At 64.9% G+C, this 115,343-nt stretch carries 102 protein-coding genes, 3 pseudogenes and 1 riboswitch (1 of these 106 running past the window's edge); of the genes and pseudogenes, 55 read left to right on the forward strand and 50 right to left on the reverse strand.

The window, feature by feature from the left end; translation table 11 throughout:
• From RM2_RS02190 to RM2_RS02210, 5 genes and pseudogenes are all read left to right on the forward strand, one after another.
• Positions 1 to 424: pseudogene (locus RM2_RS02190) on the forward strand (condensation domain-containing protein); the annotation flags it as partial.
• A gap of 124 nt (positions 425 to 548) precedes the next feature.
• Complete coding sequence (locus RM2_RS02195; protein ID WP_072687221.1) at positions 549 to 2,336, forward strand: acetyl/propionyl/methylcrotonyl-CoA carboxylase subunit alpha; 1,788 nt, start codon at positions 549 to 551, stop codon at positions 2,334 to 2,336.
• A 69-nt stretch (positions 2,337 to 2,405) separates the two neighbouring features.
• Positions 2,406 to 2,795, forward strand: coding sequence for a DUF1707 SHOCT-like domain-containing protein (locus RM2_RS02200; protein WP_072687222.1), 390 nt, complete (start codon positions 2,406 to 2,408; stop codon positions 2,793 to 2,795).
• Between the two features lies 1 nt (position 2,796).
• Positions 2,797 to 3,135: a hypothetical protein gene (locus RM2_RS02205; RefSeq protein ID WP_072687223.1), complete on the forward strand. Its 339-nt coding sequence runs from the start codon at positions 2,797 to 2,799 to the stop codon at positions 3,133 to 3,135.
• A 47-nt stretch (positions 3,136 to 3,182) separates the two neighbouring features.
• Positions 3,183 to 3,470 (forward strand): VanZ family protein, encoded by a 288-nt coding sequence (locus RM2_RS02210; protein ID WP_072687457.1) that lies wholly within the window; start codon positions 3,183 to 3,185, stop codon positions 3,468 to 3,470.
• Here the strand turns inward: RM2_RS02210 and RM2_RS02215 are convergent.
• The 3 genes from RM2_RS02215 to RM2_RS02225 form a co-directional block, all read right to left on the reverse strand.
• Positions 3,434 to 4,222 (reverse strand): tyrosine-protein phosphatase, encoded by a 789-nt coding sequence (locus RM2_RS02215; protein WP_072687224.1) that lies wholly within the window; start codon positions 4,220 to 4,222, stop codon positions 3,434 to 3,436. The two genes, RM2_RS02210 and RM2_RS02215, sit on opposite strands and share 37 nt — an antisense overlap.
• A complete protein-coding gene (gene lat / locus RM2_RS02220; protein WP_072687225.1) occupies positions 4,219 to 5,562 on the reverse strand; it encodes an L-lysine 6-transaminase in 1,344 nt (447 codons plus the stop codon). The genes RM2_RS02215 and lat overlap by 4 nt, the downstream gene beginning before the upstream one ends.
• 65 nt (positions 5,563 to 5,627) lie before the next feature.
• Positions 5,628 to 6,092, reverse strand: coding sequence for an Lrp/AsnC family transcriptional regulator (locus RM2_RS02225; RefSeq protein ID WP_072687226.1), 465 nt, complete (start codon positions 6,090 to 6,092; stop codon positions 5,628 to 5,630).
• 178 nt (positions 6,093 to 6,270) lie between these two features.
• Here RM2_RS02225 and amaB point away from each other — a divergent pair, with 178 nt between their 5' ends.
• Together amaB and RM2_RS02235 are read left to right on the forward strand one after the other, a co-directional pair.
• On the forward strand, positions 6,271 to 7,812 hold the full coding sequence (amaB, locus tag RM2_RS02230; protein WP_072687227.1) for an L-piperidine-6-carboxylate dehydrogenase: 1,542 nt from the start codon (positions 6,271 to 6,273) through the stop codon (positions 7,810 to 7,812).
• 30 nt (positions 7,813 to 7,842) lie between these two features.
• Positions 7,843 to 8,847: an acyl-CoA dehydrogenase family protein gene (locus RM2_RS02235; protein WP_072687228.1), complete on the forward strand. Its 1,005-nt coding sequence runs from the start codon at positions 7,843 to 7,845 to the stop codon at positions 8,845 to 8,847.
• Positions 8,848 to 8,977: 130 nt separating this feature from the next.
• On the opposite strand, the gene RM2_RS02240 is transcribed toward RM2_RS02235, so the two are convergent.
• The gene (locus RM2_RS02240; protein ID WP_072687229.1) at positions 8,978 to 9,589 is read right to left on the reverse strand and encodes a TetR/AcrR family transcriptional regulator; all 612 of its coding nucleotides are present in this window, start codon (positions 9,587 to 9,589) and stop codon (positions 8,978 to 8,980) included.
• A gap of 66 nt (positions 9,590 to 9,655) precedes the next feature.
• On the opposite strand from RM2_RS02240, the gene RM2_RS02245 reads away from it, so the two are divergent.
• Positions 9,656 to 10,612 carry an NAD-dependent epimerase/dehydratase family protein gene (locus tag RM2_RS02245; RefSeq protein WP_072687230.1) on the forward strand — a complete coding sequence of 319 codons (957 nt, stop codon included), beginning with the start codon at positions 9,656 to 9,658 and terminating at the stop codon, positions 10,610 to 10,612.
• A 1-nt stretch (position 10,613) separates the two neighbouring features.
• Here RM2_RS02245 and RM2_RS02250 read toward each other — a convergent pair.
• A pseudogene (locus RM2_RS02250) lies at positions 10,614 to 11,261 on the reverse strand (integrase catalytic domain-containing protein); the annotation flags it as partial.
• Positions 11,262 to 11,459: 198 nt separating this feature from the next.
• Here RM2_RS02250 and RM2_RS02255 point away from each other — a divergent pair.
• The gene (locus tag RM2_RS02255) at positions 11,460 to 12,395 is read left to right on the forward strand and encodes an NAD-dependent epimerase/dehydratase family protein (protein WP_072687231.1); all 936 of its coding nucleotides are present in this window, start codon (positions 11,460 to 11,462) and stop codon (positions 12,393 to 12,395) included.
• A gap of 154 nt (positions 12,396 to 12,549) precedes the next feature.
• On the opposite strand, the gene RM2_RS02260 is transcribed toward RM2_RS02255, so the two are convergent.
• Positions 12,550 to 13,008 (reverse strand): Rv1352/Rv1906c domain-containing protein, encoded by a 459-nt coding sequence (locus RM2_RS02260; RefSeq protein ID WP_072687232.1) that lies wholly within the window; start codon positions 13,006 to 13,008, stop codon positions 12,550 to 12,552.
• A 339-nt stretch (positions 13,009 to 13,347) separates the two neighbouring features.
• Between RM2_RS02260 and RM2_RS02265 the strand changes: the two genes are divergently transcribed.
• Together RM2_RS02265 and RM2_RS02270 are read left to right on the forward strand one after the other, a co-directional pair.
• Positions 13,348 to 17,856 carry an ATP-dependent helicase gene (locus RM2_RS02265; protein ID WP_072687233.1) on the forward strand — a complete coding sequence of 1,503 codons (4,509 nt, stop codon included), beginning with the start codon at positions 13,348 to 13,350 and terminating at the stop codon, positions 17,854 to 17,856.
• Between the two features lie 233 nt (positions 17,857 to 18,089).
• A complete protein-coding gene (locus RM2_RS02270) occupies positions 18,090 to 18,626 on the forward strand; it encodes a hypothetical protein (protein ID WP_072687234.1) in 537 nt (178 codons plus the stop codon).
• Here the strand turns inward: RM2_RS02270 and RM2_RS02275 are convergent.
• Positions 18,604 to 20,349 carry a glycerol-3-phosphate dehydrogenase/oxidase gene (locus RM2_RS02275; RefSeq protein ID WP_072687235.1) on the reverse strand — a complete coding sequence of 582 codons (1,746 nt, stop codon included), beginning with the start codon at positions 20,347 to 20,349 and terminating at the stop codon, positions 18,604 to 18,606. The genes RM2_RS02270 and RM2_RS02275 overlap by 23 nt on opposite strands.
• A 50-nt stretch (positions 20,350 to 20,399) precedes the next feature.
• Here RM2_RS02275 and glpK point away from each other — a divergent pair, with 50 nt between their 5' ends.
• Positions 20,400 to 21,893: a glycerol kinase GlpK gene (gene glpK / locus RM2_RS02280; protein WP_072687236.1), complete on the forward strand. Its 1,494-nt coding sequence runs from the start codon at positions 20,400 to 20,402 to the stop codon at positions 21,891 to 21,893.
• Here the strand turns inward: glpK and RM2_RS02285 are convergent.
• Positions 21,878 to 23,038 carry an aminotransferase-like domain-containing protein gene (locus RM2_RS02285; protein WP_072687237.1) on the reverse strand — a complete coding sequence of 387 codons (1,161 nt, stop codon included), beginning with the start codon at positions 23,036 to 23,038 and terminating at the stop codon, positions 21,878 to 21,880. The genes glpK and RM2_RS02285 overlap by 16 nt on opposite strands.
• A gap of 215 nt (positions 23,039 to 23,253) precedes the next feature.
• Positions 23,254 to 24,657, reverse strand: a complete 1,404-nt coding sequence (locus RM2_RS02290) for an NAD(P)H-quinone dehydrogenase (protein ID WP_072687458.1) — start codon at positions 24,655 to 24,657, stop codon at positions 23,254 to 23,256.
• Positions 24,658 to 24,795: 138 nt separating this feature from the next.
• Here RM2_RS02290 and RM2_RS02295 point away from each other — a divergent pair, with 138 nt between their 5' ends.
• Positions 24,796 to 25,257: a gamma-glutamylcyclotransferase family protein gene (locus RM2_RS02295; RefSeq protein WP_072687238.1), complete on the forward strand. Its 462-nt coding sequence runs from the start codon at positions 24,796 to 24,798 to the stop codon at positions 25,255 to 25,257.
• A 14-nt stretch (positions 25,258 to 25,271) separates the two neighbouring features.
• Here RM2_RS02295 and RM2_RS02300 read toward each other — a convergent pair whose 3' ends face one another.
• Genes RM2_RS02300 through RM2_RS02310 form a run of 3 tightly spaced genes read right to left on the reverse strand, consistent with a single transcriptional unit; the run spans position 25,272 to position 28,291 of the window.
• Positions 25,272 to 26,423 (reverse strand): M20 family metallopeptidase, encoded by a 1,152-nt coding sequence (locus RM2_RS02300; protein ID WP_072687239.1) that lies wholly within the window; start codon positions 26,421 to 26,423, stop codon positions 25,272 to 25,274.
• The gene (locus tag RM2_RS02305) at positions 26,420 to 27,580 is read right to left on the reverse strand and encodes a M20 family metallopeptidase (protein ID WP_072687240.1); all 1,161 of its coding nucleotides are present in this window, start codon (positions 27,578 to 27,580) and stop codon (positions 26,420 to 26,422) included. Before RM2_RS02305 ends, RM2_RS02300 begins: the two co-directional genes overlap by 4 nt.
• A 12-nt stretch (positions 27,581 to 27,592) precedes the next feature.
• Positions 27,593 to 28,291 carry an enoyl-CoA hydratase/isomerase family protein gene (locus RM2_RS02310; protein ID WP_072687241.1) on the reverse strand — a complete coding sequence of 233 codons (699 nt, stop codon included), beginning with the start codon at positions 28,289 to 28,291 and terminating at the stop codon, positions 27,593 to 27,595.
• A gap of 20 nt (positions 28,292 to 28,311) precedes the next feature.
• On the opposite strand from RM2_RS02310, the gene RM2_RS02315 reads away from it, so the two are divergent.
• The 4 genes from RM2_RS02315 (at position 28,312) to RM2_RS02330 (ending at position 32,890) form a co-directional block, all read left to right on the forward strand.
• Entirely contained in the window at positions 28,312 to 29,094 is a 783-nt protein-coding gene (locus tag RM2_RS02315) for a purine-nucleoside phosphorylase (RefSeq protein WP_072687459.1), read from the forward strand.
• Positions 29,091 to 30,680, forward strand: coding sequence for a phospho-sugar mutase (locus RM2_RS02320; protein WP_072687242.1), 1,590 nt, complete (start codon positions 29,091 to 29,093; stop codon positions 30,678 to 30,680). Before RM2_RS02315 ends, RM2_RS02320 begins: the two co-directional genes overlap by 4 nt.
• 367 nt (positions 30,681 to 31,047) lie before the next feature.
• The gene (locus RM2_RS02325) at positions 31,048 to 31,515 is read left to right on the forward strand and encodes a hypothetical protein (RefSeq protein WP_072687243.1); all 468 of its coding nucleotides are present in this window, start codon (positions 31,048 to 31,050) and stop codon (positions 31,513 to 31,515) included.
• Between the two features lie 922 nt (positions 31,516 to 32,437).
• Positions 32,438 to 32,890 carry a hypothetical protein gene (locus RM2_RS02330; RefSeq protein WP_139277649.1) on the forward strand — a complete coding sequence of 151 codons (453 nt, stop codon included), beginning with the start codon at positions 32,438 to 32,440 and terminating at the stop codon, positions 32,888 to 32,890.
• Positions 32,891 to 33,002: 112 nt separating this feature from the next.
• On the opposite strand, the gene upp is transcribed toward RM2_RS02330, so the two are convergent.
• Positions 33,003 to 33,626 carry a uracil phosphoribosyltransferase gene (gene upp / locus RM2_RS02335; RefSeq protein ID WP_072687245.1) on the reverse strand — a complete coding sequence of 208 codons (624 nt, stop codon included), beginning with the start codon at positions 33,624 to 33,626 and terminating at the stop codon, positions 33,003 to 33,005.
• Between the two features lie 133 nt (positions 33,627 to 33,759).
• Here upp and RM2_RS02340 point away from each other — a divergent pair, with 133 nt between their 5' ends.
• The 5 genes from RM2_RS02340 to RM2_RS02360 are packed head-to-tail and all read left to right on the forward strand — an operon-like array spanning position 33,760 to position 37,205.
• Positions 33,760 to 34,083: a type VII secretion target gene (locus RM2_RS02340; protein ID WP_084721620.1), complete on the forward strand. Its 324-nt coding sequence runs from the start codon at positions 33,760 to 33,762 to the stop codon at positions 34,081 to 34,083.
• A 1-nt stretch (position 34,084) separates the two neighbouring features.
• The gene (locus tag RM2_RS02345) at positions 34,085 to 35,248 is read left to right on the forward strand and encodes a C40 family peptidase (protein ID WP_084721621.1); all 1,164 of its coding nucleotides are present in this window, start codon (positions 34,085 to 34,087) and stop codon (positions 35,246 to 35,248) included.
• 8 nt (positions 35,249 to 35,256) lie between these two features.
• The gene (locus tag RM2_RS02350; protein WP_072687461.1) at positions 35,257 to 35,601 is read left to right on the forward strand and encodes a hypothetical protein; all 345 of its coding nucleotides are present in this window, start codon (positions 35,257 to 35,259) and stop codon (positions 35,599 to 35,601) included.
• Positions 35,598 to 35,903 (forward strand): YbaB/EbfC family nucleoid-associated protein, encoded by a 306-nt coding sequence (locus RM2_RS02355; RefSeq protein WP_072687247.1) that lies wholly within the window; start codon positions 35,598 to 35,600, stop codon positions 35,901 to 35,903. The genes RM2_RS02350 and RM2_RS02355 overlap by 4 nt, the downstream gene beginning before the upstream one ends.
• A 48-nt stretch (positions 35,904 to 35,951) precedes the next feature.
• Positions 35,952 to 37,205 carry a SatS C-terminal domain-containing protein gene (locus RM2_RS02360; protein WP_072687248.1) on the forward strand — a complete coding sequence of 418 codons (1,254 nt, stop codon included), beginning with the start codon at positions 35,952 to 35,954 and terminating at the stop codon, positions 37,203 to 37,205.
• Positions 37,206 to 37,208: 3 nt separating this feature from the next.
• On the opposite strand, the gene RM2_RS02365 is transcribed toward RM2_RS02360, so the two are convergent.
• From RM2_RS02365 to RM2_RS02375, 3 genes are read right to left on the reverse strand one after another with little or no spacing between them, the layout of a single operon-like run.
• Positions 37,209 to 38,294, reverse strand: a complete 1,086-nt coding sequence (locus tag RM2_RS02365; protein WP_072687249.1) for an adenosine deaminase — start codon at positions 38,292 to 38,294, stop codon at positions 37,209 to 37,211.
• Positions 38,295 to 38,303: 9 nt separating this feature from the next.
• Positions 38,304 to 39,599 carry a thymidine phosphorylase gene (locus RM2_RS02370; protein ID WP_072687250.1) on the reverse strand — a complete coding sequence of 432 codons (1,296 nt, stop codon included), beginning with the start codon at positions 39,597 to 39,599 and terminating at the stop codon, positions 38,304 to 38,306.
• On the reverse strand, positions 39,592 to 39,996 hold the full coding sequence (locus tag RM2_RS02375) for a cytidine deaminase (protein ID WP_072687251.1): 405 nt from the start codon (positions 39,994 to 39,996) through the stop codon (positions 39,592 to 39,594). The genes RM2_RS02370 and RM2_RS02375 overlap by 8 nt, the downstream gene beginning before the upstream one ends.
• Positions 39,997 to 40,253: 257 nt before the next feature.
• Here RM2_RS02375 and sdhC point away from each other — a divergent pair, with 257 nt between their 5' ends.
• Genes sdhC through RM2_RS02395 form a run of 4 tightly spaced genes read left to right on the forward strand, consistent with a single transcriptional unit; the run spans position 40,254 to position 43,664 of the window.
• A complete protein-coding gene (gene sdhC / locus RM2_RS02380) occupies positions 40,254 to 40,658 on the forward strand; it encodes a succinate dehydrogenase, cytochrome b556 subunit (RefSeq protein WP_072687462.1) in 405 nt (134 codons plus the stop codon).
• A 1-nt stretch (position 40,659) separates the two neighbouring features.
• Complete coding sequence (locus tag RM2_RS02385) at positions 40,660 to 41,118, forward strand: succinate dehydrogenase hydrophobic membrane anchor subunit (RefSeq protein ID WP_072687252.1); 459 nt, start codon at positions 40,660 to 40,662, stop codon at positions 41,116 to 41,118.
• 15 nt (positions 41,119 to 41,133) lie between these two features.
• Positions 41,134 to 42,885 carry a succinate dehydrogenase flavoprotein subunit gene (gene sdhA / locus RM2_RS02390; RefSeq protein WP_072687253.1) on the forward strand — a complete coding sequence of 584 codons (1,752 nt, stop codon included), beginning with the start codon at positions 41,134 to 41,136 and terminating at the stop codon, positions 42,883 to 42,885.
• Positions 42,885 to 43,664 carry a succinate dehydrogenase iron-sulfur subunit gene (locus RM2_RS02395; protein ID WP_072687254.1) on the forward strand — a complete coding sequence of 260 codons (780 nt, stop codon included), beginning with the start codon at positions 42,885 to 42,887 and terminating at the stop codon, positions 43,662 to 43,664. Before sdhA ends, RM2_RS02395 begins: the two co-directional genes overlap by 1 nt.
• Positions 43,665 to 43,709: 45 nt before the next feature.
• On the opposite strand, the gene RM2_RS02400 is transcribed toward RM2_RS02395, so the two are convergent.
• Entirely contained in the window at positions 43,710 to 44,732 is a 1,023-nt protein-coding gene (locus tag RM2_RS02400) for a LacI family DNA-binding transcriptional regulator (RefSeq protein WP_072687255.1), read from the reverse strand.
• 75 nt (positions 44,733 to 44,807) lie between these two features.
• Here RM2_RS02400 and RM2_RS25580 point away from each other — a divergent pair, with 75 nt between their 5' ends.
• Both RM2_RS25580 and RM2_RS02405 read left to right on the forward strand, forming a co-directional pair.
• A complete protein-coding gene (locus RM2_RS25580; RefSeq protein WP_281250391.1) occupies positions 44,808 to 44,930 on the forward strand; it encodes a hypothetical protein in 123 nt (40 codons plus the stop codon).
• A complete protein-coding gene (locus tag RM2_RS02405; protein ID WP_072687256.1) occupies positions 44,930 to 45,970 on the forward strand; it encodes a Gfo/Idh/MocA family protein in 1,041 nt (346 codons plus the stop codon). The genes RM2_RS25580 and RM2_RS02405 overlap by 1 nt, the downstream gene beginning before the upstream one ends.
• Before the next feature lie 35 nt (positions 45,971 to 46,005).
• Here the strand turns inward: RM2_RS02405 and RM2_RS02410 are convergent, their stop codons facing one another.
• Positions 46,006 to 47,112 carry an RNA-guided endonuclease InsQ/TnpB family protein gene (locus RM2_RS02410; protein ID WP_072687257.1) on the reverse strand — a complete coding sequence of 369 codons (1,107 nt, stop codon included), beginning with the start codon at positions 47,110 to 47,112 and terminating at the stop codon, positions 46,006 to 46,008.
• 189 nt (positions 47,113 to 47,301) lie between these two features.
• Here RM2_RS02410 and RM2_RS02415 point away from each other — a divergent pair, with 189 nt between their 5' ends.
• Positions 47,302 to 48,168: a TIM barrel protein gene (locus RM2_RS02415; RefSeq protein ID WP_072687258.1), complete on the forward strand. Its 867-nt coding sequence runs from the start codon at positions 47,302 to 47,304 to the stop codon at positions 48,166 to 48,168.
• Positions 48,168 to 49,166, forward strand: a complete 999-nt coding sequence (locus tag RM2_RS02420; RefSeq protein WP_072687259.1) for a Gfo/Idh/MocA family protein — start codon at positions 48,168 to 48,170, stop codon at positions 49,164 to 49,166. Before RM2_RS02415 ends, RM2_RS02420 begins: the two co-directional genes overlap by 1 nt.
• 73 nt (positions 49,167 to 49,239) lie before the next feature.
• On the opposite strand, the gene RM2_RS02425 is transcribed toward RM2_RS02420, so the two are convergent.
• The 5 genes and pseudogenes from RM2_RS02425 to RM2_RS02450 form a co-directional block, all read right to left on the reverse strand.
• Positions 49,240 to 50,052, reverse strand: coding sequence for an ATP-binding cassette domain-containing protein (locus tag RM2_RS02425; protein ID WP_072687260.1), 813 nt, complete (start codon positions 50,050 to 50,052; stop codon positions 49,240 to 49,242).
• Positions 50,053 to 50,055: 3 nt separating this feature from the next.
• Positions 50,056 to 51,114, reverse strand: a complete 1,059-nt coding sequence (locus RM2_RS02430; protein ID WP_072687261.1) for an ABC transporter permease — start codon at positions 51,112 to 51,114, stop codon at positions 50,056 to 50,058.
• Positions 51,115 to 51,178: 64 nt separating this feature from the next.
• Complete coding sequence (locus tag RM2_RS02435) at positions 51,179 to 52,180, reverse strand: substrate-binding domain-containing protein (protein WP_072687262.1); 1,002 nt, start codon at positions 52,178 to 52,180, stop codon at positions 51,179 to 51,181.
• Between the two features lie 845 nt (positions 52,181 to 53,025).
• A pseudogene (locus RM2_RS02445) lies at positions 53,026 to 54,172 on the reverse strand (Gfo/Idh/MocA family protein).
• Between the two features lie 34 nt (positions 54,173 to 54,206).
• Positions 54,207 to 54,944: a GntR family transcriptional regulator gene (locus tag RM2_RS02450; RefSeq protein ID WP_072687264.1), complete on the reverse strand. Its 738-nt coding sequence runs from the start codon at positions 54,942 to 54,944 to the stop codon at positions 54,207 to 54,209.
• A gap of 232 nt (positions 54,945 to 55,176) precedes the next feature.
• Between RM2_RS02450 and iolC the strand changes: the two genes are divergently transcribed.
• The 7 genes from iolC (at position 55,177) to RM2_RS02485 (ending at position 64,173) form a co-directional block, all read left to right on the forward strand.
• Positions 55,177 to 56,166 (forward strand): 5-dehydro-2-deoxygluconokinase, encoded by a 990-nt coding sequence (gene iolC, locus RM2_RS02455; protein ID WP_174553813.1) that lies wholly within the window; start codon positions 55,177 to 55,179, stop codon positions 56,164 to 56,166.
• On the forward strand, positions 56,159 to 57,058 hold the full coding sequence (locus RM2_RS02460; protein ID WP_072687266.1) for a Cgl0159 family (beta/alpha)8-fold protein: 900 nt from the start codon (positions 56,159 to 56,161) through the stop codon (positions 57,056 to 57,058). Before iolC ends, RM2_RS02460 begins: the two co-directional genes overlap by 8 nt.
• An 18-nt stretch (positions 57,059 to 57,076) precedes the next feature.
• Positions 57,077 to 57,949 carry a 5-deoxy-glucuronate isomerase gene (iolB, locus tag RM2_RS02465; protein ID WP_072687267.1) on the forward strand — a complete coding sequence of 291 codons (873 nt, stop codon included), beginning with the start codon at positions 57,077 to 57,079 and terminating at the stop codon, positions 57,947 to 57,949.
• Positions 57,950 to 58,012: 63 nt separating this feature from the next.
• Complete coding sequence (gene iolD, locus RM2_RS02470; RefSeq protein ID WP_072687268.1) at positions 58,013 to 59,968, forward strand: 3D-(3,5/4)-trihydroxycyclohexane-1,2-dione acylhydrolase (decyclizing); 1,956 nt, start codon at positions 58,013 to 58,015, stop codon at positions 59,966 to 59,968.
• A gap of 263 nt (positions 59,969 to 60,231) precedes the next feature.
• Positions 60,232 to 61,695 carry a DHA2 family efflux MFS transporter permease subunit gene (locus RM2_RS02475; protein WP_072687269.1) on the forward strand — a complete coding sequence of 488 codons (1,464 nt, stop codon included), beginning with the start codon at positions 60,232 to 60,234 and terminating at the stop codon, positions 61,693 to 61,695.
• A 202-nt stretch (positions 61,696 to 61,897) separates the two neighbouring features.
• Positions 61,898 to 62,758 (forward strand): LLM class F420-dependent oxidoreductase, encoded by an 861-nt coding sequence (locus RM2_RS02480; protein ID WP_072687270.1) that lies wholly within the window; start codon positions 61,898 to 61,900, stop codon positions 62,756 to 62,758.
• A gap of 101 nt (positions 62,759 to 62,859) precedes the next feature.
• A complete protein-coding gene (locus RM2_RS02485) occupies positions 62,860 to 64,173 on the forward strand; it encodes a D-alanyl-D-alanine carboxypeptidase family protein (RefSeq protein WP_072687271.1) in 1,314 nt (437 codons plus the stop codon).
• Positions 64,174 to 64,190: 17 nt separating this feature from the next.
• On the opposite strand, the gene yhjD is transcribed toward RM2_RS02485, so the two are convergent.
• The 5 genes from yhjD to RM2_RS02510 form a co-directional block, all read right to left on the reverse strand.
• Positions 64,191 to 65,240 carry an inner membrane protein YhjD gene (gene yhjD, locus RM2_RS02490; protein ID WP_072687272.1) on the reverse strand — a complete coding sequence of 350 codons (1,050 nt, stop codon included), beginning with the start codon at positions 65,238 to 65,240 and terminating at the stop codon, positions 64,191 to 64,193.
• Positions 65,241 to 65,344: 104 nt separating this feature from the next.
• Positions 65,345 to 66,379, reverse strand: a complete 1,035-nt coding sequence (gene trpS, locus RM2_RS02495; RefSeq protein ID WP_072687463.1) for a tryptophan--tRNA ligase — start codon at positions 66,377 to 66,379, stop codon at positions 65,345 to 65,347.
• A gap of 55 nt (positions 66,380 to 66,434) precedes the next feature.
• A complete protein-coding gene (locus tag RM2_RS02500; protein ID WP_072687464.1) occupies positions 66,435 to 67,241 on the reverse strand; it encodes an exodeoxyribonuclease III in 807 nt (268 codons plus the stop codon).
• 34 nt (positions 67,242 to 67,275) lie between these two features.
• On the reverse strand, positions 67,276 to 68,496 hold the full coding sequence (locus RM2_RS02505; protein WP_084721610.1) for an MFS transporter: 1,221 nt from the start codon (positions 68,494 to 68,496) through the stop codon (positions 67,276 to 67,278).
• 247 nt (positions 68,497 to 68,743) lie between these two features.
• Complete coding sequence (locus RM2_RS02510; protein ID WP_072687273.1) at positions 68,744 to 69,967, reverse strand: NADP-dependent isocitrate dehydrogenase; 1,224 nt, start codon at positions 69,965 to 69,967, stop codon at positions 68,744 to 68,746.
• A gap of 273 nt (positions 69,968 to 70,240) precedes the next feature.
• Positions 70,241 to 70,362: riboswitch (SAM riboswitch) on the forward strand.
• 57 nt (positions 70,363 to 70,419) lie between these two features.
• Here RM2_RS02510 and RM2_RS02515 point away from each other — a divergent pair.
• A complete protein-coding gene (locus tag RM2_RS02515) occupies positions 70,420 to 71,763 on the forward strand; it encodes a bifunctional o-acetylhomoserine/o-acetylserine sulfhydrylase (protein ID WP_281250395.1) in 1,344 nt (447 codons plus the stop codon).
• Positions 71,760 to 72,884 carry a homoserine O-acetyltransferase MetX gene (metX, locus tag RM2_RS02520; RefSeq protein WP_072687275.1) on the forward strand — a complete coding sequence of 375 codons (1,125 nt, stop codon included), beginning with the start codon at positions 71,760 to 71,762 and terminating at the stop codon, positions 72,882 to 72,884. Before RM2_RS02515 ends, metX begins: the two co-directional genes overlap by 4 nt.
• Before the next feature lie 31 nt (positions 72,885 to 72,915).
• On the opposite strand, the gene RM2_RS02525 is transcribed toward metX, so the two are convergent.
• Genes RM2_RS02525 through RM2_RS02535 form a run of 3 tightly spaced genes read right to left on the reverse strand, consistent with a single transcriptional unit; the run spans position 72,916 to position 74,701 of the window.
• Positions 72,916 to 73,200 (reverse strand): DUF3017 domain-containing protein, encoded by a 285-nt coding sequence (locus tag RM2_RS02525; RefSeq protein WP_072687276.1) that lies wholly within the window; start codon positions 73,198 to 73,200, stop codon positions 72,916 to 72,918.
• Between the two features lies 1 nt (position 73,201).
• A complete protein-coding gene (locus RM2_RS02530; RefSeq protein ID WP_174553814.1) occupies positions 73,202 to 74,062 on the reverse strand; it encodes a bifunctional methylenetetrahydrofolate dehydrogenase/methenyltetrahydrofolate cyclohydrolase in 861 nt (286 codons plus the stop codon).
• A 33-nt stretch (positions 74,063 to 74,095) separates the two neighbouring features.
• Positions 74,096 to 74,701, reverse strand: coding sequence for a pentapeptide repeat-containing protein (locus RM2_RS02535; protein ID WP_072687278.1), 606 nt, complete (start codon positions 74,699 to 74,701; stop codon positions 74,096 to 74,098).
• Positions 74,702 to 75,089: 388 nt separating this feature from the next.
• Between RM2_RS02535 and RM2_RS02545 the strand changes: the two genes are divergently transcribed.
• Positions 75,090 to 75,368 (forward strand): hypothetical protein, encoded by a 279-nt coding sequence (locus RM2_RS02545; RefSeq protein ID WP_072687280.1) that lies wholly within the window; start codon positions 75,090 to 75,092, stop codon positions 75,366 to 75,368.
• A 96-nt stretch (positions 75,369 to 75,464) separates the two neighbouring features.
• On the opposite strand, the gene RM2_RS02550 is transcribed toward RM2_RS02545, so the two are convergent.
• Positions 75,465 to 76,070, reverse strand: a complete 606-nt coding sequence (locus RM2_RS02550; RefSeq protein WP_072687281.1) for a hypothetical protein — start codon at positions 76,068 to 76,070, stop codon at positions 75,465 to 75,467.
• Positions 76,071 to 76,296: 226 nt separating this feature from the next.
• Between RM2_RS02550 and RM2_RS02555 the strand changes: the two genes are divergently transcribed.
• Complete coding sequence (locus RM2_RS02555) at positions 76,297 to 76,764, forward strand: tRNA (cytidine(34)-2'-O)-methyltransferase (RefSeq protein WP_072687282.1); 468 nt, start codon at positions 76,297 to 76,299, stop codon at positions 76,762 to 76,764.
• Here RM2_RS02555 and RM2_RS02560 read toward each other — a convergent pair.
• Positions 76,745 to 77,665 carry a LysR family transcriptional regulator gene (locus RM2_RS02560; protein WP_072687283.1) on the reverse strand — a complete coding sequence of 307 codons (921 nt, stop codon included), beginning with the start codon at positions 77,663 to 77,665 and terminating at the stop codon, positions 76,745 to 76,747. The two genes, RM2_RS02555 and RM2_RS02560, sit on opposite strands and share 20 nt — an antisense overlap.
• A gap of 89 nt (positions 77,666 to 77,754) precedes the next feature.
• Here RM2_RS02560 and RM2_RS02565 point away from each other — a divergent pair, with 89 nt between their 5' ends.
• Positions 77,755 to 78,813 (forward strand): TDT family transporter, encoded by a 1,059-nt coding sequence (locus tag RM2_RS02565; protein WP_245813707.1) that lies wholly within the window; start codon positions 77,755 to 77,757, stop codon positions 78,811 to 78,813.
• A gap of 12 nt (positions 78,814 to 78,825) precedes the next feature.
• Here the strand turns inward: RM2_RS02565 and RM2_RS02570 are convergent, their stop codons facing one another.
• From RM2_RS02570 to RM2_RS02580, 3 genes are read right to left on the reverse strand one after another with little or no spacing between them, the layout of a single operon-like run.
• Positions 78,826 to 79,134 carry a rhodanese-like domain-containing protein gene (locus RM2_RS02570; protein WP_072687284.1) on the reverse strand — a complete coding sequence of 103 codons (309 nt, stop codon included), beginning with the start codon at positions 79,132 to 79,134 and terminating at the stop codon, positions 78,826 to 78,828.
• Positions 79,131 to 80,024 carry a DUF4349 domain-containing protein gene (locus RM2_RS02575; protein ID WP_072687285.1) on the reverse strand — a complete coding sequence of 298 codons (894 nt, stop codon included), beginning with the start codon at positions 80,022 to 80,024 and terminating at the stop codon, positions 79,131 to 79,133. The genes RM2_RS02570 and RM2_RS02575 overlap by 4 nt, the downstream gene beginning before the upstream one ends.
• A gap of 23 nt (positions 80,025 to 80,047) precedes the next feature.
• Positions 80,048 to 83,362 carry an error-prone DNA polymerase gene (locus RM2_RS02580; protein WP_072687286.1) on the reverse strand — a complete coding sequence of 1,105 codons (3,315 nt, stop codon included), beginning with the start codon at positions 83,360 to 83,362 and terminating at the stop codon, positions 80,048 to 80,050.
• A 267-nt stretch (positions 83,363 to 83,629) separates the two neighbouring features.
• On the opposite strand from RM2_RS02580, the gene RM2_RS02585 reads away from it, so the two are divergent.
• Together RM2_RS02585 and RM2_RS02590 are read left to right on the forward strand one after the other, a co-directional pair.
• Positions 83,630 to 85,750 (forward strand): MMPL family transporter, encoded by a 2,121-nt coding sequence (locus RM2_RS02585; RefSeq protein WP_072687287.1) that lies wholly within the window; start codon positions 83,630 to 83,632, stop codon positions 85,748 to 85,750.
• Between the two features lie 77 nt (positions 85,751 to 85,827).
• On the forward strand, positions 85,828 to 87,873 hold the full coding sequence (locus RM2_RS02590; protein ID WP_072687288.1) for an SDR family oxidoreductase: 2,046 nt from the start codon (positions 85,828 to 85,830) through the stop codon (positions 87,871 to 87,873).
• 8 nt (positions 87,874 to 87,881) lie between these two features.
• Here RM2_RS02590 and RM2_RS02595 read toward each other — a convergent pair whose 3' ends face one another.
• On the reverse strand, positions 87,882 to 88,754 hold the full coding sequence (locus RM2_RS02595) for a ferredoxin family protein (protein ID WP_072687289.1): 873 nt from the start codon (positions 88,752 to 88,754) through the stop codon (positions 87,882 to 87,884).
• Positions 88,755 to 88,783: 29 nt separating this feature from the next.
• Positions 88,784 to 89,293 (reverse strand): hypothetical protein, encoded by a 510-nt coding sequence (locus RM2_RS02600; RefSeq protein WP_072687466.1) that lies wholly within the window; start codon positions 89,291 to 89,293, stop codon positions 88,784 to 88,786.
• 118 nt (positions 89,294 to 89,411) lie between these two features.
• On the opposite strand from RM2_RS02600, the gene RM2_RS02605 reads away from it, so the two are divergent.
• Positions 89,412 to 90,218, forward strand: a complete 807-nt coding sequence (locus RM2_RS02605; RefSeq protein ID WP_072687290.1) for an alpha/beta hydrolase — start codon at positions 89,412 to 89,414, stop codon at positions 90,216 to 90,218.
• 15 nt (positions 90,219 to 90,233) lie between these two features.
• On the opposite strand, the gene RM2_RS02610 is transcribed toward RM2_RS02605, so the two are convergent.
• The 6 genes from RM2_RS02610 to RM2_RS02635 all read right to left on the reverse strand — a co-directional run bounded on the left by RM2_RS02610 (position 90,234) and on the right by RM2_RS02635 (position 96,428).
• A complete protein-coding gene (locus tag RM2_RS02610; RefSeq protein WP_072687291.1) occupies positions 90,234 to 91,232 on the reverse strand; it encodes a R2-like ligand-binding oxidase in 999 nt (332 codons plus the stop codon).
• A gap of 154 nt (positions 91,233 to 91,386) precedes the next feature.
• On the reverse strand, positions 91,387 to 92,148 hold the full coding sequence (locus RM2_RS02615) for an alpha/beta fold hydrolase (protein WP_373863276.1): 762 nt from the start codon (positions 92,146 to 92,148) through the stop codon (positions 91,387 to 91,389).
• A 55-nt stretch (positions 92,149 to 92,203) separates the two neighbouring features.
• Positions 92,204 to 92,593 carry a VOC family protein gene (locus tag RM2_RS02620; RefSeq protein WP_072687292.1) on the reverse strand — a complete coding sequence of 130 codons (390 nt, stop codon included), beginning with the start codon at positions 92,591 to 92,593 and terminating at the stop codon, positions 92,204 to 92,206.
• Positions 92,594 to 92,654: 61 nt separating this feature from the next.
• Positions 92,655 to 94,208, reverse strand: coding sequence for a DNA polymerase Y family protein (locus RM2_RS02625; RefSeq protein WP_072687293.1), 1,554 nt, complete (start codon positions 94,206 to 94,208; stop codon positions 92,655 to 92,657).
• Positions 94,205 to 95,023, reverse strand: coding sequence for a DnaE2-dependent mutagenesis accessory factor ImuA' (imuA', locus tag RM2_RS02630; RefSeq protein ID WP_174553817.1), 819 nt, complete (start codon positions 95,021 to 95,023; stop codon positions 94,205 to 94,207). Before imuA' ends, RM2_RS02625 begins: the two co-directional genes overlap by 4 nt.
• A 247-nt stretch (positions 95,024 to 95,270) precedes the next feature.
• Entirely contained in the window at positions 95,271 to 96,428 is a 1,158-nt protein-coding gene (locus RM2_RS02635; RefSeq protein ID WP_072687469.1) for an RNA-guided endonuclease InsQ/TnpB family protein, read from the reverse strand.
• Positions 96,429 to 96,584: 156 nt separating this feature from the next.
• Here RM2_RS02635 and RM2_RS02640 point away from each other — a divergent pair, with 156 nt between their 5' ends.
• A complete protein-coding gene (locus RM2_RS02640) occupies positions 96,585 to 97,793 on the forward strand; it encodes a serine/threonine-protein kinase (RefSeq protein ID WP_072687294.1) in 1,209 nt (402 codons plus the stop codon).
• A gap of 16 nt (positions 97,794 to 97,809) precedes the next feature.
• Here the strand turns inward: RM2_RS02640 and RM2_RS02645 are convergent, their stop codons facing one another.
• Both RM2_RS02645 and RM2_RS02650 read right to left on the reverse strand, forming a co-directional pair.
• Positions 97,810 to 98,469 (reverse strand): response regulator, encoded by a 660-nt coding sequence (locus RM2_RS02645; RefSeq protein ID WP_072687295.1) that lies wholly within the window; start codon positions 98,467 to 98,469, stop codon positions 97,810 to 97,812.
• A gap of 155 nt (positions 98,470 to 98,624) precedes the next feature.
• The gene (locus RM2_RS02650; RefSeq protein WP_072687296.1) at positions 98,625 to 100,016 is read right to left on the reverse strand and encodes an MFS transporter; all 1,392 of its coding nucleotides are present in this window, start codon (positions 100,014 to 100,016) and stop codon (positions 98,625 to 98,627) included.
• 327 nt (positions 100,017 to 100,343) lie between these two features.
• Here RM2_RS02650 and kdgD point away from each other — a divergent pair, with 327 nt between their 5' ends.
• The 3 genes from kdgD to RM2_RS02665 are packed head-to-tail and all read left to right on the forward strand — an operon-like array spanning position 100,344 to position 104,151.
• Complete coding sequence (kdgD, locus tag RM2_RS02655; protein WP_072687297.1) at positions 100,344 to 101,258, forward strand: 5-dehydro-4-deoxyglucarate dehydratase; 915 nt, start codon at positions 100,344 to 100,346, stop codon at positions 101,256 to 101,258.
• A 2-nt stretch (positions 101,259 to 101,260) separates the two neighbouring features.
• Positions 101,261 to 102,892 (forward strand): aldehyde dehydrogenase (NADP(+)), encoded by a 1,632-nt coding sequence (locus RM2_RS02660; protein ID WP_072687298.1) that lies wholly within the window; start codon positions 101,261 to 101,263, stop codon positions 102,890 to 102,892.
• 50 nt (positions 102,893 to 102,942) lie between these two features.
• Positions 102,943 to 104,151 (forward strand): L-talarate/galactarate dehydratase, encoded by a 1,209-nt coding sequence (locus RM2_RS02665; protein ID WP_072687299.1) that lies wholly within the window; start codon positions 102,943 to 102,945, stop codon positions 104,149 to 104,151.
• An 84-nt stretch (positions 104,152 to 104,235) separates the two neighbouring features.
• On the opposite strand, the gene RM2_RS02670 is transcribed toward RM2_RS02665, so the two are convergent.
• Entirely contained in the window at positions 104,236 to 105,540 is a 1,305-nt protein-coding gene (locus RM2_RS02670; RefSeq protein WP_373863280.1) for an ATP-binding protein, read from the reverse strand.
• A gap of 150 nt (positions 105,541 to 105,690) precedes the next feature.
• Between RM2_RS02670 and RM2_RS02675 the strand changes: the two genes are divergently transcribed.
• From RM2_RS02675 to RM2_RS25585, 4 genes are all read left to right on the forward strand, one after another.
• Complete coding sequence (locus RM2_RS02675) at positions 105,691 to 107,097, forward strand: PspC domain-containing protein (RefSeq protein WP_072687301.1); 1,407 nt, start codon at positions 105,691 to 105,693, stop codon at positions 107,095 to 107,097.
• A complete protein-coding gene (locus RM2_RS02680) occupies positions 107,090 to 107,320 on the forward strand; it encodes a hypothetical protein (protein WP_072687302.1) in 231 nt (76 codons plus the stop codon). Before RM2_RS02675 ends, RM2_RS02680 begins: the two co-directional genes overlap by 8 nt.
• Positions 107,321 to 107,884: 564 nt before the next feature.
• A complete protein-coding gene (locus RM2_RS02685) occupies positions 107,885 to 108,619 on the forward strand; it encodes an SDR family oxidoreductase (protein ID WP_072687303.1) in 735 nt (244 codons plus the stop codon).
• A 66-nt stretch (positions 108,620 to 108,685) separates the two neighbouring features.
• Positions 108,686 to 108,820, forward strand: a complete 135-nt coding sequence (locus RM2_RS25585) for a hypothetical protein (protein ID WP_281250392.1) — start codon at positions 108,686 to 108,688, stop codon at positions 108,818 to 108,820.
• Positions 108,821 to 108,853: 33 nt separating this feature from the next.
• Here RM2_RS25585 and RM2_RS02690 read toward each other — a convergent pair whose 3' ends face one another.
• The 3 genes from RM2_RS02690 to RM2_RS02700 all read right to left on the reverse strand — a co-directional run bounded on the left by RM2_RS02690 (position 108,854) and on the right by RM2_RS02700 (position 113,350).
• Entirely contained in the window at positions 108,854 to 109,909 is a 1,056-nt protein-coding gene (locus RM2_RS02690) for a class I SAM-dependent methyltransferase (RefSeq protein ID WP_072687304.1), read from the reverse strand.
• 58 nt (positions 109,910 to 109,967) lie between these two features.
• Positions 109,968 to 111,539 carry a glutamine-hydrolyzing GMP synthase gene (guaA, locus tag RM2_RS02695; protein ID WP_072687305.1) on the reverse strand — a complete coding sequence of 524 codons (1,572 nt, stop codon included), beginning with the start codon at positions 111,537 to 111,539 and terminating at the stop codon, positions 109,968 to 109,970.
• A 65-nt stretch (positions 111,540 to 111,604) separates the two neighbouring features.
• Positions 111,605 to 113,350, reverse strand: coding sequence for an FAD-dependent oxidoreductase (locus RM2_RS02700; RefSeq protein WP_072687306.1), 1,746 nt, complete (start codon positions 113,348 to 113,350; stop codon positions 111,605 to 111,607).
• Positions 113,351 to 113,495: 145 nt separating this feature from the next.
• Between RM2_RS02700 and RM2_RS24380 the strand changes: the two genes are divergently transcribed.
• Entirely contained in the window at positions 113,496 to 113,651 is a 156-nt protein-coding gene (locus RM2_RS24380; RefSeq protein WP_169846670.1) for a hypothetical protein, read from the forward strand.
• A gap of 191 nt (positions 113,652 to 113,842) precedes the next feature.
• On the forward strand, positions 113,843 to 115,343 hold the 5' portion of the coding sequence (locus RM2_RS02705; protein WP_072687307.1) for an alkaline phosphatase D family protein. 191 nt of this gene lie beyond the right edge of the window; only the first 1,501 of its 1,692 coding nucleotides appear in the window; it begins with the start codon at positions 113,843 to 113,845; its stop codon lies off the right edge, out of view.

The raw sequence follows: 115,343 nt of genomic DNA on the forward strand, positions 1-115,343 counted from the left end.
CAGTCCGATCGACTTCGAAGTCGGAACCGACGACTTTGCCGTAGTCGCACGTGAGGCCGCGGCGAGCATTACCCGAACGAAGCCGATCTCGGTGATCCCGTTCGACCGCGTCGAGAAGGAACTCGCCGTCCCGATCAGGCCCCGCTTCGTCGTGTCGTACATGGACGTCAGGTTCGTGCCGGAAGCCGGGCGATGGCTCGAACGCAATGCGCGGGCGCTGCGGAGCAGGCAATACACCCACGACGTCTATGTCTGGATCAACCGGACCCCACGGGGCGTGAATCTGGCGCTCCGTTATCCCGGTAACGACATCGCTTCCGCAAATGTGCACACCTGGGTCGCGAGTCTCCGTCGACAAGTGGAACAGGTTTCAACCAACTACCTGTCAGTAGGGTTGCGGGAGCGCCAGTCAGTCCTGAAGTGAAAACTCGATCCGGTGACCGCGCGGATCGGTTGGGTGCTTAGAATCCGTTGTGATCCCCAAACCGACCGCTGGTACCACCCGGGAGACACCGCGGGGAACGACCACGCGAACCACAGGAGGCTCAGTGCCCAGTCATACCAGCACGCACATCACGAAGGTGCTCGTCGCGAACCGCGGTGAGATTGCAGTGCGGGTGATCCGGGCCGCCGCCGACGCCGGACTGGCCAGCGTCGCCGTGTACGCCGAACCCGACGCGAACGCCCCATTCGTGCGCCTGGCCGACGAAGCCTTCGCCCTGGGCGGTCAGACCTCCGCCGAATCGTATCTAGTGTTCGACAAGATCCTAGCTGCCGCGCACAAGTCCGGTGCCGATGCCATCCATCCCGGCTACGGCTTCCTCTCCGAAAATGCAGACTTCGCGCAGGCCGTGATCGACGCCGGCCTTATCTGGATCGGCCCCTCCCCCCAGTCCATTCGCGATCTCGGTGACAAGGTCACGGCACGCCACATCGCCGAAAAGGCGAAGGCCCCCATGGCCGCAGGGACAAAGGATCCGGTCGGCAGCGCCGACGAGATCGTCGCGTTCGCCAAGGAGTACGGGGTTCCCGTCGCCATCAAGGCTGCGTTCGGCGGCGGCGGTCGCGGGATGAAGGTCGCTCACACCATCGAGGAAATCCCCGAACTGTTCGACTCCGCCACCCGCGAGGCCCTCGCCGCGTTCGGCCGCGGCGAGTGCTTCGTCGAACAGTATCTGGACAAAGCTCGCCACGTCGAAGCTCAGGTCATCGCCGACAAGCACGGCAACGTGATCGTCGCCGGCACCCGCGACTGCTCCCTGCAACGCCGCTTCCAGAAGTTGGTCGAGGAAGCCCCCGCACCCTTCCTCACCGACGACCAACGCATTCGCATCCACTCGAGCGCGAAGGCCATCTGCCGCGAGGCCGGATATTACGGCGCCGGCACCGTCGAGTACTTGGTGCAAGGCGACACCATCTCCTTCCTCGAGGTCAACACCCGCCTGCAGGTCGAGCACCCGGTCACCGAGGAGACCTCCGGTCTCGACCTAGTGCTGCAACAGTTCAAGATCGCCAACGGCGAACCCCTCGACATCACCGAAGACCCCACCCCGCGTGGGCACTCGTTCGAGTTCCGCATCAACGGTGAGGACGCCGGTCGCGGGTTCCTGCCCGCGCCCGGACCGGTCACCACCTTCACCGCGCCCACCGGGCCGGGGGTGCGGATGGACTCCGGCGTCGAAACCGGCAGTGTGATAGGCGGTCAGTTCGACTCCATGCTCGCCAAACTCATCGTCACCGGCGCGACCCGCGACCAGGCCCTCGCTCGGGCCCGCCGCGCTCTGGCCGAATTCCACGTCGAGGGCCTGGCAACGGTAATCCCGTTCCACCGGGCCGTCGTGGAAGATCCTGCGTTCATCGGCGATGGGCAAAAGTTCGACGTCTATACCAAGTGGATCGAAACCGATTGGGACAACCAGATCGAGCCCTTCGCCGGTGGTCGATCCGCCGACGAGGACGAGTCGCTCCCGCGGCAGAACGTGGTCGTCGAGGTCGGCGGCCGACGGGTCGAGGTGTCCCTGCCCGGGCAGTTCACCCTCGGCACGGGCGGCGGCACACACGGTGCGGTGCGCCGGAAACCCACGCCACGGACCCGCGGTGGTGCGTCCGGAGTCGCCGCATCCGGTGACGCCGTCACCGCACCCATGCAGGGCACCGTGGTCAAGGTTGCCGTCGAAGAAGGACAGGAAGTCGCCGAAGGCGACCTCATCGCGGTCCTCGAAGCGATGAAGATGGAAAACCCCGTCAATGCCCACAAAGCCGGCACCGTCACCGGTCTCGCGGTCGAACCCGGCGCCGCCATCACCCAGGGCACCGTCCTCGCCGAACTGAAATAGCACACTTCTGAGCGTCTGTGGCGCTTGTCATTCTCGGCAAATGGCAAGCGCCACAGTAGTCTGTCCCGTATGTCTGATGTTCCCGAGATCCGTATCGGCACCGCCGAGCGAGAGAAGTCCCTGAACCTGTTGAGCGAACATTTCGCGGCAGGTCGTTTGACGGTCCCCGAGTTCGACGAACGCAGTCTCGCGGTCACGAGTGCGACGACGCGCGGCGGACTCGACCGCGTATTCGCCGACCTCCCCGCGACCACGGTCGACACCCCGGCCAAGGCGGCAACACTCGACCCCGCCACCGACCAGAATTGGCGTCGCATCGTGATGTCGGTGATCCCGCTTCTCGCCCTCGTACTGTTTTTCGTCGTCCCGGTGGACAACAGTTGGTTGTTTTTCCTGATGGTTCCCGCTGCGGGAACCATCCTCTTCGGTACCCGCGACCGTCGCCGCCCGGGCCGCTGACGTGGAGCCTGTCGAAGTCAATGCCGGCGGCTGGTATCTGCGCGCGCTGCGCGCCGACGAACGGGTGGACGACCGGCCCGCGCTCGCGGACAGTGGAATCGACGACGCCGAGTACGTCGCGCGCCGCACCGCGCAGTGGCTGAGCGACGAGCACTATTCGTGGGCGATCTGTCAGCCCAACACCGGTGAACTGCTGGCCGAAGTCGGGCTCACTCCGTCCGGTCAGTCGGCAACGCTGACGGGCTGGGCACGTACCGGCCACCACGACGCACTCGCGAGCGGATCGGATGCGGTGCAACGCTTCGCCGAGGGCGCACTGAGGTTGACGGTCCACCGTTGAGTACGCGATCCATTCCGGTAACGGCGCTGACCGTGCTGGCTCTGATCATGCTCCTCTCCCCTGCCTCGGCGGCACCGTCGGGTCCCGAACATGCCGACAAGGTGGTGCACGCGCTGCTGTTTGCGAGCCTCGCGGTCGCCTCCCGGTACGCGCTCATGACGCCGCGGATGACCGTGCTCTGGCTCGCCGCTTTTGGTGTAGTCACCGAGATACTGCAGGGTGCGCTGCCCATTGGGCGACAGGGTTCCGAGTGGGACCTGAGTGCCGACATGGTGGGCGTGGCGATCGGGCTGATCGCTCAGTCCGCGATCATGCGCTCGCGCAACAGAGCCTGAACCTTGGTGTCGAGACCAAGACCGTCACTGAAGTAGTTTTCGATGCTTCCGTACCGTTCACGCATCGTGGCCAGGGACACTTCCAAGTACTGTCTGCGGACTCCTAGCACCGGTTCGAGCAGCGCCCGATCTCCACCGGCCTCGACGAAGTTCTCGAACACACCGGCCAAGGCCGAGAGCAGCAGTTCGTTGGTCAGCATGTAGTCGTGAAAGACATCTTCTTCGCTGACGCCGAGGAGCAACAGCAGCGACGCCGTGGCCCATCCTGTCCGGTCCTTGCCCGTGGTGCAGTGCACGAGTACCGGTGTGCCGCTGTTCGATGCGAGACCGCCGAACAGTTCCCGGTACGACGACACCGCGCTCGGCATAAGGACGAAGTCGCGGTAGCTGCCCTCGAAATACTCGATGGCACGTCCGCCCCCGAGCTCGCGTTCGGCGATCGTCGGGTCAGAGATCACCTGGAGCATCTGCGCGGGGACAGACCGCATTCCCTTGTCGGCAAGCACGTCCAGCGCGACGGCGCGGGCGCCGTCCGGGAGTATGTCGGGCGCCGCCTCGCGTTCACCGGCGGTGCGCAGGTCGTACACAGTCCGAATTCCGAGGTTGGCAAGCACCGCCATGTCCGAGTCCGCAACCCGACTCAGATCGGTCGAGCGGTAGTACACCCCTGAGCGCACCTTCGCACCGTCGCTCGCTCGGACGCCACCGACGTCTCGCAAGTTGGGCACGGACGTGAGCGGAATCGGTATCATGCGTCGACGGTACCGCCAAGCACGCGGGCCAGTGCATCCACGGCGGCGTCGAGTTCGGCCGCCGTCACGGTAAGGGGAGGCCGGAATCTGATTCCCCGCTTGCCGGTCGCCAGGATCAATACTCGCTCCCGATCTCTCAGGTCCGCCACCACGCAGTCACGTAGCTGCGGCGTCGGAAGCGTGATCGCACACATCAGGCCCCGCCCTCTCGGTTCGGTGACGTCGGGATGCGAGAGTGCGAGTTCGCGCAGTCGTTGCAGGAGGTGGGCTCCGGTCAGCCTCGCCCGGTCGACGAGTCGATCCTGCTCGATCACCTCGAGGATCCGCCGTGACCGCACCATGTCCGCGAGGTTGCCACCCCAGGTGGAATTGATTCGCGAACCGACGGCAAAAACGTTTTCGGGGACGTCGTCCACGCGACCGCCGGCCATGATTCCGCAGACCTGCGTCTTCTTACCGAAGGCCACTACGTCGGGGTGCACAGCGAGCTGCTGATAAGCCCACGCCGTACCGGTGAGACCGCACCCGGTCTGCACCTCGTCGAACACGAACAAGGCGTCGTTCTCGTGGCACAGGGCTTCCATCGCCTGGAAGAACTCCGGGCGGAAGTGGTGATCTCCGCCCTCCCCTTGGATCGGCTCCGCAATGAAACATGCCACGTCCGAAGGGTTCTCGGCGAACGCATGCCGCGCCTGCTCGAGCGCGCGTCGCTCGGCCTCTTCGACGTCACGACCGTCGGCAAGGTAGGGGGCGTCGATGCGGGGCCAGTCGAACTTGGGGAATCGGGCCACCTTGCCTGGTTCGGTGTTGGTAAGTGACATGGTGTATCCACTGCGACCGTGGAACGCCTCGGTCAGGTGGAGCACTTTCGTCCCGAGCGCCGGATCGAGGCCGCGTTGTTCGTTGAGCCTGCTCTTCCAGTCGAACGCGACCTTGAGGGCGTTCTCGACGGCGAGGGCGCCGCCGTCGATGAAGAAGAGGTGGGGTAGTGCGGGGTCTCCGAGGACGCGGGCGAACGTCTCGACGAAACGCGCCATCGGGATGGTGTAAATGTCCGAGTTGCTCGGCTTGTTGATCGCCGCCGCAGCCAATTCTCGACGGAAGGCGTCGTCGTCCGCGAGTTCCGGATGGTTCATCCCCAGGGCCGACGAGGCGAAGAATCCGAACATGTCCAGGTATGTTGTGCCGTCCCGTTGATCGACGAGGTGCGCCCCGCGCGAACGTTCCAGGTCGAGCACCAGATCGAAGCCGTCGACGAGAATGCGCTCGCGCAGTACGTCATGTACTCGGCTCGCAGGGAGATCGCCTTCACTTCCCGAGGATCGAATCGCTGTGCTCATGCCAAGAGATTACGCCAAATCTCCTGCCCCGTTGCCGCAAGACAGAAATATATTCGGTGTGTAATCTACTTCTCGTAAAATGTTTGCAAGATGATCGTGCTGCGGGTATGTACGTTCGCGGTGGCACGAATCTCCTGCAAAAGGTGTTCCAACTCCAGCGGCGAGGAGACGCGAACGAGTAGCACATAGCTCTCGTCCCCGGCCACCGAGTGACACGCCTCGATCGCAGGAATGTTCCGCAACCGGGCCGGCGCATCGTCGGGTTGCGACGGATCGAGAGGAGTGATGGCGACGAAGGCGGAAAGGCTCTGCCCAAGCGCACCCGGATCGATCTTCGCGGTGTACCCGCCAATCACTTTCCGGGCCTCGAGTCTGCGCACCCTGGACTGCACCGCCGAGATCGACAGCCCCGACCTCTCGGCGAGGGTCGCCAGAGTCGCCCGACCGTCGGCCACCAACTCCTGTATCAATACCCGATCGATGTCGTCGAGAGGAGGATGGGTTGTGTCGCCGCGAGAAGATTCCACCACCAGCGCAGGTTAACCCAGCGGAGGTGCATCATGGTTAAACGTCGGAGCACCGGGCCCGCCTCGCCGGGGTACCCACCTCAAGCGATCTGGTCGATGCCGGACAACTATGCCCGCCCATGCGCGACCCGTTCAAGTTTCACCGACAGCAGCAGGACGAACCCCTAGAGAGGACATTATCGTGAACCTTCCCGCCCCCGAGGATCTCTGTCGACGCGCCGAGGAAGCGCTGGTCAAGTGCGGCGCAGACCTCGGCGATGCCGGAGGTGCGCTCGTCGCACGCACCCCGATCACCGGCACCGAACTGCGCACCGTCGCGGCTAACAGCGCGGACGACGTGGATCGAGCGGTCACGGCGGCGCACGAGGCGTTCGCGCGGTGGCGTTCGGTGCCCGCCCCCCAGCGCGGCGCCGTGGTTCGCCGGCTGGGGCAGCTACTGACCGAGCACAAGGAAGATCTCGCCGAGCTCGTGACACTCGAGGCGGGCAAGATCCCGTCCGAGGCGCAGGGCGAAGTGCAGGAGATGATCGACATCTGCGAATTCGCGGTCGGCCTGTCGCGTCAGCTGTACGGCAAGACGATGGCATCGGAACGGCCCGGGCACCGTCTGATGGAGACGTGGCACCCGCTGGGGGTTGTCGGGGTGATCTCCGCATTCAATTTCCCTGTGGCGGTGTGGTCGTGGAATACCGCCCTCGCACTGGTGTGCGGCGACACCGTGGTCTGGAAGCCGTCCGAGCAGACCCCGCTGACCGCCATAGCCTGCGACGCCCTACTCGCCCGGGCCGCTCGCGACGTCGGCGCGCCCGCCGGAATCCACGCGCTGATCCAGGGTTCGGCGGATGTAGGTGAGCGACTCGTAGACGACCCACGTGTGGCGCTGGTCAGTGCGACCGGATCGGTGCGGATGGGACGCACCGTGGGGCCGCGAGTTGCCGCCCGATTCGGCAAGTGCCTTCTCGAACTCGGAGGCAACAACGCTGCGATCGTGGCGCCGTCGGCCGACCTCGATCTCGCCGTGCGGGGCATCGTCTTCTCTGCGGCAGGTACCGCAGGCCAGCGCTGCACGTCGCTGCGGCGGTTGATCGTGCACACCTCCGTCGCCGACGAGGTGGTGGAGCGGGTCGCTTCGGCGTACGGCCAACTGAAGGTTGGGAATCCGTTCGACGACGGTGTCCTCGTCGGTCCACTGGTGAACCGGGCATCGTTCGAGGCCATGCAGACCGCGCTCGACAAGGCGCGAGCCGACGGAGGAACCGTGGTGTCCGGCGGTGATCGGCACGGCGGCAGAGACGCCAATCACGGGAACGGCGAGGACGACGCATACTACGTCTCGCCCGCGCTGGTGCGCATGCCCGCACAGACGTCCGTGGTCCAGGAGGAGACGTTCGCACCCATCCTCTACGTCCTCACCTACGACGAGTTCGACGAAGCCGTCGCACTGCACAACGCTGTGCCGCAAGGCCTTTCGTCTGCGATATTCACGACGGATCAGCGCGAGGCCGAACAGTTCCTCTCCTCCGACGGCTCGGACTGCGGCATCGCGAACGTCAACATCGGCACCTCCGGCGCGGAGATCGGTGGGGCGTTCGGCGGCGAGAAAGAGACCGGTGGTGGCCGCGAATCAGGCTCCGACGCCTGGAAGGCATACATGCGCCGGGCCACGAACACCGTCAACTACTCCGACGAACTACCGCTCGCTCAGGGCGTCGAGTTCAGCTGACCGCTCCGATCACCAGCTACTCTCGAGAAGGTGACGAACTGGGCCGAGATGGCACACAAGATCGCCGAGAACATCCTGTTCCCGGCTGCCGACCGCGTCGACGCCGACGGACAGATCCCGGACAGCCATTTCGAGGCCCTCGCCGCCGACGGCTTCTACGGCCTCGCCGTGGCCGACGAAGCGGACGTGACGCCGTCCGTACTCGTCGAGGTATACGAAACGCTCGGCGGCGGGTGCCTCGCCACTGCTTTCACATGGTTGCAGCATCACGGCGCGGTCGCAGGGCTTTCCCGCTCGCCCAACTCCGGTCTGCGCGACCGGTACCTCGAGGGTCTCGTGGACGGCACCTTCCGCGCAGGTGTCTCGATGGCCGGGACGATTCCGGTACCGCCGCTGCTGTGGGCCCGCCGTGTCGACGACGGATACGTACTCGACGGAGTCGCGCCGTTCGTCACCGGGTGGGGCATCGTCGACCTGCTCCAGGTGTCGGCGCGCGATGAGTTCGACAACTCCATCGTGAACGTGCTCATTCCCGCCCAATCGCTGCGCGGGCTCACCGCCGAGCAACTGCCGCTAATCGCCGCGCGCGGTTCCAACACCGTGCGCCTACAGTTCGACGGATTGGCCGTGCCCCGAGGCCTGGTGAGCACCTTCGTTACCCCGGAAGAGTTCGCGAACAGCCAACTGTTCGCATCGTGGAAGAACGCGTGCATGGCCATGGGAATCACGCGCCGGGCCATCACCGAGCTGGAGACTCTCGGCGTCGATGCCGATCCGTTGAAGGAGCAGGCGGCCCTGGCGCGCCTCGACCTCGATGCGGCGCTCGACGGGCGGGCGAAGATCGCCGAAGCACGAGCGCGCACGTCGGAACTGGCGGTCCGGGCGGCTGCGGCCCTCGTCACCGCAAAGGGCAGTTCTTCGCTCATCGCCGGGAACACCGCGGAACGTCTGATGCGGGAGGCCACATTCACTCTGGTCGCGTTCGGCCGGCCCGCTATCAAAACCGCGCTGCTGGAGCGTCTGATCCGCGGCTAACGGGTGCGGACCCGCACGTCACCGAACAGCGAATACTGCGCGCCCGACACCGGCGCCAATGCCGCATAGACAGGAACCAGCTGCCGGTCATGGCAAGACTGTCACCAGCCGTTCTCCGCGCTGCTGCCGCTCACACCCCTAGACCCGCCGCGCGGGCGAGTACGTCGACCACCCAGCGCTCGTATTCCTCGGAGCTCCAACCCCGCTCATCGATGAGCAGGATGTGGGTCTCTGGGGTGAGCAGCGCCAGACCGACATCGACGGTGCGGTCGATGTCGAGGTGGTCGACCTTGTCGGCGAGAGTGGTCATCAGGTGCCGCAGCACCATCTCATGGTGCTCGCAGGTGCTCGCCCATAGTTGCGCGACTTCGGGATCCGCTCCGGCCGCGGCCCGCACCGCGAGCAACACAGGTGCGGCACGATCGAGTATCAGCCGCGCACCACGGGTCTGAATACGCAACTGAGACAGGGGGTCCGGCTCCGCAATCGCCTCGGCCACCCACAGTCTCGACAGCGTCGGAATCGGCTCGTCGTCGCCGGAAATGGCTACGTCGAGCAGAGCTTCGAGCACGCTGCGCTTGTTCCCGAACACGAAATACACGGTCTGTACGGCGACGCCCGCCTCGACGGCGATGGCCTTCATAGTGGTCGACGCGTAGCCGGTGGTGGTGAACAGGGCGTGGGCGGCGGTCAGGATCTTCTGCCGCGCCGGGGTCTTGTCGTCCTCGCTTGGTGTTGCCACACCCTAGAGTATAGCTCTAGAGTAACGCACTAGAGCAATACTTCAGTGCGCTGGGAGGCGGTCGGAATGACGGAATCGGTGTTGGTCCTCGGTGGGTACGGGGCGGTAGGAAAGCACCTGGTCGAGAAGCTGCGGGCGGAAGGTGTCGAGGCGCTGGCGGCGGGCCGCGACCAAGCGCGCGCAGATCGGGTGATCGACCTATCCGATCCCGCCTCCTTGTCCACCGGGTTGGACGGGGTGTCGGTGGTGGTGAACTGCTCCGGCACAGAAGATCCTGCTGTGGCTGCAACCGCGGCCGGGCGGGGGATCCCGTTCATGGACATCACGTCCACCTACGAATACCTACAACAGCTCGAGCAGGTGAACGGTCCGGCGCTGCTCGGCGTCGGGATCGCGCCCGGGCTGACCACCCTGCTCGCGGTCGAGGCCGCCCAGGGCGGTGGGCCGGTGGACGTGGTGATCGGGTTCGGGGCGGGCGAAGGTGGCGGGCCGGCATCCACGGAGTTCACGTATGGGCTGTTCGGCAAGCGCTTCACGGACCCGGACGGGTCGCAGGTGCGGAACTACACCCGGCCCAAGCGTTTCGAGCTTCCTGCGGAAGCGGGGTACCCGCGATTCCCGGCGCTGCGCGCAGACTTCGCCGACCAGCACCGGCTCACCGACGACCTGGGCGTGCCGGTACGCAGCTACCTACGGCTCGATTCCCGGCTCGCCACGGTCGGGCTGGCCGCACTCACGTGGATGCCAAGGCTCGCGGCGATGCTCCCGGACGGCGACATGCCCGGTGGCGACGGCTGGGTGGTCGCGGCGCATGGTGCGGCCGGACGGTGCCATTGGGCGGCGGGTCACGGCCAGTGCCGGGCAACGGCAGCCATCACCGCGGAGATTGTGCTGCGGCTGCTGGGCGATCCGGTCGAGTCACCGACCTGGCTGCACGACTGGATCAAGCTCGACGATCTGCAGGAGGCACTCGAAGGCGCCGGCGTCACGTTCGGCACCGGAATTTCAGCCGCCGCCAGGTAGTCGACCGGGTAAAGGTGATCTTCCGCCTCTCACACCACTCGAGCAGGTGATGATTGATGGACTCACTCCCGTTGTCGCTGTCGACACCCAAGATCGGGAACGGCATGATCTGCGCGATCTCGCCCAGGGCGGCGATCACCCATCTGCGTGCCTTGTTGCGCACGGTGCGGTTCTCTGTCCAGCCGGTGGCGATGTCGGTCACGGTCAGCGTGTAGGCGTGCTCACCGACAGCGTTGCCGCCCTCGTGGCCGACCAGGTCGATCTCGACGAACCCCGGTTGCGCATCGTCCCAGTCCGCCCAGGTACGGATCGGGATCGGCGACTCGAGCAGCGAGCCCAGCTTGGTGTGGCTGCGGCCCCTCACCGCGTGTATGCGGCGTTCCGGGGCCAGCCGCTTGCCGGCAGGCATCCCCAACACTGCCCAGCAGAAAACGAGCGCAGCAACGACATTCGGACCGGATATCGGCGGTCGAGGTGTCCGCCGACGCACCACCCGCGGCCGCAACGCCTTACGCGCATGATCGCGATGCCAGCCCGTGATGGCGCACAACTCGTCCAGGATCTGCGTCTTCCCGGCCTTGTCCGCCCGCCGGTAGCGGGTCGCGATCGTCTTCGTCACGGCCTTGCGCTCGGCCATCGTCAATCCCATCCTCCGGCGGTAGCGCAACTCCGCACCCATATTCGAGCGGCACGCCGCACGCGGGCATTGTCGAATGAGTCAACGAAGGGGGCTACGCGGACATTTTCAATGAGTCAACGCGGGGTGTTGCCGCATCCTGAAGTTTAACTCTAGAGTGAGGCACCGAAGTCTGACTTCAGAGTTAAGCACCAAAGCAAGGCGGTCGGAATGGCGGAATCGGTGTTGGTCCTCGGTGGGTCCGGGGCGGCAGGAAAGCACTTGGTCGAGATACTGCGGGCAGCGGGCGTCGAGGCGCTGGCGGCGGGTCGCAACCGGGCGCATGCGGACCGGGTGATCGACCTATCCGATCCCACCTCCTTGTCCACTGGGTTGGACGGGGTGTCCGTAGTGGTGAACTGCTCCGGCATCGAGAATCCCACCGTGGCCGCGGCGGCCGCCGCGCGCGGGATCGCGTTCACGGACATCACCTCCACCTACGAATATCTGCAGCAACTCGAGCAAGTAGATGGCCCGGTCCTGCTCGGCGTCGGGATCGCGCCCGGGCTGACCACCCTGCTCGCGGTCGAGGCGGCCCAGGGCGGTGGGCCGGTGGACGTGGTGATCGGGTTCGGGGCGGGCGAGGGAGGCGGGCCGGCATCCACGGAGTTCTTCGATGCGCTGAGCGGCAAGCGCTTCACGGACCCGGACGGGTCGCAGGTGCGGAACTACACCCGGCCCAAGCGTTTCAAGCTTCCTGCGGAAGCGGGATACCCGCGATTCCCGGCGCTGCGAACAGACTTCGGCGACCAGAACCAGCTCACCGTAGACCTCGGCGTCCCGGTACGCAGCTACCTACGGCTCGATTCCCGGCTCGCCACCGTCAAACTGGCCGCACTCGCGTTGATGCCGCGACTCGCGGCGATTCTCCCCGACATGCCCGGCGGCGACGGTTGGGTGGTCGCTGCACATGGCGGCGCCGGGCGATGCTACTGGGCGACGGGTCGCGGCCTGTACCGGGCAACGGCGGCCATCACCGCGGAGGTGGTGCTGCGGCTTCTGCGCAATCCGATCGAGTCACCGACCTGGCTGCACGACTGGATCAAGCTCGACGATCTGCAGGAGGCACTCGAAGGCGCCGGCGTCACGTTCGGCACCGGAATTTGAGCCGCCGCCAGGTAGTCAACGCCAGCGAGGATCCGTATATCGGCAACACGCGGGACATCGTCCAAATGGTCTCCTTGGGCGACCATTTGGCGGCTCGGCCGAGATGGGAACGCGCAAACCAGGCGTGCCCCCATCTCGAACGAGCAGACCTCTCCTAGGACGAACCCAGCGACCCTGTGGAGCCCGGGACGGGGGCAACCCACTCCCACGTCGCGCAGTCGGTCGTGGTGAAGTCGGTGTCGGTGGGTTCAATGATCACCGCCGTTGCGTACTGGAACGGGTCAACGGTGCTGGTGAAGGAGACAATTCCATCGATCAGTGGCCCTGAACGATCCCCAGAGCAATCGGTGTCTGCGAGGCCGGGGTTCTGGTAGATGCCCGGTTTGACGGTGCCGTCCAACCCGTTGCCTACGGGGAAGATGCCATCTCCGGGAATGGTGGGCTTCCCGAGACTGCCCAACGACCCGAAGTCACCCAGGCTTCCGAAAATTCCAGAAGTTCCGAACTCACCGGCACTTCCGAACAATCCTTGGGCGGACGCGACCCCACCCGCGGCGGTAGCCAGTGTGAGGGCCGAGAGTGTTGCGATAATGCTCCTGGTTCTGTTACGCACGTCGTCTTCCCCTACATTGTGGATGAGACTTCTTGGACGTCAACGATAAAGACCGTTGACGGTCCAGAACCCGTGATGGCGCCCAAGACACGGCACGTGTCGGACTGAAAAGCGAGTGCCGACCCCCCAGCGGTAGGAAACCGTGCGCGGAACGTCAAAAACGTCGAATACTGCTCGTGCACACCGCTATCCGTGAACTTTGCGAACGCGGACAGCGATGTGCGTGAGTGCCGAATCCGTCTTCTTCGTGCCGGCACCCTCCACATCGAAGTTCTGAGAGATGGTGGGCCGTGGAAAATTGCATAGGGATCTGTCGTACCCCCGGTGCACTATGGAAGGGTGACCGACAGCCTGGGCGGATTCTCCGCCGCCACTCGCGAGTGGTTCGACGGTGCGTTTCCCGCGCCGACGGACGCTCAGCTGGGGGCATGGGAGTCGATAGCGAGCCGAGCCCACACACTGGTCGTCGCGCCCACCGGGTCCGGCAAGACGCTGTCGGCGTTTCTGTGGTCTCTCGATCAACTCGCCGGCTCCGACGAGAAGAAGCGGTCGACGAAGGTCCTCTACATCTCGCCCCTGAAGGCTCTCGGCGTCGACGTCGAGCGCAACCTGCGGGCACCGCTCGTCGGTATCACGCAGACCGCAAAGCGGCTCGGACTCACGCCGCCCGAGATCTCGGTGGGCGTGCGGTCCGGTGACACGCCACCCGGCGACCGGCGCGCTCTGATCAAGAACCCGCCCGACATTCTCATCACTACCCCTGAATCACTGTTCCTCATGCTCACGTCCGCGGCGCGCGAGACGCTGACACAGGTGGACACCGTCATCGTCGACGAGGTGCATGCGGTGGCAGGCACCAAGCGTGGTGCGCATCTGGCGCTGTCGCTGGAACGACTTGACCAGCTTCTCGAGAGGCCCGCGCAGCGCATCGGCCTGTCCGCGACGGTCCGGCCCCACGAGGAGGTGGCCCGGTTCCTGTCCGGCTCGGCGCCCGTCCGCATCGTGGCCCCGCCGTCGCCGAAGACATTCGACCTCACGGTCCGAGTGCCAGTCGAGGACATGACCGAACTCGGCCTCGCCGAACCCGCCGAGGGTTCGGCTTCGGCCACCCCTCAGGCGGGGTCCATTTGGCCGCACGTCGAGGAGCAGATCGTCGACCTGGTTCTGGCCCATCGCTCGTCTATCGTGTTCGCCAACTCGCGGCGCCTCGCCGAGCGGCTTACCGCACGGCTCAACGAGATCTACGCCGAACGCGGCGGGGCCGTCGTCGACAAGAATCCGAAACCGGCCTCGCAGATCGGCACCCCGTCCGAAGTCAATTTCGGCGCCGACCCCCTACTGGCCCGCGCCCACCACGGCTCGGTCAGCAAGGACCAGCGGGCCCTGATCGAGGACGACCTCAAGTCGGGCCGGCTGCGCTGTGTGGTCGCGACGAGTAGCCTCGAACTCGGAATCGACATGGGTGCAGTGGATCTCGTGATTCAGGTGGAGGCACCGCCGTCGGTAGCGAACGGTTTGCAGCGCGTCGGTCGCGCCGGACACCAGGTCGGGGAGATCTCCCGCGGAGTCGTATTTCCCAAACACCGTACCGATCTGGTGCATTGCGCGGTCACCGTCGAGCGCATGGTCACCGGCAAGATCGAGGCCCTCGCCGTCCCCGCAAATCCGCTCGACATCCTCGCCCAGCACACCGTGGCAGCCACCGCCCTCGAACCACTCGACGTCGACGACTGGTTCGAGACGGTCCGCCGCAGCGGGTCCTTCGCGACCCTTCCCCGGTCGGCGTTCGAATCCACCCTCGACCTGCTGGCCGGCCTCTACCCGTCCGACGAGTTCGCCGAACTCCGGCCGCGTCTCGTCTGGGACCGGGAGGCGAACACGCTCACAGGCCGCCCCGGCGCGCAGCGCCTTGCCGTCACGTCTGGCGGCGCAATCCCCGACCGCGGCCTGTTCGCCGTGTATATGGTCGGCGAGAAGGCCTCCCGTGTAGGTGAACTGGACGAGGAGATGGTGTACGAATCGCGGGTGGGCGACGTCTTCGCACTCGGTGCCACCAGTTGGCGAATCGAGGAAATCACCTTCGACCGGGTGCTGGTCAGCCCCGCTTACGGACTGCCGGGGCGTCTGCCGTTCTGGCACGGCGACACCCTCGGCCGCCCGGCGGAACTCGGCGAGGCGCTGGGACAGTTCCTACGGGAGATCTCGCTCGGGCACGATGCGGATGTCCAAGAACGCTGCCGTATCGGTGGACTCGACGAAAATGCCACCAGCAATCTCGTTCAGTTCGTCGCCGAACAGAAGACCGCAACGGGCCAAGTCCCCACGGATCGCACCCTGGTGGTCGAACGGTTCCGCGACGAACTCGGCGACTGGCGCCTGATCCTGCATTCGCCGTACGGGCAACGCGTGCATGCGCCGTGGGCGCTCGCGGTGAGTGCCCGGTTGAGCGAGCGTCACGGACTCGACTCGAATGCGACGGCGTCCGATGACGGCATCATCGTCCGTCTTCCCGACACGGAGGACGCCCCGCCCGGCGCCGACCTCTTCGCCTTCGACCGGGACGAGATCGAGAACCTCGTCACCGAGCAGGTGGGCGGTTCGGCACTGTTTGCGTCGCGGTTCCGGGAGTGCGCGGCGCGGGCACTGCTCCTGCCCCGCAGGACTCCCGGAAAACGCGCACCTCTGTGGCAACAGCGGCAGCGTTCCGCCCAACTGCTGGACGTGGCCCGCAAGTATCCGACCTTCCCGATCCTGCTCGAGACGGTCCGGGAGTGCCTGCAGGACGTATACGACCTCCCGGCGCTGAAGGATCTGTTCGGCCGCCTCGAACGGCGCCAGATCCGAATCGTCGAGGTGGAGACGCAGTCACCGTCACCTTTCGCCGGTGCCTTGCTGTTCAACTACGTCGGCGAGTTCATGTACGAAGGCGACAGTCCCCTCGCCGAACGACGCGCGGCAGCGCTGTCGCTGGACTCGACGCTCCTCGCCGAACTCCTCGGCCGGGTCGAACTGCGGGAGTTGCTCGACGCCGACGTCATCGCGCAGGCCGAGAAGGAACTGCAGCGAGTACTCCCCGACCGCAAGGCCCGCGACCTCGAGGGGATCGCAGATCTGCTCCGGATGCTCGGTCCACTGACAACCGGCGAGATCGCCGAGCGCTCTGTCGCGGACCCCATCCCGTGGCTCGAGGAACTGGTCCGCGCCAAACGAGCGCTGTCCGTGTCGTTCGCCGGAAGCGATTGGTGGACAGCGATCGAGGACGCGGGGCGACTGCGTGACGGCCTGGGTGTGCCCCTGCCGATCGGCACCCCGGCGGCATTCATCGAACCAGTCGACGACCCACTCGGCGACCTGATCAGCCGCTACGCCCGTACCCACGGACCATTCACTCTCGCGGACATCGCCGCCCGGTTCGGTCTCGGCACCGCAGTCGCCCGGGATGTCCTCCACCGCTTCGCCCTCGACAAACGCGTGGTAGAAGGCGAATTCCGGCCCTCGGCAACAGGGAGTGAATGGTGCGACGCCGAGGTGTTGCGGCGCCTCCGCCGGCGTTCGCTGGCCGCCGCCCGGCAGGAGGTCGAGCCCGTCAGCACAGCGGCGTTCGGGCGGTTCCTGCCGAGCTGGCAACACGTGGGCGGCACACTCCGCGGCATCGACGGAGTCGCCACGGTGGTAGACCAACTCGTGGGCTTCCCGGTGCCGGCGTCCGCGCTCGAAACGCTGGTCCTGCCGTCCCGGGTGGCCGACTACTCCCCTGCAATGCTCGACGAACTCACGTCCACCGGCGAGGTGTTGTGGTCCGGCGCGGGCAACATCTCGGGCAAGGACGGGTGGGTGTGCCTACATACCGCTGACTCCGCACCGCGCACGCTCGCGGCACCCGGCGACGCGGAACTCTCGGACGTCCAGCAACGCATTCTCGACACCCTGGCCGGCGGTGGTGCCTACTTCTTCCGGCAGCTGTCCGAGGTGCTCGACGGTACCGACGACAGCGCACTGGCGACGGCTCTGTGGGAACTGGTGTGGCTCGGGCGGATAGGGAACGACACTCTCGCCCCGGTGCGCGCACTCCTGTCTGCCACCTCCCGTACCACCACCAGCCACCGCTCGCCACGCCGGCCTCCCCGCGCACGGGCGTATCGGAGCCTCGCGGTTCCGGTACGGTCGGCACCGCCCACCGTCGGCGGTCGCTGGTCGATTCTGCCCGAGCCCGAACGGGATCCGACGTTGCGCGCGAGCGCCACCGCGGAACAGCTACTGGAACGGTACGGGGTGGTGACGCGCGGGTCCGTGATGTCGGAGAGCGTGCCGGGCGGATTCGCGCTGATGTACAAAGTGCTCGGCACCTTCGAGGACAACGGGCGCAGCCGTCGTGGGCATTTCGTCGACACCCTGGGCGGCGCGCAGTTCTCCACACCACCGGTGGTGGACCGTCTGCGCAGCTACACCGAGTCCCTCGAAGGCAGGCACACCAGCCTTCCCGCCGTGACGCTGGCGGCGAGCGATCCCGGCAACCCCTATGGCGCGGCGTTGCCGTGGCCGAAGCGGGGCGACGATTCCGCTGGCCACCGCCCCGGACGCAAGGCGGGCGGACTGGTGGTTCTCGTGGAGGGCGAGCTGATTCTGTTCGTGGAACGCGGTGGGCGGACGGTGCTGACGTTCAGCGACGACCCGGGCGTGTTGCGCACGGCAGCAGCGGCTCTCGCCGGCATCGTCAAACGAGGCGGGATCGACAAGATCGTGGTCGAAAAGGTCAATGGCCACACCATTCACGGCAGCGACTTCGCGCCCGTGCTGACCGAGGCCGGCTTCTCCCCCACCCCGCGGGGATTCCGGTTACGAGCCTGACCTGCCCGAGGGCGCCACCGTCTGGCGCACCACTAATGCTGGATAGTCAATTCCCAGTAAAATCTCAGAAAACCCCCACGTTATTCACGGGTTCCGGGAGAATGCTGGATCACATGGAACTCATCGCTGTTTCAGCCCTCATCGTAATGGCCCTCTCAGGGGTCGTCGCCGCCCATGCCCCGAAATTTCTGGTCCACACCCACTGATACCCCCGCCGTGTAATGCTCTGAGGCATGGCGTGGGATCTTCCGAGTCTCTTCAACCGCCCGACGCTGGACAGCAAGGATGGGCTCACGTCCGAGCACGCGGCGAGTCGCATCAGCGCGTACATCTATGGCAACATCCTGGTGCTGGCGGCGCTCATTCCCGTCACGCAGTCACAGGAGACACTGGGCATCGCGGTCGTCTTCGGCGCGGCCCTGTCTACGTTTCTCGCCCACGTGTTCGCCGAGTCCGTGGGCCAGACACTCCGACTGGGCAGGTCCCTGACCTCTACCGAGCGCAGACGCGAACTCCGAGACAGTGTCCCAGTCCTGACGTCTGCGGTGATGCCCAGCGTGATCCTCTGCACCGCGGTCCTCGGCTGGTTCGAGCCTGCAACCGCACAGTTGATCGCCGAGATCGTGATGATCGTCCGCATCGGTTCGATCAGCTACGTCATCAGCCACCTACGCCAAGAGAAGGTGACTCTAGGTACCCATTGGGCGGCGATTGGACTGGCAGTCATCGCGACCGCCATCGTGGTGGTCAAGGTATTTCTGACACACTGACCGGCGGCTCAAGCAATTCTACCCGAGATTCGGGGGCTGCGGCACGCAACGCATCGGCAGACGCGTCGTCCGGCTGCGTCTGCGACTGCACTTCCGCCTCCACTCGCGCCCGGTAGGTTTTTACCTCGCGGTCTACGGCGTCGGCGTCCCAGCCGAGGATCGGGGCCACCAACTGCGCGACTTGTTCGGCGCAGTTCACACCTCGATGCGGGTACTCGATCGAGATCCGCGTCCGTCTGGCTAGAATGTCGTCGAGGTGCAGGGCTCCCTCTGCAGCCGCCGCATACACGGCTTCGACCTGCAGATATGCGGGAGCATCGGTGATGGGCTGCAAAAGTTCGGGTCTGCCGGCCGCCTGGTCGACGACTTGGCTGATCAGCGAGCCGTAACGGTCGAGTAGATGTTTGACTCGGTATGGATGCAGCCCGTACTTCTGACCGAGATGGACGGTCTGATTCATCAGGGCGAAGTATCCGTCTGCACCCACCAATCGCACCTTCTGCGTGATGGATGGCGCCACCCGAGCCGGGATGTCCTCCGCCGCCGCAATGTCCACCGCATCCTCCGCCATGACGCGGTAGGTGGTGTATTTGCCGCCGGCGATCGCGACGAGTCCTGGGGCGACGCGGGCGACAGCGTGCTCACGCGAGAGCTTCGATGTCTCATCGCTCTCCCCCTCGAGCAGCGGACGAAGGCCCGCATAGACCCCGTCGATGTCCTCGTGGGTCAGCGAGGTCACCAGCACCTCGTTGACGTGACCGAGTATGTAGTCGATGTCGGCCTTCGTCGCCGCCGGATGCGCGAGGTCGAGGTTCCAGTCGGTGTCAGTGGTCCCGATGATCCAGTGACTACCCCAGGGGATCATGAACAACACCGACTTCTCCGTGCGGAGGACGATCGCGGCATCGCTGACGATCCGATCCCTCGGGACCACGATGTGTACGCCCTTGGACGCGCGCACCCGGAATCGGCCGCGTTGGCGCGAAAGCGACTGGATCTCGTCCGTCCACACGCCCGTCGCGTTGATGACGACGTGCGCCTTCACATCTGCGGTGCGACCGTCCTCGCAGTCCCGCACACGCACACCGGAGACCCGGTCCGACTCCCGAAGGAATCCGACCACCTGCGTAGAAGTCCGCACGACCGCCCCGTAGTGGGCCGCGGTGCGCGCGACCGTCATGGTGTGCCTGGCGTCATCGACCACCGTGTCGAAGTACTGGATGCCACCGGTCAGCGAACTGCGCTTGAGCCCCGGTGCCATGCGCAGCGCACCCGCACGAGTCAGATGCTTCTGCGCTGGAACCGATTTAGCTCCGCCCATCCGGTCGTACAGGAAGATTCCGGCCGCCATGTATGGCCGCTCCCACACCCGGTGGGTGATCGGGAACAGGAATTTCAACGGCTTCACCAGATGCGGCGCGAGGGTGGTCAGCGACAATTCACGCTCGCGCAGCGCTTCCCGCACCAAACCGAACTCGAGCTGCTCGAGGTAGCGCAGGCCGCCGTGGAACATTTTCGACGAGCGACTCGACGTTCCGGAGGCATAGTCCCGCGCCTCCACCAACGCCACCTTGAGCCCACGGGTGGCTGCATCGAGTGCCGCACCGGCGCCGACCACGCCACCACCGATCACGACGACATCGAATTGCTCGTCCTCCAACTGGGCCCACGCAGTATCGCGCTGCTGGGGACCGAGGAATTGCACACCTGGCTGACTACTCAACGCGGGCTCCTGTGAGATCGCAACGGATTCATCTCCAGGCTAGTAGCTTCATGCATGTGATTCAGTACATCGCCGCAATAGACCAGGGCACAACCTCGAGTCGATGCATGATCTTCGATCACGACGGCGCTGTCGTAAGCGTCGCACAGAAGGAACACCGGCAGATCTTTCCCAGGGCGGGCTGGGTCGAGCACGACCCGAAAGAACTGTGGATCAATACCCGTGAGGTGGTGGCATCCGCCCTCGCGAAGGCGCATCTGACCGAGAGCGACATCGCGGCCGTCGGTATCACCAATCAGCGCGAGACGACGGTCGTGTGGGACCGCAACACCGGGGAACCGGTGTACAACGCCATCGTCTGGCAGGACACGCGGACCGACGAACTGTGCAGAAGGCTTGGTGGCGACGAGGGCCCCAGCCGCTATCGCAAGCGCACCGGGCTTCCGCTGTCGACATACTTCTCCGGCCCGAAGGTTCGGTGGATTCTCGACAACGTCGACGGTGCCCGCGAGAAGGCCGACGCCGGTGACCTGTGCTTCGGCACGATCGACAGCTGGATTCTGTGGCACCTCACCCAAGGCACCCACTTGACGGACGCCACCAATGCCTCCCGCACCATGTTGATGAATCTCGAGACTCTCGAGTGGGATCCGGAGATCTGCGCCGAGTTCGGTATCCCGATGTCTATGCTGCCCGAGATCCGCAGTTCCTCGGAGATCTACGGCGTCGGACGCCCGCAAGGGCCGCTGCCCGGGATCCCGGTGGCGGGAATCCTCGGCGATCAGCAGGCCGCCACATTCGGGCAGGCGTGCCTGTCGGAGGGCGAGGCGAAGAATACGTACGGAACGGGCAACTTCCTGCTACTCAACACCGGGACCACGCCCGTACCCAGCAAGCACGGACTCCTCACCACCGTCTGCTACAAGATCGGTGACGCGCCCGCCGTCTACGCACTCGAAGGGTCCGTCGCCGTCACCGGTTCGCTGGTGCAGTGGTTGCGCGATAGTCTCGGAATCATCCAGTCCGCCAAGGAGATCGAGGCGCTGGCCAAGTCGGTGGACGACAACGGCGATGTCTACTTCGTGCCAGCATTCTCCGGTCTGTTCGCGCCGAGATGGCGACCCGACGCGCGCGGTGCCATCGTCGGGATGACCCGGTTCACGAACAAGGGTCACCTCGCTCGGGCCGCCCTGGAGGCCACCGCGTACCAGACCCGCGAGGTGATCGAGGCGATGCGCGCCGATTCCGGAGTCGAACTCGCCTCGCTCAAGGTGGACGGCGGCATGGTGGTCAACGAGACCCTCATGCAGTTCCAATCCGACATCCTCGGAGTTCCCGTCATCCGCCCCGTCGTCAATGAGACGACCGCTCTCGGGGCTGCGTACGCGGCCGGCCTCGCGGTCGGTTTCTGGGAAAGCGAAGGCGACATCCGCGAGAACTGGGCCGTCGACAAGACCTGGGAACCTGCGATGGACGAGGCCGAGTCCACCCGGCTCTACGCCGGGTGGAACAAGGCGGTGGAACGCACCTACGACTGGGTGTGATCGGCGTATGCAGCTCCGAGTCTCGCCGCCGCGTCCGCCAGCACGTCCTCCGAACAGGTCGCGAAGCACAGCCGCAGAGCGCTCCGGTGCGCGGCGTTGATGCCGAATGCCGATCCGGGGACGAAGGCCACACCGTGCTTTACGGCCACCTGCAACAGCGCTTCCGTGTCGAAGCCCGGTTCGGTGAACTCGGTCCAGCAGAACATCCCGCCTGCTACAGAAGGCACCGCGGCACGGTCGCCGAACGTCGAAGTGACACAATCCTCGAGTGCCCGGGCCCTAGACCTGTACCGGGTACGCAGCATCTCCAGGTGCAGATCCAGCCACGGCTCGTCCGACAGCAGTCCGGCGGCAATCTGGTGGGTCAGTGACGAACCGCAGAGGTCCGCACCCTGCTTGAGCAGTTCGACCGCCTCGCACACTCGCCGATCGCCGTGCAGCCATCCAACTCGGAGGGCAGGTGCCAGGATCTTCGAGGCGCTGGACAACCGGATGACCCGGTCCGACAGCGCCGCGACGGGCACGGGCGGCGGCCCGTCAAAGAAGAGTTCACCGTACGGATCGTCCTCGATCACCCAGAACCCGTACCGGTCGGCCAGTGAGGCGAGGTGTTCCCGGCGGGCGGGCGCCAGGACGACGCCGCGAGGGTTGTGGAAGTTGCTCACCGTGTGCACCACGGTGGGTCGCAGTCCGCCCTCGAGCAGGCCCTGGAGAGCCGCGGTGTCCATGCCGTCGGCGTCGAGCGGGACGGACCGGACATCGGCCTCCGCTGCCCAGAACACCTGCAATGCGCCGGTGTAGGCGGGTTCCTCCACGATCACGAGGTCGCCGGGATCGAGCAGCACCTGCGCCAGCAGACTCAACGCCTGCTGCGAGCCATGCGTGACAACGACGTCCTCGGCCTCCAGCGGGCGCCCGATTCTCGCCCCTTCGCGCGCGGCGAGCACGTCGCGAAGCCTCCGCAGGCCGGTGGTCTCCCCGTATTGCACGGAGGCCGGGTCGGCGAGCGCGAGTTCGGCTTCCTTCCGGATACGTTCCCGCGGAATGATTTCGGGGTCGGGCAGCCCACCAGCGAGGCTGACGACATCGGGCCGCGCGGTGAGTGTCAGCAGATCACGGATGGCGGAGCTTTGGAGAGAGCCCATACGGCGGGCGAAAGTAGGCGAATACACGATGACCCCCGGAGACAGTGAGGCGACGGTAGTTGGATTTCAGGTGGGGAACACCCTGCCCGTCCGGGGTCTGGGGCAGGGAGAGCGCCGAGGCACGGCCCGGGGATTTCGGTCCGTGCCTCGACTATCCCACAGGGGATCAGTATGTGAACCGCGATTCCCGCAGTCTGGGAATACGGGAATCGCGATCAGCCCAGGTCGTCGTGACGCATCAGCTGACGAGCCGCCTCGGTGATCGATCCCGTCAACGACGGGTATACCGAGAACGTCGCGGCCAGGTCGTTCACGGTGAGGTTGTTCTGAACTGCGATCGCAATGGGGAGAATCAGCTCCGACCCGTTGGGCGCGACCACCACCCCGCCGATCACCACGCCGGTAGCAGGACGGCAAAAGATCTTGACGAAACCTCGGCGCAACCCCGACATTTTCGCGCGCGGGTTGGTGTTGAGCGGGAGCATGACGGTACGGGCCAATACCTCGCCCTCGTCGATCGACGCCTGGCTGACGCCGACCGTGGCGATCTCGGGCCTCGTGAACACAGCCGACGCCACCGTCTTCAGCTTGATCGGGCTGACACCTTCACCGAGAGCGTGGTACATGGCGATCCGGCCCTGCATCGCGGCGACGGAGGCCAGCGGAAGGAGACCGGTGCAGTCGCCCGCGGCATAAATCCCCGACACCGTCGTCCGCGACACGCGATCGACGCGCAGATACCCACTCTTGTCCAGTTCGATGCCCACCTTCTCGAGCCCGAGGCCCTGGGTATTCGGGACGGAACCGACCGTCATCAGGGCGTGGCTGCCCTCGACGGTCCGGCCGTCGGCGAGCACGACGTCGACGCCGTTGTCGGTGCGCTTCACGAATTCGGCCCGGGCGTGCTTGACCAGGGTGACACCCCGTTCGGCGAGAACGTCCTCGAGCACGAGGGCGGCATCTGCGTCCTCGCCCGGCAAGACGCGGTCACGGCTGGACACGAGTGTCACCTTCACGCCCATCTCGGTGTAGGCGGACACGAACTCGGCACCCGTCACACCGGAACCAATGACGACGAGGTGCGAAGGCAACTCGTCGAGGTCGTAGAGGTCGCGCCAGGTGAGGATGCGCTCACCGTCCGGCTCCGCGCCGGGGATGATGCGCGGGCTCGCACCGGTCGCGATGAGGACGACATCGGCGTCGAGTGTCTTCTTCTCACCGCCGGCGAGGGTGGCACACACTTGGTGAGACGCCATGCCGGGCAGCGGGTCGGTGATCTCGGCGGTGCCGGAGAGTAGTTCGACGCCTACAGTCTGGAGGCGCGCACGGATGTCGGACGACTGCGCTTGGGCGAGACTCTTCACACGTGCGTTGATCTTCGGCAGCGCGACCGTGGCCTGCTCCGGATCGAGAGCGATGCCCAGGTCGGTCGCGCGGCGCATGTCCGTGCGCACGCCGGTAGACGCGATAAACGTCTTCGACGGCACGCAATCGAACAAGACACAGGCGCCACCCACGCCGTCCGAATCGATCAGGGAGACGGAGGCGCCGTGCTGCGCGGCCACCAACGCTGCCTCGTATCCGGCAGGTCCGCCACCAATGATCACGATCCGGCTCATTCGTCCTCCAATTCGACGGTCGACCAGGGTCTCCGGCCGACTATTCATGCGATCGCAGCGCTTCGTGTCGTGCACTGCGGGCAGCTTCGTCGTGCACTGCATGCAATAGGTTACTAGCCACCGTTTAGGCTTGTCGTCGTGCCGATTTATGCCGCCTACGGGTCAAACATGCATCCGGACCAGATGTTGCAACGCTGCCCGCACTCGCCGATGGCGGGAACGGGTTGGCTATACGGTTGGCGCCTGACGTTCAGTGGCGGGGACATCGGTTGGGAGGGCGCACTCGCCACCGTGGTCGAAGACCCCGAATCCAAGGTGTTCGTCGTTCTGTATGACGTGCCCGAAGAGGACGAGGTGAGTCTCGACCGGTGGGAAGGCTCGGAACTCGGCATCCACCGCAAGATCCGCGTACGCGTGGACGTCGCGGGCAGCTCCGACCTCGCTTGGTTGTATGTTCTGGACGCCTATGAGGGCGGGCTGCCGTCGGCGCGCTACCTCGGGGTGATGGCGGAGGCCGCGGAGATCGCCGGTGCGCCTGCCGACTATGTACGCGACCTGCGCACCCGCAACAGCCGCAACGTCGGACCCGGCAAACAATAGGCCAGAGCGGGCGCTCAGCCCAGCACAAGGCTCGACAGCACCCGCACACCCACACTCAGAGCCCGCTCGTCCAGATCGAACGTCGGCTGGTGAATGTCGAGTTGCCCGCCGTCCCCCGACCAGACACCCAGCCGAGCCATGGCACCGGGAACCTCTTCGAGATACCAGGAGAAGTCCTCGCCGCCGCCGGACTGCGATGTGTCCGCCAGAGCGTCGGGCCCGACCGTGCGGATTGCGTCCTCGAACATGCGGGTCGACACCTCGTCGTTGACGACGGGCGGGACGCCGCGACTGTAGTTGAGCTGATAACTCACACCGGTGGGTGCCAGCAATCCGTGGACAATCTCACGGACCAGCGGCTCGAGCAGCTCCCACGTCTCGTGATCGCCCGTCCGCACGGTGCCGGTCATCATGCCGGTCTGCGGGATGGCGTTGGGGGCCCGCCCGGCGCTGACGGCACCCCACACCATCACAGTGCCGGTACGCGGGTCTATCCGTCTGCTGAGCATGCCGGGCAACCCCGTCACGACGGTTCCGAGCGCGAACACCAGATCGGTGGTCAGGTGTGGACGCGATGTGTGGCCGCCCGGTGAGTCCAGCACGACCTCGATCGTGTCCGCGGCAGATGTGATCGCGCCGAGTCGGACGCCGACCCGCCCTGCCTGCAGCCGCGGATCGCAGTGGAGTGCGAAGATCCGCGACACCCCCTCGAGCCGCCCGGCAGCGACAACGTCAAGCGCGCCGCCGGGCATGACCTCCTCGGCGGGTTGGAAGATCAGCCGGACACCCACCGGAAGGTCGGGGATTTCGCTGAGTGCCAGCCCGGTTCCCAGAAGAATGACGGTGTGGGCATCGTGACCGCATGCGTGGGACACGCCGGGCACCGTCGACGAGTACGTGGCGCCAGTGAGTTCCTGGAGCGGGAGGGCGTCCATATCGGCGCGCAGCGCGATGCGGGGACCGCGCGAAGGTCCGAGGTCACACGTGAGTCCTGTGCCACCGGGAAGCAGTTCGGGCGAGAGACCGGCCGCGGCCAACCGGGTCGCCACGAACTCCGTCGTCGCGTATTCGTAACGCGCCAACTCGGGGTTGGCGTGGATGTGTCGACGCCACTGTAAGAGGTCGTCGGCGTGAGCGAGAATCCATTTGTCGACAGCCGCGTTCACCGGCGATCAACTCCTTCCAACAGCCGCATCCGCTGCGCGCCGTCCGTTACAGCCCGAACCGCCGTGCGCGCCAGCGCAATCGCTCCGTCGACCACGGCGCGGTCGGCAGATTCCGTGATGCATGCCGCGGCGAACCCCGGTTGGTGCGTAACCGCACCACCCGAGTCAATTCCGATGACCGGGTGAATTCCGGGCAGGACGTTGGTGACGTTGCCCATGTCGGTGCTGCCCAGTGGGCGGGCACCCTCCCCTTCGAGCGGCAGTGGCGTCCGCCCCATGTCGACGATCTGCTCTCGGTACGAGGCGACCAACCACGGGTCCGGTGTCAGTTCCGCATACGCGGGCGATACCGTGCGGGTCTCGTGCGTGCAACCGGTGGCGAGTGCCCCGGCAGCGAAGCACGCCTGAGCACGCGCGGTCAGCTCCGACAGCGCCGCCGACGTCTCGGCACGCAGGTAATAGTGCATTTCGGTGCGCGCGGGAACGATGTTGGGGGCGGTACCGCCGTCGGAGACGATCCCGTGCACCTGTTGCCCCGGTGACAGGTGTTGACGAAGAAGGCCGATGCCGACCTGCGTCAATGTCGCCGCGTCTGCCGCGTTGCGCCCCAACTCCGGGGAGGCCGAGGCGTGGGCTTCACGGCCGGTGAACGCGACCGTGATGTCGGCCAACGCGAGCGAAGTCGCCCCGGCGATGTCGATCGGACCCGGATGCACCATCAGTGCAGCCGCGACACCGTCGAAGACACCCCGCTCGAGCATGGCGATCTTGCCTCCGCCGCTCTCCTCGGCCGGCGTCCCGATCACCCGCACGGTGATCCCGAGCCGGTCTGCCACCGTGGCGAGCGCGACTCCGGTGCCGACCGCGGATGCCGCGATGATGTTGTGCCCGCATGCGTGGCCGATCTCCGGCAGTGCGTCGTACTCGGCACAGATGCCGATGACGAGATCGCCGCTACCGAATGTCGCTTCGAACGCCGTCGGCAGGTCGGCGACCCCCGATTCCACGTCGAACCCGTTACTCTTCAGCAATTCGGTGATCTTTGCGGCACTCCGGAACTCCTCGAACGCGAGTTCCGGTTCGCCGTGGATCGAATGCGAAAGCGCGGTCAGGTCTGTCTCAATGGACTTGACCGCCGCCTCTATGTCCGCATTCACCTGCTCATTCTCTCATCCGAAGCTGAAGTTGCTCTTGTCCGTCACCGTGGCGAGCGCGGCGAGGGCCTGGTGGTGGATTCCGCGCTTGATCCCGGCGAGGTTGTCGCCACGGGTTGCCGTGAGTGCTGACGCCCGCGCCACAGCCGCCGGGAGAACCCCGTCACCGTCCGCGATCTCGTCGACGATCCCGGCGGCGAGCGCGTCGGATCCGCCGAAACGGCGTCCGGTCGTCATCGCCTCGATCGCGGTCTGCTTGGGCAGGCGGCCGTTCACGAGTGCCGACATCCCCACGGTGAAAGGCATGTTCAGCGTTACCTCGGGCAGGCAGTAGAACCCGCGGTCGGCACGCATCACCCGGAAGTCGTGTGCCGTCGCCAACATGGCGCCCGCACCGAAACTGTGCCCCTGCACCGCCGCGACGGTGGCCATCGGGAAAGTCAGGAGGCGGCCGTAGAGTGCGTTTACCCGGTCGAGGTATCCCGGAAGCTTGTCCGCGTTGGAGAAGATCCAATTGGTGTCCAGGCCGTTGGTGAAAAACTTTCCCGTAGCAGTTGTGACCAGCGCGGCAGGTCCCTCGTGCGCTTCAACTTCGTCCAGCGTGGCATTGGCGGCGTCGATCCAGTCCGGATTGAAGCGATTTTCATTGTCCGTCTCGCCCTCGATGCCGAGGTAGAGGATGAATACGTCGCCGTCGCGATCGAGATATGGCATAAGTGGAAGACTATCGCCTCATGGGAACGTCAGACGCCGCGGCCGCCGCGCTCGCCGCGCACACGAATTGCGCCGAACATTCGATCGCCGTCATCCTCGGATCGGGATGGAACGCCGCCGCGGACCGGTTCGGGGAACCCCTCGCTACCGTGCCGATGGCCGATCTACCGGGATTCACGCCGCCGTCCGCCCTCGGACACGCCGGGACGATCCGGTCGGTGGACGTGAGTGGGCGGCGGGTTCTCGTCTTACTCGGCCGCACTCATGCCTACGAGGGCCATCCGCTCTCGTCCGTCGTCCACCCGATTCGCACCGCCATCGCCGCTGGTGCACGAACCGTCATCCTGACGAACGCGGCAGGAGGCATCCGCGAAGACTTCGCCGTCGGGCAGCCGGTCCTCATCAGTGATCACCTCAACCTCACCGCCCGGTCCCCGCTTGCCGGAGCCGACTTCGTGGATCTCGTCGGCGCATACGACCCCGAATTGAGAGCCCTGGCCCGCGACATCGACGGCTCGCTGAGTGAAGGCGTCTACGCGGGCCTGCCGGGCCCGCACTACGAGACCCCGGCCGAGGTCCGCATGTTGCGCACGCTGGGCGCGGATCTCGTCGGCATGTCCACCGTCCACGAGACGATCGCCGCGCGCGCACTCGGTGCCCGCGTCCTGGGAATCTCGATGGTGACCAACCTCGCCGCAGGCATCACCGGCGAGCACCTGAACCACCAGGAGGTTCTCGCCGCGGGCAAAGCCTCGGCAAACCGCATGGGCGGGCTCCTGCGGGAACTCGTGGAGCGCCTGTGAACGATCCGATCGCCGACTGGATCGCCGCCGACCCCGACCCCGCGTCGCGGGCCGAACTGGCGGCCCTGTCCCCCAACGAACTCGCCGACCGCTTCGCCGCACCACTGAGTTTCGGCACCGCGGGCCTCCGTGGCCCGGTGCGGGCGGGGCCGAACGGCATGAACCTCGCCGTGGTGATCCGGACGACCGCCGGGCTGAGCGCGTGGCTGAAGGATCGCTGCCTGGGCGGATCGACCGTCGTCGTCGGCCGCGACGCCCGGCACGGCTCGGCGAAGTTCGCGCGCGCCGCGGCGGAAGTGCTTGCCGGCGCAGGGTTCTCCGTGATACTTCTCCCCCGTCCGCTCCCCACCCCGATCGTCGCGTTCGCGGTACGCAGGCTCGGAGCCGCTGCAGGGGTACAGATCACCGCGTCGCACAACCCCGCCGCCGACAACGGGTACAAGGTCTACCTGGAGGGCGGCGCCCAGTTGATCTCGCCGTCCGACCGGGAGATCGAAGCATCCATCGCCCGGATCGGACCGGCAGACCTGGTGCCCCGCACCCCGGTGACGCCGGCGTCCACTGAACTCCTCGACCAGTACGTCGAACGTGTCGCCGCCCTGCCCACAGGGAACTCGCGGACGCTGCGGATCGCGCTCACCGCGCTGCACGGCGTCGGCGGCGAGACCGCGCTGGCCGCGCTGAAGGCCGCCGGGTTCACCGACGTCCACACCGTGGCATCGCAATTCGCACCTGACCCCGACTTCCCGACCGTCGAATTCCCGAACCCCGAGGAGCCGGGAGCCGCAGACGCTCTCCTCTCACTCGCCGAGGAAGTCGACGCAGATCTGGCGCTGGCCCTCGACCCCGACGCCGATCGGTGCGCGGTCGGTGTCCGAGGGCCGGACGGCTGGCGCACGCTCCGCGGTGACGAGACGGGGGTACTGCTCGGCGAGCACGTCCTCGCGTCTGCGCCCCCCGACTCTCTGGTCGCCACGACGATCGTGTCCTCTGCCCTGCTGGGGAAACTCGCCGCCGCCCGCGGCGCCCGATTCGCCCGCACACTCACCGGATTCAAGTGGCTCGTACGGGCCGGCGAGGGACTCGTGTACGCGTACGAGGAGGCGATCGGTCATTGCGTCGACCCGGAATCGGTGCGCGACAAGGACGGTATCTCCGCCGCCGTGATGGCCGCCGACCTCGCCGCTAGCTTGAAAGCCGAAGGGTCGACGCTCCTCGACCGGCTGGACGACTACGCGCTCGAGTTCGGCTTGCATGCCGGCGACCAGGTGTCGCGGCGCGTCACCGACATTGCGGACATCACCGCGATGATGCAGCGCCTGCGGTCGGATCTGCCGACCGAGTTGGCCGGAGAACCCGTGGTGGCAACCGATCTCGCGAAATCGCGCGGCCGCTCCCGCACCGACGCCGTCGTGCTCACCGGCGCCACCGTCCGGGCCGTCGTCCGTCCCTCGGGAACCGAACCCAAGCTCAAGTGCTACCTGGAGGTCGTCGTCCCGGTCTCGGATCGTTCAGCAATGCCCGCCGCCTGTGAGACGGCCTCGATTCGGTTGAACCGCTTGCGCGAGTTCGCCGAAACCCTGTAGCCGGAAGCCGTCAGCGCCGGCCGAGCCGGCGGTCTCCGGCGTCGCCGGGGCCGGGCACGATCAAGTCGTGCCCGGCTATTCCCCCACCGGGATCCACTGTGATGAGCCTCACAGCAGATTCTATGCTCCCAGCGCAGCAACACTTTCCGCGACGCGGAAAAGTACTCCGCAGTCCTTTTCGGGGAGTTGGCCGGAGCATCGCTTGGCGCCCCGAAGGCGAAACCGTGTCAACTTTCCCTGGCACTGCAGAAACCAGCAGTACCTGACGCGGGGGGGATTCGTTCGTGCCCACGCCCGGTACCAGCCAGGTAGGTGTAGCAAGACCCGCACAGGTTCGTGTGCGGCGAGTTGAACGAAAGAGGAAATCTTGAAGAAGTCAGTTCGCACCGCAGCAACCGCAGTACTCGCCGCTCCGCTCCTCGCCGCCGTCTTCGCGGCGCCGGCCAGCGTAGATGAGCACGACGACCTCGTCACACTCACTGCCGTCGCCGACGGCAGTGATGTCACCATCACCATCACCAACGGCCACGACATGAATGTGGATTGCACCTGGACTGCGGTGAACGCCGCGGACGACACTGCCGATCTCGAGGGCGAAGGAACTGTCAGGGACGAGGACGTCACGCTGGCCTTCACCGAGACGGGCGTCGCCGACGGTAGCTACACCGTCACTTGGGCTTGCGACCGGGAGGGCACGGAATGGGGAACCGAGGGCGAAAACGCGACCGCCCTGGCGCCCGAGTTCACTATCGGCACCGTAGCCGGAACCGGCAGCTCCGCTAGCGTGACCGGCGTGATCGGCAACCTGATCAGCCTCTTGCCCGCTGGCAGCTAGGAGGCTGTCGGCAGCCTGACCACCGGCAGCTGATCTAGAGACGACGAAGGCCCCGCCGGTTGGCGGGGCCTTCGCGCGTTCAGGCGGAGTTCCATTCTTAGCGCGGTCAATCGGCCTCGATGCCGGGTGCCTGGAGAGGACGGACTCGGCGCCGACCCTTCGCCGTCCCGTTCGATAACATCGCGAACCGCTCGACGTAACGCTCGGGAACCAGTCCGAGGTCCGACTCGACGTGCAGGTCCCCACATCAGTGCGACCAAATCCTCTCGCTGCGACGACACCGATGCGCAGCAAGGACGGTGTCCTCGCCATGGTCATCCGATAACCTCTGGCGGCAACGGATCTCGCAGAATCGGACGGCCGGTCCCACACCGACCCCGTCGTGCTCACCGGCGCCACCGACCGGATCGTCCTACTTCCCTTGGAAGCCGCGCCCACGCACAGGGGCTACCTGGAGGTCGTCGTCCCGGTCTCGGCGCGTTCGGCAGTGCCCACCGCCTACGAGACGGCCTCGATTCGGTTAAACCGCTTGCGCGAGTTCGCCGAAACCCTCTGACCGGAAACCGTCACCGTGGGCCGAACCGGCGGTCTCCGGCGTTGCCGAGTCCGGGGACGATAGAAGCTGGCCCACTCAGCCCCGTCGGCCGCCACAACGACGAGCCTCACCAGCAAGCCTCGTTCTGCTTGTACAGCAACGCTTTCCGGTATCGCAATTGCGCGCAATGCAGTCATCTCCGTGGAGTTTGCTGGCGTTTCGCTCGGCGACCCGACGGCGAAGCCGTACAAACCCTTTTTCTGGTACTGCAGGAACCAGCAGCACGTGAAGGGCGAATTCGTTCGCGCCCACGCCCGGTGCCGGCCAGGCAGGTGTAGCAAGACCCGCACGGGTTCGTGTGCGGTCACTTGAACGAAAGAGGAATCCTTGAAGAAGTCAGTTCGTACCGCAGCAACCGCAGTGCTCGCCGCTCCGCTCCTCGCCGCCGTCTTCGCTGCGCCGGCCAGCGCAGCACCCCATGACGTCACACTCTCGGCTGCGGTCGAGGGCAGCGACTTTACCGTCACGATCGTCAACGACAGCCCGAACCAGGTGGAGTGCGATTGGTTCGCAATGAGCAGCACGTCATCCACGGATGAACTCACGAGCGGTGGATTCGTCAGGTCCGACGCCGACGCCGACTGCACCAAGAGGAACGTCGCCGACGGCAATTGCGAGGTCACCTGGTCCTGCGCGGATAGAGATGGCGGCCAGTGGGGAACGGACGGGCTGTCCGACCCCGCGACAGCCCAGCCGTTCAAGTTCACTGTCGGGGAGCAGCAGGGCGGTTCAGGCAGCTTGGGCAGTCTCGACTTCGGCAGCTTTGGCTCCGGCAGCTGATCCAAAGACTACGAAGGTCCCGCCGGTTGGCGGGGCCTTCGTTCGTTCAGACGCACTCCGATTCGGTTGAACCGCCTGCGCGAGTTCACCGAAGCCCGCTGTCCGGACGCCGTCAGCGCGGGCCGAACTGGCGGTCCCCAGCATCGCCGAGGCCGGGCACGATGAAAGCCTGCTCGTTGAGTCCCTCGTCGACCGCCGCCACGACGAGCCTCACCGGAAGTCCTGACCCCGACAGCGCGGCAACCCCTTCCGGCGCGGCGACCACGCACACCGCGGTCACATCCGTGGCGCCGCGGGCAACGAGCAACTCGATCGTGTGGACCATCGAACCGCCGGTCGCCAGCATCGGGTCGAGGACGTAGACCGGAATTCCGGACAGGTCCGCTGGCAGCGACTCAAGGTACGGCACCGGGAGATGAGTTTCCTCGTCTCGGGCCATTCCGACGAAGCCGACACGCGCCTGCGGGATCAGCATGCTGGCCTGATCGACCATGCCCAACCCCGCACGCAGGACGGGGACGAGCAGCGGCGGATGCGCAAGCCGGACGCCCGCCGTGGTCGCGACCGGCGTGACCACGTCGAACGCCTCGACCGGAGCCTCGCGCATCGCCTCGTACACCAGCATGTGTGTCAGCCTTCGCAGTGCGCCGCGAAACGTGGCATTGTCGCTGCGCGCATCGCGCATCGTGGTCAGGAGAACGGCTGCGAGCGGGTGGTCGACGACGTGCGTGTTCATGCTTGAAAGGATAGGTGGCCGCCGGATGCCGGCTTCGCCGGAGAGCGACTCTCGGCGAAAACGGGGATGGAACCGAATCGGGCTCGGCGACGTCCAATATGGTGACCGGTATCAAATCCGACGGGGGATGACGATGAACGAGTTGATCGCGGATACCGCAAGTATCACCGAATTCGCTGCCACGACCTCGGCCATGTCAGCGGAGGTCCGGGCGGCCGAGCTGGGCGCCTCCGCTGTGGGGCCGTTGCTGCTAGGGCCGGTTTTCGGAGTGATCGGCGGTGAATTCGTCGCCGCCTTCTCCGCCGCACACGCTGCGCACCTGTCATCAATCGAGAAGCTGTCCGGGGTGCTCGGCGGAATCAGTACCACGGCCCTGGTGAACGCCGCCAATTATGAGGGCATCGACCTGGCCACCACAGCGGCACTCGCCGCGAATGCCGCCGGACTGGACGGCTGACGTGATTCCCATCGACCTGCTCACCCGCCCGATGATCGACCTGGTCGGGGCATTCGGCAGCGGCATCCTCCCGTCCGGCGGCCCTGCCGACGCCCTCCGGGCATCGTCGGTCGCGCTCGACGCCGTCCACGACACCGGACGTACCGCCATCAGTTCCATCTACGGTGACTGGCAGGGCAAGGGCGCCACCGGCGCGATCGTGAAGACCGAAGAAGCGCAGCGGTCGGCCGTCGCGATCTCCGATTGTGGCAACGACATGGCTGCCGTCGTGGCCGAGGCCTCCGAGATCGTCCGGGCCGGAATGCTGCAACTCGAGGAGATCCTGCAGTCGTTCATCTCCCTCGCGGTCGCGTCAGGCTCGACCCTGGCCACCCCTCCGGGCCAGGCCATGATCATCGCGGCCGCTCACGATCATCTCGGCAGAGCCACCGTGGTGGTCGCGACGGTACGGGCCGAACTCAGCGGGCAGACCGGCAAGATTCTCGCCCTCACACCGGCGGACGACGTTCCCACCGCACCCGCGGCGACCGCACCGGCGAGCACCACTGCGGCCTCTGCCGCAGCCGGCTCACCAGCGAGCTCCGACGCGGTGAGCCGTGCGGCGTCAGGATTCGCGAGTCCGCCCGGTCCGTCACCGATATCCGGCCTGATGAGCCAGGTGTCGAACATCGCGTCCCGGCGCGGAGGCGGGACGCGGGCAGATTCCCTCCTCGCCGCGTCCGAGGGTACCGCTCGCGGACCGTCCACGACGGATTCCGGGCACAGCGGTGAAGGCGTCGAAGTGGTCCTGCCCGACGGCAGCACCGCGCTCGCCCCCAACCGGGAAGCCGCCGAGGCCGTCCGCAACGCACTGTCGCAGCAGGGCGTCGCCTACGTCTGGGGCGGAACGTCCCCCGGGCAGGGCCTCGACTGCAGCGGGCTGACGCAGTGGGCGTATGGCGAAGCGGGCGTGGGTATTCCGCGTTTGGCGCAGGAACAGAACGTCGGGATGACGGTCAATCAGGGCGACCTCATGCCCGGAGACCTCGCCGTGTGGGACGGACACGTGGCGATGGTGATCGGAAACGGTCAACTCGTGGAGGCCGGCGATCCCGTGCAGGTCGGCCCGATCCGTACCGGCAACAGCAACATGGACTTCTACGGCTTCTATCGACCAACGAAATGACAGGAATCATGTTTCCCCCAACCCCACCCCACGCCGGAACGACGGCCACAATGAGCAACCGCTCCGGCACCATCTCGGTAAAGACCACCGAGCACGGCCTTCCGCTCGAACTCCGCATCGATCCGCGCGAACTCCGCTACGGCGGCCGGCGACTCGCAGACGAAATCCTGACGCTGTGCCGTCGCTCGGCCGCGGAGGCTGGGGCGCGGCGCCGCGACGAACTCGCCGGCGACGGCATGCCCGCCCGCGTGCTGGACGGACTCGGCCTGCCCACGCGGGCCGACATAGCCGCCGCGCAGGTGATCGAGGACGAGGAAGAGCCCACCCCGACTAGTTGGATGACACGACTGTGAGCGAACACGACATGGATGCGATCGTCGGGCGGGCGGCCGACCAGGTGAACCTGCTCGAGGAAGCCCTCGCCGGTCTTCAATCGATCAAGGCGCGCGCGTCGAGTGAGTCCGACCAGGTCACCGCAGAGGTGGACGGAAACGGCAACCTGACGGGCCTGTGGATGGACGATTCCATCTCCACTCTCGACGCCCGCACACTCGCGGCACTGATCACGAGCACGACCCACGAGGCCGCCCGCCTCGCCACCGAACAGCGCACGCAGGTGATGAAGACACTGCAGGACGCCTTCGGGACGGTGTAGGTCCAGCCGGGCTACACCTTTGCGCGCTGGGTATATAGGCTTTCCGCCATGGCTGGAGACATCGTCCCTATCGAACTCCGTCTCACCGACGGCGACTTCGCAACACTGTGGGCACCACTGTGGCGGGAAGGCGACGACGAGTGGGAAGCATTCCTGGGTCACGAAGATGACCTCTATGCGTTCGGATCGGTGGCGGAATTGGCTGCCTTCATTCGCACGAATACCGACAACGATTTGGTCGAACATCCCGCGTGGAGCGTTGTGTCGGGACTGTCCGCTGCCGAACTCGAACCCGAAGAGAACTTCTCCTTCGACCTGATCGGGGTGCCGGCACTGGCGGCGAGCGACCCCGAGGACCTCGTCGTCAGCGAACTCGAAGACGCGCTCAATATGGTGCGCAACATCGGTGAGGTCTGCGATCTGGACACGGTCACCAAGTTCTTCAACGCGAACCCCATTCTCGGCGCGCTCCAAGCAGGCGTCAGCGCGTTCGAGGGGCGCGAGGGTGAGCAACTGTGGGGCCAGATCGGCCTCACTATCTCGAAAGGCTGGGACGGCGTCCTCGACGCCGTCGACGCCGTCGTGGCGACCCCCGCCGTGGACGCCGAGGCGGTAGCAGTCGCCGAGGCCGAACTGGTGGCAGCCGACGAGAACACCGTCGACGTGGACGACGTCGTCGAAGAAGCTGAAGAGGACGCGGAATTCGTCTCCCTCGATGCCGACGACGACAACGAGGACGAGGACGAGGACGACTATTCGTTCTGGAGCGAGGCGGGTGTAGACCCCATCAAGATCATCACCTCCGGAGAAACGTACTTCACGCTCCGCTGCTATATGGACGATGAGGCGATCTTCCTCGGTCGTGAGGGGATGATTTTCGTCTTCACCTCGGAGCGTGCGCTCGCCCGGTTCCTCGCCGACAACCACGAGCACGCGCTCGCCAAGATCAGCACGTACGATCAGATCCAGGTGGCGGCGGTAGACGGGTCACTCGGGGTCGAGGTCACCGAGGGGAACGTGTACGTCCTACCGGGACTCGCCGACGACTTGGTCGCCGGGCCGAATTCTGTCGACGCGGATCAGCTCGATCTCGCCGTCGAATTGTTTACCGACGCAGCAGATTTTGCAGACGACAAGTCGGTGGAAGCCGCACTCGCCGCGTCCGAACCGCTCGGCTGGTACGTATCGTTCGTCCTCAACCCGGATCCGGGGCGGTTGGCGCCGAGCGCACCGTTCGATACCGAGGCCGAGGCCTGGCGAATGCTCGAACGTGAATTCGAGGCCCGCCTCCGAAAGGCATGAGCATCAGCCCACGAGGACGGCGAATCCCGGCTTGATGACCTCGTCGATCAACTGGAGTCGCTGATCGAAGGGGATGAACGCTGACTTCATCGCGTTGATGGTGTAGCGCTCGAGATCCGTCCAGCCGTATCCGAACGTCTCGACCAGGCGCAGCATCTCCCGGCTCATGCTGGTATCGCTCATGAGACGGTTGTCAGTGTTCACGGTAACCCGGAACCGCAACCGGGCCAGCAGGTCGAACGGATGGTTCTCGAGCGCGTCGACCGCACCGGTCTGTACGTTCGAACTGGGACACAGCTCCAGCGGAATTCTCTTGTCCCGCACGTAGTTCGCCAGCTTCCCCAGCACCGGTACGCCGTCGTCGCCGATAGTGATGTCGTCGGTGATGCGGACCCCGTGCCCGAGTCGGTCCGTCCCGCAGAACGCGATGGCCTCGTGGATGGACGGCAGACCGAACGCCTCCCCCGCGTGGATGGTGAAGTGCGCATTGCTGCCTCGCATGTACTCGAAGGCATCGAGATGACGGCTGGGCGGATTTCCGGCTTCGGCCCCGGCGATGTCGAACCCGACGACGCCGCGGTCGCGGAACCGGATCGCCAGTTCGGCGATCTCCCGGGAGCGCGCCGCGTGCCGCATCGCGGTGAGGAGAACCCCGATCCGAATACGCCGACCGTGTACCTCCGACGCGGATTCGCCTGCCTCAAACCCCAGCAAGACCCGTTCCACCACCTCGTCAAGGGTGAGCCCCTGATCGAGGTGTTGCTCCGGCGCGAACCGGACCTCCGCGTAGACGACGCCGTCCGCGGCGAGGTCCTCTGCGCATTCACGGGCTACTCGTTCAAGCCCGGCGGGTGTCTGCATGACGGCGACGGTGTGGCCGAACGTCTCGAGGTATCGCTCGAGCGAGCCACTGTCCGCGGCCTCCCGAAACCACGCTGCGAGCGCCGGGGCGGTGCTCGCGGGCAGCGCCTCGTAGTCGCAGTCGCGGGCAAGTTCGAGAACCGTCTCGGGCCGGAGACCCCCGTCGAGATGGTCGTGCAGCAACACCTTCGGCGCTCGGCGCAGGGCGGACAGATCCAGTGCGGTCATGCGTCGACGTTATCCCGACGGACCCTCGATCCGCTCGATGACGAGCGGTTCAGGTACCGACGGCGCCTCGGCGACCACGGTCCACGCATCGGAAAGTACGGCTTTCGCCGCGGCGAACCGCTCGGGTGTGTCGGTGTGCAGAGTGACGAGCGGGGTTCCAACCGACACAGTCTGCCCCGGCTTCGCGTGCCACTCGACGCCTGCCCCCGCCTGCACCGAATCGCCCTGAAGGGCGCGACCGGCCCCGAGCCGCCACGCGGCAACTCCCACAGCCATCGCGTCGAGCCCGCTCACCACGCCATCCGACTCGGACAGCAGCACCTCCGTATGCTGGGCCTGCGGCAACGGGGCGTCGGGATCGCCGCCCTGCGCACCGATCATCTTCCGCCAGCGGTCCATCGCGGACCCGTCCCGGAGCTTGTCGGCCGGGTCGACTCCGCCGATCCCGGCTGCGTTCAACATTTCTCGCGCCAACGCGAGGGTCAGTTCCACAACATCGGACGGACCACCTCCGGCGAGCACCTCGAGTGATTCTCGCACCTCCAGCGCATTGCCTGCGGTGCAACCGAGAGGTGCATCCATCGCGGTAAGCAACGCCCTCGTCGTCACGCCGGCGTCGCCTCCGAGATCGACCATCATCTGGGCGAGCTCACGCGCGTCATCCAACTTCTTCATGAACGCGCCCGATCCGACCTTGACGTCCAGCACGAGCGCATCGGTGCCCTCGGCGATCTTCTTGCTCATGATCGAACTGGCTATCAGGGGGATCGATTCGACCGTCCCGGTTACATCGCGGAGCGCATACAACCGCCGATCCGCCGGCGCGAGGTCTGCTCCCGCCGCGCAGACGACGGCACCGATAGCGGGGTCGGACAGTATCTCCGCCATCTCCGAGGTGTCGAGGTCGGCGCGCCAGCCCGGGACCGACTCGAGCTTGTCGAGGGTCCCGCCGGTATGACCCAGCCCCCGTCCCGACAGCTGGGGCACGGCCGCGCCGCACGCCGCGACGAGCGGTGCCAGCGCGAGCGTGATCTTATCGCCCACACCGCCCGTCGAGTGTTTGTCCACGGTGGGACGGCCGAGGTGGGTGAAGTCGAGGCGACGGCCGGATGAGATCATCGCCGTGGTCCAGCGGCTCACCTCTTCGCGCGTCATCCCGCGGAAATAGATCGCCATTGCGAGTGCCGACATTTGCTCGTCGGCCACGACGCCGCAGGTGAATGACTCGACGACCCAGTCGATCTCTGCACCGGAAAGTTCCCTGCCGTCCCGTTTGGCGGCGATGATCGACACGGCGTCATGCATGGCCGATTCGGGCCTTCTCCTCGGGACCGAACGCGTCCGGCAGCAGTTGCTCCAGTCGGCGCACTCCCGTTCGGTGGTCGACGAGCAATCCGGGCCCGCCGTGCTCGAACAGAATCTGCCGACAGCGGCCACACGACATGAGTATCTCGCCACTCGCGTCACAGCAGGTGACGGCGACCAATCGTCCTCCCCCGCCCGCAAACAAGTTACCGACCAGTACGCACTCCGCGCACAACCCCAGCCCGTATGAGACATTTTCCACATTGCACCCGACGACGATTCGCCCGTCGTCCACCAACGCCGCCGAACCCACCGCAAATCCGGAGTAATGGGCATACGCCCGACTCATCGCTTCACGCGCGTTGTCGCGCAACATTTTCCAATCAACCTCGACCATAGTTCCCCATCCAATCACGTGCACTGAATGGATGCAGAGATTCGCTCGGGGCCGCCAAACTTGCAATGGGGAGGCAAACCTAACTTCATTTGCGCGCGCGGTACGAACCAGGAGTCGAGTTCGTTCCCCGCTTTCGGTTGGGTTTAGAGTTCAGAGAAGTCGGTTCAGGATCAGGTCGGGTCCCAAGTTGTAATTTCAGTCAGCAACGCTGCGCAGACTCGGCACGTCCACCAATGACGTTGGAGGCACAGCACTCGATGAGTACTACGACTGAAGCCGCTCCGGCCAAGGAGCGCACGCGGTCGCTTTACCGGGGTGACCCCGGAATGTGGTCCTGGGTACTGCACCGGATCACGGGCGTAATGACGTTCTTCTTCCTATTCGTCCACGTGCTCGATACCGCGCTGGTGCGCGTGAATCCCGACACGTACGACAGCGTCATCGAAACCTATAAGAACCCGATCGTCGGACTCATGGAAATCGCTCTCGTCGCCGCGGTGCTGTACCACGCACTGAACGGCGTCCGGGTGATGTTGGTGGATTTCTGGGCCAAGGGGCCGCAGTACCAGCGCCTGATGCTCTGGATAGTCCTCGCGATCTGGTTCCTGGTGATGATCCCGGGCGCAGGCCGCATCTTCTACAACATGTTTGCGGGGCACTGACATGACTGCATCTACCCACGGCCCCGAAGCCAAGAGTCTCGGCAAGACCTACGACCGGCCCGCCAGCTTGGACAATCCGCGCTCTCCGCGCCGGGCCTCGAAGAGCAACTTCGAACTGTATGCCTGGCTGTTCATGCGGTTCTCCGGGCTCGCGCTGATTTTCCTGGTGCTCGGCCACCTCTTCATCATGCTCATGCTCGACAACGGTGTGCAGCGCATCAACTTCGCATTCGTTGCGGGCCGCTGGTCCAGCCCGTTCTGGCAGTTCTGGGATCTGACGATGCTCTGGCTCGCCCAGTTGCACGGCGGGAACGGGCTCCGCACGGTTATTGCGGACTACTCCCGCAAAGACTCCACGCGCTTCTGGCTGAACACGATCCTCGCTCTGTCGATGATCCTGATCATGGGCCTCGGCACGTACGTCATCTTCACCTTCGACCCCAATATCTCGGCGAGCTAGGGGAGCACAGATTTCATGCAGGAACACCGTTACGACGTGGTCATCGTCGGCGCCGGCGGCGCCGGCATGCGCGCAGCGATCGAGGCCGGTCCTCGCGCGCGCACCGCGGTACTGACCAAGCTCTACCCCACCCGCAGCCACACCGGTGCGGCCCAGGGCGGCATGTGCGCCGCGCTGGCGAACGTAGAGGAAGACAACTGGGAGTGGCACACCTTCGATACGGTCAAGGGCGGCGACTACCTCGCCGACCAGGACGCGGTCGAGATCATGGCCAAGGAGGCCATCGACGCGGTGCTCGACCTCGAGAAGATGGGCCTGCCGTTCAACCGCACGCCTGAGGGCAAGATCGACCAGCGTCGCTTCGGCGGTCACACCCGCGATCATGGTAAAGCCCCGGTGCGCCGCGCATGCTATGCCGCAGACCGCACCGGTCACATGATCCTGCAGACGCTGTACCAGAACTGCGTCAAGCACGACGTCGAGTTCTTCAACGAGTTCTACGCTCTCGACATCGCGATCACCGAGACGGAGAACGGCCCTGTCGCCACCGGCGTCATCGCGTACGAGCTGGCCACCGGCGAGATTCACGTCTTCCACGCGAAGTCCATCGTGTTCGCCACGGGCGGCTCGGGACGCATGTACAAGACGACGTCCAACGCCCACACCCTCACCGGTGACGGCATGGGCATCATCTTCCGCAAGGGCCTTCCGCTCGAAGACATGGAGTTCCACCAGTTCCACCCCACCGGCCTGGCCGGGCTCGGCATTCTCATCTCCGAGGCAGTGCGCGGTGAGGGCGGCATCCTCCGAAACGCCGATGGCGAACGTTTCATGGAGCGCTACGCCCCCACCATCAAGGACCTAGCACCCCGTGACATCGTCGCGCGGTCGATGGTGCTCGAGGTACTCGAGGGACGCGGGGCGGGACCGAACAAGGACTACGTCTACATCGACGTCACCCACATTTCCGAAGAGGTCCTCGACGAGAAACTCCCCGACATCATGGAGTTCTCCCGCACCTACCTCGGTGTGGACCCGGTCAAGGAACCCGTTCCGGTGTACCCCACCTGCCACTACGTGATGGGCGGTATCCCCACCCGGATCAACGGTGAGGTCCTGCGCAACAACGACGAGGTTGTGTCCGGCTTGTACGCCGCCGGTGAGTGCGCCTGCGTCTCGGTGCACGGCGCAAACCGTCTCGGCACCAACTCGCTGCTCGACATCAACGTCTTCGGGCGTCGCGCCGGCATCGCCGCCGCCGAGCATGCGAGCAACACCGAGTTCGTCGAGTTGCCCGAGGCCCCCGAGAAGATGGTCGACGACTGGATGGCCACGATTCTGTCGGACCACGGCCACGAGCGCGTCGCGGACATCCGCACCGAACTGCAGCAGTCCATGGATAACAATGCATCCGTGTTCCGCACCGAGGAGCGTCTCACCCAGGCGCTGAAGGACGTGCGCGCCCTCAAGGAGCGCTACAACCACATCACGGTGCAGGACAAGGGCAAGCGCTACAACAGCGACCTGCTCGAGGCCGTCGAACTCGGATTCCTCCTGGAAATGGCCGAGGTCACCGTAGTCGGCGCACTGAACCGCAAGGAATCGCGCGGCGGCCACGCCCGCGAGGACTTCCCGGACCGCAACGATGCCGAGTACATGAAGCACACCATGGCGTACAAGGAGGGCGACGGTCTGCTCTCCGACATCCGTCTCGACTACAAGCCGGTGGTCCAGACCCGCTACGAGCCGATGGAGCGTAAGTACTGATGAGCGCACCTGTAGTCGACAAGACCGAGACCACGGCGAGCCTTCCCCCGATTCCCGATGGCGCCATAATGGTCACCCTCAAGATCGCGCGATTCAATCCGGAGTCCGGCGACGGACAGCGCTGGGACAGCTTCCAAGTTCCGGCCCTGCCGACCGACCGTATGCTGAACCTGCTCCTGTACGTGAAGGGCTATCTCGACGGCACCCTCACCTTCCGCCGTAGCTGTGCCCACGGCGTGTGTGGTTCGGACGCGATGCGGATCAACGGCGTCAATCGCCTGGCTTGCAAGCTCCTCATGAAGGACATGCTGCCCAAGGACGGCAAGCCGGTCACGATTACCATCGAGCCAATCAAGGGCCTGCCGGTGGAGAAGGACCTCGTCGTCGACATGGAGCCCTTCTTCGACGCGTTCCGCGCCGTGAAGCCATTCCTCATCACCAACGGCAACGAGCCCACCCATGAGCGCATCCAGAGCCAGCACGACCGTGCACGTTTCGACGACACCACCAAGTGCATCCTGTGTGCGTGCTGCACGACGTCGTGCCCCGTCTACTGGAGCGACGGTAGCTACTTCGGTCCCGCTGCAATCGTGAACGCGCACCGGTTCATCTTCGACAGCCGCGACGAGGCCGCTTCCGAGCGGCTCGACATCCTCAACGACAAGGACGGTGTGTGGCGCTGCCGCACCACGTTCAACTGCACCGACGCATGCCCCCGCGGCATCCAGGTGACGAAGGCGATCCAAGAGGTCAAGCGCGCACTCTTGTTCGCACGGTAGACTTTTCGAAACAAGTGGCCCTCCCGTTTGCGGGAGGGCCACTTGTCATCTGGGCGGCATGTTGAGCGGTGTCACGACCTGAACCGGCGATGTCGTGGAGGTGAAGTGTGCACCCATGGCCCCGTGCTCGTTCATGACGATCCGGCAGGCCTGACGAAGATCAGCCCGGAGATCATGGTGGAGAACCGCTGAGATCTTCCTTTTTCCCAACAGTTTCCGATTGTCCTCGTCCAGATCATGCGCGATGAACACCGCGCAGTCACGACCCACCGAATCGAACGCGTCCACCGTCGCCAGATTGCCGCCGCCGATCGAATAGACGGCACATATGTCGTGATCGGACTCGAGTGCGAGTCGAACCAGTTCCCCGCTCGTCTCGTCCAAACCGTCGCTGTTCGGGATATCGATCAAACGCCTGGGCGGGGCCGACGCGCGGATAGCGGATCGGAATCCCATCTCGCGCTCCTCCTCGTTGCGGAAGAACCCACTGCTCATACTGACGAGTACGGCGCCACGGCGATCGCCCAACCATTGATCGATCAGATAGGCCGCGGTGGCGCCGGCTGCACGGTTGTCGATACCTACGTACGCGGCGCGGCGACTGCCCGGAACGTCGGTGACAAGCGTGACCACCGGAATCTTGGCGGCAACCAATCCGTCGATCGCCGCTACCACTTCGGGTGTGTCGGGAGCTTTCACGATCACGCCGTGCGATCCCCGGCTGCGAATCTTGTCGAGCGTCGACGTCATGGCATCCACCGACCCGGTTTCGCGGAAATGGAACCTCGACCGCACTACCGCCGGTGCCAATGTGGGTAGTTCCCGCTCGAGTGCGTCCCGGACGGCATCCGAGAACCTGGCTGGCGCCTGCAATACGACGTCGACGATGAATTTCCGCCCGACCAACTTAAGTTGGGTGCGTTGACGCTCCAGATCGGCGATCGCTTGCTGGACCTCCCCCCTGGTTCCTTCCCGCACGCCTGGACGGCCGTTGAGCACCCGATCCACAGTCGCTTCGCTGAGGCCCGACTGCTGCGCAATCTCTCGTACCTTGAATCGGCGCGACACAGCTACCTCACATTGATGGATATTTGATGGTGTCCAACTATTGCTCGAGGTCTTCGTGAGCGCCAGACTGAAGCCATGAATTCCCCATCGGGCGTGGCCAGGCCCGCACTCCTTCCGAGCACCACCGTCCTGGTCAGCGGCGTGGTGACGGGTTCCGCAATCGACTCGGACCACAACGTACTTGAGGGACGGGACTGATGGGCGCTCGCATTGGAGTGATCGGACTCGGCCGTATCGGGAGCTACCATGCCCGAAACCTGCTCGGCATGGACGGAGTCGACACACTGATCGTCACCGACGCCGACCCGAGCCGAACCAGCGACGTGTCAACCGAACTCGACGTCCCGGCCGCCCCGAACCCGGACGCACTGTTCGAGTCCGGAGTGGACGCGGTACTCATCGCGGCGTCCTCCGGTTCGCATGCCGAGTTGATCGAGGCTGCTGTGGATCGAGGTATCCCTACGTTCTGCGAGAAGCCGGTCGCCGATTCCATCGAATCGTCGCTGCGCGCTCTACGGGCGGTGGAGCAGACGGCGGTACCCGTCCAAATCGGATTTCAACGACGCTTCGATCCGGGCCTCATCAGCGCTTACAATGCGGTTCGTGCCGGTGACCTGGGATGGCTGCACACATTGCGGTCGACCACGCTCGATCCCGCTCCTCCTCCCGTGTCGTATATCGCCCGGTCCGGCGGCATCTTCCGCGACTGCGCGATACACGACTTCGACATCATCCGCTGGGTCAGCGGCCAGGAGGTCACCTCCGTCTTCGCCACCGGTGCCAATCAGGGCGATCCGGCGATCGCAGAGGCCGGCGATGTCGATACCGGCGCCGCGGTATTGACTCTCGACGGCGGCACCCTCGCAGTCGTATCGACCACCCGCTACAACGCGCGCGGTTACGACAGCAGACTCGAGGTCCTCGGGTCCGCTGATTCCGTAGTCGCTGGGCTCGACGAGCAGCTACCACTGCGCTCGGTCGACCCCGGTGCGCAGTTTCCGAGCGGCGTTCCACACTCGTTCTTCATGGACCGCTTCGCCGCCGCATATCGCGCCGAACTCGAAGCATTCGTCGACGTGGTAGCCGGACGCCGGACGTCGCCGTGTACCCCCGCGGACGCTGTGGAGTCCGCCTGGATTGCCGAGGCGGCCGCATTGTCTCTCCACGGGGGGCGCTCGGTCACCATCGCCGAAGTCAAAGAACTGGTTCTCCAGACCGAAAAGGAGGCAAGCTCTTAGCGGTTCCTCACGGCTGAAGCCGGGGGATTCCAAGCTCAGACCGCACACACAACCAACCCGGAGGAAGGCCGCACATGTCTGACGTCGTCAACACTTGTGTGGCCCCGTTCTGCCACAGCCAGGATCACCCTGGCAGCGTTCCAATCCCTACCCGCAGTAAACCCGCAGGCCGTGCATCGGAAAGTTCGTTCCGACAGTTCGAGTCGCTGCTTGGCTCTCGCGAAGCAACTCGAACACGTCATCGTCGTATACCAGGGCCGCACCAACACCACCCTCCGGCCGGCCCGCCTGCCACGCTCGATCAATTCCTGTTTCGCCGCACCCACCGCAGCATCCGCCGCCTTGCGTGCCATCGTGGACTTCGCCAGAAAGGTGGGTTTGAAGTCCTCCACGGCGATCAAGTCGTGATGATCGACCACCCGCTTCGCCCACACCCGAGAATCGTGCCGAGTCTGTCGGGTGGCTTTCTTGTGCAGTGTCGCCGCCGCACGCCTGGCCCGCACGTATCCGCCGGTTTGGGGGCCGCGTTTCCCGTTGTGCCGTCTCGCCATCTTCCGTTGCGCCTTGGCCAACTCGGCGGCGCAACGCTTCCGATGCCCGAGAGACGGCAGGTCGTAGGCGCTGTCGGTGGCGGTCGCCGTGGTCGACACACCCCAATCGATACCGAGACCGCTGTCCGGGTCCGCGTCGGGGGCCGGTTCGGTGTCGCGCCGCACCACGAAGGAGGCATACCAGTGCCCGAGGCTGTCCTGATACACCCGGACACTGGTCGGGTCGGATGGCAGGTCGCGGGACCACACCACCGGGATGGTGACACCCTTCGGCAACACCAGACGCCGCTCACGGATGCAGAATCCGCGGGTGGTGTACCCGAGCGACGGCAGCACCTTCTTCCGGGACTTGAACGCCGGCCTTCCGCGGCCCTTCACCGTGAAGGAGTGGCCGAGGGCCAGCCCGTAAGTGCGGAGCATTTGTTGCTGTGCGACTTGGGAACCGTCGCGGAGCCATGTGTTCCTGCCGCGGGCGGCGGTGAGCAGTTTCGACAGTTTTCCGAATGTCGGCTTCGGCCCGGACTTGTGTTGGTGGACTGCTTCGTTCCACAGGAACCGGCAACGATGCCATTCGGTAGGTGTAGCGCACAGTCTCGATCACACCCACCCACCAAGCTCGACAACTACTCTGCCGGAACAACTCTGGAAAAGATCCTACCACGCCGGCACTGTCGGTAACCAACTATTGGAGGCCCCAACCACTATGTTGAGAACCAACGAAACACCTGACCTCCCTTACCTCCCCACGGCTAAAGCCGGGGGTTTCTCGGGCGGCACCCGATGAGCAGTCCCCGTATCGCCGGCGCGCCCATCTCCTGGGGTGTCTGCGAGGTTCCCGGATGGGGATATCAACTCGACCCGGCACAGGTATTGCGTGAGATGCGCGAAGTCGGTCTGGTCGCCACCGAGATCGGCCCGGAAGGCTTTCTGCCTGCCTCTCCCGCCGAGTTGGCCAGGGTTCTCGCCGACCATGACCTGAGTGCGGTGGGCGGTTTCGCTCCGGTCCTGCTGCACGACGGCGCCCACGATCCGGTGCCCGGCATTTCGCCCATCCTCGACGGCTTCGTGGCCGCGGGTGCGGAGGTGCTGGTACTCGCCGCAGTTACGGGTTCGGTCGGGTACGACTCCCGCCCGGAACTCGGTGAGCAGGAATGGAAAACGCTGCTGCACAATCTTGATCGCCTGGCGGATGCAGCCGCAGAGCGAGGAATCCGGGCGGTGATCCACCCGCACGTCGGCACCATGATCGAACAGCGAGACGAAGTTCTCCGAGTCCTCGACGGCTCCGGCATCCCGCTGTGCCTCGACACCGGCCACCTCCTGATCGGCGGCACCGACCCAGCGGAACTGACGCGCCAGGCGCCGAACCGGATCGCCCACGTACACCTCAAGGATGTCGACCACGCCCTGGCGGCCCGCGTCCGTGCGGGCGAACTCAGCTACACGGACGGCGTCAAGGCAGGCATGTACCGGCCGCTCGGCGGGGGTGACGTCGACATCGCAGGTGTCACGCAAATCCTACGAACACAGGGATTCGACGGTTGGTACGTGCTCGAGCAAGACACCATTCTCACCGAGGCACCGTCCGACGAGGGGCCCGTGCGCGACGTGCGCGCGAGTGTCGCGTACCTACGATCGGTGCTGTGATGAGCACTCCACTGCGGATCGGGATCTTGGGGGCATCAAGCATCGGCGAGGATGCGATAGTCAAGCCCGCGAAGGCCACCGGACATCGCCTGGTAGCCATCGCCGCACGCAACCCCGACAGGGCGCGAGCCTATGCGGCACGGCACGGAATCGAGCGGACGGTCGCGACGTACGCTGATCTGATTTCGGATCCCGAGGTCGACGTCGTCTACAACGCGCTCCCCAACGGCCTGCACGGGCCTTGGAATATCGAGGCGGTGCGAACGGGAAAGAATGTCCTGACCGAGAAGCCGTTCTCGAGTAACGCGGAAGAAGCGGAAGCGGTTGTGGCAGAAGCGGCCGCCGCCGGTGTCACGGTGCTCGAGGGTATCCACTATGTGTTCCACCCGGTCAACCAACGCCTGTTCGGCTTGGTTCGCAGTGGTGACATCGGGACCGTGACCGCGGTCGAGACCGAATTCCGTACCCCTCTGCCTGCCGCGAGCGATCCGCGATGGGAGTTGCCATTGGCAGGCGGATCGATGATGGACGTCGGCTGCTACGGCATCCATGCCGCGCGAATGCTCGCCGATGTGTGCGGAGGAACCCCCCGCGTGGTCGGGACACGAGTCCAGGAATACGCGCCGGGCGTCGATTCGCGGTTCGACGCGGACCTGGAGTACCCCTCCGGTATTCGGGCAACCGTCGCCAGTACCATGCTCGCAGACCATCTGCACTTCACGTTCCGAGTGATCGGGACCGAGGGTGAGGTGCTCGTCCACAACTTCCTCCGACCCCACGACGATGATCGGGTTTCCGTCACGATCGGCGGCACCACGACGGTCGAGCATCTCGGGACGAAGTCGTCCTACACCTTCCAGTTGGAGGCTTTGGCTGATCATCTGTCCGGTGGCACAACGCTTCCGATCGGTCCGGCGGATGCTGTCGCCAACATGAGGATGATCGACGAGGCCTACCTGCATGCGGGTCTCGGTATCCGTCCCACCAGTTTTCTCTGACCAGTACGCGAAACCTGCACCGCCCAACCCCGGCTCGATTGAGCCGGGACGGTGCAGGTTCGGCGCGAGGTCTCTAGCGGCGAAGCTCGTGACTCAGGGTCTCGAGTTCGTCACCACCAGCCATCTCCTTGGTCAGTTCTTCGAGGGAAATATCCTCGTACTTGGCATCGAGCTTCTGGCGACCGCGATTGAGGAGCACGAAGTGATCGCCGACCATATATGCATGGTGCGGATTGTGGGTGATGAAGATGACTCCGAACCCCTGCTCCTTGGCAGCGGTGATGTAACGCAGAACCAATCCTGATTGCTTGACTCCCAGGGCCGCTGTCGGCTCGTCGAGGGTAAGCACGCGCGCTCCGAAGAAGACGGCTCGGGCGATCGCGACACACTGGCGCTGTCCTCCTGAGAGGCTGCCGATCGGCGCGTCGACATCAGGCAGTTCGATGCCCATCTTCGACAGTTCCGAGAGCGTGGTTGCGCGCATCGCATTGGCGTCGAGCGACCTGATGATGCCGCTTCTGCGCAATTCCTGCCCGAGGAAGAAGTTGCGCCACACCGGCATCAACGACACGACGGCGAGATCCTGATACACCGTGGCGATGCCCTTCCCAAGGGCATCCTTCGGCGAATTGAAGGTCACTGGCTCACCGTCCACCAGCAGTTGGCCCGTGCTCTGCTGATGAAGCCCTGCAATGATCTTGATGAGCGTCGACTTGCCTGCACCGTTGTCACCGAGCACTCCGGTGACCTCGCCCGCGCCGACTCTGAGGTTGATGCCCTCGAGCGCAATGATGTTTCCGTAGCGCTTGCCGACGTCCACGAGTTCGACGAGCGGCACCTTGCCGCCCAACTCCGACTCAACAGTTACTTCAGCTGGGGTACTCATTCGTCACCTTTTCGCAGCGTAGTTGCGGAATGCGTTGTTGGCGACAACCGCCAGCAGCAGCATGGCGCCGAGGAAGAACTTGAACCAGTCGGGATTCCAGCCCGCATAGACGATGCCTTGATTGGTCATACCGAAGATGAACGCGCCGATCGCCGCACCGATCGCGGTTCCGTAACCACCGGTGAGCAAGCATCCGCCGATGACCGCGGCGATGATGTAGAGGAACTCATTGCCCACACCCTGACCGGACTGCACGGTGTTGAACGAGAACAGCAGGTGCATACCGACGAACCAGGCGGCAAACCCGACCGTCATGAACAGCCCGATCTTGACGGCCGTGACCGGAACGCCGATTGCCCGGGCGCTGTCCTGGTTGCCACCGACGGCAAAGATCCAGTTTCCGATCTTGGTTTTGAAGAGAACGTACGTGGCGATGGCGGTGAACAGCAGCCACCACACGACCGTGATCTTGACGGAGACGTCTCCGATCGTGATGGAGGATGCGAATACCGTCTGGGCAGAATCGAATCCGGCCATGTCGGAGACGCTGGGTGTGGCCACCTGCCCGCTGACGAGTTTCGTCACGGCAAGATTGATGCCGGTCAGCATCAGGAACGAGCTGAGCGTGATCAGGAAGCTGGGAATCTTCGTTTTCATCACGAGGTAGCCGTTGAAGAATCCGACCGCGAGCGATACTCCCAGCGCGAACAGAACGCCTACCCAGAGATTGAGATGGAGGTTGTAAGCGATCATCGAGGCGGCGAGCGACGACGTGGTGACCGCGACACCGGCCGACAGGTCGAACTCTCCGCCGATCATCAGCAGCGCCACTCCGCATGCCATGATGCCGATCGTCGAACTCGCATACAACACGGTTGCAAGCGCGTCCGGACTACGGAACGGTCCGGCGACGATTGCGAAGAAGACAAAGATTACGATGGCCCCGGCCAGCGAACCCATCTCAGGGCGGATCAGCAAGCGCTGGAGGCGCTTCTGCTCCCTTACCCGCTCATCGGTGACAACTTTGTGAGCGGATAGGTCGAGATCTTCCTGCGTGGACATGACTTCCCTTCCGTGCTGAACGGGTTCGCGGAATGAGGTCGACAACGCCCTCCTAGCGGCCGGATCAGCGAGTTCCGTTCCTGACGTACTCGGCGACCGAGTCGATATTCGTGCTGTCGACGAACGCGGGGCCGGTCAGGGTCGGCATGCCGCCACCGATGACGTTGCCGTTGTTGAGGTAGAGCCACAGTGAATCGATTGCGAGGTAACCCTCGAGGAACGGCTGCTGGTCGACAGCCCATTGGACGTCACCGGATCTGATGGTGTCGACAAGCTCCGCATTGGTGTCGAAGGTGACCACCTTCGCGTTGCTGTCGGCGGCGGCAACCGAGGTCACCGCAGTCATCGCATACGGGGCACCGAGAGTCAGCACGTGGTCGATGCTCGGATCCTCCTGAAGCTTCGCCGTGATGGTCGATTCGACGGTGGGCATGTCCCTTCCGTTGACGTTCAGGATCTCAGTGGATCCGTTGAACGTCTTGACCACACCGGCGCAACGCGATTCGAGGCCGACATTCCCCTGCTCGTGAATGACGCACAGGGCCTTCGTAGCGCCGTCCGCATTCAACCGGTCGCCTGCCGCCTCACCGGCAATTTCGTCGTCCTGACCGAAGAAACCGCTGGCGCCCATGTCCTTCCAGTCGTCCAGACCTGCATTGAAGGCCACCACCGGAATCCCGTCGCTGACGGCGGTAGCCATGGTAGGCGCCAAGGCTTCCGGCTTGGCCAGCGTGAGCGCGATGCCGTCGACCTTGCTATCGATCGCACTCTGGACCAGGTTGGCCTGGTTTGGGGCCTCCGGGTCCGAGGAGTAACGCAGGTCGATATTGTCCTTCGCTGCCGCGGTTTCGGCACCCTTGCGTACGAGATCCCAAAAGGAGTCGCCGGGAGCTTCGTGGGTGATCATCGCGACTGTGGCACGAGGAGTGTCGGCCGTGCCTGCGCCAATCCCCGAGGCTGAGGAATCCGGTCTTCCGCCCGTGCTTGAACAGGCGGCCAGGCCCAGGACCACCGCAGTGGCACCGGCCAGTACGGCGACATGCCTGTGCCCCGTGACAAACGACATGCATTTCTCCCTCTCGACATCAACCTGCGACCAGCGAAAACAGACAGTTCCGGCGGCATGAGGAAGATGTAATACCGGTCACAGCCAAATGTCAATAGTTTGTTCTGACATTAGGACTGCTTGTCAAAGATCCGACAGCCTATGCATGCGCATCATCGCAGGTGCGAGCAGGAAATATTGCGTCTTCGCACCGCGCGCACCGCGCGTCAGTCGGGCACCGGCAGGACGCAAGAACTGTCGCCGTATGAGCCGCGTGAGGAATTTTCCTGAGGGTATTTTGACGGATTTTGGGGGTAGTGCCAGGTGCTTGTTGTTGGCAGGCTGTGAACTACGAGCTCACGAATCCCGGCAGGAAGAGTTTCACATGGCTCCCGCACTGAGCAGTCAGCTATCACAGTCAGCCGGCCGGCTTCGCCGCGATGACTGCGACATCAACGAACTTGCAGCGCTGGCCGAACCCGCGGATTATCCGTTCGCGGATTCGGTGACCGGCGGCGTTCTGCTGTATCAGGCCGACGACTTGATCGAACAGTCAACGAAGCCGGAGGTTCGCGCCGAAATTCAGGACGAAATCGCGCGCGCTTCTCACCTGGCCTGGTATCACGGTGTTCCGGGGAGCGTTCGACGCCGACGTGATAGACCGAGCGACATCCGTCTTCCGCGGCATCCTCGCGGACCAGCATGCGGCCGGTGTGACATCAGGTGACCACTTCGCAAACCCTGGTGCCAATGATCGAATCTGGGGGGCAAGTCAAACGCGCGCTCACGGATCCCGCTACCTACGTCGACTACTACGCCAACGCCATCGTCCCGCGTTGCGCGGCAGTCGATAGCTGGCGAACTTCTCAGCCGACCGTTACCCAGCCACCGGACCGTACCGAGGCTACCATCGCGTCCAACGCTTCGGCTGATGCGACGGCGTCGCCGATGGTCGCCCCGTGCGAAAGACCGTCGACGATCGAACTGATGAAGTTCCGGGCCTGGATCACTTTGAGGTCGTCATAACCCATCGCGTTGGCCGCACCCGGCTGGAAGCGTCCGAACTCGCCTGATTCCGGGCCCACCAGAACATTTGTGACGGACTGATCCTGGTACTTCGAGCCCAGACTGGTTCCGAGTTCGCCCATTCGGCGGTAATCCCAGAACACCGCGCCCATGGTTCCGTGGACCTCGAATCCGTAGTTGTTCTGCTCTCCCACCGCAACCCGGCTGGCTTCGAGAGTGCATCGACCTCCGGACGTCAAGCGCAGGAGCGCACTGACGAAGTCCTCGTTCTCCACCGGTCCCATCTCGCCGCCGGTCGCGCGGGCATGCCCGCTGGCCGCCGCGGTCGGCCGCGCGCGTTCCGGGATGAAGATCGAGGTGTCCGCAACCAGCGCATCCACCTCGCCGAGAAGGTGGCGGACCCGGTCGATTCCGTGCGAAGCCAGGTCGCCCAGGACGCCGGCGCCGCCGCGCTCACGCTCGTATCGCCAACTCAGAGCGCCGTCCGGGTGGGCCGCGTAGTCACTGAGAAATCGGAACCGTGAATGTGATCGTGCCCAGTTCTCCGGAAGTGATCAGGTTCTTCGCCAGTGCCACAGCGGGGGCGTTGCGGTAGTTGAACCCGACCGCCGCCTGGACACCTGCCGCGTCTACTCCTACAGCAACGGCTTTCGCATCCTCGGTCGACAGACCGACTGGCTTTTCGATCCAGATATGTTTGCCCGCCTCGGCCAGCGCGACACCCATTTCGCGGTGCAGAAAGTTGGGTGCAGTGATGCTGACGGCGTCGATCGCAGGATCTGCTGCGATGTTGCGCCAATCCTGAGTGCAGGAGTCGAAGCCGAACTGTTCGGCTGCTTCGACTCCCCTCCCTGGAACGTCGTCGGCCACACACACCAGCCGAATTGCGGGAAGTTCCGGATAGCTCTGCCGCAGACGCAGATATGCCTGCGCATGAACGCGGCCCATCCATCCGAATCCGGCGACCGCTACGGACATTTCGGTCATGAGGCTCCATTCGGGTCACCACATTGTGGTGTCACTAGCGGTCGACCACGGTGGTTTCGAAGTAATAACGTGAGGCCCGGTAGCAGTGGTTGCCGAACTCGACAGAGCAACCTGAATCATCAAATGCCGTGCGGCTCATCGTCAAAAGGGCAGTTCCGACTTTTTCGTCGAGTAATCTGGCTTCTTCGCGCGTTGCGGCGCGAGCACCGATTCGCTGCCGCGCGACTCGGATGTGGACGCCGCGGGTTCGCAGGGTCTGATAGAGACCCTGAGTCTCCAACTCTTCCGGCTCGGGAGCGATGCCCACAGGAACGTAGTTGGTCATGACGGCCAGCGGTTCGCCGTTGGTGCAGCGCAGACGCCTGATGGTCGCCACTTCGGCGTCACCCTCGAGATTCAGTTCCGACGCGACCTCCGCACCGGGAACGCCCACCGTGTACTTGAGCAGTTTGGTGGTCGGGGTCTGGCCGGCTCGAACGAGGTCCTCGAACAAGCTCGTGAGTTCGACCGGACGATGCACCGGACTCTGAACGACCTGCGTGCCGACACCACGCTTGCGGACAAGCAGCCCCTTGTCGACCAGTTCCTGGATGGCGCGGCGAGTGGTCGGACGCGACAGGTTGACGCGTTTAGCAAGCGCAAGTTCGTTCTCGAAGCGGTCACCTGGAGCGAGTTCGCCGCCGAGAATCGCGCCCTCGATCGCCTGGGCCAACTGAAAATACAGTGGCACCGGGCTCGACCGGTCCAACTCGACGGCGAGTGCTGCTACCACAGTCAACTCCGATCTCCGACCCGGGAAAGGTCCGACTGACTCTACTTTTCGCAGCAGTGTATGCGAAGACTAACATTCACTTGACCATAGGTCGTAATGTCAGGACAAATTATTGACATTTGCTGTGTCGCGGCGCACAGTTTCTTGGAGTGACCCGCGGATACCTCAAAGGCCCCGCGCGTACCTCAGGGCCACACGGGGGCCACCCACAATGAACTCTCGGGAGCCTGACTTGACAAGCACCAACACTCACCGGAACGGGCGGGGACTCGACGTGCTCGCGATCGGCCGGTCCGGAGTGGATCTTTACCCACTTCAGACCGGCGTCGGGCTAGCGGACGTCGAAACGTTCGGCAGGTTCCTCGGCGGCAGCGCCGCCAACGTCGCCGTGGCCGCCGCACGTCTCGGACTGTCGAGCGCGCTCATCTCCGGCGTCGGCAACGATCCCTTCGGTAAGTTCGTCAAGCGCGCGCTCACCGATCTGGGCGTCGACAACCGATTTGTAGTTACCAATTCCGAGTACCCCACGCCGGTGACGTTCTGCGAAATCTTTCCCCCGGACGACTTTCCGCTGTACTTTTATCGCAAACCCCACGCGCCAGACATGCAGGTCACTCCCCAGAACATTGACCTCGACGCGGTTCGCGCCGCCTCCCTGTACTGGTCGACGGTGACAGGTCTGTCCGAAGAGCCCAGTCGCAGTGCACACTTCGCTGCCTGGGAGGCCAGGGACCGCCGACCGCTGACCGTACTCGATCTGGACTACCGACCGATATTCTGGTCCACGCCGGAGGACGCGACCACACAGGTCCGTCGCGCCCTCGCGCACGCGACGGTAGCTGTGGGCAACCGCGAGGAGTGTGAGATCGCAGTCGGTGAGACCAATCCCCACAAGGCAGCCGACGCCCTGCTGGACCTCGGTATCGAACTCGCCATCGTCAAGCTGGGCCCCCGAGGTGTGCTCGGCAAGACGAGGAAGCAGTCGATCACCGTTCCTCCCAATGCCGTCGACGTGGTCAACGGCTTGGGTGCAGGCGACAGTTTCGGTGGGTCTCTGTGCCACGGACTGCTGGCCGGCTGGCCACTCGAGAAGGTCCTGCGGTACGCCAATGCCGCAGGCGCGATCGTCGCCTCGCGTCTCGAGTGCTCCAGCGCGATGCCGACCGCCGAAGAAGTTCACGATCTGGCCGAGGCCACCGCCACCGAGGCCGCCAATGTCTGACTGGCTCCGAATCCGCCCCCTCGCCACAACATACGCCGAGGTCACCGAGATCCGCGCACACAAACCGCAGGTCATCCGACATGCCTGGGCGGCGAGGACCCCTCGCGCCACCCTGCGGGGAAACGGTCGCCTGATGATTGTCGCAGCCGACCACCCCGCGCGGGGCGCTCTGTCCGTCGGTGGCAAGCCCACAGCCATGAACAGTCGCACCGATCTGTTGGATCGCCTGCGGACAGCCCTCGACAATCCCGGCGTGGACGGAGTCCTCGGCACCGCAGACATCCTCGACGACCTTCTCCTCCTCGGCGCACTCGATGACAAGGTAGTGATCTCGTCGATGAATCGCGGAGGATTGGTCGGCGCCAGTTTCGAATTCGACGACGCGATGACGGGCTACACGGCCGAGGGGACCAGCAAGTTCGGCATGAACGGCGGCAAAATGCTGCTACGTATCGCGCTCCACGATCCCGGCACCCTCCCCACCATGACTGCGTGCGCACGGGCAGTGGACGAACTGGCCGCTGCCGGTCTGATCGCCATGCTCGAGCCTTTCCTCTCGAGCCGCGTGAACGGCAAGGTGGTCAACGACCTCAGCCCTGACGCCGTCATCAAGTCTATCCACATCTCGCAGGGCCTCGGCTCGACCTCCGCATACACATGGATGAAGCTTCCCGTGGTCGACGAGATGGAGCGCGTCATGGACGCCACCACCCTGCCCACCCTCCTCCTCGGCGGCGATCCACAAACAGCGCCTGAGGAGACGTACGCGAAGTGGGATCACGCCCTTCGACTGCCCTCCGTACGTGGCTTGATCGTGGGCCGCGCATTGCTCTACCCGCCGAACGACGATGTGGCTACCGCAGTCGATACCGCGGTCAAGCTCGTCCACTAGACCCGAGTCAGGAGCGAGATGCTCAGCAAGTACTACGTCCCCGCCAAATCATCCGCAGACGGGCATTTCACCACCGTGGTGACGCCCGAATCTGCCGGATGGAGCGAGTCGAGCCTGTGGACACTCGAACTCGCGCCGGGCGCGATCGCGGAGCTGGAGTCCGGCGGGAACGAGATCATCGTGCTTCCGCTGTCCGGTTCGGCGCTCGTCTCTTCGGGCGGCACCGAGTTTTCCCTGACGGGCCGCCTCTCCGTGTTCGACGGACCGAGCGACTTCGCCTACATAGGACGAGATTCCAGCTACGACGTCACGAGTGTCGGAGGCGGAAGGTTCGCACTCTGCGGAGCCCGTGCCGGCGCGAAGCTGCCCAACAGATACGGTCCGGCAGCCGATGTTCCGGTCGAACTCCGGGGCGCCGGTAGCTGCAGCCGTCAGGTCCACAACTTCGCGACCGCCGAAACCTTCACCGCCGATTCCATCATCGCCTGCGAGGTCATCACCCCCGGCGGAAACTGGTCGTCGTACCCGAGCCACAAACATGACGAGAACAGCGATATCGAGTCCGCACTCGAAGAAATCTACTATTTCGAGATCGGCCGAAGTCCCACCGGAACTGACGGATTCGGCTACCACCGGGTGTACGGAACCCAGGAGCGCCCCATCGAGGTACTCGAGGAGGTCCGATCCGGCGACGTAGTCCTCGTTCCACACGGCTACCACGGCCCGTCCATCGCGGCGCCTGGTCATCACATGTACTACCTGAACGTCATGGCCGGTCCGGGTGAGATCCGGGCATGGAACATCTGCGACGACCCGGCACACACCTGGCTCCGAGGTAGCTGGGATCACCAGGACATCGACCCCCGACTGCCACTGCGTTCCCACAACTGACTGCGGTCCCACAACTGACTGCGTTCCCACAACTGACCGGTCCCACAACTAACGGAGGTAGACGTGGCCCCCACCGACAACGCAATCGGCAATCGCACTCCGTGCGACGAACCGACCGTGCACCTCACCGTGTCTCAGGCCGTTATCCGATTCCTTGCGAATCAGTACACCGAACGAGACGGTCGGCGCACCAAACTGTTTGCCGGCTGTTTCGGAATCTTCGGCCACGGCAACGTCGCCGGCCTGGGGCAAGCCCTCCTGCAGGCCGAAATCCAGGACCTCGACGCCGGTCGTGAACCCACACTCCCCTACGTACTGGGCCGCAACGAGCAAGCCATGGTTCATTCCGCCGTCGCGCACGCCCGCATGAAGGACCGCCTGCAGACGTGGGCCGTCACCTCCAGTGTCGGCCCCGGCGCCACCAACATGATCACCGCCGCAGCACTGGCCACCATCAACCGGTTACCCGTACTCCTGCTTCCCGCAGACACCTTCGCCACACGTGCCAGCGCTCCGGTACTTCAGGAGTTGGAGTTGCCGTCGAGCGGCGACGTCACCGTCAACGATGCATTCAAGCCGGTATCACGGTACTTCGATCGCGTCTGGCGACCGGAGCAGTTACCAAGCGCTCTGCTGGGCGGTATGCGGGTGCTGACCGATCCCGTCGAGACCGGTGCGGTCACCATCGCCATTCCGCAGGACGTGCAGGCCGAGGCTTTCGACTGGCCTGAGTCAGTCTTCGCCGAGCGGATCTGGCACGTCGCACGCCCACTTCCCGAGCGATCGGTGATCGAGCGCGCTGCTGCGATCATTCGCTCCGCACGCAAGCCACTGATCGTCGCCGGTGGCGGTGTGATCTACAGTCAGGCCACCGAATCTCTGGCAGCATTCTGCACGCAGACCGGCATCCCCGCCGGGCAGAGTCAGGCCGGCAAGGGATCGCTGGTCCATGACCACCCACAGTCCGTGGGCGCCATCGGGTCCACCGGGACCACGGCGGCCAATGCCCTCGCCACCGATGCCGACGTCGTCATCGGTATAGGCACGCGGTACAGCGACTTCACCACCGCATCCCGGACGGCGTTCACCAATCCTGATGTCCGTTTCGTCAACATCAACGTCGCGTCCCTCGACTCCGTGAAACAGGGTGGCATGAGCGTGGTCGCCGATGCACGTGAGGCTCTCGACGCGCTGACACACGCTCTGAGGGGCTACAAGGTCGACGAAGACTACGCAGCCAGGATCGGCGAACTCGCGCGGGACTGGGATTCGACCGTCGAATCCGCCTACAGGCCGACCACCTCCGCGTCCGACGGATCACTCGATCAGAGTCAAGTGATCGGCTTGGTCAACACGCTCTCCGATCCCCGCGACGTTGTGGTGTGCGCTGCCGGGTCTATGCCCGGTGACCTCCACAAGCTGTGGCGCACAAGAGACCCCAAGGGCTACCACGTCGAGTACGGGTACTCCTGCATGGGCTACGAAGTCGCCGGTGGACTCGGTGTCCGGATCGCCTGCCCCGACCGCGACGTGTTCGTCATGGTCGGCGACGGTTCGTATCTGATGATGGCCACCGAACTCGCGACCGCCGTTCAGGAGCGCCTCAAGATCATCGTGATCCTCGTTGACAACCGCGGTTTCGCCTCCATCGGTTCGCTGTCCGAGTCGCTCGGTTCCCAGCGCTTCGGCACCCGGTACCGATACCGTTCGGACGACGGCCGCCTCGACGGCGGGGCTCTCCCCGTCGACCTCGCCGCCAACGCCGCGAGTCTCGGCGTCGCCGTCATCCGAGCGAATACCGCATCGGAGTTCGCCGACGCCGTCAAGGTGGCCAAGGCGAGCGAGACCAGCACCGTGATCCACGTCGAAACCGATCCGTTGATTGGCGGACCCGACAGTAAATCTTGGTGGGATGTACCGGTATCGGCCACCTCAGAACTCGATTCAACCAAGAAGGCGCGCGCCACCTACGAATCCTGGAAGAAGATCCAGCGGCCCTACCTGCGACCCGCCGAATAGCCGCCCTCAACACACTCTTCGGACGAATCCGACACGAGCACGATTCGCGACGGATCCAGCAGGCGGCGACTCCTGCAACTATCGACGGCCCCGGATCCTGGGACGGCCACGCTGCCCGCATGAGACAGCCCTGGACCACACCACCGGTCTCGGAGCACAATATCCAACAGCACAGAGCAGTGCGTACACCGAATTTCCCCACCCTACGGGTTCCATCCAGGTCCGTCCGGCTGGTCGGCGACGCATCTTCCACGGAAGGGCGGATGGGCATTGTGAAGAATCAGCGACTGGCCCTGTTGGCGGTATGCCTGGGCTTCTTCGTCATCTTGTTGGACTCGACCATTGTTGCAGTGGCGAACCCCTCGATCATGGCGAGCCTCGACACCGATGTCGGAAGCGTGGTGTGGGTGACCAGCGCCTATCTGCTGGCGTTCGCTGTGCCGTTGCTCGTCACGGGACGCTTGGGTGACCGATTCGGACCGAAGAACATCTACCTCATCGGTCTCGTGGTGTTCACCCTCGCATCATTGTGGGCCGGGCTCTCTGGCAGCATCGACATGCTCATTCTGGCGCGGGTGGTTCAGGGTTTCGGTGCCGCGATGATGGCTCCGCAGACGATGGCCGTCATCACCCGGATTTTTCCGCCTGACAAACGGGGCGTTGCGATGGGCTGGTGGGGGGCTGTTGCGGGCGTTGCGATGGCAACCGGCCCGGTTGCCGGTGGTGTATTGGAAGACGGCCTCGGATGGCAATGGATCTTTTTCGTCAACGTCCCTATCGGGATCACCACGATCGTTCTTGCCATCTTGTTCATCCCTACATTCGAGACGCATCTGCGCCGGTTTGACCTCTTGGGAGTGCTACTCAGCGCCGTAGGCATGTTCCTCTTCATCTTCGGACTGCAAGAGGGTCACACCTACGACTGGTCCGTCGGAGTGTGGCTGACAATTGCTGCAGGTCTGATCACGATGGGACTTTTCGTGCGGCACCAAGCCTCAACCAGCAACGATCCTGTTGTACCGCTTGGTCTGTTCCGGGACAGATACTTCACTGTGTCCAACATCGCCATCGCAGCGCTCGGATGGGCGATCACCTCGATGATGGTGCCGTTGATGTTCTACGCCCAGTTCGTCGGAGGACTGTCGCCTACGAGATCCGCTCTGCCGCTGCTGCCGTTGGGGATTCTGACCGCTGTTCTTGCGCTGATCGTCGGCAGGTATCTTGACCGTCTGCAACCACGCACCCTTGCCGGACCTGGCTTGTTATTGGTGGCGCTCGGGTTGGGTTGGCTCGCCCTGGCCATGAAGCCGGACGCGTCCGTTTGGGCGCTGACCATACCGATGGTGGTAGTGGGCATGGGTAACGGCTTGGCATGGCCGGCGATCGCGAGCAGCGCGACCAGAAACTTGCCGCAGCATCAGGCGGGTGCCGGGTCAGGGGTGTACAACACCACTCGGCAGGTCGGAGGGGTGATTGGTGTCGCGGGTATCGGCGCTTTGATGACGCTGCGGCTTACGGCGAATGGCGTCCCTGAGCGGGCCGTCTCCGAAGTGGGCGCAGTACCGCCGGACCTCAGGGAAGGGTTCGCCGTGGCGATGGCGCAGAGCATGCTGCTACCAGCGGCGGTTGCCCTCGTTGGGTTCGTCGCCGTGTTGCGCTATTCACGCCCGGTTGGCGTGAGTCATCAAGCGCCGGCAGTCGCCGAGCCGAACGAGGTCGAGGCATAATTCGCCAGGTCGCGGTGACCAGCAGCAATAACCCGCCGTACACCGCCTCGGCGTAGTCCGGCCCGAGACCATTGACCAGGCTCGATCCGTAGCGTCATCGCCACGGGCAGGGTATCGGTGACATCCTGTTGTTGAGGCGTCGAGTGCTTCGCTTCAACGGCGCCCGCGACAATCTGACACAAACACTGAAGTTTGGACGGTCATGACGATCAGCGATCAGACTCCCGACCTGGGAAAGCTCGGAGCGTTCGAGCTCGACGATGCCTTTTCACCAGAGATGGCCCGCGAATGTGAACAACTCGGCTACGGCACGCTCTGGCTCAGTGGCTCGCCGCCCTCGGACTTGAAATCCTCCGAAGCACTCCTCGACGCCACCGAACGAATAACAGTCGCTACCGGCATTACCAACATCTGCAACGCACCGGCGGCTGAAGTCGCCGAGTCGTTTCACAGACTCGAGGCTCGTTTTCCGGGAAGATTTTTGCTCGGTCTCGGCGTCGGTCATCCGGAGGACTTCGGTCAGAAATACTCTAGCCCCTTCGAAGCGATGACCCGGTATCTGAACGAACTCGACGCCGCCGGGGTTCCTGCTTCACGTCGCATGCTGGCAGCGCTCGGGCCGCGAATGCTCAAGCTTGCCGCACAACGATCCTGCGGTGCACATCCGGCCTTCAGCACTGCCCAGCACACCAGAGAAGCCCGCACCATCATCGGCCCAGATTCGATTCTGGCCCCCGAACACAAAGTTCTGTTGGACACCGACCCCGAGACCGCCCGACAACTCGGGCGCCAAGCGAGCGAAATGTATCTCCAGCTTCGCAACTACCGGACCAATCTGATACGCCTCGGCTTTTCCTCTGAGGAACTCGACCGCGGCGGCAGTGACCGGTTGATCGACGCTCTCGTCGTATACGGCAGTACCGACTCCATCGTCGCGCGTCTCGAAGAACACTTCACAGCCGGAGCAGATCACCTCACGATTCAGCCGGTATCAGCAGACCGAAACCCTATGCCGACGTTCCGGCTGGTCGCCAACGCCCTCGGCGTCAACGCACGTTCGTAGCCTCGGCGCGCTCGGCTCATTCACGCGGGTACTGATAAATTCTGCGTAACAGCAGCGCGCCGGTTCGGGACCCTCGACGACGGTCGCCTAACCTCCTATCGATGATGTGGCGTCGAAGGTATGCAGTGATCGTTGCCGGAGTAGTGCTCTTCGCTGTAGGGGGGGTCTCTGGAATTTCCGGCGCCCAGCCGGTGCCACCACCTCAGCCGCCGCCGCCCGCGCCCTTCGCCACTCCGAATACCGACAGCTGCCCCTTCGCCGTCGCTCCCGCGCCGGCAATCGACCTGTCGGAAGTCCCCGCACCGGGTGCTACCGTCCCCCCACCTGTTCCCGTTCCGGCGAGCCCGGTGGGCGGAGACCGGCTCGGCGGGTGTGGGCTCATCCTTCTGGAGGCCGCCCCGCCTCCGCCCGCGGACATCGTCGCATCAGGTTGGGTTCTTGCGGATGCGGAGTCGGGTGATGTGCTGGCGGCGAAAGATCCTCACGGCCGCTATCGCCCCGCCAGCACGGTCAAGATACTCCTGGCCCTCGTCGCTCTCGACGAACTCGATCTCGACGCTGTCGTCACCGCCACCGCAGAAGACGCCAACATCGAGGGCAGCGCAGCCGGAATCGGCAAGGGTGGCACGTACACCAACCATCAACTGATGCAGGGCCTGATCATGGCGTCGGGCAACGATGCGGCACATGCCTTGGCCCGCCAACTCGGTGGTGTACCGGTTGCCGTATCGAAGATGAACGCACTCGCCGCGGATCTCGGGGCACTTGATACGCGTGCCGCCACACCATCCGGTCTGGACGGACCCGGCATGAGCAGTTCGCCCTACGATCTTGCCGTGATTTTCCAGGCAGCACTGCAGAATTCGACATTCGCAAGCCTGATCCGCACGGAATCTGTTGACTTCCCAGGATTCCCGAAAGATCCGACAATTCCCGGCGACGAGGATCGTCCAGGATTCATGCTGGCCAACGACAATCGGTTGCTCTACAACTACGACGGCGCTCTCGGCGGGAAGACCGGCTTCACCGACGACGCGCGCCACACATACGTCGGTGCCGCCGCGCGTGACGGTCGAACTCTGCTGGTCACGCTGATGGGCGGTGAGGCAATGCCGCTTCGCCCATGGAACCAAGCCGCACGCCTCCTCGACTACGGGTTTGCCCTGCCCACAACGGCGTCGATCGGATCGTTGACCGAGCACACGATGGACGCCGTGACACCCAGCGTGACGCGAACTCCGTCACCGGCAGCACCGGGATCGGTGTCAGCGGTCGGCGCGAATCCCGACAACGACTCCACCGTCATGAAGCGCATCGCCGTGGGGGCGGTTGGCGGCGCGGTGGTTATCGGACTTGTGCTCGGTGCGATCGCGCTGACCCGGCGACGACCCCAGCGCGGGCAGCAACAACGCTAGCGCAGGCAGCAACAACGCTAGCGCGGGCGACGGCGCAACAACCCCGAGAAACCCAAACCCGCGAGTACACCCGTCACAACCAACGCTGCCGCACGTGAAGGCGACCGGTCGCTGACCACCACCCTCGGCGAGATGATCGCGGGATCGGGCGGCGGCACATGTGCCAGCTCGAGACTCCCTTTGGACGTGGCGGCCCAGGCCGTGCAAAACAACAGCATGCGCGATGTGGTGAACACGAACACCAGCAAACCGATGATTGGTCCGAATGCCACACCCGCGGGACCGCCGCTGACTATCGAAAGGTATGCCGCGCCAACTTGTTTGAAGATCTCAAACACCACCGCGGCTATCGCCGCCGCCTTCGCGGCGCTGCGCAACGTGACCGGCTCGCGTGGCAACCGGGCGATCACCCAGAGGAATACCGCCCAGGTCAACACCAACGACAAGAGAGTGGAGAGAATCCGCAGCACGACGCCGACCACTGCGCCGTCCTCGATGCCGAGCCACTTGACGACCTGAGGCGCAACCGATCCACTGCTCACCGCCGACATCCCGAGGGAGATGGTCAGCGCCACGCCCAGGCTCAGCAGCGCCCGGATATCACCGAGCTTGGTCCGAACGAATCCCTTGGACTCTCGCTGGTTCTCCCACATCGCCGTAAGTGCGTTACGGACGTTCGATATCCACCGCAGCCCAGCATATGAAGCAATGAGTAGGCCGATCAGGCCGACGCTTGCTCGCGAGTCGATGGCTGATTCGATCACGTTGTTGATCGTCTCGCCCAAGCTGCCGGGAATGCTGTTCGTGATCTGTTCCTGGATCGAGTCGAGCAACTCGGGCCGCCCCACCAAGACGAACCCGGCGACCGCAAAAGCGACCATGAGGATGGGGATCAACGAAAGGATACTGAAATATGTGATGCCCCCAGCGTGGGAGTCGCCCTGCTGCGCCTGAAATCGTTCACCCGCACGCACCAGATGATCGAACCACGGACGTGCGGCGCGTTGCTTCTCGAGAAAGCTCGGCTCGTCCGCGACTTCCCTTCTCGGCACCTCGGTGTCGGCCACTGGCGTCCCCTCTTCGCAATCCGAGCTCTTCGAAATCCGGGCTCTTCGAAATCCAGGCTCGCATGTCCGTCCCTACGGCTCGAACCCTCGGCAAACCGTCGAGGTCACCCTTTCGGGGTCAGGAATCCGACCTTCTCATACACGGTGGCTAGAGTGCGGGACGAGACTTCACGGGCACGGTGCGCGCCCGCAGCGATGATGCGGTCCAGTTCCGCCTCATCGGCGAGGTAGCCGTCGACCTCGGCCTTGAGCGGAGTGACGAACTCGGTCAGAACTTCGGCGGTATCGGACTTGAGGTCGCCGTACCCCTTACCCCCGTATCCCGCGACCAAGGTGTCGATCGAGACACCCGACAGTGCCGATTGGATGGTGAGCAGGTTGCTGACGCCCGGCTTGGCCTGCGGGTCGTAGCGGATCTCGCGCTCGTTGTCGGTGACGGCGGACTTGATCTTCTTGGCCGACACCTTCGGGTCGTCGAGCAGATTGATCAGGCCGGCCTGGCTGGCCGCCGACTTGCTCATCTTCGACGTGGGATCCTGCAGGTCGTAGATCTTGGCGGTTCCCTTGATGATCTGTGGCTCGGGAACGACGAACGCCTTTCCGTAGCGGGTGTTGAACCGGCTGGCCAGATCGCGGGCGAGCTCGAGGTGCTGACGCTGGTCCTCTCCGACAGGCACCCGCTGCGGGCGGTACAGGAGGATATCCGCCGCCATCAGAACCGGATACGTGAACAGTCCGACGCTTGCGTTCTCGCTACCCTGCTTGGCCGACTTGTCCTTGAACTGCGTCATTCGACTCGCTTCACCGAAACCGGTGATGCAGTTCAGAACCCACGCCAACTGCGCATGTTCGGGAACCTGACTCTGCACGAACAGAGTTGCACGGTCGGGATCGACACCGACCGCCAGTAGCTGCGCCACTGCCATCTTGGTGTGGCGACGAAGTTCCTTCGGATCCTGCGTCACCGTGATGGCGTGCAAGTCGGGAATGAAGTAGAAGGCGTCGAAGTCGTCCTGCAAGAGAACCCACTGCTGGAGTGCACCCAGGTAGTTACCCAGGTGGAAGGAGTCCGACGTCGGTTGGATTCCGGAAAGCACGCGAGGCAGTGTTGTGGGCTTCTGTTCTGCAGGGGTCGACATGGTTCCGATCTTGTCACGAGTCCAATTCAAGAGGATTGGTGCGGTGTCTTGGTCGCTACCGGTACGAGACAGTGACGGGCGCGTGATCGGACCAGCGCGCATCGTAGGACTCGGCACGTTCGACGACGGCCGCCTCGGCACGCTCAGCGAACCCACGGGTCGCAACCTGGTAGTCGATACGCCAGCCCGAATCGTTGTCGAACGCCTTACCCCGGTACGACCACCACGAGTACGGTCCCGCGACATCGGGATGCTGCGCCCGGAACACATCGACCCATGCCGAATCCTCCGCGAACAACACGTCCATCCATTCGCGTTCGTTGGGCAGGAATCCCGAAGATTTCTTGTTGGTCTTCCAGTTCTTCAAGTCCAACTGGGTGTGCGCGATGTTCCAGTCGCCGCCGACCACAACGTGCCGGTCCGCAGCGTCTGCCGCCGCCGCGGTGGTGGAGAGGTGGATGGCAAACGATTTAATGAACCGTTCCTTCTCCTCCTGCTTCGGAGTCATCGCCTCACCCGACGGCAGGTACAGGCTGGCGACGGTCAGATCGCTGAAATCGGCCTCGATGTAGCGACCCGCGGCCAGAAACTCCTCGTCACCGTGGCCCACGCGAACGGCGTCGGCCGGCGTGCGGGACAGAACCGCCACGCCGTTACGTCCCTTCGCCGCAGGCTCCGCGGACACCAGGTGCCATCCACCTTCCAGCGCTGGCGTGAGGGTCTCTGCCAACTGCTCGTCGGAAGCCCTCGTCTCCTGAAGGCAGACGATGTCCGCCTCGGTGCGTTCGATCCACCCGATGAGCCCCTTACGGGCGGCAGCGCGGATTCCGTTGACATTGACGGTGGTGATGATGCGGGGCACGGCAAGCACGGTAGCGGTGCGTGTGGTGGCGCGTCTACAGAGACGAACGGGCACTACGTCGTTCCATCGCGACCGCGGTCGCGATGACCAAGACGCCGGCAACCGCAAGCAGCGCGCCCACCGCCGCTGGGGCCGTGTAGCCGTAACCTGCGGCGATCACCACACCGCCGATCCAGGCGCCGAACGCGTTCGCGATGTTGAGCGCGGCGTGATTGAGGGACGCAGCGAGGGTCTGGGCGTCCTCGGCGACGTCCATCAGCCGCGTCTGCAGACCCGGGACCATCGACATTCCCGCCGCGCCCACGCAGAACACCAGCACGAGAGCGGTGTAGGGATTGTGGGACGCGAACACGAACACCCCGAGCGCCACCCCCAGCGCCGTCATCGCCGCGAACAGACCGGGCATCAGCGCCCTGTCGGCGAGCATGCCGCCGATCAGATTTCCCGCAATCATTCCGATCCCGAAGATCATCAGCGCCAGCGGCACAAACGACCGCGGCAATCCGGAGACATCGGTCAGAGTCGTGGAGATATACGTGTAGACGGCGAACATGCCGCCGAAGCCGACCATGCCGACGATCAGTGTCATCCACACCTGTGTGCGGCGCAGCGCTCCGAGTTCGGTGAGCGGATTTGTCACGCGCATGCCTGCGAGTGCCGGCACCCACGACCAGATCGCACCCATTGTGACCAGACCGATCGCTGCTGCGAGGGCGAAGGCACTGCGCCACCCGAGGTTCTGCCCCATCCACGAGGCCACGGGCACACCGACGACGTTGGCCACCGACAGTCCCATCATGACGAGCGCCACCGCCCTGGCCCGCTGACCGGGGTCGGCGAGGTGCGCGGCCACGAGCGCAGCGACACCGAAGTAGGCGCCGTGCGGAAGACCCGCGACGAACCGTGAGACCATCATCACCTCGTAGCTCGGTGCCAGGACGGTGGCTGCGTTGCCGATCGTGAAGGCCGCCATCAGTGCGATGAGCAGTGTCTTGCGAGGAACGCGCGCGGCCAGAGCCGCGATAAGCGGCGCACCGACGACCACCCCCAACGCGTACGCCGAAATGACGTGTCCGGCGGTCGGCTCGGTGACGCCGAGGCCCGACGCCATCTCGGGCAGCAGTCCCATCGCGACGAACTCGGTGGTACCGATCCCGAAACCACCGAGCGCGAGCGCAATCATCGCGAGCGTACGGGCGGGCGGGCGTCGCGCCACAAGGACGGGCCCGGAAAGGACAGCGTTGGAGGTGCTCATTGAAAACTTTCGACTCGAAGCAAATCGCGACTACGCGCCGAGTAGAGCGCCTCGTCATGCAACACCCCGGACTCGAATTCTCTTCCCGACCGTCCTCTTGGTCGCGGCATCGAACGTGGAGAGACCATCTGCCTGCAAGACCGACCGATCTTCCTGATTCGAGACGGCGGGTGACACGCGAAACGGGACGCCGCGCCAGGGGCGAACGTCCCGTTTCGCTTGACTACCGGAGCAAGCGCAGTGCGGCCTACTGCTCGGCGATGGCCTTCTGCAGGTTGATGTCCAGGGCGCCGAGGAACTCCTCGGTGGTCAGATAACCCTGGTCACCCCCGACCAGCATCGCGAGATCCTTGGTCATCTGACCACCCTCGACGGTCTTGATGACCACGTCTTCGAGCTTCTGAGCGAAGCCGATGACCTCGGGGGTGTTGTCCAGCTTGCCGCGGTGTTCGAGTCCACGGGTCCACGCGAAGATCGACGCGATGGGGTTGGTGGACGTCGGCTTGCCCTGCTGGTGCTGACGGAAGTGACGGGTCACGGTGCCGTGTGCGGCCTCGGCCTCACAGGTGTGTCCGTCCGGGGTCAGCAGCACGGAGGTCATCAGACCGAGCGATCCGAACCCTTGAGCCACGGTGTCGGACTGCACGTCACCGTCGTAGTTCTTGCATGCCCAGACGTAGCCGCCCTCCCACTTGAGCGCCGATGCGACCATGTCGTCGATGAGTCGGTGCTCGTAGGTGAGCCCTGCCGCGTCGAACTCCGGCTTGAACTCGGTCTCGTAGACATGCTGGAAGATGTCCTTGAACGCGCCGTCGTACGCCTTGAGGATGGTGTTCTTCGTCGACAGGTACACCGGGTAGTTCTGCTGCAGGCCGTAGTTGAGCGAGGCGCGCGCGAACTCCTCGATGGACTGGGTGAAGTTGTACTGGCCCTGGACGACGCCGCCGCGCTCGGGGAAGTTCACCAACTCGTGCTCGATCGGCTCGCTGCCGTCCTCGGGCGTGTAGGTGATCATCACCTTGCCAGGGCCGGGAACCTTGAAGTCGGTGGCGCGGTACTGATCGCCGAAGGCGTGGCGGCCGATGATGATCGGCTTCGTCCAGCCCGGAACCAGTCGCGGGACGTTGGAGATGATGATCGGGGCACGGAAAATCGTGCCACCGAGGATGTTGCGGATGGTGCCGTTGGGAGACCGCCACATCTTCTTGAGGCCGAACTCCTCGACGCGGGCCTCGTCCGGGGTGATAGTCGCGCACTTGACGCCGACGCCGTGCTTCTTGATGGCGTTGGCCGCGTCGATGGTCACCTGGTCGTCGGTCTCGTCCCGGTACTCGATTCCGAGGTCGTAGTATTCGAGATTCACATCCAGATAGGGATGGATCAGTTTGTCTTTGATGAACTGCCAAATTATGCGTGTCATCTCATCGCCGTCGAGTTCGACGACGGTGCCCTCAACCTTGATTTTGGACATGGGTGCTTCGCGTCCTCCTAGGAAGTTTCCCTGGTCACACGGTTGCGGGCACACTTTGTGAGTGGGTCCGCGAACGGTTCGCTTATCAAACGTAGACGGTCGGAGCGATCACTGAGGGACCGCGCCCAAACATGACAAGCGTACTGCTATGTGCGGGGACCACAACAAGTGGGCTGTGACTCAGCTCTACTCACGAGTAACTTTTCCCTGATCAAAGACCCCGACCGGTGCCGCTTCTCACTATTACGCCCCGACACGCTAAGATTGCCGCAAGGTCATGAGTGCCAGCGAAAAGCCCCGGCTAGCTGGCCGGCAACCCTCCTCCGCGGTGGGGTGCCCCGGGTGATGACCGGGTTTCCTGATTCAGACAGACAGTCGGGAAACAAGCGCAGGTCCGACATCGGGGGTTCATGATGTGTTGTTGTTGTCGTCGTTGATGAACCAGCCAAGCCCTGTGCGAGAAGGAACCAGCCCTTCGTCTCGCCTCGTCAAAACACTGGAGTGAACAGCACATGACCGAGAACTGGTCGTTCGAGACCAAGCAGATCCACGCCGGACAAACATCCGACGCCACCACCAAGGCGCGGGCGCTCCCGATCTACCAGACCACCTCGTACACCTTCGACAGCACCGACCACGCCGCCGCACTATTCGGCCTGGCCGAACCCGGCAACATCTACACCCGCATCATGAACCCCACACAGGATGCCGTCGAGCAACGCATCGTGGCCCTTGAAGGTGGCGTCGCCGCCCTGCTAACCGCATCGGGACAGGCCGCGGAAACCATTGCCATCCTCAATCTCGCCGAGGCCGGCGACCACATCGTGTCGAGCCCGTATCTCTACGGCGGCACGTACAACCTCTTCAACTACACGCTGCCCAAACTCGGCATCGAGGTCTCGTTCGTCGAGAACCCCGACGACCTCGAACAGTGGCGCGGGGCCATCCGCCCGAACACCAAGGCGTTCTACGGTGAAACGATCGCCAACCCGAAGAACCACATCCTCGACATTTCCGCAATCTCGAAGGTGGGCCACGACAACGGGATCCCGCTGATCGTCGACAACACGGTGGCCACCCCCTACCTGATCCGCCCCCTCGAGCACGGCGCGGACATCATCGTGCACTCGGCCACCAAGTACCTCGGCGGGCACGGCACGGCGGTCGCCGGTGTCATCGTCGACGGCGGCACTTTCGACTGGACCCAGGGTCGCCACACCGGCTTCACCACCCCGGACCCGAGCTACCACGGCGTCGTCTTTGCCGACCTCGGTGCACCGGCCTACGCGCTCAAGGCCCGCGTGCAGTTGCTGCGCGATCTCGGCTCCGCCATCTCCCCTTTCAACGCGTTTCTCATCGCTCAGGGCATCGAGACGCTGAGCCTGCGAATGGAACGTCACGTTGCGAACGCGACCGCAGTCGCGGAATACCTCGAGGCGCGCACCGAGGTGTCGTCCGTGGCCTACGCGGGCCTGCCGTCGTCGCAGTGGCACGAACGCGCACAGCAGCTCGCCCCACGGGGCGCCGGCGCCGTCGTCACCTTCGAACTCACCGGGGGCATCGAAGCGGGCAAGCGGTTCGTCAACGCCCTCACCCTGCACAGTCACGTCGCGAACATCGGCGACGTTCGCTCGCTGGTGATCCACCCGGCGTCCACCACACACGCCCAACTGACCCCGGAGGAGCAGATCGCCAGCGGTGTCACCCCCGGACTGGTCCGATTGGCTGTCGGCATCGAAGGGATCGACGACATCATCGCCGACCTGGAGACCGGACTTACGGCGGCGGCACCTTGACCGCGAGTGCACTGCAGAGCCTGCCCCTGGCAGACGGACGTCTGGGCAAGATCGACATCGGCCCCTTGGAACTCGAGAGCGGTGCCGTGCTTCCGTGGGTGTCCCTCGCCGTACAGCGGTGGGGTGAGCTCTCTCCCACCCGGGACAACGTAGTGCTGATCGAGCACGCCCTCACCGGGGACTCCCATGTGACCGGTCCCGCCTCGGACGAACACCCCTCCCCCGGCTGGTGGAACGGCATGGTGGGGCCGGGAGCGCCGATCGACACGAACGAATGGTGCGTAGTCGCCACCAACGTTCTAGGTGGCTGCCGCGGCACCACCGGGCCGGGCTCGCTCGCCGAAGACGGTCGGCCGTGGGGCAGCCGTTTCCCCGAGATCTCCATCCGGGACCAGGTCGCCGCGGAGAAGGCACTGGCCGACTTTCTCGGCATCGACAAGCTTGCCTCCGTCGTTGGCGGTTCCATGGGCGGAATGCGCGCCCTCGAATGGGCGGTCACCCATCCGGACCAGATCGCGTCGGCGCTCGTCCTCGCCGTCGGCTCGCGCGCGACAGCCGATCAGATCGGGACGCAGACCACGCAGGTCGCGGCCATCACCAGCGATCTCGACTGGCAGGGCGGTGACTACCACGGCACCGGCCGGGTGCCCCGCGCCGGACTGGGGATCGCCCGCCGGATTGCGCACCTCACGTACCGCACCGAGAGCGAACTCGATTCCAGGTTCGCGAATTCACCTCAGGAGGGTGAAGATCCGCGGCACGGCGGGCGGTACTCCGTCGAGAGCTATCTCCAGCACCAGGCGGACAAGTTGGTCGGCAGGTTCGACCCGGGCACGTATGTGCTTCTCACCGAGGCGATGAACCGGCACGATGTGGGCCGTGGACGCGGTGGAGTCGCGGCGGCGCTCGCTACCGTCACGGCACCAGTGATCGTGGGCGGCGTCGACTCCGACCGCCTGTACCCGATCCGCCTACAGGAGGATCTCGCCGACGACCTCGCGACCTGCGACGGGCTCCGCCTGCTCGAGTCCCGGGACGGTCACGACGGATTCCTCACCGAGGCCGAGGCTGTGGCGAAACTACTCGCCGAGACGATGGATCTCGCCCAATCCGGGCGCTGACACCCGAACGTTGCGAGACCCACTCGGACCGCTAGCCGGTTCCGAGTGGGTCGATCGACACGGCCAGCCAGACGATTGCGCCACCGACCGCCACAAGCGCGCTCACGTCGAAAGGCTTGCTGCGCACCGCAAGCAGTCCGACGCGCTCGGACGGCATCAGTAATCGGAAAACCGCTGCCAACAGCGTGGCCGTGCCGAACACGAACGCTCCTCGTCGCCACCGGTCGGCCAGTACGAACACCACCGCCACGGCGATCACGACGAGGACTACGAGCATCGGCAGGTTCCTTTTCGCGAACTTCCCCCAGTCGGCCATCTCAGCCGAGAGACGCTGCGACACGCTCGGCCCGTTCCACGACGTTGGTCAGCAGGAAGGCGCGGGTAAGGGGCCCGACACCCCCTGGGTTCGGCGACAGGAAACCGGCGACCTCGGCGACGTCCGCCGCAACGTCGCCGCGCAATCCGTCCTCGGTGCGGCTCACGCCCACATCGAGCACCGCCGCACCGGGCTTGACCATGCCGGCCGTCACAAGTCCGGGGACTCCGGCGGCCGCGATCACGATATCCGCACGCCGAACTTCCTCGGCGAGATCCCGAGTTCCGGTGTGGCAGAGCGTAACCGTGGCGTTCTCACTGCGCCGCGTGAACAGAAGGCCTATCGGCCGACCGACCGTGACGCCACGGCCGATGACGACCACGTGCGCGCCCGCGATCGGCACCTCGTAGCGACGCAGCAGGTGCAGGATCCCGCGGGGCGTGCACGGCAGCGGAGCCTCCTTGCCGAGTACCAACCTACCGAGATTGACCGGGTGCAGACCGTCCGCGTCCTTGTCGGGGTCGATACGCTCGAGGGCGGCGTTCTCGTCGAGCTGCTTCGGCACGGGCAACTGTACGATGTAGCCGGTGCACTTGGGGTTGGCATTGAGTTCGTCGATGGTGGAATCGAGTTTCTCCTGCGTGATGTCGCCGGGCAGATCGCGGCGGATCGAGGTGATCCCGACTTTGGTGCAGTCGTTGTGCTTGCCGCGCACGTAGGCGGCCGAACCTGGGTCGTCGCCCACTAGAACTGTGCCGAGACCCGGGATGATGCCCTTGTCCCTCAGTGCGCTCACCCGCACCTTCAGGTCGTCGAAAATCTCGTCGCGGGTCGCCTTGCCATCGAGGATCGTTGCAGTCACGTGCCCCATTCTCTCAGGTACGCCATGCACGCGTCAGTTCGGTTCCACCACGAGTCCGTTGGCCGCCGCGTAGGCGATGGCCTGGGTCAATTCAATCCGGGCCTTGTCCAGCGACGCGGTCGTCCAGAGGTTCGCGTCGACGTGTGCTCCGCGCAGGTCCGCGCCGTCAAGTTTGGCGCCGCCCGCGCGGGCGCCGAACAGATCCGCAGAGCGCAGCACCGCCCCGCTCAGGTCGGTGCGGACGAGATTGACCTCGCGGAACCGGCAGTCGGCGAGGTCCAGCCCGCGCAGGTCGGCACCTCCGAGCGACGCGAGCGTGAAATCGCACTCGTCGAAGGTCGCGGGGCGCAGCCGGCAGTTATCGAATTCCGAACCGAGGAAGCTGCAGTGTCGGAACACGCTGTGCCACAGCGCTGTTCTGGCGAACATACACGATCGGAACGCAGTTCCAATGTGACGCGACCCGCCGAGGTCGGCGCCCGTGAAATCACACTCGGTGAAGATCACCGACTCGGTACGGAGCTCACTCAGGTCGGCATCGCGGAAGTTGCACTTCGTGTAATGCCGCCGCTGCCAACTCTGCGAGGGCAGGCGTGCGTCGCCGTAGTCCTCACCCACTACATCTTCTATGGGGTTCATACATCCATTGTCCGCCTCGAAACTCACTCGCCATCGAGCGCGGACAGAACACCCGTTTCGCCTGCCGCCGCTCCAGTCCCCGAGAGGTGCAGTGCGGCGATTGCGGGGCCGCTCGATGTGGCCACGAACCTGGCACATCTCGACGCTCGGATCACCGATCTGGTCAGGGTCGGGGACCCGTCGATGCCCTCGTTCCCCGAGGGCCTCACCGGGGTCTCCGAGAGGCATGTCGAGAGTGAAGTGCATGCCGAGAGTGAAGTGCATCACAGTGCATCACAATTGCATCACAACTGTTTCCCATGGTGTTAGTGTCCTGCGCTAGCCCCGCTCTTTGGCTAGACAACGCCTGCACGGCATTTCGTGCGGTCAACTGAGACGAAAGAAGGCCATGAAGAAGTCAGTTCGCACCGCCGCAATCGCATTAGCCGTCTCCCCGATCCTCGGACTGGTCATCGCGGCACCGGCCAGCGCAGCAATCACGAACATCGCCGATCCCATCCCTGCTGAGGACCTGCTCGTGGGCAGCATGGAATTCGGCGAACTGGTCTTTGGCGCCGTGAACGGCGGCGTGGACTTCGGCAGCCTGGGCACCGGCTCCGACGGCTCTGACGACGGCTCTGACGCCGGCTCCGGCTCGAGCACGGGCAGCGTGAGTTCCGAAGACTGAACTTTCGGCAGCTGATCTGAACGAGCGAAGGCCCCGCCAACCGGCGGGGCCTTCGCTGTACTTCCGGTAGATGTGAGTGTCACCCGTCGACCGAGATCAGACTTCGAGTTCGGTGTTCAGGGCGTCGGAGAGTTGGGCATCGTGCTCGGATGCCTGACTGAGCACCGCGCTGGCCAGCCCGGAGAGCGAGCGCACCCCGTGCCGCATGGTGTGCAGTGCGTTGATCAGCGAGACCCCGTCGTTGCAGATTCCGGCCCAGTGTCGGTCGGTCTCCCCGCGGATCGAGTCGGGGTCCTCGTCCAACTCCGCCGCGATGTCCGGTCGGCAGACCTGGCACGGCTGGCGGTCCTCGACCGCGAACTCATCAGACCTCATGTCCACGATGCTCGGCAGGATCTTATCCTTGACCACGGCGCAGTCGACGCGGTGTGCGACGCAGGAGACCCCGACACGGTGAGCGACGAACAGGTTGCTCTGGGTGCGGTAGATGCTCAACTCGGTCCAGCGCAGCGAACCCTGCCGCTCACTGGTGATATGCCCGAGCTGGGTACCGGTGAACGCCACGACACGGACGCCGTCGCGGACCTTGATCCGGCACATGGGCCCGGGGACCGCATCCGGGCCCAGCGCGTCTACCCCCGCGTCCTCGCCCCGCACCAAGTGCAGAGTTGCGGGCGGCGGTGTTCCGGGAATCTTGGTCATTCAGCGCTCCTCGAATGTTCCCCGCGAATTCGGGGGTGATCTCCCAACCCAGTGTCGTGCTGTGGAAATCGTAGAGCGTTCCTCCACACAAACGGGCGTGATCCCACACTCTCGATCTGCAGCGGCGTCTCCGGCGCACTCACCCCCCGCGAGAAGCTCGTTCGGCTGGATTGGACGCGACCGTTCGTCAAGAGTGCAGCCGTGCTCCGCAAGGTACTGTCCCGTTGTGTTCCGAGTGATGTTCCACGAACCCCGAATCCCGCCAAATACCGGAAACGCCATCCGTATGGTGGCGGGCACCGGCTGCGAACTGCACCTGGTGGGCCCACTCGGATTCGACCTGTCCGAGCCGAAACTCAAACGAGCCGGACTCGACTACCACGACCTGGCGTCGGTGACGGTCCACGAGAACCTGGAAGCGGCCTGGACGGCGGTCGGTCCCGCGCGGGTGTTCGCGTTCACCGCCCACGCCACCGTGTCGTACGCCGACATCGCCTACGAACCCGGCGATGTGCTGCTCTTCGGGCCGGAACCCACTGGCCTGTCCGAGGATGTGCTGGCCGATCCCCACGTGACGCAGCGACTCCGCATTCCCATGCTTCCCTGTCGGCGCTCGCTGAACCTGTCCAATGCTGCCGCTCTGGTGACGTACGAGGCATGGCGCCAACACGGATTCAGCGGGGCTGCGCAATAATCTCGGCTGCCGCCGTACCGAGGGCGATGTCGAGGAAGTCGCGTGCCGCGCCGCGCACCCCACGCACCGGATCCCAGACAGCGGACAGCCGTCGCGGAAGCGTCAGCCCCTCCACCTGGACCGAGGCGAGCCGGCCGTCCGTCAGATCAGCGGCCACCGCCAGCGAAGACAGCACCGCGGGAGCGTTGCCCACCACCACCGCAGCCTTCACCGCCGTACAGGACGTCAACTCCAGCAACGGTGGGACGCAGTGCTGCACAGCATTCTCGAGCGTTGTGCGCGTCCCGGAACCCGATTCCCGCTGGATCATCGGCGTCGCAGCCAGTTCTGACAGAGGAATCGGTGACCGGCGGACCCATTCGTGCTCCGGCGGGACGACCACGACCAGGTGGTCTCGGCCGATCTCGCACGCCTGCAGTCCCGTCGGAATGTCCGGGCCCTCGACGAAACCGAGATCCGCTTCACCGGACAACACGCGGGCGATCACCTCGGATGAATTGAGCAGGCGCACATTCGTCACCACGTTCGGGTACTTGTTCCGCATGGCGACCGTCCAACCGGGGACGAGGTACTCGGCGATCGTCATACTGGCGGCCACCGTCAGCCCGGCCTGCCGCTCGCCGCGCAATGCCGCGACTCCCGATGCCAACTCCTCTGCCGTCACGAGGACATGGCTCGCCCATTCGAGGATGAGGGCGCCTTCCGACGTGGGCCGCACGCCACTGGTGCCCCGGTTGAACACTTTGATGCCGAACTGGCGCTCGGCCGAGCGCACTCGCGCACTGACCGCCTGCTGACTGAGCCCGTGCTCTCGCCCGGCCGCACCCATGCTTCCGAGCCGCTCGACGGAGAGCAGGACGTCGAGGGCACTGAGTTCGGGTACTCGGGGAGAGAGCGGCACACCGCAAGGCTAGTCCCACAAACGCGGGGTGTGGGCACTCAACCATAAGCCTTCTACCGGACGCGACGATCCCTCGACAAGCTCTTGGTATGACCCCTAATTGGTACGCAACAGTGATGGGTACGGGCATCATCGCAGTGGTCGCCGCAGCGTTGCCCGCCGAAGTCTTCATGGCCAGGATCGCGTCGGAGATCTTCTGGCTGATCGCCGTGGCACTGCTGATCGGGCTGACGACCGCGCTGGCGCGTCATTGGACCCGGCGCCGGGAAGACGCACTCGAGGACGCGCGCAGCCATGCAATGTTCCCGTTCTATGGCGCAGTGTCGATGGCGGTGCTGACCGTCGGCGCAGGCGCAGGCTCGGCGGGTCGCGCACTTCTCGGCGGTGTCGCCGTCGCCGCCTCGGCAGCCCTGTGGACCATAGGCACGATCATCGGACTCGTCACCTACTTCGTCATGGTGCGTCGGATGACGCGCCCGCACCAGGTGGCTCCCGTGCCGTCGTGGCTCCTGCCCGTCGTGCCGCCCATGGTCTCGGCCGCCGGCGGCGCCGCGCTCGTCCGGCAACTTCCCGAAGGCGGGCCCCAAGTCGCGATGCTGATGGTCTGCTACACGCTGTTCGCGCTGGCCTTGACCGCCGCGCTGGCCGTCGCCGTCGTCGTCGGCGGTCATCTGGTCAGCAACGGGCTTCCCGCTGCACCGCTCCTCCCCACCATCTGGATCCCGCTCGGAGTGATCGGACAGTCCGTGGCGGCGATCAACCTGCTCGGCGCGGCATCCGGGCAGGCCTGGCTGCACACGGTGGGAGTGGTCTACGGGACCGCAATCGGTACGCTCGGCGTGATCGCTCTCGTGGCCGTCGTCACCGTGACCGCCAGGGCGTTTTTCCGAGGACTGAGCTTCGCCCCCAGCTGGTGGAGCTTCACGTTTCCGGTCGGCACATGCGCGCTGGGGGCGAACTCACTGGGAGTTGCCCTGGGTTCGGCCATGATCGTGCGGGCGGGAGTGATTCTGTGGTGCGCGCTGCTCCTGATCTGGGGCACGGTGACGTTCCACACGCTGAGACACAGCGCCGGGCGGGTGACGAACGCGTTCTCCTGGGCGGTCCTGCGGTTCACGCGCACGGCACGGTTCGCTGACGGAGTGTGAGGGCGAGACCTCTCAGACCCCGGTCTCGACGGGACGCCCGGACTGCGACCACGCGGACGTCCCGCCGGCGACCGACACGGCATTGATCCCCCGCGCATTCAAGTACTGCGCGGCTTGCAGACTTCGTCCACCCACAGCACAGATCACATAAACGACGTCGGCGTCCGGAATTTCGCCGACCCGCGCGACGAATTCGCTGAGCGGAATCAGCGTGACACCCGGCACTCTCACCTCCGCGTACTCGTCAGCCTCGCGCACGTCGATGACAAGGGCCCCCGACGCCAGTGCACCGTCCCGGGCATTCAGGTCGACTTCGGTCATTGTGTCTCCGCCTCATCTCGTTCCGGCGCCTGGCTCGACGTCGGGCCGGGCGCCCTCTTGGACTTCCGGCGGAGACGGTACGCGCCGTAGACCAGCAAAGCGATGGCTATCGCGAAGCCGAACCAGGGAATCAGCGCTCCCACGACGACGGTGCCACCCTTTATCGCGGACAACAGAGCGTGCCAACCCGCGACGACACCTTCCCAGAAGTTGTCGGGACCGCGACCGGGCCGCTCGGCGTCCGTCGTGGTGACATCGATCCAGAGTGTGGCCAGTGCAACCTGTTCACTCAATGACCGCTGCTGGGCGGTGAGGCTGTCCAGTTCGCCCTGACGATCCGACAGTGCCTTTTCGGCCTCGATCAAATCCGCTGTGCTCGTTGCCGACGCGATGAGCCCCTGGAGTCGGGAGACGGATGCGGTGAGCGCGCCGATCCGGGCGTCGAGGTCCTGCGACTGCATCGTGACGTCACTCTTGGTGACACTGATGCTCGTGACCTCGCCTAGTTCCCGAAGATCGTCCAACGCCCGGTCGAGCGCATCTGCGGGCACCCGGATGGTCAGGGAGCTGCTCGCGTCCTGATCGTCGGAGCCGGGTTGTTCGGTGATCTGGTCAACCCGACCACCCAGGGAGTCGACCTTGTCGACGATCTGCCGGCCGACGGCCACTGGGTCATCCGCGGTGATCGCGACCTGGCCGGTCACCGTCTCCTGACGCCCGGTAGACGCCTGATCTTTCGCGGACGGCCGCAGTGCCCCACCGATCTCCACCGAACTCGAGTCCCCCGGAACGGGCGCCGGAGCCTCTTGGAGGGAGTCGCTGCTGGGACCACCGCACCCTGCGAGGGCCAGTGCAGCAACCGCGATCATCGACAGAACGTGTCTCCTCATGTCCGAATGCTAACGGTGCGAGTTCACCGGAAGTCCCGGGATTTGGCAGATACTCGCAAATCCATCAACTGCAGTCGATCCGCCACCACCGTCACCGCGCCCTCTGCGTTCTGCACCTTGCCGCGAACCAGCAGTGCGGGCGCCGCTCCGGCGAGTTTGCGGTACCGGGCCCACAGACCCACCGAGCACACCACGTTGACCATCCCGGTCTCGTCCTCGAGGTTGATGAATGTGACACCGGCCGCCGTTGCCGGACGCTGCCGGTGCGTCACCGCCCCACCCACCAGCACCCGGTCGCCATCGGGAACCTGTAACAATCCTGCTGCCGGAACCACTCCGAGCGCATCGAGTTGCGGACGCAGGAACTCGGTGGGATAGGTGTCCGGGGAGACTCCGGTGGCCCACACGTCCGCCGCAGCCAGTTCGAGATCGCTCATCCCCGGCAGAGCCGGCGCGCGGGTGGACGCCCCGATACCCGGCAACCGGCCGCGGCGCTCCCCCGCCGCGGCACCCGCCGCCCACAGCGCCTCCCGCCGCGAGACCCCGAAACTACCGAGAGCCCCTGCAGTAGCCAGCGATTCTGCTTGTGTCGTAGACAGTTCCACCCTTCCGGTAAGGTCGGGGAACGATGTGAACGGCCCCCCTTCGCCACGGGATTCGACGATCTGTTCGGCCAGCGAGGTACCGATGTGCCGCACCTCCCCCAGTCCGAGACGTACCTCCGCTCCGTTGGCCTCTACTGTGGCGTGCGCGAGACTGGCATTGATGTCGGCGCCGTGGACCCGCACCCCGTGCCTGCGGGCATCGGCCACCAGCGACTGCGGCGAGTAGAACCCCATCGGTTGCGCCCGCAGCAATCCGGCGCAGAACGCCGCCGGATGGTGCAGCTTGAACCACGAGGAATAAAACACCAGCGCCGCGAAGCTCTGCGAATGACTTTCGGGGAAACCGAAATTCGCAAAGGCGTACAGCTTCTCGTAGATCCGATCAGCCACTTCCTCACCGATCCCGTGCAGATCGCGCATGCCCTGATAAAGCCGTCCCTTCAGCTGTTCCATCTTCTCGGGTGAACGCTTGGACCCCATGGCGCGGCGGAGTCGGTCGGCCTCGGCGGGACTGAAACCCGCGACGTCGACCGCCATCTGCATCAACTGTTCCTGGAACAGCGGCACCCCCAGCGTTCGCTTCAGCGCCTTCTCCAGCGACGGATGGTCGTAGGTCACCGGTTCGAGCTTGTTACGACGGCGGATGTACGGGTGCACCGAACCACCCTGGATCGGACCGGGTCGGATGAGTGCCACCTCCACCACCAAGTCGTAGAAGTTTCGTGGTTTCAATCTCGGCAGGGTGGCCATCTGCGCCCGCGACTCCACCTGGAACACCCCGACTGAATCCGCCCGCTGCAGCATCTCGTAGACGGCCTCCTCTGACAGGTCCAACTGCGCCAGATCCACCGCGATCCCCTTGTGCTCGGCCACCAGGTCGATCATGTAATGCAGGGCCGAGAGCATGCCAAGGCCCAGCATGTCGAACTTCACCAGACCCACTGCCGCGCAATCATCCTTGTCCCACTGCAGGACACTCCGATTCTCCATGCGTGCCCACTCCACCGGGCACACGTCGGCGATGGGCCGGTCGCAGATCACCATGCCCCCGGAGTGGATGCCGAGGTGCCGCGGATACCCCTCGATCTGGGACGCCAGTTCGAGGACGGCAGGCGGGATGTCGGTGCCGACCACCTTCCCGACTGTGGCATCCCCCGTCACTGCGCTCGCCCCGTCGACACCCCCCGTCGCTGCGCTCGCCCCGTTGCCCCAGCGGCTGACCTGCTTGCTCCACGCATCCTGCTGCCCCTGTGAAAACCCCAGCGCCCGGGCCATGTCCCGCACCGACGACTTTCCGCGGTACGTGATGACGTTCGCGACCTGCGCCGCGTACCGACGTCCGTACTTGGCGTAGACGTGCTGGATGGCCTCTTCCCGGCGATCCGATTCGATGTCGATATCGATGTCCGGTGGACCGTCGCGTTCGGGTGAAAGGAAGCGTTCGAACAGCAGTTTGTTGCGCACGGGATCCACGTTGGTGATGCCGATGGCATAGCAGACGGCGGAGTTTGCGGCCGAACCTCTTCCCTGACAGAGGATGTCGTTGTTCTTGCAGAACGACACGATGTCATGGACCACGAGGAAATAGCCGGGGAAATCGAGCTCGGTGATGATGTTCAACTCGTGCTCGAGCTGCCGGTAAGCTTCCGACCGGACCTCCGGTGCACCGTACCGGCGGCGGGCCCCGTCCATCGTGAGCTGACGCAGCCAACTGGCCTCGGTATGCCCGCCAGGAACGTCGAACGGCGGTAGCTGCGGTGCGATGAGCCTCAGGTCGAACGCACACTCCAGCCCGATTTCCGCCGCACCGCTGACGGCTTCCGGGTATGCCGCGAAGAGATGCGCCATCTCCTCACCTGACCGCAGGTGCGCTCCACCGGCCGGCGGCAGATGCCCGGCTGCGTCGTCGAGGCTCTGGCGCGCGCGAACGGCGGCCATCGCCATGGCCAGCCTCCGTCGCGAAGGTCCGGCGAAATGTGCCGCAGTGGAGGCTATGGTCCGAAGTCCATGCTGGTGCGCGAGTTCGGCGAGGCAGGCGTTGCGCTCGGCGTCCTCCGGGATGCCGTGATGCGTAAGTTCCACCGTGACCTGATCGGCCCCGAACCGGTCGATCAACTCCCGCAACCGACCGGCCGCGGCTTCCGGACCACCCTCGGCCAGCGCCTGACGCACATGCCCCTTTCTGCAACCGGTCAGGATCTGCCAGTGCCCTCCCGCCGCCTCGGCGAGCAGGTCGACGTCGTAACGAAGTTTGCCCTTCTCCCCACCCGCGAGATGCGCAGCCGCGATCTCCCGGGAAAGTCGTCGATACCCTTCCTGCCCTCGGGCCAACACCAGCAGGTGCGCATCGTCCAAGGTCAGTTCGGAACCGAACACAGTGCGCATGCCCAGTTCCTTCGCCGCCTCCGCAAACCGGACCACACCGTAGAACCCGTCGTGGTCGGTGAGCGCAACAGCCTCGAGGCCGAGCCGGACAGCCTCCTCCACCAACTCCTCCGGCAGAGAAGCGCCGTCGAGGAAACTGAACGCCGAATGTGCATGCAGTTCGGCGTACGGCACGGTGGACCGGACGCGCTCCTGATCGCCCGCCCGATACTCCCCGCGCTTGCGTGACCACGCGGGGCTGTCGCCGCCGTCACCCGGATGCAGCGACTCCGGACTGACACGCCCCGGCCTGCCCGAGAGGACCCGCTCCATCTCGGACCACGTCGGCGGACCGTTTCCCCATCCCATCTGGCTGCACCTCTTCATGCGAGCACATTGCGTGCCGGGACCACTGGAGATGCCGCTGGGGAAGGCGCATCATTCGAATGTCAGTTCGATTGTTTCAGTTTGCCATCCCGCCCAGGGGTCGGTCAATGCCGGCTACGAGTGCGCACTTCTGCAGCCCTTACCCCACACTTTCGCTGCAGATCTGCGCACTCGGGCAACTACCGCACCAGAGGCCGGCGCTACAGTCGGCAATCGCAATTACCACCCCACCCGATCCGGAGATATCAAATGACTCGCTGGGCCTCAACCGTTGTCTCCCGTAAACGGTGGGTCCTGGTCCTCGCCGTGATCATCGTCCTGATCAGCGGCGCGTGGGGCACCGGCGTCTTCGCGAAGCTCAGCTCAGGCGGCTTCATCGATCCCGGGAGCGAATCGGCCGAGGTTGCCCGGATAGTCGAGGACAACCTGGGTCCGCAGACACCGGACATCATCGTCATCTACTCCGCACCCGACGGTATGACCCTCGCCGACATCGGACCACAGGTCACCGCAAGTCTCGACCAGTTCGCCGCCGACGTCCCGACGTTTTCGATCACGTCCTACTGGAGCGCCCCCGCAGCGACGAAACAACTGATGGTGTCAAAGGACGGCACCAAGGCCACCGCATCCATCACCGTCGATCCCGACGCCGGAATCACCTCTTCCAACTTCAACGATCTGCTGCCCAAACTCGAGGTGGATGGCATCGACACGGAATTCGCCGGCAATTCGGTCGTAGGAGTGGCGTTCAACAACCGGCTGCAACACGACCTCGTGCTGGCGGAGGCGATCGCGCTCCCGATCACTCTCGTTCTGCTAATCTTCATCTTCGGCGGGCTGGTCGCGGCGGCTGTTCCGGTGTTTGTCGGGCTGCTGTCGATCTTCAGCGCACTGGCTACTCTGCGACTGCTGACCCTGTTCACGGAGGTCAGTTCATTCGCCATCAACGTGGCTTCCCTCCTCGGTCTCGGGCTCGCCATCGACTACGGGCTGTTCATCGTCGGACGCTTCCGCGAAGAACTCGAATCCGGTTCTGATCCAGCCGAAGCGACCCGTCGCACGATCAACACAGCCGGCCGCACCATCCTGTTTTCGGGGCTACTCCTTGTGTGCGCATTCTCCGGGATGCTCGTGTTCCCGCAGGACGTGATCAGGTCACTCGGATTCGGCGCGATCGCGGCGGTCGCGAGTGCTGCGCTACTGTCGCTGTCAGCAGTCCCAGCACTGCTCGCAATCCTCGGTCACCGCATCAATGCGCTGAGCTGGCGTGAGGGTGCGGTCCAACGCGGCGAAATGCGGGCACGCAAGTTCTGGGGATCGGTGGTGACATCGGTGATGCGACGCCCGGTCGTGATCGCAGTGGGGATAGTCGCGGGATTGATGCTCCTTGCCTCACCTCTGCTCAGCGCCTCACTCGGTAGCGTCACCTACACGGCGCTACCCGAGAACGATCCCGCCCGCATCGCCACCGACACGTTGGCGACCGATTTTCCCACCACCGGCAACGGCGCCATCCTCATCGTGCGCGGCATCGACAGCGCGGCCCCGACGGCGTCGGACGGGGCGGCCGTCGCCCAGGCTTCCCGAGAGGTGAACGGTATCGGTGCGGCCGTCGTCGTGGCGTCGAACGACCAACTGGTCGCGGTGCAGGCGGTGTACTCCGAGGGGGTCACCACAGACGACCAGAGCACAGCGATCCGCGACCTCCGTTCCATCCCCGCGCCCGACGGCACCGAGATTCTGGTCGGCGGCGGCCAGGCGACCGTCGACGACGGCAACGCTGCGATCGTCCACTGGCTGCCCGTCATGGTCGCGATCATGGTGTGCTCCACCCTCATCCTGCTGTTCCTGGCGTTCGGTTCGGTGGTCTTGCCGATCAAAGCGGTGGCGATGGCCGGTCTCAGCCTCGCCGCCACGTTCGGCGTCCTGACCTGGATCTTCGAACTCGGGCACGGCGCTGGTCTGCTCGGCGTCAGTACTGCGCCACTCGAAGCGACGTTCGTGGTTCTCATCCTCGCCGTCGTCTTCGGGCTGTCGACCGACTACGAGGTATTCCTCATGTCCCGGATGGTCGAGGCGCACGCTGCGGGCGCGACCACCGAGGAGGCGGTGCGCTTCGGCGCCGAACGCACGGGGCGGATCGTGACGGCGGCGGCTCTACTCCTCGTCGTCGTGACCGGGGCATTCACGATCTCCGGCCTGTCGATCATGAGGTTCCTGGGCGTGGGCATGATCGTGGCACTCGTCGTCGATGCGACGGTGATCCGCATGCTGCTCGTTCCGTCCCTGGTGAAAATGATGGGCGAGGCCAACTGGTGGGCTCCGACCTGGATGAAGAAGGCCCACGACAAGGTTGGTCTCGGCCACTAGCGAACTATCCAACTTCGCCAGTGACGACTTCGCCAGGACGACTTCGCCAGTGACGACTTTGGAGTAAGGATGGGAGGATGGTCACCTATCTCGTCACCGGTGGAACCGGATTCCTGGGTCGCCACGTGCTGCCCCTGCTCCTCGACCGTGATGCCACCGCTGAGGTCCACGTGCTCGTCCGCCCCGCGTCCACCGCGCGACTGCAGACGCTCGTCGACGGCATGCCCGGCGGCGAACGTGTACATCCCCTGATCGGCGATCTCACCGAACCGGGCCTCGGGATCATGACGGCACCCGCCGCCGACCACGTGCTGCACCTGGGCGCGATCTACGACCTCACGGCCGGTGACGAGCAGGCCACCACGAACGTCGACGGCACTCGTTCGGTGATTGCTCTGGCGCGGCAACTCGATGCCACCCTGCATCACGTCTCATCCATCGCCGTCGCGGGAGACCACCCGGGCCGGTTCACCGAACGAGATTTCGATCTCGGCCAGAGCCTTCCCACCGCGTATCACCGCACGAAGTTCGAGGCGGAGAAACTGGTCCGCGAGGCTCGAGACCTGCGTCGGCGCATCTACCGCCCGTCCATGGTGGTCGGCAGTTCGGTCACAGGCGAGATGGACAAGATCGACGGACCGTACTATCTGTTCCCCGCGATCGCAGCCCTCGCGAAACTCCCTGAGGCGCTGCCCGTGGCCGTCCCCAGGATCGGGTCGGTCAACCTAGTTCCGGTCGACTACGTGGCGGCGGCCATCGTGGAGTTGATGGCAGCGCCGGGACGGGACGGCCAAACTTTCCATCTCGTCAATCCGCGCCCACAGCCGGTCCGGGAGATCTACGCCGCGCTCGCCAAGGCCGCCGACGCCCCACATCCCGCCGCCGGCCTGCCGGGCGGACTCGTCCGCTCGTTCCTCACACCCACCCCGCACCCAGCCCTCGAAACCGGCCGGAAGCTGGCACTTCGTGGGCTAGGAATTCCACCTGCTCTCGTCGAGAACATGACGCTGCCTACAGTGTTCGCAAGCGATGCCACCCGGGACGCATTGCGCGACACTGGCATCGAAGTTCCAGACTTCGCGTCTTACTCCGACAAGCTGTGGACGTACTGGATCGAGCACCTGGATCCGGACCGGGCGCGTCGTTCGCACCCGGACGGCCCCCTGATGGGCCGACACGTCGTGATCACGGGCGCGTCGTCCGGAATCGGCCGGAGTTCCGCGATTGCGACGGCTCTCGAGGGCGCAACGGTGATCCTCCTCGCCCGGCGCACCGAGGAACTCCGGTCCGTGGTGGCGGAGATCCGCGAGGCGGGTGGTGAGGCCTTCGGCTACCCCTGTGACATCACCGACGACGCGGCAGTAGAACGCGCCGTCGAAGCCATTCTCACCGAACACGATCACGTCGACATGCTGGTCAACAACGCCGGACGGTCGATCCGGCGCAGCCTCTACCGCTCGACGGACCGACTCCACGACTTCGAGCGCACGATGGCCGTCAACTACTTCGGCGCAGTGCGCCTCGTCCTCGCGTTTCTGCCGCAGATGCGTGAACGACGATTCGGCCACATAGTCAATATCAGCAGCGCCGGAGTGCAGTTCGCGACACCTCGATTTTCTGCCTACATCGCCAGCAAATCGGCTCTCGATGGCTTCACCGATGTTGCGGCCTCCGAAACTCTCTCGGATGGAATCACATTCACTACCATCCATATGCCGCTGGTCAAGACACCGATGATCACCCCCACGAGCCACTACAACGACGGACCCAGCATGTCACCGGAAAGGGCGGCGGCGATGGTCGTCCGGGCGCTGATCGAACGTCCCAAACGTATCGACGTCCCGGTCGGCACCCTCGGTGAATTCGGCCAACTCTTCACACCCGCCACCAAGGACCGCCTGATGCATCAGGTGTATCGCATGTTCCCGGATTCACAGGCGGCGAGAGGAGAGGTCACGACGGACGCGGCACCGGGCCCGCCGCGCACCGAGGATCAAGACGGCGAGTCGGCCGAGAAACACCCAGACGGCCAGTCGGTCAGGGAGCACAACGACAACAAGCCGTCTGTGTTGGGGCGTGCCGCACGCCAGATCGGCAGGCTAGTGCCCGGCGCACATTGGTGATCACCGGTTCAGGACGTGAGCACGCGGACCTCGGTGGCGACGACGGAGTGCATTTGTTTCGGCGCAGCCCCGCAACTCACCGGCCGGGGCGACAATTCCCGCTCTTCCAGGCCGACGACCCAACGACGTCCGTCTCTATGGGCGACAACGGAATTCGGCTCAATTGTCAGCTCGTCCGGCGCAGCATCGCACAATTCCCGGACGGCAAGTTCCATCACCTGCCCCCTGGCGTCCCATGAGCTTCGGCCCCGGAGTCCGGCCTGGTAGACCTCACCCCGGGCCGCGGCGCGGACCGCGTCGAGGCTCTGCTGCGCCGACAGCCTGCCGTAGGTGTAGCCCGTCGGTAACAGGATCATCGAGGGCGCAAAGCGATGCCCTCCGGTGTGCGAGCATTCCCACACCGCGGCGCCGAACTCCGCAGCCAATTCCGCGGCGACCGGGCGCCCGACCACTGCGCAGCACTGATCCCTCTTTCCGTGCGCACACACCAGGACGGTGGGGTCGGTCACCGGCGTGCCGAGACCCGGCGCGGTCCCGGAAACCAGACCGAAATCCAGGTCGAGGAGGTCGGCAGGTGTACCGATCTCGAGCCGCTCGCACCAGGACCGCACCGGATGCGACTGCGCCAGCAGCACCTGTCGCCGCTGCGGGGCTGCCGTGCTGCGGCCCGGTCTTCGAATGAACATGATCCGCACTCCCGCAGCGTCGGCGCGGGCGTCGAGTTCCCGAGCGAGGTCCGGCCCGAGCGCCGCGCCGTCGAGCACGTCCCGTCCCCACGCGCCCGGGAACTCCAGGCACACCCAGCCCGTGACGTGCACGGCGGTACCCGCCAGTGGTTCGTCCTTCGCAGACAAGGCGGAGCAGGTGATCGGATCAGTCACCAGACCATTGTGTCAGTCGCGATAGTCGGTCAGCCCTGCAGCTTCCTCGCCCAGACCCGCACAAACCCCTGGGAGAGATAGCTGAGCGTGCAGAGCGCGAGCACCCATTTGGTGACGCTGACCGCCGTCGTGGCGCGAACCGCCGCGTCGGTGATGTGGTCCCGATTTGACAGCAGATGCAGACCCACCACGTTCTCGGCGTAATCCCCCGCCGCGGAGATCACCGGTGCCACCGCCAGTACCGTCTGCGTCGTGGGCGATAGCGGGGTCAGCTCGGCCAGGCGCCGCGCGCCTGTGCGCAACGCCACCGCATAGACGAAGGGGTGGACGAAGTCGGGGTAGTAGTGACTCTTGTACCGCGCGGTCTCGACCTCGTCCATCTTGTCGAGAATGTCGCGGTACGCCCGCGCAGACGTCGCGGTCTGCACTTCCCAAACCCGGCGGGCCACCGGCCCCAACAGCCGGGCGATGTTGACCTGCGAGATCACGAATGTCGCAGACCAGGCGATGAGCTTGCGATCGAGCGCGGTGAGGGCCATGAGCTGATCCTGCCATCCTCCGTTCTGGGTTCCGGCTGTCTTTCCTGGACGCACGCTCACCGGTGGGCGACGATGATTCCTGAGACCCACCAGGCGCGAACGAAGCGGAGGACCGAACATGACGAGCATTCCCGTCGTCTTCATCCACGGACTGTGGCTACACAGCAGCAGTTGGGACCCGTGGGTCGAACTCTTCCGTGAGAACGGCTACGAGCCACACAATCCCGGCTGGCCTGGAGACGGGCCAACCGTCGCCGACACTCGTGCGAACCCCGGCCCGATCGGTGGCCTCGGAGTAGAGGAAATCACGGATCATTTCGCGGCGGCGATCGCGGAACTGAGCGCCGCGCCGGTGGTCGTCGGCCACTCGTTCGGGGGCCTCGTCGCACAGAAACTGCTAGGCCGGAAGCTGGCCTCCGCCGCGGTCGCGATCGATCCGGCCCAGATGAAGGGAGTGATCCGACTGCCGCTGACGCAGCTGCTGGGCGTTCTTCCCGTTGTGTCAAATCCATCGAACTACCTTGGCACCCACATTCATTCGAAAAATTCGTTCCAGAGCATGTTCGGCAACGCGATACCAGTGCGCGAATCCGACGCGCTCCACGACCGCTACGTGATCCCGGCGCCCGGCAGACCTCTATTCGAAGCCGCCTCCGCCAACTTCTTCCCACACAGCCCCACCGCGGTCGACGTCACCGCAGACCGCGGTCCGCTGCTCATCGTGGGCGGCGGCGAAGACAAGGCTGTGCCGGAGGCGAGCTCGCGGAGTTCGTTCAACCGATACCGGAAGGCGTCGACGGTCAACGAGTACAAGGTATTCGACGACCGAGGCCACTCGCTGGTCATCGATCACGGGTGGCGCGAGATCGCCGATCACACCTTGTCGTGGCTTGCGAAGAAGAACGTGGGCGCCACCGCAGAGTGAGGCGCCCACAACCCATCAGCCCTCAGCCACGGCCTCAGCCTCAGCGACGGCCTCGGACAGCGCTTTGGCATCCTCCTCACCGAATCGCTCTTCGAGTACCTCGGGTGAGTAATCCAGGTCGATCTCCTGAATCGGGCGTCCACGCGCGGACTCGATCGCCGAGAGCCGACGCTGCGCCCGGTCAGCGGCGTAGTCGAGGAACTCCTGCTCGTCGAGCCCGTACGGCTGAACCTCGAACTGCTTGTTTACCCAGTCGATCATGCCCAACGCCATCGGCATCAACTCCGCCATCCGCTCCTGGACCACACCCCAGTTGCTGTCGTCGGCCGCCACGTGCCGACGACACGTGAACGTGCCCCAGGCCATGTGACGTCGTTCGTCGTCGCCGATTTTGCGGACCAGCTCCTGCATTCCGGGCAGGATTCCCCGCGTCGTGCACACCTTCTGCCACGCGTAGTAACCGGTGAGCGCGAGGCTTCCCTCGATGACGTGGTTGTAGGTCACGCTGGCCCGCACCTGATTGGCCGGGCTGGGATCGGTCTCGAGCACCGCCAGCGACCCCGGCAATTCCTCGTAGAACAGTTGCCGGTAGTACGGATTGTCAGCGACGAAGGGGTGTAGGTCCTGCGTCAGACCGACCGCGTCCATCCACAACCGGAACACCTGAGTGTGCTTGGCCTCCTCGAAACAGAACTGGGTCAGATACATTTCGTCGCCGAACCGGCCCTCCGCGGCCATCGCCTTCATGAACGGCTGAATATCCTCGGTGACCGCTTCCTCGCCGGCTATGAACTGCGCGCACAGGAACGTGGAGCTGCGCTTCTGCTCACTGTTGAGCCCCTCCCAGTCCTCCGCTTCCCGACTGAAGTCGAGGTCGGACGGGTTCCAGAACTTGGCATTGCCCTTCGTGAACAGTCGCAACGGAAAGGCGTCCCAGTTGAGCCCGCCTGACCGGAGCGAACTGAATCCCTCCCGACCGGGCGCGTGGGGTCGTCCGGGCATAATTGTCGACATCGTGAGCCTTCTTTCCGACGTGCAGACACGTCATCGAACGCCTGCAATTTCAGGTGCTCATCCTGCGGCAGCAACCGTTGTGTTCCGGGCCCCCGCCTTGCCATCCACGCTAGTCCAGTCCACCCCCGCGAGGTTTACAATTGCCAACTTTTTGTCAGCGCAACTCGTGGTCCATCAGAAACGGCAGTGCCACCGCTGCGAACTCGTCGTAGCGGTCGCGGTGGATGCTGTGCCCGCCGGGAAAAACCACCACCCGACACTTCGGTATCGCCGCTACCGCCGACTCGAGCTTGCGGGGATCGACCATTCCGCCCGGACCACCACGCAGGATCAGTGTGTCGGCCTCGATCTGCGGCAACCTGTCCCACCACAACGGATCCGGACGGCGGAACTGCTCCAGCGCGGAGGCCGTCATCGAGCGATCGAAGGTGATCGCGGCCCGAGGGTGACGGATCAGGCTCGTCGCCGCGTGCCATAGTTCCGAGGGCGACGGCAGCCTGTGCACGAAGATCTGCTCCGGATCTCCCGGACGCAGAGGAAGCGGGGCCTCCTCGATCGCCATCCGGCGAACCAGCGCGGGTCGGACCTGCGCGGCGAGCGACGCAGCATGGCCACCGAGCGAATGCCCGACGAGATCGACCCGGGCCATCCCGAGGTTGTCACACACCTCGACGACGTCGGTACCGAATTCCTCGAACAGATACGACGAAGCCCGTGCGCTGCGCCCGTGCCCCCGCAAGTCGAGGACGATGACGCGGCGCCCGCGGTCGATGAGGGCTCGGGCGAATCGATCCCAGGTTCCACCGTCACCGCCCATCCCGTGCACGAGGACGACGGGAACGGGATGGGCGTCACCAAAGTTCGATACCGGGAGGTCTTCACTGTCCCAGTAGGCGATGTCGATGCCGGTTTGCATCGGGGTAATCCTGCTCGTGTACACGAGAACCCAGAGTAGCGGCGGCGGAAACCACCTACGGGCTATCGGCCCACCCATACGGGCGGGTGATGATCTCCAGAAAGTGCCCGGACGGGTCGAGGAAGTAAACGCCACGCCCGCCGTCGTTGGTGTTGATGGCGCCCGGCAGTGTCTGCCGCGGATCAGCCCAGTGGTCGAGACCCCACTCGACGATCAGTCCGTAGATCCGATCGAAATCGTCCTCACCGACAAGGAAGGCGTAATGCTGCGGCGGGAAATCATCAGACGAATCCATGAAGTCGAGAGACACTCCGTTGTACAGCGCGACAGCTAGGAAGTGGCCGACGGGCGCGGCGTCCGGCAGCCCGAACAAGGTAGTGAAGAACGTCGCCGACTCCTGCTTGTCCTTGGCGGCAACGATGGTGTGGTTGAAAGAAATCATCACGCTCAAACCCCTTCGAGTTATGCCACGGTCCGGCGGCGTAGCTGTGGCGAATCTGCATTCCTCACTCATAGATTCCCTCCACCGACCAGCGCCCTTCCGTGCAGATCACCAGGAGCGCCCGCGACTCCTCCAACAGCACCTGAGCCCTGGCCGCCGTCCGAGTGGCCGCAGGATCCCACCACCACTCGTCCACCGGCCACGGTCCGGCCCACCCGCACACCGTCCACTCTTGGCGTCCCCACCGCAACCGTGCGGGAGAAGCGCTGAACACACCCCGTTCCGTCACTGTCACTGCCGTACCCCGCTCGTCCGCCATCCACACCTCGGGATTCGCCGTCGGCACTGCGGCAGGCGCCGGTTCGGGCAGCGTGCCCGGCCACGGCTCCGACGGGTCGTTGCGGGGAATCAATTCGTCTCCCAACGGCAGTAGTGTGATGCGCTCCGCTGGCCCGCGCCCACCGCTGAGGACACCCACCTGCACGGCTTCCCCGCCGAGCAGTCCCTGCACTCGCACCAGAGCCCGACGGGCCCGCTCGTCCTGATCTCCGACTCCACCCCACAGTCCCAACTGCAGGGCACACGCTGCCACCACTTCCACCGGCTCGAGCCTCAGGACGGCGATCCCGGCGGTGGGCCGCTTCTCGCTGCGTCCGGTCAGCCACCCATCCAGTTGCCACCGCACCCGGTCGGCGGTCGCTTCCGGGGTCAACGGTTCCGCGCATCTCCAGATCCGGGACAGTTGCTCACCGTTTCCAGTAATCGCCGATATCGATAGCCGAGTGCAGGCCACCGCGGAGTCCGACAACGTGTGGTGAAGTTTTTCCGCCAACGCACGCCCCGCGAAGGCTGCGGCATCGACCCGGTCGATCACCGGATCGCAGTGCTCCTCCACTTCCAGGTCGGGAGGCAACGACCTCGCCGACGGTGGACGCTCCGGCTCACCTCGTGCAACCCGATGTGCCAGCACTGCATCGGTCCCGAACCGCGAAGCCACATCACCTGCCGACAGCGTGGCGAAGGCGCCGATGGTGCGCAGCCCGAGTCGATGCAGCAGGTCGACCAACTCGCCGCGGTGGGGTGCCGCAAGGCTCGGCTCGTCCGCCAGTTCCCGCATCGGAAGCGGCGCCAGAAAGTTTGCTCCCTCGCCGGAGGGCACGAGTGCCGCTCTGCGCGCGGCGATCACGGCCGTGGACAGCTGATCCGCGATACCGACCTGGCATTCCACTCCCACTGTCGACACCTGGTCCACCAACCGTTCCGCAGCGGCTTCCTCAGAACCGAAATACCGGGCAACACCGCGGGCCGAGAGCACCACGAGACCGGAACGCAACACTTCGACACCAGGTGCCACCGCGTCGACTGCGGAGGCCACCGGTTCGAACAACCTCGCATCCCGGCCGGGATCGGCGGTCACCACGTGCAACCGTGGACACCGCGCCTGGGACTCTCGCCGGCGCAGGCCACGGCGCACTCCGTCCGCCCTGGCCGGTGCCGAACAGGCGATCACCCGATTGCCCGACGTCACCGCCACCGGATAAGTCGGTGGGAGGGCGGCGGCGGCGGCCGCCGCGACCGCGGGCCAGTCGGGACACCACAACGCCAGCACCCGGCTCACAGTCCCACCACCGCCGTCGGTTCCGCGATGGGACCGGCCTCGAGCGCGACCACCGGTTCCGGAGCACCCACCCACTCCACCCGTCCTTGCTCCGACCCCACGTCCAGCCTGGTGGTGCGCGGCTGGAACGACCGCCCCCTGGCACATACCGTCAGGCTGAGGGAACGCAACCGCCCGCATCCCCGGTCCTGGGATCCGTTTCCCAATCCGGCATAACCGCAGACCCGGGCATCCAGTCGCATCTCCGCACCGTCCCAGTACCCGTCGGTGACGACCAGGGTCGAACCCTTGCTCCGAGCCCGAGCCACCACCGCGCGCGCCCTGGACGGCGCCACCGACATCCCTCCCAGTCCGAGCACCACCAGGTCCATTCCGTCCAGCAGCACCGCGGCAATCTCCACCGGGTCGGCGCCGGGGTCGGGGATCAGGGCCAACCGTTCAAGCCGCGCACCCATCTCGACGGCTGCCAGTATCCCGAGCCGGGGGTGCCCGATCACCGCGACGTGGCCACCGCCCGCGGTCACGGACGCGACCAGTCCCAGGAGGAGTGAGGTAGCACCCGAAACCGACACCACTGAACCGCGTGCCAGCCCGCGCCGGGGAAGAAGTGCGGCCAGTGCCGCCGGAACCGGGAGTACCCCGACAACGTGGGAATCAGGAGTCGCGGGAAACGAGTTCTCTACAGGGAGGCGGACGGACACGGACTCGCCGCGGGCAGGAACGGCCGCCATCCGCTGTCTGAGGTAATCCAGACGCTCCTGCCGGGATAAACCCGACAACTCGGATAGTTCGGGAAACTCTGGCTCGCCGGCCACTTCTTCAGCCAACTCGACACCCCTGACACTCGACACCAACAACGGTCGGCAACCACGGGGAAGGCGCGGCTCGAACAAACGCATTATTCGAACATATTTTCGAATATGTTTCAGTAAAGCCGGTCGGTGGAGGCCCGTCAAGTGTGCCCCGAATCGCCAGAGGTCAGGACCATCGCACATTCGGCGCCCGCTCCACTAACCTGAACGCTTAACAGTTCCCCACGGCTGAAGCCGGGGGATTCCAAGCTCAGACCGCACACACAACCAACCCGGAGGAAGGCCGCACATGTCTGACGTCGTCAACACTTGTGTGGCCCCGTTCTGCCACAGCCAGGATCACCCTGGCAGCGTTCCAATCCCTACCCGCAGTAAACCCGCAGGCCGTGCATCGGAAAGTTCGTTCCGACAGTTCGAGTCGCTGCTTGGCTCTCGCGAAGCAACTCGAACACGTCATCGTCGTATACCAGGGCCGCACCAACACCACCCTCCGGCCGGCCCGCCTGCCACGCTCGATCAATTCCTGTTTCGCCGCACCCACCGCAGCATCCGCCGCCTTGCGTGCCATCGTGGACTTCGCCAGAAAGGTGGGTTTGAAGTCCTCCACGGCGATCAAGTCGTGATGATCGACCACCCGCTTCGCCCACACCCGAGAATCGTGCCGAGTCTGTCGGGTGGCTTTCTTGTGCAGTGTCGCCGCCGCACGCCTGGCCCGCACGTATCCGCCGGTTTGGGGGCCGCGTTTCCCGTTGTGCCGTCTCGCCATCTTCCGTTGCGCCTTGGCCAACTCGGCGGCGCAACGCTTCCGATGCCCGAGAGACGGCAGGTCGTAGGCGCTGTCGGTGGCGGTCGCCGTGGTCGACACACCCCAATCGATACCGAGACCGCTGTCCGGGTCCGCGTCGGGGGCCGGTTCGGTGTCGCGCCGCACCACGAAGGAGGCGTACCAGTGCCCGAGGCTGTCCTGATACACCCGGACACTGGTCGGGTCGGACGGCAGCCCGCGGGACCACACCACCGGGATGGTGACACCCTTCGGCAACACCAGACGCCGCTCACGGATGCAGAATCCGCGGGTGGTGTACCCGAGCGACGGCAAAGTCTTCCTACGGGCTTTGAACGCCGGCCTTCCGCGGCCCTTCACCGTGAAGGAGTGGCCGAGGGCCAGCCCGTAAGTGCAGAGCATTCGTTGCTGTGCGACCTGGGAGCCGGACTCGAGCCAGCCACTTCGACCACGTGCGGCGGTAAGCAGTTTGCACAGTTTCCCGAACGTCGGCTTCCGCCCGGGCTGGTGTTGGTGGACTGCTTCGTTCCACAGGAACCGGCAACGATGCCATTCGCCCTGCAGTGCGCTCTCGGCTCGCGCACCAGGGCGCAACCGATAGGTGTAGCGCACGACCTCGGTCACAGTGCGGAACTCTACCGCACCGCGCGCACCATTATCGTCCACTCCCACAAAAGATTTCACCACAAATGGAGGTTCCGAAAACATGCCCCGAGAAACGTATAGCCGCCCTTACCTCCCCGCGGCTGAAGCCAGGGGCTTCTCGGGCGGCATTCGGTGATGGAGCAGCAGAGCGAAAGGGGCATCGGACCCGACTACCTGGTGGCCGGAAGATATCGTTTGCGATCCAAACTCGGCGGCGGCGGAATGGGTGCGGTCTGGCTCGCGCGGGACACCCTGCTGCACCGCGACGTCGCCGTCAAACAGGTCATCACGACGGCCGGACTCGCCCCCGACGAAGCACGACGCGTACGCGAGCGCACCATGAGAGAAGGGCGCAACGCCGCCAAACTCGCCCACAACCATTCCATCGCGATGTACGACGTGGCACTCGAAGCGGGGGAACCCTGGCTGGTCATGGAGTACCTGCCGTCCCGCAGCCTCGCTCAGGCGATGAACATCGCCGAGACACTGCCCCCACTCGAGGTCGCACAGATCGGTGCGCAAGTAGCCGACGCGCTCACGGCCGCGCACACCGCAGGAATCGTGCACCGTGACATCAAGCCGGGCAACATCCTCGTCGCCGACCGCGGCCGGGAACTCGGCACCGTCAAGATCAGCGACTTCGGCATCGCCCGCGCCAAGGGCGATTTTTCAGACGCCACGAACGGGGTCATCACCGGAACCCCCGCGTACTTCTCCCCCGAGGTCGCACGCGGACAGGACCCGACAGAAGCCAGCGACGTCTTCTCCCTCGGTTCCACGCTCTACACGGTTGTGGAAGGGCAACCACCGTTCGGTGTCGACTCCGATTCCGTCGCCCTCCTACACCGGGTCGCGAAGGCCGAGATCTACCGTCCGAGCAAGGCCGGCCCACTGACCGATACCCTGCTGCACCTGCTCGAACCCGACCCGGTTCGCCGTCCCACGATGGCCGAGGCCCGAGACGCTCTGGCCCGTGTGGCGATGGCCGGGGACGGTAATATCGCCCATCTCGTAGGCTCGCCCGTCTATTCCGCGGACGGCACGATTCCGTCATGGGCCCATCGCTCTACACTGTTGCCCGATTCACGTAGGCGCAACAAACTGGTGGGCTCCACCCAGGCCGGGTTGCCCGCGGTGCAGCAAAGCACCCCGTTGACGAGCGTGCCCCGTCCGCTGGGCCGATTGCAGTGGCCGCCGCGACCGGCCAAACCGGCTCCGGGCTCGCCTGTACCCAGCGTCCGCGATCAGGTGGTGGCGTGGGCGCCGATCGCCATGGGGGTCATGGTCGTGATCCTGATCCTGGCCGCACTCGTGGCTGTGATCGTCCTGTTGACCCAGCCCTGACGACGAAGTGGCCGGGTCAGTCGATCCGGCGGCGGTGCGCCCACCTCGTGAGCGCATTCCGGTTGGACTGCTGCGTCTTCCGAAGCACGTTGGACGCGTGGGTTTCGACCGTCTTCACCGAAATCACCAGTTCTTCGGCAATTTCCCGGTACGTATAGCCCCGGGCAAGTAGGCGCAGAACTTCCAACTCCCGCGGCGTCAATGAATCCAGCTCCGGATCCAGTTGCGGTTCAGGGACATTCGAACGTCCGGTGAACGAGTCCAGCACGAAACCCGCGAGCCGCGGACTGAACACGGCGTCACCACCGGCGACCCGGCGCACGCCGTCGGCCAGTTCGACGCCGGAGATCGACTTGGTCACGTATCCGCGGGCGCCCGCCCGAATCACCGCGATCACGTCTTCGGCGGCGTCGGACACACTCAGCGCCAGGCACACCGGGCCCGACTCGATACCCCTCAACACCGCAACGCCGCCACCATCGGGCATATGGACGTCGAGCAGCACGACATGCGGCGCGGTGGCGTTGATCCCAGACACCGCCTCCGCGACACCATTGGCCTCACCCACCACCTCCATGTCGGCTTCCCTTCCGAGTTCGGCGCGGACACCCGACCGGAAAACGGCATGATCATCGACGAGAAAGACACGGTACGGGGGTGTTTCAGGCAAAGTCACTGCGGCTGTTCCTCGGCGTGGGCGGCATGGTCAACCCACTCTAGGTGACGGACGCAGGGATCCAGGACATTCGGGGTCGACCCCGTAATGCGACATGGCCCTGTTGTCCGGAGATGCCGGGCAACAGGGCCATGTGATGGCGGTGAGTGCGGGGGTCAGCTCTGCTTGGCGGCGCGCTTCTCGTCGGCGCGGGCTTGCATTTCGGTGAGGTCGAGACGTTTGATCGGGCCGACGACGAAGACGTAGGAGACGACGGTCAGCATGGCGCACACCCCGACGTAGACGAGAGCGAGATCGAATGAGCCGTAACTGTCGACGATGTAGCCGATGACGATAGGCGTAGTGATGGCGGCGACGGAGCCGAAGGTGTTGAACACCCCACCACCGAGTCCGGCGATTTCCTTGGGTGAGGCGTCAGCCATGACTGCCCAGCCCAGGGCTCCGAGGCCCTTGCCGAAGAACGACACACACATCAGGGTGATGACCAACCAGGATGCATCCACATAATTGCAGCCGATGATGACGGCTGCCAGCAGCAACCCCGTGATGATCGGGGTCTTGCGGGCCTTGGTCTGGGACCAGCCGTGGCGCATGAGGGCATCGGAGATGACGCCACCGCTGATGCCACCGACGAATCCGCAGATAGCGGGAAGTACGGCGATGAAGCCGGCCTGAAGGATCGTCATACCGCGTTCCTGGACCAGGTAGACCGGGAACCAGGTCAGGAAGAACCAGGTGATGGTGGTGATGAAGAACTGACCGACGAACACCCCGAGCATCATCCGGTTCGTGAGCAACAGCTTCACGTAGCGCAGCTGATCGGATCCGACGTTCTTCTTCTCTCCGGGCTCGTCCATGTCGACGAGTGCACCGCCGGCCTGAATGTACTCGAATTCCGGCTTCTTCAGCCGCGGATGCCGGCGGGGGCTGTAGACGACCTTCATCCAGACCAGGCCGAGGGCGATACCGATACCGCCCACGACGGTGAAGACATGTTCCCAGCCCCACGCGGTGACGAGCCACCCCATGATCGGGGCAAATATCACGGTCGAGAAGTACTGCGCCGAATTGAAAATTGCTGCGGCGGTTCCGCGTTCCTTGGTCGGAAACCAGGCGGCGACGATCCGCGAATTACCCGGGAAGGCCGGGGCCTCGGACAAGCCGACCAGGAAGCGGAGCAAGAACAACAGGCCGACCGCTGTGCCCATACTGAAGCTTCCGAGGAACCCCTGCATGACGGTGAATGACGACCAGGTGACCAGAGCCCAGCCGTAGACCTTCTTGGAGCCGTAGCGGTCGAGGAGCCAGCCACCAGGTATCTGCCCGATCAGATACGACCAGCCGAAGGCAGAGAAGATGTAGCCGAGGGTGACCGAACTGATGCCGAACTCTTCCTGGATCGCATCGCCGGCGATGGAAATCGTTGCCCGGTCGGCATAGTTGATCACGGTGACCGCGAAGATCATCGCCAGGATCGTGAAGCGGACCTTGCCTGTATTCAGCGTCGAGGCGCTGGTCGATTTCTCGACCGGCCGGCTGATTGTCATGACGCGACTCCTTCGAAGGGCTGGCAATTACGTCGACGAATGGGCAGAGTCCCGAGTCACATTCGTGAGCGGATCAGAATCTACCTACGATGATGAATGCGCGTCCAAGCCGATTTTCATATCAGATGATCCAAAATAGGTATCAGTTGCGAACTGTTGCGCAATAACCCGACAGGGAGCGTTGATACCTTTTCCGTATTAGATAATCCATAAAGAGTGTTGGACCTGAATGATCCCGAGTTCGTACCCTTGCGATCAAGTGCACAGCACAAGTTGCGACCAAGTGCACAGCACAAGCAAGACCGTCGAACAGGAGACCGATTCACCATGCCCAACGCCTCGCCTCAGGAAGTCGCAAGCAAGCTGGGCTCCGGTCTGCTGTCGTTCCCTGTCACCCACCTGAGCGATGACGGCGCATTCGATGAGGCCGCCTACCGCGAGAACATCGCATGGCTTGGCCAGTACACCGCCGCCGGACTGTTCGCCGCCGGCGGCACCGGCGAATTCTTCTCGCTCACCCCCACCGAGGTCGAGCAAGTTGTCACCGCCGCGGTCCAGGAGGCACCCGACGGTCTGCCGGTGATAGCCCCGGCCGGTTACGGCACCGCGACCGCCGTGGAGATGGCCCGGTCTGCCGAACGCGTCGGCGCCCATGGCATCCTGCTTCTCCCGCCCTATCTGACCGAGGCCAGTCAGGAAGGGTTGGTCGCGCATGTCAAACAGGTCTGCGCCGCGACCGGACTCGGTGTCACCATCTACAGCCGCGCCAATGCCGTCTACACCGAAGCCGCCGTCGCCGAACTCGCCGACAGCTGCCCCAATTTCGTCGGATTCAAGGACGGGGTGGGCGACATCGAGCAGATGACGCGGATCTACGCGGGTATCGGCGACCGGCTGACCTACATCGGTGGGCTCCCGACCGCGGAGATGTTCGCCCTCCCGTACCTGGCGCTCGGGGTGACCACCTACTCGTCGGCGATCTACAACTTCGTCCCGCAGTTCGCCCTCGACTTCTACGCGGCACTGCGCCGCGGCGACACCGCGTTCGTGATCAACGCGCTCAACGAGTTCGTCATCCCGTACTGCAATCTCCGCAACCGCAAGCCTGGATACGCGGTAAGCATCATCAAGGCCGGCATGAAGGTCGTGGGCCGGCCCGCCGGGCCTGTGCGCAGCCCCCTGACTGACCTCGACGACATCGAGCGCGGCGAGCTGACCAACTTGATCAAGAGGGTGAGCTGATCATGACATCCACACACACCGTGGAGCTGACCGGAGCCAATCTGATCGGTTCCGTGGACGTGAAAGATTGCGGCACACCGTTCCAGGCGACCAACCCGGCTACAGGCGCGCAGCTCGAACCCGTCTACTCTCCGGCGGACGATGCCGCCGTGGACCGCGCGGCCTCACTGGCATGGGAGGCATTCGGCACGTACCGCCACGCCAGCTTCGAGGAGCGCGCTGCGTTCCTCGAAACGATCGCCGCCGAGATCGAGGAGATCGGGGCCGTGCTGATCGATCGAGTCAACGCCGAAACCGGTATCCCCGCCGCGCGCGTGCAGGGCGAACTTGCTCGCACCACGGGGCAGCTACGGATGTTCGCCTCAGTGGTGAGGGAAGGTAGCTGGACGGGGGCCCGCCTGGACACAGCGAATCCAGACCGTACCCCGCTGCCCAAACCAGACTTACGCCAGCGCCAGGTGCCACTCGGACCGGTTGCCGTGTTCTCGGCCAGCAACTTTCCGCTTGCGTTCTCGGTCGCCGGCGGCGACACAGCATCAGCCCTGGCAGCCGGTGCTCCGGTGATCGTCAAGGCGCACTCAGCACACCCGGGGACGTCGGAGTTGGTCGGCCGCGCCATCCGCACCGCAGTACAGAAGCACGACCTCCCCGAAGGCACTTTTTCCCTACTCTTCGGCTCCGGTCAGACCGTCGGCATCGCCCTGGTCACCGACCCGCGAGTCCGCGCAGTGGGGTTCACCGGTTCGCGGCAGGCGGGAGTTGCGCTGACCGCCGCCGCGGCGGCACGGCCTGTGCCGATACCGGTCTACGCGGAGATGTCGAGCATCAACCCGGTCTTCGTGCTGCCCGGAGCGCTCTCCGATCGCGCCGAACAACCAGGCCGCGATTTCATCGCCGCCGAACAACTGGGCCGCGATTTCATCGCGTCTATGACCACTGGGACTGGACAGCTCTGCACCAGCCCCGGCCTGGTGTTCCTTGTAGATGCCCCCGGCGCTGACGCCTTCATCCGTGCAGCCACCGACGCTGTCGCGGCGTCGGCGGCAGCCCCGATGCTCTACTCAGGCATCGCATCCTCGTTCGCCGACGGTGTCGCTCGCCTGGCGGCGAACGACAACATCGAGTCGGTGGCACGCGCTGACAATGGCGCGGCAATCGCGTGCTCCGGAGTGCCGCAGCTGTTCGTCACCACCGCCGACCAGTTCCTCGACGATCAACACCTGCAGGAGGAGGTCTTCGGCCCGGCCTCGGTGATCGTGCGCGTCAAGGAGGTCGGCCAAGTACCGGAACTGATCGACCGGCTCGAGGGCCAGCTCACCGCCACCGTGCACGCGACCGAATCCGATCACGAGGCAGCTCGCGAATTGGTCGACCGGCTCGAACTGATCGCCGGTCGAGTGCTCTTCAACGGCTGGCCCACCGGCGTAGAGGTCGGACACGCCATAGTGCACGGCGGACCGTTTCCCGCTACCTCGGCACCATCGACTACCTCGGTCGGGAGTCGCGCCGTCGAACGTTTCCTGCGCCCGGTCGCCTACCAGAACGTCCCCGAGGAACTACTCGCCCCGGAGTTGCGCACCGACAATCCACTCGGAATCTGGCGGCGCATCGACGGCACTCTGAAACTGAGCTGACCGAACACCCCGGCCTCACCCGGCAACGACGCCGCCCTGAAGGAGAACCAATGTCCACCAACACCTTTACACCCCGGCCGACCAGCTCCCTGGCCGCACCCGATGCCGCAATCAAGGCCCTCGCTGCCGGTGAAGCCACCATGGACCGTATCGCGTCGATCACACTGTCCTCGATCACCCTTCCGCTCGAGACCGCGATCAGTGATGCCAAGGTGCTCACCGGCCGTCAGAAGCCGATGACCGAGGTCGCATTCCTGTTCGCCGAGATCCGCACCGAGCAGGGGCATGAAGGTATCGGATTCAGCTACTCCAAGCGCGCCGGGGGGCCCGCCCAGTACGCCCACGCCCAGGAGGTCGCCCCCGTCCTGATCGGCGAAGACCCGAACGACATCGGCAAGATCTGGACCAAGCTCGTCTGGGCCGGCGCCTCCGTCGGCCGCAGTGGCGTAGCCACCCAGGCCATCGCTGCCATCGACATCGCCCTTTGGGATCTCAAGGCCAAACGTGCTGGCCTGCCGATCTCCAAACTACTTGGTTCACATCGTGATTCAGTACAAACCTACAACACCTCCGGAGGATTCCTACACACGCCGATCGAGCAGGTTCTAGACAACGCATCAGCGTCCCTGGCCAGCGGTATAGGCGGTATCAAGATCAAGGTTGGCCAGCCGGACTGGAAGAAGGACATCGCCAGAATCGAGAAAGTGCGCGAGCACCTCGGTGACGACGTTCCCCTGATGGTCGACGCAAACCAGCAATGGGACCGCCCTACTGCCATGCGGATGGGCCGGATCTTCGACAAGTTCAACCTCGTCTGGATCGAAGAGCCCCTCGACGCATACGACGCCGAAGGCCACGCGCACCTCGCGCGGAGTCTCGACACCTCTGTCGCGACGGGTGAGATGCTCGCCAGCGTCGGCGAACACGTCCGGTTGATCGAGGCCTGCGCGGTCGACATCATCCAGCCTGACGCCCCCCGCATCGGTGGCATCACCCAGTTCCTGAAACTGGCCACCCTGGCCGAGCAGAAGCAGCTACAGCTCGCCCCGCACTTCGCGATGGAGATTCATCTGCATCTCGCTGCGATCTACCCCACCGAGGCATGGGTCGAGCATTTCGACTGGCTCGACCCCCTGTTCAACGAACACCTCGAGATCCGCGACGGCCGCATGCACCTGTCCAGCCGGCCGGGACTCGGTTTCACCCTCAGCGACCAGGCCCGCGCCTGGACGATCGGCACCGCCGAATTCGGACGGTAGCCCGAGCCCCCTGGGCGGCGAACAACCATCCTGCGCCGTTCAGTGCCCCTACGTGGCGCCGTATTCCGCCACCGGAAACGGCACTTACTCATGACCGGCGGTGTCCGGCTCCTCGGAGGCTTTGGCTCCCGGTCGGAACCGCCCGCTGAGCGGCATGTGAATCCGAACCTCGGTTCCCTTCCCAGGCGTCGAGCGCACATCAACTTTTCCGCCGCGACGCTCGATGCGCGCACGGATCGACTTCGTGAGTCCCTGACGGTCCGGGGGCACCTCGTCGACGTCGAATCCGATACCGCGATCCCGAACGAATACACTCACCTGCTCGCGCTCGGCCTCGGCGAACAGATTTATCTCGGTCTCCCCGGAGTGCTTGGCCGCGTTGACCAAAGACTCCCTGGTCGCCCCGAGAATCGCCGTAAAGCTCTCCTTCGAAAGCCCTTCACCCGTTCCGTCGACGTCGAGACTCACGTCTCCCACAGTCACCGGTCGCACCGTCACACTGTGCTGATCTTCGACCTCGCCGGAGATGATCCGCAGCGCCTCCGCGAGACTCGAATGGTCGATGCCTCCCCCACTGAACAGCCATTTTCTCAGCTCCCGCTCCTGGCCACGCGCGAGTCGAGCGACCTCATGCGGATAATCGGAACGCTTCTGGATCAGGGCCAGAGTCTGCAGGACCGAGTCGTGCAGGTGCGAGGCGATCTCCTCGCGTTCGTCGTTGCGGATGCGGGCCGCCCGTTCGGCTCCCAGTGCACGCCACAGCCGTAGCCACAGAGGCACGGTCAACAGCCCGGCCCCGACCAGGGTGACCAACACGGCCAGCAACGACGAACGCAGCGCATCGAAGTCGACCTGCGCGAGGACCACCACACCGAGACCCGACACGATCAGGGTCACTCCGCCCAGGACCCTCGCCCAGGTGAGGACGGTGGGGCGCTGCGGCAACCCGATGACGGTGCGCGGCCCCTCCGAGTCGAACTCGCGCCAGACCAGCGCAGCACCGACCGCGACCACGATGACCGGAGCGATCACCGAACCCACCCGGCCACTGAACAACCACGACAACGCGGACGCCCCGGCCAGACCGATCGCGATCAGGCCGTATGCCCTCCGCCGGTCGGAAGCGCTGGGCTTCTGCGTGTCGGAACCTGCAGCCGTGAAGATCCACAACAACCCGTAGCCGAAGATCCCCGCGCCCGCGAACGCCGAGAGGCAGGCGAAGGCGATGCGCACCTTCATCACGTCGACCCCGACATGATCGGCAATACCACCGGCGACGCCGCCCACGATCCGACCACCGGCCCGCCGTTCGAGCCGTCGCACGGGAACAGCGCCGGGTGGCACCGGAACCGTCCCGGGGGCACCACCACCCGCGACTGCGTTCGACACAGGTTGCATGTCCTCGATACTGGCATGCTTCTCGGGTCGCGGGCATCAGGGTCCAACCCTGACTTCCGGACGTGTCGCAACCCACATCGCCCCGAAAGATCAGGGTAGTTCCCGATGTACGCGCACCCCCACAACCGGAAATATGGTCGTATGAACAATGGGAGCTTCCAAGAACAGATGCAGGATCTGTGGCGGACCCGACCGGTGCGGCTACCGGGCCGCGGACACGTCGCCGGTGTCTGTACGGGAATCGGGTACCGCTACCGAGTCGATCCCGTACTGATACGAGCCGCCTTCGTCGTGTCCACCGTCTTCGGCGGTGCCGGTGTACTCCTCTACCTGGCGTGTTGGCTCACTCTCACGAAGTCGGGAGACCCTGCCTCGCCCGCCGAATCGCTGATGGGGCGCGGTCACAGCTCCGACTCGGGCACCAAGACCATCGTCCTTCTCGTCGCACTGGCCATCGCCGCGAGCACCGTCGGACCCATCGGCGTCGGCCTCGGCGGTTCCGGAGTGATCAGCATGGCCCTGATGCTCGGCGGCCTGTGGCTGCTCTACCAGCGGCAACCAATACCTCCGCCGTTGCCCGCCGAAACCGGGGTCCCTGGCGTCGGCACCGGATATCCAGGCACCGGATATCCAAGGGCCGGCTTCTCACCCGGTCACTTCAGCGCCAACCAATTCAGTGCCAACCAATTCGGCCCAGGTGCCTACATGCCGAGCACCACCTCCACGCCGGATGCAAATTCGGCCGAGGCGCCCGCCAACTCTGCCACCGCCAAACCTGCGGCTGCCGAATCGAATCCGGTGTCGTTCGAGAAGAACCCGGCCACCAGCCCTCGTACCGAGCCGCCTTCGGTACCGTTCACACCAATCGAACCTCAACCACCGGCGTGGGATCCGCTCGGCGCGGCCCCATTCGCCTGGGATCTCCCGGAACCGGCGCAGGACACCATTCCCGCACCTCAACCAGAGCGTCGGCGCTCACGGCTGACCACGGTGGTAATCGGACTCGCAATTATCGCCGCAGCCGGGGCGACCGCGCTCTCGGTGCTGACCGGATCCGACTGGTTGAACCCAGGTCGGATAGGTGCAATCGCGCTCGCCGTCGTGGGCGTGGGGATGTTGATCGGCGGCTTCCTACGCAAGGGTTACGGCCTTCTCGTCGTAGCAGGCCCGCTAATAGGGTTCGTGGTCCTGGCGTCGCTCGTCGGGTCGGTGGACTTGGGCGGCGAGGACGTGGGCGACCGCACTTGGACTCCCGTGACTGCAGCCGGCATCGAGCCCGCCTACTTCGGTAAATTCGGCAGCTTCACGCTCGACCTGACCAATGTCACTCTCACCGAGGACAAGACGGTTGACGTCAGCGGAACATTCGGTGAGGTCGAAGTGATACTCCCGCCAGCCATGGACGTCGAGAATCACTGCACCGTCTTGTTCGGCGACTCGCAATGCCTCGCGGACGGCATCGACGGTGGGGCCGACGGCGCGGACGGTCATCTCCTGACCCTCAATGCCGATGTCAAGTTCGGAAGCGTGGAGGTACGTCGTGGATGACATCGAGAGCACTCAGGACAACGACCGCACCGGGACGCGGAGAGGGCCGTCCGTGATCATGCTCCTGTCGGGTCTGGCTGCCCTGTTCGTGAGCGGTTGGGCGCTCGCCGGTCGGTCCTTCGCAGTCGCGCTGGAGGACAACGTCGAGTTTCGATGGGTATTCGTGGTCGTGGCGGTCCTGGTGGGCGTAGTGCTCGTGTTCGCGCCGAGCCGGCGCAAGTAGCCGATCCGTCGGCTGCCTCCTCGAGGCCCGGCTCACTTCTTGCGATGTAGTAATCGTTCACCGGGTCGGATTCGATCTCCGCGACCCGCACGTTGGTCCGGTCGCGCCTGGCCCCGGTATCGCGCCGCAAGACTTCCTCGACTACGACGCCGACCATGCGCCACAACGTCTCGGCGCGATCGAATCCGCCCGGATCCTGCCCGTCGATGAGATCGACCTCGACTACGAGCTCGAGACGCTCGAGACGCTCGAGACGCTCGAGACGCTCGAGGACACGTTCGGTAAGGAGGACGAGGTTGCAATCGCGGAAGTCGCCGCCGATTCGGCTTCCGGTTGCCGGCGCTGACTGAACTAGGTAGGGCTCCTTGTCTGGGAGATGACCCGACATGTGCCGCACCTCCTCACTGACGATGCTCATCAGGAGTTGACCCCAGGAGAGGGTGCCCACCGGTGACGTACGACACGGTGTGTCACTTTTCTGTGCGCTGCCCCGTCCTTGTCCATGAAGTGATAGTCGGTTGCCCGCGCATTGTGGTGCCGGGCGCGTGAAAGGAGTCGAGGAACATGAGGCTTGCGGTTGTTGGCGGAACCGGGCTGGTGGGGTCGAAGGTCGTCGCGCGTGCGCGGCAGTCAGGTGTCGAGACTGTAGTCATCGCCCGCTCCACGGGGGTTGATCTGATGACCGGTGACGGTCTCGATGCCGCGCTAGTGGGATGTGATGCTGTCGTGGACGTATCGAATAAAACAGTGATGCGAGCACGCCCAGCTGTCCGGTACTTCTCGCAAGCGGCAGCGAATCTGGTGGCGGCCGCAGAACGTGCGGGCGTCGGTCATCTCGTCACCCTGTCGATCGTCGGGATCGACGCGATCAACTTCGGCTACTACCTCGGGAAGCGCGCACAGGAGCATCGTGTGCGCGCCAGTGCGGTTCCGTGGACAATCGTCCGTGCGACACACTTCTTCGAGTATCCCGAGCCGCTGCTTGCGTCGAAGTCGCGGGCGATTGCCATTCCACGGATTCTGTGCCAGCCGGTTGCCGCCGACGACGTTGCGAAGTTTCTGTTGCGGACTTCGCAGCAGGATCCTGCATGGGGAACCCTCGCGATTGCCGGGCCGCGGCAGGAGCAGGTGGTCGACATGGCACGCCGGATCGTCGCCGCACGCCATCTGCGTCGACTGGTGGTACCGGTCACGATGCCAGGGAAGGTTGGGAAAGCGATGGCTACGGGCGGCCTCATCCCACAAGGCGACTATCTGAGGACCACAACATCGTTCGACGACTACCTCGCCGCCCTCTGATCATGTCGCGGCGAACCGATCCGGCAGAACTACCAGCGGTGTGAACTTACTCGGGACGGTGCTGTGGTGGGTATCCCTGATGCTCATTGTCGGCGCGGCGCCGCCTCGGCCGCACTCGCGCTGACGGGTTCGCTGACCCTCGCGGTGACGATCGGCCTGATCAGCGTCGGTGGCGTCACCCTTGCAGCGCTGATCATCTGAGGGGATCACCCAAAACGGGTCGGGTACCTCGACTCACTTTCTGGCGATGTAGTAATTGTTCGCCGGGTCGGATTCGATCTCCGCGACCTGCACTTCCCCGAATCCGGCTGTGTTGAGCATCGATTCGGCCATTTGCCGGCCCCATGCGGTCCCGAGCCCGGCCCCGTCGAGGGCCAGCGAAACGCTCATGCAATGCATCACCGACGCCGTGTAGAAATAGGTCCTGAGCGGGACGCCGATGTTGTCTTCGAGCTGGCTTGACGCCTTGATGTCAACCATCAGGAACACACCGCCGGGTCGCAGCGCGCGGTAGATATTGGCCAGCACCTGGTCCGGGCGCGCCTGGTCATGGATGGCGTCGAACACGGTGATGACGTCGAAGGCATCGGTGGCGGCGAGTGCGGCGACATCAGCTTGCTGGAACGTCGCGTTGGCCAGGCCCAGCCGAGTCGCTTCGGCTTCCCCCGCTGAGATTCCCTCCTCGGAGAAGTCGATCCCGACGAACCGGCTATCGGGGTAGGCCTGGGCCATCACGTTTATCGCATGCCCTCTGCCGCAACCGAAGTCCGCCACATCGGCGCCGGCGCGCAGCCGTTCGGTCAGGCCTGCGGACAACGGCAGGATCACATCGATCAGCCCGGCGTCAAACACCTCGCCACTCATCTCGGCCATGACCGTGTGGAAGCGCGGATACTCGCTGTAGGGCAGGCCACCGCCGGCGTGGAAGCAGCCGATGATTTTTTGCTCGATTCCCCCGAAAAGCGGGAGGAACTGCGCGAGTACCGCCAGGTTGTCCGGCCCCGCGGCTCGGGTCAGCACCGCCGCGTACTCGGGCGGCAGGAGGTAGTGCTTGGTGGTGCTGTCGTACTCGACGACGCCCGCGGTGACCATGCCGCCCAGCCACTCCCGAACATAGCGTTCGTTGAGACCACCAGCGCGGGCGATTTCCGCGCTGGTGGCTGGTTCGAGACCGGCCAGAGTGTCGAACAGCCCGGTCTGGTGGCCGATGCTGACCAGGAGCGCGGTACTGGCGCCGTCTATCACACCCATCATTCGTTCGGCGAATTGCTCAGTGCTTGCTCTAGTCATGAATGTGATCAAACACCATACAGCTGAGAACCGTCTTAGAACTCAAGGACGCCAGATCCTACTCCCACTCGATGGTGCCCGGCGGTTTGCTCGTGATGTCCAGCACAACACGGTTGACGTCGTGCACCTCATTGGTGATCCGGGTGGAGATCCGCTCGAGGACGTCGTAGGGCAGTCGCGTCCAGTCCGCGGTCATCGCGTCCTCACTAGACACGGGGCGAAGCACGATCGGGTGACCGTAGGTGCGACCGTCACCCTGCACGCCGACGCTACGGACGTCAGCCAATAGCACCACTGGGCACTGCCAGATCTGACCGTCGAGCCCTGCGGCCGTCAACTCTTCGCGCGCAATGGAATCCGCGTGACGCAGGATCTCGAGCCTCTCCTCCGTGACCTCACCGATGATCCGGATGCCGAGTCCCGGGCCGGGGAAGGGCTGGCGCCCCACGATCTCATCGGGCAGGCCCAGTTCGCGCCCCACTGCGCGAACCTCGTCCTTGAAGAGCAGTCGGAGCGGTTCGACCAGCTTGAACTGCAAATCCTCCGGCAACCCGCCCACGTTGTGGTGGCTCTTGATGTTGGCAGTGCCCGTGCCCCCGCCGGACTCCACGACGTCCGGGTAGAGCGTGCCCTGCACGAGGAAGTCGACAGCGTCGCCGTGTGCGGCATTCTCGCCCAGCACCTCGCTGACCGCACCCTCGAAGCTGCGGATGAATTCTCGGCCGATGATCTTGCGCTTGGTCTCCGGATCGGACACCCCGGCCAGTTCGCCGATGAAGGTCTCGGCGGCGTCTACGGTGATCAATTTGGCACCGGTGGCGGCGACGAAATCCTGCTCCACCTGTGTCCGCTCGCCCGCACGCATGAGGCCGTGATCGACGAACACACAGGTCAGGTTGTCGCCGATCGCCCGCTGAACGAGCGCCGCCGCGACAGCAGAGTCGACGCCGCCGGAGAGTCCGCAAATGGCCTTGCCGTCGCCGACCTGCTCCCGGACCTGCTCGACGAGCGCGTCGGCGATGTTCGCGGCCGTCCACACGGGAGGGATGCCGGCGATCTCGTGCAGGAACCGGCTCAGCACCTGCTGTCCGTGCGGCGAATGCAGGACTTCCGGGTGATACTGCACTCCGGCAAACCTGCGGGCGCGGTCCTCGAACGCGGCGACGGGTGCGCCCTCACTTGTGGCCGTCACCTCGAAGCCCTCGGGCGCCTCGGTGACCGCGTCGCCGTGACTCATCCACACGGGCTGATTCGACGGCAGACCGTCGTGCAGCAATCCGCCCTGCACCTTCAAGTCAGTGCGGCCGTATTCGCGGGTGCCGGTGTGCGCCACCGTTCCACCGAGCGCGCCGGCCATGGCCTGGAATCCGTAACAGATACCGAATACCGGCACGCCCAAATCGAACAGCGCCGGATCGAGCTCGGGTGCCCCTTCGTCGTGGACGCTCGACGGCCCCCCCGACAGCACCACCGCGAGGGGATCCCTGGCCGCGATCTCCGCGACGGTCGCGGTGTGCGGAACAACCTCGGAGTAGACCTTCGCCTCGCGCACCCGTCGGGCGATCAGCTGCGCATACTGCGCGCCGAAATCGACGACGAGGACGGGTCTCTGTTGCTCGATATCTGCCACCGGGTCAGTCTAAGCCGCGCGGCGCCACGATCGACGCGGCCCCAAGACCGGGCCCGATCGGACCATTATGCGGCGCCGTGTTTGCTCTTTTTCTTCGACGCCGCGGAGCCACTGCGGATCTCGATGATCGGCAGTACCAGAGCGGCGGGGGCCTCCGCGGGTACTACCGGCTTGACCGGTGCGACAGGATTCAGGCGCCGATATCCCTCGCCCTGCGGGGGACGTTGATCCTGCTCACCCTTGTTCGGCCACAGCGAAGCCGCGCGCTCGGCCTGCGCCGAAATCGTCAGTGACGGGTTGACGCCCAAGTTCGCGGACACGGCGGCACCGTCGACGACGCTCAACGTCGGGTATCCCCACACGCGGTGGTACGGATCAATGACGCCCTTCGACGGCCCCGAGGCAATCGCACAGCCGCCGAGGAAGTGCGCGGTGAGCGGGATGTTGAACACGTCCCCCCAGGTCCCGCCTGCTTCACCGTCGATCTTCTTCGCGATCCGACGGGTGGCCTCGTTGCCCTTCGGGATCCAGGTCGGGTTCGGCTCCCCGTGCCCCTGCTTGCTGGTGACCTTGCGCCGACCGAACAGGCCCTTCTTGGTGTATGTGGTTATGGAGTTGTCGAGGTTCTGCATCACCAGCGCGATGATGGTGCGCTCACTCCACTTGTAGGGGGTCATTGCCCTCACGGCCGACGGATTCTTCGCCAGTTCTTTGAGGAATGTCATCCACCGGCGGCCGCCGCCGTCGGTGAGCAGAGTCTGCAGCAGGGCCATAGAGTTCGACCCCTTGCCATAGCGCACCGGCTCGACGTGGGTATCGGACGTCGGGTGGAACGACGAGGTGATTGCGACGCCCTTCGTCAACTCCAGCGCGGGGTCCACTGTCTTCTTGGCTGCGCCGAGAATCGACTCGGAGTTGGTGCGGGTGAGCACACCGAGCTGGTCGGAGATCTTGGGCAGCGCGCCCGAATCCTTCTGGTCGAACAGCAGATGCTGTGTGCCCCACGTGCCCGCGGCGAGAACGACATGGGCGGCGGTGTATGTCTTGCGGCCCCTACGCTTACGCGGGCCGGTACGCCGGGTGGCGACGTTCCACGTCCCGTCGCGGGCCTCCCGCAGCCCTGTAACCGTCGTCATCGGGATGATCTCGGCACCGGCCTTCTCGGCAAGCCCGAGGTAGTTCTTGAGCAGGGTGTTCTTCGCGCCGTGCCGACATCCGGTCATACACTCGCCGCACTCGATGCACCCAGTGCGGTCGGGACCGACACCGCCGAAGTAGGGGTCGGATACGGTCTTGCCGGGCTCACCGAAGAACACGCCCACGGGTGTCTGGATGAACGTGTCACCCACCCCCATGTCATCGGCCACCGACTTGATGATCTCGTCGGCCGGAGTCATATGCGGGTTCTGCACCACGCCGAGCATCTTGCGGGCCTGCTCGTAGTACGGCGTGAGTTCGTCGTGCCAGTCGGTGATGTCCGACCACTGCTTGTCCGCGAAGAAGGAGGCAGGCGGCTTGTAGAGCGTGTTGGCGTAGTTGAGCGAACCGCCGCCGACACCTGCACCGGCGAGGATCAGGCAATCGCGCAGCACGTGGACGCGCTGGATGCCGAAGAATCCCAGAGCCGGTGCCCACAGGAACTTCTTGAGGTCCCAACTCGTCTTTGCGAAGTCTGCGTCGGCGAAGCGGCGGCCCGCCTCCAGGACGCCGACCTTGTATCCCTTCTCTACCAATCGAAGCGCGGTGACACTGCCACCGAATCCGGAACCGACTACGAGAACGTCGTAGTCCGTTGCGCGCGGCTTGCTCATCAGTCGACCTCCAACGAAACCTGAGTTATTACTCGCCAGTATGCACCGAGCGGATGTGACAGTTGCCACAAGGGTCACCCAACTAACCGTAACGCACGGTATCAGATACGGAGGAAAAGCGAGGCTTGCAAAATTACGCAGAGCTATGCAAAGGGAGAAGAGCCGTCCCGGATCTGACGCACACCTACTTCTCGAGAAGGTGATCCCCATACCGAAGACATACCCAGCCGAGGTCCGCGAGAAGGCGGTTCACCTGGTCTTCGAGCGCCGCGGCGACTACGCCCCAGGGTTCGAGGCGTAGTCGGACGATCGGCGATTGTGATGTCGCTTGAGCCGGAGACAGTGCGAGTGGGAGCCGCGAAGACCGAATCTGCGCTGATGCCGGCTCGTCGGTGCATGGGAGCCGTCACAGATCGAACTATTGGGTGAACACTCGTATTGCATGCCGGGTCAGATTTTGAATAGCCGAACTAATTGTGCTGTGATCCCCGGATGTTGGAGAACAACGAGATCACTGGAGTGAGCCGGCGCGGTGTGCTGCGCGGCTCGATGGTAGTGGCGGTAGCCGGACTGGCGGGCGCGACCGCGGGACGGGCTTCGGCCCAGACTCCGACACCGGGATTCGTCCATGGTGTCGCGTCCGGCGACCCACTGCCCGACCGGGTGATCATCTGGACGCGGATAACCCCATCCGCGGACGCGTTGCCGGGCTCTGGCGTTGGGCAGCGGGTTCCGCTGACCTGGCAGGTCGCGACCGACCCGGACTTCGCGAACATCGCGCGCAGCGGCACCGCGAACAGCGGCACCGCCACCGACCACACCGTAAAGGTCGACGTCACTGGCCTGCGCCCCGGCACCGAGTACTTCTACCGGTTCACGGCGCTCGGTCAGACGTCTCCGGTCGGACGTACCCGTACCGCCCCCGCGACCGACGCTGATCTCAGTCGCCTGAGGTTCGGTGTCGTCTCGTGCTCCAACTGGGAGGGCGGCTACTTCTCCTCGTACCGCCACCTCGCCGATCGCGACGACCTCGACGCGATTGTGCACCTCGGCGACTACATCTACGAATACGGTCACGGCGGATACGGCGCCCGCGACGGCTCTGTCCGACTGCACGATCCGGCACACGACATCGTCTCGCTCGCCGACTACCGGATCCGGCACGCGCAGTACAAGACCGACCCCGACCTCATGGCGCTGCACGCCAAGGTGCCGTTCATCGCGACGTGGGACGACCACGAGTCCGCCGACAACTCGTATGACGGCGGCTCCCTGGACCACGATCCGGCCACGGATGGAGAGTGGGGCGCGCGTAGGGCTGCCTCGACGCAGGCCTATTTCGAGTGGATGCCGGTGCGGGTAAACGGCACCGGGACCGACGCCGCGCTCTACCGGCGTTTTCAGTTCGGGAACCTCGCCGAACTTTCCATGCTCGACCTACGTACCTACCGCGACCAGGAGGCCTCCACAGGCGCCGGGTGGCGCACCACAAACGACCCCGACCGGACGATCACCGGTCGCGCCCAGATGGATTGGCTGACGAGCGGCATCACCACCTCGTCGGCGCAGTGGAAGCTCGTCGGCAACCCGGTGATGATCTCCCCTGTGGTGTTCCCGCCGCTCGACGACCACACCATGGGCGCGATCACCGAGATGGTCGGGCTGCCCGACGCCGGCATCCCCTACAACACCGACCAGTGGGACGGCTACACCGCCGACCGCCGCAGGCTCTTCGACGCGATCAGTGGCAACGGGGTCGGCAACACCGTCTTCCTCACCGGCGACATCCACACCTCCTGGGCCTGTGATCTTCCGGTGAATGCAGCGGACTACCCGGGCGCGGGCACCGTCGGCACCGAGTTCATCGTCCCGTCGGTCACGTCCTCCAACGTCGACGAGTTGCTGGGCGTTCCTCCGCGCACCGCATCCATCGCCGTCGAGGAGGCGTTCAAGGCCATGAATCGTCATCTACGGTACGTCGAGCTCGATTCCA

The organism is Rhodococcus marinonascens NBRC 14363 (assembly GCF_001894885.1).
Taxonomy (GTDB): Bacteria; Actinomycetota; Actinomycetes; order Mycobacteriales; family Mycobacteriaceae; genus Rhodococcus_F; species Rhodococcus_F marinonascens.

Coding starts and splice junctions, on each gene's coding strand:
- RM2_RS02505 (WP_084721610.1), bottom strand. CDS start 68,496: ATGAGCACCTCCAACGCTGTCCTTTCCGGGCCCGTCCTTGTGGCGCGA.
- RM2_RS02700 (WP_072687306.1), bottom strand. CDS start 113,350: ATGAGCAAGCCGCGCGCAACGGACTACGACGTTCTCGTAGTCGGTTCC.
- RM2_RS02415 (WP_072687258.1), top strand. CDS start 47,302: ATGAGCAGTCCCCGTATCGCCGGCGCGCCCATCTCCTGGGGTGTCTGC.
- RM2_RS02245 (WP_072687230.1), top strand. CDS start 9,656: ATGACGGAATCGGTGTTGGTCCTCGGTGGGTACGGGGCGGTAGGAAAG.
- RM2_RS02575 (WP_072687285.1), bottom strand. CDS start 80,024: ATGAGGAGACACGTTCTGTCGATGATCGCGGTTGCTGCACTGGCCCTC.
- RM2_RS02460 (WP_072687266.1), top strand. CDS start 56,159: ATGTCTGACTGGCTCCGAATCCGCCCCCTCGCCACAACATACGCCGAG.
- RM2_RS02475 (WP_072687269.1), top strand. CDS start 60,232: ATGGGCATTGTGAAGAATCAGCGACTGGCCCTGTTGGCGGTATGCCTG.
- RM2_RS02480 (WP_072687270.1), top strand. CDS start 61,898: ATGACGATCAGCGATCAGACTCCCGACCTGGGAAAGCTCGGAGCGTTC.
- RM2_RS02310 (WP_072687241.1), bottom strand. CDS start 28,291: ATGCCATATCTCGATCGCGACGGCGACGTATTCATCCTCTACCTCGGC.
- RM2_RS02650 (WP_072687296.1), bottom strand. CDS start 100,016: ATGACAATCAGCCGGCCGGTCGAGAAATCGACCAGCGCCTCGACGCTG.
- RM2_RS02605 (WP_072687290.1), top strand. CDS start 89,412: ATGACGAGCATTCCCGTCGTCTTCATCCACGGACTGTGGCTACACAGC.
- sdhA (WP_072687253.1), top strand. CDS start 41,134: ATGCAGGAACACCGTTACGACGTGGTCATCGTCGGCGCCGGCGGCGCC.
- RM2_RS02615 (WP_373863276.1), bottom strand. CDS start 92,148: ATGCAAACCGGCATCGACATCGCCTACTGGGACAGTGAAGACCTCCCG.
- RM2_RS02510 (WP_072687273.1), bottom strand. CDS start 69,967: ATGTCCAAAATCAAGGTTGAGGGCACCGTCGTCGAACTCGACGGCGAT.
- RM2_RS02340 (WP_084721620.1), top strand. CDS start 33,760: ATGAACGAGTTGATCGCGGATACCGCAAGTATCACCGAATTCGCTGCC.
- RM2_RS02580 (WP_072687286.1), bottom strand. CDS start 83,362: ATGGGATGGGGAAACGGTCCGCCGACGTGGTCCGAGATGGAGCGGGTC.
- RM2_RS02425 (WP_072687260.1), bottom strand. CDS start 50,052: ATGAGTACCCCAGCTGAAGTAACTGTTGAGTCGGAGTTGGGCGGCAAG.
- RM2_RS02385 (WP_072687252.1), top strand. CDS start 40,660: ATGACTGCATCTACCCACGGCCCCGAAGCCAAGAGTCTCGGCAAGACC.
- RM2_RS02550 (WP_072687281.1), bottom strand. CDS start 76,070: ATGACCAAGATTCCCGGAACACCGCCGCCCGCAACTCTGCACTTGGTG.
- RM2_RS02210 (WP_072687457.1), top strand. CDS start 3,183: ATGCTCCTCTCCCCTGCCTCGGCGGCACCGTCGGGTCCCGAACATGCC.
- glpK (WP_072687236.1), top strand. CDS start 20,400: ATGCATGTGATTCAGTACATCGCCGCAATAGACCAGGGCACAACCTCG.
- RM2_RS02375 (WP_072687251.1), bottom strand. CDS start 39,996: ATGGTCGAGGTTGATTGGAAAATGTTGCGCGACAACGCGCGTGAAGCG.
- RM2_RS02525 (WP_072687276.1), bottom strand. CDS start 73,200: ATGGCCGACTGGGGGAAGTTCGCGAAAAGGAACCTGCCGATGCTCGTA.
- RM2_RS02315 (WP_072687459.1), top strand. CDS start 28,312: ATGGGAACGTCAGACGCCGCGGCCGCCGCGCTCGCCGCGCACACGAAT.
- RM2_RS02435 (WP_072687262.1), bottom strand. CDS start 52,180: ATGTCGTTTGTCACGGGGCACAGGCATGTCGCCGTACTGGCCGGTGCC.
- RM2_RS02430 (WP_072687261.1), bottom strand. CDS start 51,114: ATGTCCACGCAGGAAGATCTCGACCTATCCGCTCACAAAGTTGTCACC.
- RM2_RS02660 (WP_072687298.1), top strand. CDS start 101,261: ATGACATCCACACACACCGTGGAGCTGACCGGAGCCAATCTGATCGGT.
- RM2_RS02545 (WP_072687280.1), top strand. CDS start 75,090: ATGAAGAAGTCAGTTCGCACCGCCGCAATCGCATTAGCCGTCTCCCCG.
- RM2_RS02565 (WP_245813707.1), top strand. CDS start 77,755: ATGACCCCTAATTGGTACGCAACAGTGATGGGTACGGGCATCATCGCA.
- RM2_RS02405 (WP_072687256.1), top strand. CDS start 44,930: ATGGGCGCTCGCATTGGAGTGATCGGACTCGGCCGTATCGGGAGCTAC.
- RM2_RS02675 (WP_072687301.1), top strand. CDS start 105,691: ATGAACAATGGGAGCTTCCAAGAACAGATGCAGGATCTGTGGCGGACC.
- RM2_RS02685 (WP_072687303.1), top strand. CDS start 107,885: ATGAGGCTTGCGGTTGTTGGCGGAACCGGGCTGGTGGGGTCGAAGGTC.
- RM2_RS02270 (WP_072687234.1), top strand. CDS start 18,090: ATGGCGTGGGATCTTCCGAGTCTCTTCAACCGCCCGACGCTGGACAGC.
- RM2_RS02590 (WP_072687288.1), top strand. CDS start 85,828: ATGGTCACCTATCTCGTCACCGGTGGAACCGGATTCCTGGGTCGCCAC.
- RM2_RS02350 (WP_072687461.1), top strand. CDS start 35,257: ATGTTTCCCCCAACCCCACCCCACGCCGGAACGACGGCCACAATGAGC.
- trpS (WP_072687463.1), bottom strand. CDS start 66,379: ATGTCGACCCCTGCAGAACAGAAGCCCACAACACTGCCTCGCGTGCTT.
- RM2_RS02200 (WP_072687222.1), top strand. CDS start 2,406: ATGTCTGATGTTCCCGAGATCCGTATCGGCACCGCCGAGCGAGAGAAG.
- sdhC (WP_072687462.1), top strand. CDS start 40,254: ATGAGTACTACGACTGAAGCCGCTCCGGCCAAGGAGCGCACGCGGTCG.
- RM2_RS02285 (WP_072687237.1), bottom strand. CDS start 23,038: ATGGGCTCTCTCCAAAGCTCCGCCATCCGTGATCTGCTGACACTCACC.
- RM2_RS02585 (WP_072687287.1), top strand. CDS start 83,630: ATGACTCGCTGGGCCTCAACCGTTGTCTCCCGTAAACGGTGGGTCCTG.
- RM2_RS02360 (WP_072687248.1), top strand. CDS start 35,952: ATGGCTGGAGACATCGTCCCTATCGAACTCCGTCTCACCGACGGCGAC.
- RM2_RS02690 (WP_072687304.1), bottom strand. CDS start 109,909: ATGACTAGAGCAAGCACTGAGCAATTCGCCGAACGAATGATGGGTGTG.
- lat (WP_072687225.1), bottom strand. CDS start 5,562: ATGAGCACAGCGATTCGATCCTCGGGAAGTGAAGGCGATCTCCCTGCG.
- RM2_RS02610 (WP_072687291.1), bottom strand. CDS start 91,232: ATGTCGACAATTATGCCCGGACGACCCCACGCGCCCGGTCGGGAGGGA.
- RM2_RS02485 (WP_072687271.1), top strand. CDS start 62,860: ATGATGTGGCGTCGAAGGTATGCAGTGATCGTTGCCGGAGTAGTGCTC.
- RM2_RS02365 (WP_072687249.1), bottom strand. CDS start 38,294: ATGACCGCACTGGATCTGTCCGCCCTGCGCCGAGCGCCGAAGGTGTTG.
- RM2_RS02640 (WP_072687294.1), top strand. CDS start 96,585: ATGGAGCAGCAGAGCGAAAGGGGCATCGGACCCGACTACCTGGTGGCC.
- upp (WP_072687245.1), bottom strand. CDS start 33,626: ATGAACACGCACGTCGTCGACCACCCGCTCGCAGCCGTTCTCCTGACC.
- RM2_RS02420 (WP_072687259.1), top strand. CDS start 48,168: ATGAGCACTCCACTGCGGATCGGGATCTTGGGGGCATCAAGCATCGGC.
- RM2_RS24380 (WP_169846670.1), top strand. CDS start 113,496: ATGCAAAGGGAGAAGAGCCGTCCCGGATCTGACGCACACCTACTTCTC.
- RM2_RS02665 (WP_072687299.1), top strand. CDS start 102,943: ATGTCCACCAACACCTTTACACCCCGGCCGACCAGCTCCCTGGCCGCA.
- RM2_RS02535 (WP_072687278.1), bottom strand. CDS start 74,701: ATGAACCCCATAGAAGATGTAGTGGGTGAGGACTACGGCGACGCACGC.
- RM2_RS02395 (WP_072687254.1), top strand. CDS start 42,885: ATGAGCGCACCTGTAGTCGACAAGACCGAGACCACGGCGAGCCTTCCC.
- kdgD (WP_072687297.1), top strand. CDS start 100,344: ATGCCCAACGCCTCGCCTCAGGAAGTCGCAAGCAAGCTGGGCTCCGGT.
- RM2_RS02290 (WP_072687458.1), bottom strand. CDS start 24,657: ATGAGCCGGATCGTGATCATTGGTGGCGGACCTGCCGGATACGAGGCA.
- RM2_RS02255 (WP_072687231.1), top strand. CDS start 11,460: ATGGCGGAATCGGTGTTGGTCCTCGGTGGGTCCGGGGCGGCAGGAAAG.
- RM2_RS25580 (WP_281250391.1), top strand. CDS start 44,808: ATGAATTCCCCATCGGGCGTGGCCAGGCCCGCACTCCTTCCGAGCACC.
- RM2_RS02370 (WP_072687250.1), bottom strand. CDS start 39,599: ATGCATGACGCCGTGTCGATCATCGCCGCCAAACGGGACGGCAGGGAA.
- RM2_RS02600 (WP_072687466.1), bottom strand. CDS start 89,293: ATGGCCCTCACCGCGCTCGATCGCAAGCTCATCGCCTGGTCTGCGACA.
- RM2_RS02570 (WP_072687284.1), bottom strand. CDS start 79,134: ATGACCGAAGTCGACCTGAATGCCCGGGACGGTGCACTGGCGTCGGGG.
- RM2_RS02215 (WP_072687224.1), bottom strand. CDS start 4,222: ATGATACCGATTCCGCTCACGTCCGTGCCCAACTTGCGAGACGTCGGT.
- iolB (WP_072687267.1), top strand. CDS start 57,077: ATGCTCAGCAAGTACTACGTCCCCGCCAAATCATCCGCAGACGGGCAT.